This window comes from Vibrio sp. 2-2(8), from assembly GCF_963888495.1.
Taxonomy (GTDB): Bacteria; Pseudomonadota; Gammaproteobacteria; order Enterobacterales; family Vibrionaceae; genus Vibrio; species Vibrio anguillarum.
The window spans coordinates 346,029-461,371 of sequence record NZ_CAWPJM010000011.1; the positions used below are offsets into that span (position 1 = coordinate 346,029).

Annotated in this window: 107 protein-coding genes and 18 tRNA genes (2 of these 125 cut by a window edge); 50 read left to right on the forward strand and 75 right to left on the reverse strand. The window is 45.1% G+C overall.

Annotation, left to right across the window (positions count from 1 at the left end; translation table 11 throughout):
* Both AACV12_RS04370 and AACV12_RS04375 read right to left on the reverse strand, forming a co-directional pair.
* Positions 1–1,063 carry the 5' portion of an AI-2E family transporter gene (locus AACV12_RS04370; RefSeq protein ID WP_017042765.1) on the reverse strand. It extends 14 nt beyond the left edge of the window, so only the first 1,063 of its 1,077 coding nucleotides appear in the window; it begins with the start codon at positions 1,061–1,063; its stop codon lies off the left edge, out of view.
* Complete coding sequence (locus tag AACV12_RS04375; protein ID WP_017042766.1) at positions 1,064–1,291, reverse strand: sulfurtransferase TusA family protein; 228 nt, start codon at positions 1,289–1,291, stop codon at positions 1,064–1,066.
* Positions 1,292–1,485: 194 nt separating this feature from the next.
* Between AACV12_RS04375 and AACV12_RS04380 the strand changes: the two genes are divergently transcribed.
* From AACV12_RS04380 to AACV12_RS04395, 4 genes are read left to right on the forward strand one after another with little or no spacing between them, the layout of a single operon-like run.
* Complete coding sequence (locus AACV12_RS04380; RefSeq protein ID WP_026028068.1) at positions 1,486–2,943, forward strand: beta-barrel assembly-enhancing protease; 1,458 nt, start codon at positions 1,486–1,488, stop codon at positions 2,941–2,943.
* A 23-nt stretch (positions 2,944–2,966) separates the two neighbouring features.
* Positions 2,967–3,317 (forward strand): arsenate reductase (glutaredoxin), encoded by a 351-nt coding sequence (gene arsC, locus AACV12_RS04385; protein WP_017042768.1) that lies wholly within the window; start codon positions 2,967–2,969, stop codon positions 3,315–3,317.
* Positions 3,314–3,886 carry an NAD(P)H:quinone oxidoreductase gene (gene wrbA / locus AACV12_RS04390; RefSeq protein WP_017042769.1) on the forward strand — a complete coding sequence of 191 codons (573 nt, stop codon included), beginning with the start codon at positions 3,314–3,316 and terminating at the stop codon, positions 3,884–3,886. Before arsC ends, wrbA begins: the two co-directional genes overlap by 4 nt.
* 8 nt (positions 3,887–3,894) lie before the next feature.
* Positions 3,895–4,320 carry a DUF2069 domain-containing protein gene (locus AACV12_RS04395; protein WP_026027302.1) on the forward strand — a complete coding sequence of 142 codons (426 nt, stop codon included), beginning with the start codon at positions 3,895–3,897 and terminating at the stop codon, positions 4,318–4,320.
* 101 nt (positions 4,321–4,421) lie between these two features.
* Here AACV12_RS04395 and AACV12_RS04400 read toward each other — a convergent pair whose 3' ends face one another.
* Positions 4,422–5,567, reverse strand: a complete 1,146-nt coding sequence (locus tag AACV12_RS04400) for a DUF2066 domain-containing protein (RefSeq protein ID WP_041769128.1) — start codon at positions 5,565–5,567, stop codon at positions 4,422–4,424.
* Between the two features lie 189 nt (positions 5,568–5,756).
* Here AACV12_RS04400 and AACV12_RS04405 point away from each other — a divergent pair, with 189 nt between their 5' ends.
* Positions 5,757–7,016 carry a uracil-xanthine permease family protein gene (locus AACV12_RS04405; protein WP_170900048.1) on the forward strand — a complete coding sequence of 420 codons (1,260 nt, stop codon included), beginning with the start codon at positions 5,757–5,759 and terminating at the stop codon, positions 7,014–7,016.
* 45 nt (positions 7,017–7,061) lie between these two features.
* Here AACV12_RS04405 and ybaK read toward each other — a convergent pair whose 3' ends face one another.
* The 8 genes from ybaK to hemA all read right to left on the reverse strand — a co-directional run bounded on the left by ybaK (position 7,062) and on the right by hemA (position 15,001).
* Positions 7,062–7,538 (reverse strand): Cys-tRNA(Pro) deacylase, encoded by a 477-nt coding sequence (gene ybaK / locus AACV12_RS04410; protein WP_026027304.1) that lies wholly within the window; start codon positions 7,536–7,538, stop codon positions 7,062–7,064.
* A 106-nt stretch (positions 7,539–7,644) separates the two neighbouring features.
* Entirely contained in the window at positions 7,645–9,306 is a 1,662-nt protein-coding gene (gene ushA, locus AACV12_RS04415; RefSeq protein WP_064625787.1) for a bifunctional UDP-sugar hydrolase/5'-nucleotidase UshA, read from the reverse strand.
* Between the two features lie 360 nt (positions 9,307–9,666).
* On the reverse strand, positions 9,667–10,518 hold the full coding sequence (gene kdsA / locus AACV12_RS04420) for a 3-deoxy-8-phosphooctulonate synthase (protein ID WP_026028071.1): 852 nt from the start codon (positions 10,516–10,518) through the stop codon (positions 9,667–9,669).
* Between the two features lie 22 nt (positions 10,519–10,540).
* On the reverse strand, positions 10,541–11,350 hold the full coding sequence (locus tag AACV12_RS04425; protein WP_170899978.1) for a SirB1 family protein: 810 nt from the start codon (positions 11,348–11,350) through the stop codon (positions 10,541–10,543).
* 18 nt (positions 11,351–11,368) lie between these two features.
* A complete protein-coding gene (locus AACV12_RS04430) occupies positions 11,369–11,752 on the reverse strand; it encodes a SirB2 family protein (protein ID WP_013856268.1) in 384 nt (127 codons plus the stop codon).
* Positions 11,737–12,618: a peptide chain release factor N(5)-glutamine methyltransferase gene (gene prmC, locus AACV12_RS04435; RefSeq protein ID WP_017048838.1), complete on the reverse strand. Its 882-nt coding sequence runs from the start codon at positions 12,616–12,618 to the stop codon at positions 11,737–11,739. The genes AACV12_RS04430 and prmC overlap by 16 nt, the downstream gene beginning before the upstream one ends.
* 4 nt (positions 12,619–12,622) lie before the next feature.
* Positions 12,623–13,711 (reverse strand): peptide chain release factor 1, encoded by a 1,089-nt coding sequence (gene prfA, locus AACV12_RS04440; protein ID WP_013856266.1) that lies wholly within the window; start codon positions 13,709–13,711, stop codon positions 12,623–12,625.
* Between the two features lie 30 nt (positions 13,712–13,741).
* Positions 13,742–15,001: a glutamyl-tRNA reductase gene (hemA, locus tag AACV12_RS04445; protein WP_013856265.1), complete on the reverse strand. Its 1,260-nt coding sequence runs from the start codon at positions 14,999–15,001 to the stop codon at positions 13,742–13,744.
* Between the two features lie 161 nt (positions 15,002–15,162).
* Here hemA and lolB point away from each other — a divergent pair, with 161 nt between their 5' ends.
* The 21 genes from lolB (at position 15,163) to AACV12_RS04550 (ending at position 21,748) form a co-directional block, all read left to right on the forward strand.
* Positions 15,163–15,795 (forward strand): lipoprotein insertase outer membrane protein LolB, encoded by a 633-nt coding sequence (lolB, locus tag AACV12_RS04450; RefSeq protein WP_017045762.1) that lies wholly within the window; start codon positions 15,163–15,165, stop codon positions 15,793–15,795.
* Entirely contained in the window at positions 15,792–16,664 is an 873-nt protein-coding gene (gene ispE, locus AACV12_RS04455) for a 4-(cytidine 5'-diphospho)-2-C-methyl-D-erythritol kinase (RefSeq protein WP_017045763.1), read from the forward strand. The genes lolB and ispE overlap by 4 nt, the downstream gene beginning before the upstream one ends.
* Positions 16,665–16,693: 29 nt before the next feature.
* The gene (locus tag AACV12_RS04460; protein ID WP_010320509.1) at positions 16,694–17,638 is read left to right on the forward strand and encodes a ribose-phosphate pyrophosphokinase; all 945 of its coding nucleotides are present in this window, start codon (positions 16,694–16,696) and stop codon (positions 17,636–17,638) included.
* A gap of 149 nt (positions 17,639–17,787) precedes the next feature.
* Positions 17,788–18,378 (forward strand): aminoacyl-tRNA hydrolase, encoded by a 591-nt coding sequence (pth, locus tag AACV12_RS04465; protein ID WP_013856262.1) that lies wholly within the window; start codon positions 17,788–17,790, stop codon positions 18,376–18,378.
* Between the two features lie 10 nt (positions 18,379–18,388).
* The gene (gene ychF, locus AACV12_RS04470) at positions 18,389–19,480 is read left to right on the forward strand and encodes a redox-regulated ATPase YchF (RefSeq protein WP_013857965.1); all 1,092 of its coding nucleotides are present in this window, start codon (positions 18,389–18,391) and stop codon (positions 19,478–19,480) included.
* A gap of 282 nt (positions 19,481–19,762) precedes the next feature.
* Positions 19,763–19,839, forward strand: a tRNA-Met gene (locus tag AACV12_RS04475).
* 40 nt (positions 19,840–19,879) lie between these two features.
* A tRNA-Leu gene (locus AACV12_RS04480) sits at positions 19,880–19,964 on the forward strand.
* Between the two features lie 25 nt (positions 19,965–19,989).
* Positions 19,990–20,064 (forward strand) — tRNA-Gln (locus AACV12_RS04485).
* Between the two features lie 81 nt (positions 20,065–20,145).
* A tRNA-Leu gene (locus tag AACV12_RS04490) sits at positions 20,146–20,230 on the forward strand.
* 25 nt (positions 20,231–20,255) lie between these two features.
* Positions 20,256–20,330, forward strand: a tRNA-Gln gene (locus tag AACV12_RS04495).
* 78 nt (positions 20,331–20,408) lie between these two features.
* Positions 20,409–20,485: transfer RNA gene (locus AACV12_RS04500), tRNA-Met, on the forward strand.
* A gap of 45 nt (positions 20,486–20,530) precedes the next feature.
* Positions 20,531–20,615, forward strand: a tRNA-Leu gene (locus AACV12_RS04505).
* Positions 20,616–20,634: 19 nt separating this feature from the next.
* Positions 20,635–20,719, forward strand: a tRNA-Leu gene (locus AACV12_RS04510).
* Positions 20,720–20,743: 24 nt separating this feature from the next.
* Positions 20,744–20,818: transfer RNA gene (locus AACV12_RS04515), tRNA-Gln, on the forward strand.
* Between the two features lie 81 nt (positions 20,819–20,899).
* A tRNA-Leu gene (locus tag AACV12_RS04520) sits at positions 20,900–20,984 on the forward strand.
* Positions 20,985–21,009: 25 nt separating this feature from the next.
* Positions 21,010–21,084: transfer RNA gene (locus AACV12_RS04525), tRNA-Gln, on the forward strand.
* A gap of 81 nt (positions 21,085–21,165) precedes the next feature.
* Positions 21,166–21,250: transfer RNA gene (locus tag AACV12_RS04530), tRNA-Leu, on the forward strand.
* A 25-nt stretch (positions 21,251–21,275) separates the two neighbouring features.
* Positions 21,276–21,350 (forward strand) — tRNA-Gln (locus tag AACV12_RS04535).
* Positions 21,351–21,430: 80 nt separating this feature from the next.
* Positions 21,431–21,515, forward strand: a tRNA-Leu gene (locus AACV12_RS04540).
* A 19-nt stretch (positions 21,516–21,534) separates the two neighbouring features.
* Positions 21,535–21,611: transfer RNA gene (locus tag AACV12_RS04545), tRNA-Met, on the forward strand.
* Between the two features lie 52 nt (positions 21,612–21,663).
* A tRNA-Leu gene (locus AACV12_RS04550) sits at positions 21,664–21,748 on the forward strand.
* A gap of 172 nt (positions 21,749–21,920) precedes the next feature.
* On the opposite strand, the gene AACV12_RS04555 is transcribed toward AACV12_RS04550, so the two are convergent.
* The 15 genes from AACV12_RS04555 to AACV12_RS04625 all read right to left on the reverse strand — a co-directional run bounded on the left by AACV12_RS04555 (position 21,921) and on the right by AACV12_RS04625 (position 37,869).
* Positions 21,921–23,054, reverse strand: coding sequence for a flagellin (locus tag AACV12_RS04555; protein WP_170899979.1), 1,134 nt, complete (start codon positions 23,052–23,054; stop codon positions 21,921–21,923).
* 506 nt (positions 23,055–23,560) lie between these two features.
* Positions 23,561–24,700, reverse strand: a complete 1,140-nt coding sequence (locus AACV12_RS04560) for a flagellin (protein WP_017045944.1) — start codon at positions 24,698–24,700, stop codon at positions 23,561–23,563.
* A gap of 395 nt (positions 24,701–25,095) precedes the next feature.
* Positions 25,096–26,289, reverse strand: a complete 1,194-nt coding sequence (flgL, locus tag AACV12_RS04565; RefSeq protein ID WP_013856259.1) for a flagellar hook-associated protein FlgL — start codon at positions 26,287–26,289, stop codon at positions 25,096–25,098.
* A gap of 10 nt (positions 26,290–26,299) precedes the next feature.
* Positions 26,300–28,174 carry a flagellar hook-associated protein FlgK gene (gene flgK / locus AACV12_RS04570; RefSeq protein ID WP_017045945.1) on the reverse strand — a complete coding sequence of 625 codons (1,875 nt, stop codon included), beginning with the start codon at positions 28,172–28,174 and terminating at the stop codon, positions 26,300–26,302.
* A gap of 142 nt (positions 28,175–28,316) precedes the next feature.
* On the reverse strand, positions 28,317–29,240 hold the full coding sequence (flgJ, locus tag AACV12_RS04575; RefSeq protein ID WP_013856257.1) for a flagellar assembly peptidoglycan hydrolase FlgJ: 924 nt from the start codon (positions 29,238–29,240) through the stop codon (positions 28,317–28,319).
* A gap of 9 nt (positions 29,241–29,249) precedes the next feature.
* Positions 29,250–30,341, reverse strand: coding sequence for a flagellar basal body P-ring protein FlgI (locus tag AACV12_RS04580; RefSeq protein ID WP_013856256.1), 1,092 nt, complete (start codon positions 30,339–30,341; stop codon positions 29,250–29,252).
* A 47-nt stretch (positions 30,342–30,388) separates the two neighbouring features.
* The gene (gene flgH / locus AACV12_RS04585; protein WP_017045947.1) at positions 30,389–31,168 is read right to left on the reverse strand and encodes a flagellar basal body L-ring protein FlgH; all 780 of its coding nucleotides are present in this window, start codon (positions 31,166–31,168) and stop codon (positions 30,389–30,391) included.
* A 23-nt stretch (positions 31,169–31,191) separates the two neighbouring features.
* Positions 31,192–31,980 (reverse strand): flagellar basal-body rod protein FlgG, encoded by a 789-nt coding sequence (gene flgG / locus AACV12_RS04590; RefSeq protein ID WP_010319379.1) that lies wholly within the window; start codon positions 31,978–31,980, stop codon positions 31,192–31,194.
* Positions 31,981–32,001: 21 nt separating this feature from the next.
* Complete coding sequence (gene flgF / locus AACV12_RS04595; RefSeq protein WP_026027903.1) at positions 32,002–32,751, reverse strand: flagellar basal-body rod protein FlgF; 750 nt, start codon at positions 32,749–32,751, stop codon at positions 32,002–32,004.
* Positions 32,752–32,949: 198 nt separating this feature from the next.
* Positions 32,950–34,254, reverse strand: coding sequence for a flagellar hook protein FlgE (gene flgE, locus AACV12_RS04600; protein WP_088732774.1), 1,305 nt, complete (start codon positions 34,252–34,254; stop codon positions 32,950–32,952).
* 43 nt (positions 34,255–34,297) lie between these two features.
* On the reverse strand, positions 34,298–35,005 hold the full coding sequence (flgD, locus tag AACV12_RS04605) for a flagellar hook assembly protein FlgD (RefSeq protein WP_013856252.1): 708 nt from the start codon (positions 35,003–35,005) through the stop codon (positions 34,298–34,300).
* 16 nt (positions 35,006–35,021) lie between these two features.
* On the reverse strand, positions 35,022–35,438 hold the full coding sequence (gene flgC, locus AACV12_RS04610; RefSeq protein ID WP_010319383.1) for a flagellar basal body rod protein FlgC: 417 nt from the start codon (positions 35,436–35,438) through the stop codon (positions 35,022–35,024).
* A 4-nt stretch (positions 35,439–35,442) separates the two neighbouring features.
* Entirely contained in the window at positions 35,443–35,838 is a 396-nt protein-coding gene (gene flgB, locus AACV12_RS04615) for a flagellar basal body rod protein FlgB (protein WP_013856251.1), read from the reverse strand.
* Between the two features lie 266 nt (positions 35,839–36,104).
* A complete protein-coding gene (locus AACV12_RS04620; RefSeq protein WP_013856250.1) occupies positions 36,105–36,932 on the reverse strand; it encodes a protein-glutamate O-methyltransferase in 828 nt (275 codons plus the stop codon).
* Between the two features lie 10 nt (positions 36,933–36,942).
* Positions 36,943–37,869 (reverse strand): chemotaxis protein CheV, encoded by a 927-nt coding sequence (locus tag AACV12_RS04625; protein ID WP_013856249.1) that lies wholly within the window; start codon positions 37,867–37,869, stop codon positions 36,943–36,945.
* A 77-nt stretch (positions 37,870–37,946) separates the two neighbouring features.
* Between AACV12_RS04625 and flgA the strand changes: the two genes are divergently transcribed.
* The 3 genes from flgA to AACV12_RS04640 all read left to right on the forward strand — a co-directional run bounded on the left by flgA (position 37,947) and on the right by AACV12_RS04640 (position 39,599).
* A complete protein-coding gene (gene flgA, locus AACV12_RS04630) occupies positions 37,947–38,693 on the forward strand; it encodes a flagellar basal body P-ring formation chaperone FlgA (RefSeq protein ID WP_013856248.1) in 747 nt (248 codons plus the stop codon).
* Between the two features lie 128 nt (positions 38,694–38,821).
* Positions 38,822–39,142: a flagellar biosynthesis anti-sigma factor FlgM gene (flgM, locus tag AACV12_RS04635; protein WP_013856247.1), complete on the forward strand. Its 321-nt coding sequence runs from the start codon at positions 38,822–38,824 to the stop codon at positions 39,140–39,142.
* Positions 39,143–39,173: 31 nt separating this feature from the next.
* On the forward strand, positions 39,174–39,599 hold the full coding sequence (locus AACV12_RS04640) for a flagella synthesis protein FlgN (RefSeq protein ID WP_013856246.1): 426 nt from the start codon (positions 39,174–39,176) through the stop codon (positions 39,597–39,599).
* 97 nt (positions 39,600–39,696) lie between these two features.
* On the opposite strand, the gene flgP is transcribed toward AACV12_RS04640, so the two are convergent.
* Both flgP and AACV12_RS04650 read right to left on the reverse strand, forming a co-directional pair.
* Positions 39,697–40,128: a flagellar assembly lipoprotein FlgP gene (gene flgP / locus AACV12_RS04645; protein WP_017043110.1), complete on the reverse strand. Its 432-nt coding sequence runs from the start codon at positions 40,126–40,128 to the stop codon at positions 39,697–39,699.
* 9 nt (positions 40,129–40,137) lie between these two features.
* A complete protein-coding gene (locus AACV12_RS04650; protein ID WP_013856244.1) occupies positions 40,138–40,773 on the reverse strand; it encodes a FlgO family outer membrane protein in 636 nt (211 codons plus the stop codon).
* 161 nt (positions 40,774–40,934) lie between these two features.
* Between AACV12_RS04650 and AACV12_RS04655 the strand changes: the two genes are divergently transcribed.
* The 3 genes from AACV12_RS04655 (at position 40,935) to AACV12_RS04665 (ending at position 42,871) form a co-directional block, all read left to right on the forward strand.
* Positions 40,935–42,068 (forward strand): flagellar assembly protein FlgT, encoded by a 1,134-nt coding sequence (locus tag AACV12_RS04655; RefSeq protein ID WP_170899980.1) that lies wholly within the window; start codon positions 40,935–40,937, stop codon positions 42,066–42,068.
* Positions 42,069–42,122: 54 nt separating this feature from the next.
* Positions 42,123–42,199, forward strand: a tRNA-Arg gene (locus AACV12_RS04660).
* Between the two features lie 165 nt (positions 42,200–42,364).
* Entirely contained in the window at positions 42,365–42,871 is a 507-nt protein-coding gene (locus AACV12_RS04665) for a Fe3+-citrate ABC transporter substrate-binding protein (protein ID WP_026027396.1), read from the forward strand.
* 104 nt (positions 42,872–42,975) lie between these two features.
* Here AACV12_RS04665 and AACV12_RS04670 read toward each other — a convergent pair whose 3' ends face one another.
* Positions 42,976–43,962 carry an OmpA family protein gene (locus tag AACV12_RS04670; RefSeq protein WP_170898768.1) on the reverse strand — a complete coding sequence of 329 codons (987 nt, stop codon included), beginning with the start codon at positions 43,960–43,962 and terminating at the stop codon, positions 42,976–42,978.
* A 260-nt stretch (positions 43,963–44,222) separates the two neighbouring features.
* On the reverse strand, positions 44,223–45,650 hold the full coding sequence (gltX, locus tag AACV12_RS04675) for a glutamate--tRNA ligase (protein ID WP_017047302.1): 1,428 nt from the start codon (positions 45,648–45,650) through the stop codon (positions 44,223–44,225).
* A gap of 238 nt (positions 45,651–45,888) precedes the next feature.
* Here gltX and AACV12_RS04680 point away from each other — a divergent pair, with 238 nt between their 5' ends.
* Complete coding sequence (locus tag AACV12_RS04680) at positions 45,889–48,414, forward strand: heavy metal translocating P-type ATPase (protein WP_170899981.1); 2,526 nt, start codon at positions 45,889–45,891, stop codon at positions 48,412–48,414.
* A gap of 13 nt (positions 48,415–48,427) precedes the next feature.
* Positions 48,428–48,877, forward strand: coding sequence for a DUF411 domain-containing protein (locus AACV12_RS04685; protein WP_017049700.1), 450 nt, complete (start codon positions 48,428–48,430; stop codon positions 48,875–48,877).
* A gap of 66 nt (positions 48,878–48,943) precedes the next feature.
* Here AACV12_RS04685 and AACV12_RS04690 read toward each other — a convergent pair whose 3' ends face one another.
* The gene (locus AACV12_RS04690) at positions 48,944–51,595 is read right to left on the reverse strand and encodes a beta-N-acetylhexosaminidase (RefSeq protein WP_170899982.1); all 2,652 of its coding nucleotides are present in this window, start codon (positions 51,593–51,595) and stop codon (positions 48,944–48,946) included.
* Positions 51,596–52,310: 715 nt separating this feature from the next.
* Positions 52,311–52,387: transfer RNA gene (locus AACV12_RS04695), tRNA-Pro, on the reverse strand.
* Positions 52,388–52,662: 275 nt separating this feature from the next.
* Between AACV12_RS04695 and AACV12_RS04700 the strand changes: the two genes are divergently transcribed.
* On the forward strand, positions 52,663–52,803 hold the full coding sequence (locus AACV12_RS04700) for a DUF3149 domain-containing protein (RefSeq protein WP_010319399.1): 141 nt from the start codon (positions 52,663–52,665) through the stop codon (positions 52,801–52,803).
* A 390-nt stretch (positions 52,804–53,193) separates the two neighbouring features.
* A complete protein-coding gene (gene rluF, locus AACV12_RS04705; protein WP_094132453.1) occupies positions 53,194–54,171 on the forward strand; it encodes a 23S rRNA pseudouridine(2604) synthase RluF in 978 nt (325 codons plus the stop codon).
* A 138-nt stretch (positions 54,172–54,309) separates the two neighbouring features.
* Here rluF and upp read toward each other — a convergent pair whose 3' ends face one another.
* Positions 54,310–54,936 carry a uracil phosphoribosyltransferase gene (gene upp / locus AACV12_RS04710; RefSeq protein WP_026027908.1) on the reverse strand — a complete coding sequence of 209 codons (627 nt, stop codon included), beginning with the start codon at positions 54,934–54,936 and terminating at the stop codon, positions 54,310–54,312.
* 168 nt (positions 54,937–55,104) lie between these two features.
* Between upp and purM the strand changes: the two genes are divergently transcribed.
* Both purM and purN read left to right on the forward strand, forming a co-directional pair.
* On the forward strand, positions 55,105–56,145 hold the full coding sequence (gene purM, locus AACV12_RS04715) for a phosphoribosylformylglycinamidine cyclo-ligase (RefSeq protein WP_010320092.1): 1,041 nt from the start codon (positions 55,105–55,107) through the stop codon (positions 56,143–56,145).
* Positions 56,146–56,148: 3 nt separating this feature from the next.
* Positions 56,149–56,790, forward strand: coding sequence for a phosphoribosylglycinamide formyltransferase (gene purN / locus AACV12_RS04720; protein ID WP_017047307.1), 642 nt, complete (start codon positions 56,149–56,151; stop codon positions 56,788–56,790).
* 110 nt (positions 56,791–56,900) lie between these two features.
* Here purN and AACV12_RS04725 read toward each other — a convergent pair whose 3' ends face one another.
* Positions 56,901–57,734 carry a class II glutamine amidotransferase gene (locus tag AACV12_RS04725; RefSeq protein ID WP_094145424.1) on the reverse strand — a complete coding sequence of 278 codons (834 nt, stop codon included), beginning with the start codon at positions 57,732–57,734 and terminating at the stop codon, positions 56,901–56,903.
* Between the two features lie 63 nt (positions 57,735–57,797).
* Positions 57,798–58,373 (reverse strand): D-sedoheptulose 7-phosphate isomerase, encoded by a 576-nt coding sequence (lpcA, locus tag AACV12_RS04730; protein WP_010320095.1) that lies wholly within the window; start codon positions 58,371–58,373, stop codon positions 57,798–57,800.
* 347 nt (positions 58,374–58,720) lie between these two features.
* Between lpcA and fadE the strand changes: the two genes are divergently transcribed.
* Positions 58,721–61,165, forward strand: coding sequence for an acyl-CoA dehydrogenase FadE (fadE, locus tag AACV12_RS04735; RefSeq protein ID WP_094129736.1), 2,445 nt, complete (start codon positions 58,721–58,723; stop codon positions 61,163–61,165).
* Positions 61,166–61,258: 93 nt separating this feature from the next.
* Here the strand turns inward: fadE and AACV12_RS04740 are convergent, their stop codons facing one another.
* Together AACV12_RS04740 and dnaQ are read right to left on the reverse strand one after the other, a co-directional pair.
* Positions 61,259–62,509 (reverse strand): TIGR03503 family protein, encoded by a 1,251-nt coding sequence (locus AACV12_RS04740; RefSeq protein WP_026029156.1) that lies wholly within the window; start codon positions 62,507–62,509, stop codon positions 61,259–61,261.
* An 8-nt stretch (positions 62,510–62,517) separates the two neighbouring features.
* The gene (gene dnaQ / locus AACV12_RS04745) at positions 62,518–63,261 is read right to left on the reverse strand and encodes a DNA polymerase III subunit epsilon (RefSeq protein ID WP_013856229.1); all 744 of its coding nucleotides are present in this window, start codon (positions 63,259–63,261) and stop codon (positions 62,518–62,520) included.
* 56 nt (positions 63,262–63,317) lie between these two features.
* Here dnaQ and rnhA point away from each other — a divergent pair, with 56 nt between their 5' ends.
* A complete protein-coding gene (rnhA, locus tag AACV12_RS04750) occupies positions 63,318–63,785 on the forward strand; it encodes a ribonuclease HI (RefSeq protein ID WP_013856228.1) in 468 nt (155 codons plus the stop codon).
* On the opposite strand, the gene AACV12_RS04755 is transcribed toward rnhA, so the two are convergent.
* Positions 63,770–64,534, reverse strand: a complete 765-nt coding sequence (locus AACV12_RS04755) for a methyltransferase domain-containing protein (RefSeq protein ID WP_094123764.1) — start codon at positions 64,532–64,534, stop codon at positions 63,770–63,772. The two genes, rnhA and AACV12_RS04755, sit on opposite strands and share 16 nt — an antisense overlap.
* Positions 64,535–64,570: 36 nt before the next feature.
* Between AACV12_RS04755 and gloB the strand changes: the two genes are divergently transcribed.
* The 3 genes from gloB (at position 64,571) to AACV12_RS04770 (ending at position 67,656) form a co-directional block, all read left to right on the forward strand.
* Positions 64,571–65,329, forward strand: coding sequence for a hydroxyacylglutathione hydrolase (gene gloB, locus AACV12_RS04760; protein ID WP_026027910.1), 759 nt, complete (start codon positions 64,571–64,573; stop codon positions 65,327–65,329).
* 72 nt (positions 65,330–65,401) lie between these two features.
* Positions 65,402–66,973, forward strand: a complete 1,572-nt coding sequence (locus AACV12_RS04765) for a lytic transglycosylase (protein ID WP_170899983.1) — start codon at positions 65,402–65,404, stop codon at positions 66,971–66,973.
* The gene (locus AACV12_RS04770) at positions 66,970–67,656 is read left to right on the forward strand and encodes a YIP1 family protein (protein ID WP_013856224.1); all 687 of its coding nucleotides are present in this window, start codon (positions 66,970–66,972) and stop codon (positions 67,654–67,656) included. The genes AACV12_RS04765 and AACV12_RS04770 overlap by 4 nt, the downstream gene beginning before the upstream one ends.
* A 7-nt stretch (positions 67,657–67,663) precedes the next feature.
* On the opposite strand, the gene AACV12_RS04775 is transcribed toward AACV12_RS04770, so the two are convergent.
* The 21 genes from AACV12_RS04775 to rpsB all read right to left on the reverse strand — a co-directional run bounded on the left by AACV12_RS04775 (position 67,664) and on the right by rpsB (position 90,212).
* Positions 67,664–68,506 (reverse strand): endonuclease/exonuclease/phosphatase family protein, encoded by an 843-nt coding sequence (locus AACV12_RS04775; RefSeq protein WP_170899984.1) that lies wholly within the window; start codon positions 68,504–68,506, stop codon positions 67,664–67,666.
* An 80-nt stretch (positions 68,507–68,586) separates the two neighbouring features.
* Entirely contained in the window at positions 68,587–68,925 is a 339-nt protein-coding gene (gene glnB / locus AACV12_RS04780; protein ID WP_010320105.1) for a nitrogen regulatory protein P-II, read from the reverse strand.
* 110 nt (positions 68,926–69,035) lie between these two features.
* Positions 69,036–69,347, reverse strand: coding sequence for a c-type cytochrome (locus AACV12_RS04785; protein ID WP_026027913.1), 312 nt, complete (start codon positions 69,345–69,347; stop codon positions 69,036–69,038).
* Positions 69,348–69,407: 60 nt separating this feature from the next.
* Positions 69,408–70,718 carry a tRNA lysidine(34) synthetase TilS gene (gene tilS, locus AACV12_RS04790; RefSeq protein WP_170899985.1) on the reverse strand — a complete coding sequence of 437 codons (1,311 nt, stop codon included), beginning with the start codon at positions 70,716–70,718 and terminating at the stop codon, positions 69,408–69,410.
* Positions 70,719–70,850: 132 nt separating this feature from the next.
* Positions 70,851–71,810, reverse strand: coding sequence for an acetyl-CoA carboxylase carboxyl transferase subunit alpha (gene accA, locus AACV12_RS04795; RefSeq protein WP_013856219.1), 960 nt, complete (start codon positions 71,808–71,810; stop codon positions 70,851–70,853).
* A gap of 47 nt (positions 71,811–71,857) precedes the next feature.
* Positions 71,858–75,337: a DNA polymerase III subunit alpha gene (gene dnaE / locus AACV12_RS04800; protein ID WP_170899986.1), complete on the reverse strand. Its 3,480-nt coding sequence runs from the start codon at positions 75,335–75,337 to the stop codon at positions 71,858–71,860.
* Between the two features lie 81 nt (positions 75,338–75,418).
* Positions 75,419–76,030, reverse strand: a complete 612-nt coding sequence (gene rnhB / locus AACV12_RS04805) for a ribonuclease HII (RefSeq protein WP_026027914.1) — start codon at positions 76,028–76,030, stop codon at positions 75,419–75,421.
* 43 nt (positions 76,031–76,073) lie between these two features.
* On the reverse strand, positions 76,074–77,222 hold the full coding sequence (lpxB, locus tag AACV12_RS04810) for a lipid-A-disaccharide synthase (RefSeq protein ID WP_170899987.1): 1,149 nt from the start codon (positions 77,220–77,222) through the stop codon (positions 76,074–76,076).
* Positions 77,223–77,327: 105 nt separating this feature from the next.
* Positions 77,328–78,116: an acyl-ACP--UDP-N-acetylglucosamine O-acyltransferase gene (gene lpxA, locus AACV12_RS04815; RefSeq protein ID WP_064625809.1), complete on the reverse strand. Its 789-nt coding sequence runs from the start codon at positions 78,114–78,116 to the stop codon at positions 77,328–77,330.
* A 1-nt stretch (position 78,117) separates the two neighbouring features.
* The gene (fabZ, locus tag AACV12_RS04820; protein ID WP_026027636.1) at positions 78,118–78,549 is read right to left on the reverse strand and encodes a 3-hydroxyacyl-ACP dehydratase FabZ; all 432 of its coding nucleotides are present in this window, start codon (positions 78,547–78,549) and stop codon (positions 78,118–78,120) included.
* Between the two features lie 116 nt (positions 78,550–78,665).
* The gene (gene lpxD, locus AACV12_RS04825; RefSeq protein WP_017046602.1) at positions 78,666–79,697 is read right to left on the reverse strand and encodes a UDP-3-O-(3-hydroxymyristoyl)glucosamine N-acyltransferase; all 1,032 of its coding nucleotides are present in this window, start codon (positions 79,695–79,697) and stop codon (positions 78,666–78,668) included.
* A 7-nt stretch (positions 79,698–79,704) separates the two neighbouring features.
* Positions 79,705–80,214, reverse strand: coding sequence for an OmpH family outer membrane protein (locus tag AACV12_RS04830; RefSeq protein WP_013856212.1), 510 nt, complete (start codon positions 80,212–80,214; stop codon positions 79,705–79,707).
* Positions 80,215–80,229: 15 nt separating this feature from the next.
* Positions 80,230–82,662 (reverse strand): outer membrane protein assembly factor BamA, encoded by a 2,433-nt coding sequence (gene bamA, locus AACV12_RS04835; protein ID WP_017046601.1) that lies wholly within the window; start codon positions 82,660–82,662, stop codon positions 80,230–80,232.
* 48 nt (positions 82,663–82,710) lie between these two features.
* Entirely contained in the window at positions 82,711–84,069 is a 1,359-nt protein-coding gene (gene rseP, locus AACV12_RS04840; RefSeq protein WP_013856210.1) for a sigma E protease regulator RseP, read from the reverse strand.
* Positions 84,066–85,274, reverse strand: coding sequence for a 1-deoxy-D-xylulose-5-phosphate reductoisomerase (gene ispC, locus AACV12_RS04845; RefSeq protein ID WP_088732790.1), 1,209 nt, complete (start codon positions 85,272–85,274; stop codon positions 84,066–84,068). Before ispC ends, rseP begins: the two co-directional genes overlap by 4 nt.
* 48 nt (positions 85,275–85,322) lie before the next feature.
* Positions 85,323–86,165 (reverse strand): phosphatidate cytidylyltransferase, encoded by an 843-nt coding sequence (locus tag AACV12_RS04850; protein WP_170898789.1) that lies wholly within the window; start codon positions 86,163–86,165, stop codon positions 85,323–85,325.
* A 13-nt stretch (positions 86,166–86,178) separates the two neighbouring features.
* A complete protein-coding gene (locus AACV12_RS04855) occupies positions 86,179–86,934 on the reverse strand; it encodes an isoprenyl transferase (protein ID WP_013856207.1) in 756 nt (251 codons plus the stop codon).
* A gap of 95 nt (positions 86,935–87,029) precedes the next feature.
* Entirely contained in the window at positions 87,030–87,587 is a 558-nt protein-coding gene (gene frr / locus AACV12_RS04860) for a ribosome recycling factor (protein ID WP_010320122.1), read from the reverse strand.
* Between the two features lie 35 nt (positions 87,588–87,622).
* On the reverse strand, positions 87,623–88,354 hold the full coding sequence (gene pyrH / locus AACV12_RS04865; protein ID WP_010320123.1) for a UMP kinase: 732 nt from the start codon (positions 88,352–88,354) through the stop codon (positions 87,623–87,625).
* Between the two features lie 152 nt (positions 88,355–88,506).
* Positions 88,507–89,352 (reverse strand): translation elongation factor Ts, encoded by an 846-nt coding sequence (gene tsf, locus AACV12_RS04870; RefSeq protein WP_013856205.1) that lies wholly within the window; start codon positions 89,350–89,352, stop codon positions 88,507–88,509.
* A 128-nt stretch (positions 89,353–89,480) separates the two neighbouring features.
* Positions 89,481–90,212 (reverse strand): 30S ribosomal protein S2, encoded by a 732-nt coding sequence (gene rpsB, locus AACV12_RS04875; protein ID WP_013856204.1) that lies wholly within the window; start codon positions 90,210–90,212, stop codon positions 89,481–89,483.
* 384 nt (positions 90,213–90,596) lie between these two features.
* Between rpsB and map the strand changes: the two genes are divergently transcribed.
* The 3 genes from map to AACV12_RS04890 all read left to right on the forward strand — a co-directional run bounded on the left by map (position 90,597) and on the right by AACV12_RS04890 (position 94,693).
* Positions 90,597–91,439, forward strand: coding sequence for a type I methionyl aminopeptidase (gene map, locus AACV12_RS04880; protein WP_017044011.1), 843 nt, complete (start codon positions 90,597–90,599; stop codon positions 91,437–91,439).
* Positions 91,440–91,556: 117 nt separating this feature from the next.
* Positions 91,557–94,181 (forward strand): bifunctional uridylyltransferase/uridylyl-removing protein GlnD, encoded by a 2,625-nt coding sequence (gene glnD / locus AACV12_RS04885; protein WP_170899988.1) that lies wholly within the window; start codon positions 91,557–91,559, stop codon positions 94,179–94,181.
* A gap of 128 nt (positions 94,182–94,309) precedes the next feature.
* Positions 94,310–94,693, forward strand: a complete 384-nt coding sequence (locus AACV12_RS04890; RefSeq protein WP_026027637.1) for a DUF3461 family protein — start codon at positions 94,310–94,312, stop codon at positions 94,691–94,693.
* Positions 94,694–94,837: 144 nt separating this feature from the next.
* On the opposite strand, the gene pgpA is transcribed toward AACV12_RS04890, so the two are convergent.
* From pgpA to AACV12_RS04960, 14 genes are all read right to left on the reverse strand, one after another.
* Entirely contained in the window at positions 94,838–95,341 is a 504-nt protein-coding gene (gene pgpA, locus AACV12_RS04895) for a phosphatidylglycerophosphatase A (RefSeq protein WP_170899989.1), read from the reverse strand.
* The gene (gene thiL / locus AACV12_RS04900; RefSeq protein ID WP_170899990.1) at positions 95,338–96,312 is read right to left on the reverse strand and encodes a thiamine-phosphate kinase; all 975 of its coding nucleotides are present in this window, start codon (positions 96,310–96,312) and stop codon (positions 95,338–95,340) included. The genes pgpA and thiL overlap by 4 nt, the downstream gene beginning before the upstream one ends.
* A 123-nt stretch (positions 96,313–96,435) precedes the next feature.
* Positions 96,436–96,903, reverse strand: coding sequence for a transcription antitermination factor NusB (gene nusB / locus AACV12_RS04905; protein WP_013856197.1), 468 nt, complete (start codon positions 96,901–96,903; stop codon positions 96,436–96,438).
* The gene (ribH, locus tag AACV12_RS04910) at positions 96,903–97,373 is read right to left on the reverse strand and encodes a 6,7-dimethyl-8-ribityllumazine synthase (protein WP_026027639.1); all 471 of its coding nucleotides are present in this window, start codon (positions 97,371–97,373) and stop codon (positions 96,903–96,905) included. The genes nusB and ribH overlap by 1 nt, the downstream gene beginning before the upstream one ends.
* A 208-nt stretch (positions 97,374–97,581) precedes the next feature.
* The gene (gene ribBA / locus AACV12_RS04915) at positions 97,582–98,691 is read right to left on the reverse strand and encodes a bifunctional 3,4-dihydroxy-2-butanone-4-phosphate synthase/GTP cyclohydrolase II (RefSeq protein ID WP_013856195.1); all 1,110 of its coding nucleotides are present in this window, start codon (positions 98,689–98,691) and stop codon (positions 97,582–97,584) included.
* An 88-nt stretch (positions 98,692–98,779) separates the two neighbouring features.
* Positions 98,780–99,436 carry a riboflavin synthase gene (locus AACV12_RS04920; protein WP_010320134.1) on the reverse strand — a complete coding sequence of 219 codons (657 nt, stop codon included), beginning with the start codon at positions 99,434–99,436 and terminating at the stop codon, positions 98,780–98,782.
* A gap of 1 nt (position 99,437) precedes the next feature.
* Positions 99,438–100,535 (reverse strand): bifunctional diaminohydroxyphosphoribosylaminopyrimidine deaminase/5-amino-6-(5-phosphoribosylamino)uracil reductase RibD, encoded by a 1,098-nt coding sequence (gene ribD / locus AACV12_RS04925; RefSeq protein WP_017047324.1) that lies wholly within the window; start codon positions 100,533–100,535, stop codon positions 99,438–99,440.
* 6 nt (positions 100,536–100,541) lie between these two features.
* Positions 100,542–100,991 carry a transcriptional regulator NrdR gene (gene nrdR / locus AACV12_RS04930; RefSeq protein ID WP_010320136.1) on the reverse strand — a complete coding sequence of 150 codons (450 nt, stop codon included), beginning with the start codon at positions 100,989–100,991 and terminating at the stop codon, positions 100,542–100,544.
* A gap of 131 nt (positions 100,992–101,122) precedes the next feature.
* Complete coding sequence (locus tag AACV12_RS04935; RefSeq protein ID WP_017047325.1) at positions 101,123–102,373, reverse strand: glutamate-5-semialdehyde dehydrogenase; 1,251 nt, start codon at positions 102,371–102,373, stop codon at positions 101,123–101,125.
* Positions 102,374–102,386: 13 nt separating this feature from the next.
* Positions 102,387–103,526 (reverse strand): glutamate 5-kinase, encoded by a 1,140-nt coding sequence (gene proB, locus AACV12_RS04940; RefSeq protein WP_038148735.1) that lies wholly within the window; start codon positions 103,524–103,526, stop codon positions 102,387–102,389.
* Positions 103,527–103,648: 122 nt separating this feature from the next.
* Positions 103,649–104,038: a sigma factor-binding protein Crl gene (gene crl, locus AACV12_RS04945; RefSeq protein WP_026028531.1), complete on the reverse strand. Its 390-nt coding sequence runs from the start codon at positions 104,036–104,038 to the stop codon at positions 103,649–103,651.
* A 100-nt stretch (positions 104,039–104,138) separates the two neighbouring features.
* Complete coding sequence (gene frsA, locus AACV12_RS04950) at positions 104,139–105,386, reverse strand: esterase FrsA (RefSeq protein WP_019281101.1); 1,248 nt, start codon at positions 105,384–105,386, stop codon at positions 104,139–104,141.
* An 89-nt stretch (positions 105,387–105,475) separates the two neighbouring features.
* Positions 105,476–105,940 (reverse strand): oxytetracycline resistance phosphoribosyltransferase domain-containing protein Tet(34), encoded by a 465-nt coding sequence (gene tet(34) / locus AACV12_RS04955; protein WP_010320141.1) that lies wholly within the window; start codon positions 105,938–105,940, stop codon positions 105,476–105,478.
* Positions 105,941–105,979: 39 nt separating this feature from the next.
* On the reverse strand, positions 105,980–107,275 hold the full coding sequence (locus AACV12_RS04960; protein ID WP_013856188.1) for an NCS2 family permease: 1,296 nt from the start codon (positions 107,273–107,275) through the stop codon (positions 105,980–105,982).
* Positions 107,276–108,161: 886 nt separating this feature from the next.
* On the opposite strand from AACV12_RS04960, the gene AACV12_RS04965 reads away from it, so the two are divergent.
* The 4 genes from AACV12_RS04965 to AACV12_RS04980 all read left to right on the forward strand — a co-directional run bounded on the left by AACV12_RS04965 (position 108,162) and on the right by AACV12_RS04980 (position 112,332).
* Entirely contained in the window at positions 108,162–109,634 is a 1,473-nt protein-coding gene (locus tag AACV12_RS04965; protein ID WP_017046587.1) for an aminoacyl-histidine dipeptidase, read from the forward strand.
* A gap of 295 nt (positions 109,635–109,929) precedes the next feature.
* Complete coding sequence (locus AACV12_RS04970; protein WP_094164620.1) at positions 109,930–110,370, forward strand: ATP-dependent zinc protease family protein; 441 nt, start codon at positions 109,930–109,932, stop codon at positions 110,368–110,370.
* Positions 110,370–111,275: a 30S ribosomal protein S6--L-glutamate ligase gene (gene rimK / locus AACV12_RS04975; RefSeq protein WP_010320145.1), complete on the forward strand. Its 906-nt coding sequence runs from the start codon at positions 110,370–110,372 to the stop codon at positions 111,273–111,275. The genes AACV12_RS04970 and rimK overlap by 1 nt, the downstream gene beginning before the upstream one ends.
* Positions 111,235–112,332, forward strand: a complete 1,098-nt coding sequence (locus AACV12_RS04980; protein WP_088718002.1) for a succinylglutamate desuccinylase/aspartoacylase family protein — start codon at positions 111,235–111,237, stop codon at positions 112,330–112,332. The genes rimK and AACV12_RS04980 overlap by 41 nt, the downstream gene beginning before the upstream one ends.
* Before the next feature lie 106 nt (positions 112,333–112,438).
* Here the strand turns inward: AACV12_RS04980 and AACV12_RS04985 are convergent, their stop codons facing one another.
* Both AACV12_RS04985 and AACV12_RS04990 read right to left on the reverse strand, forming a co-directional pair.
* Positions 112,439–113,794: a sodium-dependent transporter gene (locus AACV12_RS04985; protein WP_026027641.1), complete on the reverse strand. Its 1,356-nt coding sequence runs from the start codon at positions 113,792–113,794 to the stop codon at positions 112,439–112,441.
* Positions 113,795–113,920: 126 nt separating this feature from the next.
* Positions 113,921–115,343, reverse strand: the 3' portion of a protein-coding gene (locus AACV12_RS04990; RefSeq protein WP_170899991.1) for a diguanylate cyclase. 134 nt of this gene lie beyond the right edge of the window; the window shows 1,423 of its 1,557 coding nt (coding positions 135–1,557); its start codon lies beyond the right edge, outside the window — the gene reads right to left on this strand; the stop codon is at positions 113,921–113,923.

Below are 115,343 nucleotides of genomic sequence, written 5' to 3' on the forward strand. Positions count from 1 at the left end.
CCTCAACAACAGGTTCATCAGTGCTGGGCAAAGCATGCCATACTGCTTTTACTAGAGTGGCAAGAGGAATTGCAAAAAATACGCCCCAAAACCCCCATAGCCCACCAAAGACTAACACCGCGACAATGATAGCAACGGGATGTAGATTAACGGCTTCAGAAAATAGAACGGGAACCAATACGTTGCCATCCAAAGCTTGGATGATGCCATAAGCAATTAATAATGTGTAAAACGGCGGAGTCATGCCCCATTGGAAGAGACCAACGATGGCAACTGGCACCGTCACAGCGGCCGCGCCAATATAAGGGATCAAAACCGATAGACCCACAGCCACAGCAAGCAACACCGAATAACGTAAATCAAGAATGGCGAAAGTGACGTAACTGATACTACCAACAATCAGTATTTCTAACACTTTTCCACGGATGTAGTTTGAGATTTGTTGGTTCATCTCTTGCCATACTTTAGCCGCGAGTTTACGGTTGCGTGGCAATAACCCACTGGTCATTCGCAGCATTTCATTCTTATCTTTCAATAAAAAGAAGACCAGCAACGGCACTAGAATGAGATAGACACCCAAGGTGGCCAAACTCACAAGAGAAGCAAGTGACCCTTTAACGACACTTTCCCCCATACCTAAAGCCTGGTTCTTCGCATTGCTTATCACCGACTCAACAATCTGTAAGTTATCGAGTTCAGGGTAACGTTCAGGAATACTCAAAATGAAGCTTTGCAACCCTGCATACATGTTAGGAATGTCATTGATTAAATTACCAACCTGTTTCCAAATGGTTGGTACTAAACCAAAGATAGCCAGCAGCATCAAACCGACAAATAGCAAAATCACCAAAATTACGGAAACGGACCTAGGAAGCCCAAAACGGCGCAATTGCATTACTGGCCACTCAAGTAAATACGCCAGCACAATGGCCACAAGCAGCGGCGCAATCAAATGGCCGAAGAAATATATCGTTACAAAACCAAAAAACAGAATAGCAACCAGACTAACGGCATGAGGATCAGAAAAGCGTCTTTGATACCAACGAGTTACCATTTCAAACATTTAATCGAGTTCCTTAATTACTTTTAGCCAAAAATAGCCGGGTGACGTGTTCCACTGGCAACGAAAGCCATGAGCAGACAAATATTTTTCTATATCCTGTCCTGAGCTGACGTCGTTAAGCCAAATGTCTAATACCTCACCCAAAACCAATTGAACAGTGTGACGCTTCGCAAGTAATAAAGCCATCGGACAACGCTGCTGGCGTAAATCCAGAATATTTGGTTCCATTCTTCTGCTCAATGCTTAATATAGGCCTGCCATTGTATCGAGTTTTGACTGGCATGCCAGTGTTTATCGATACTCAAACACCGGCTGGCTTACTCTTCTCTCTCTACAATTTTTGGCCGTTATTTTGAGTTGGAAACCAATTCACACATTCAATGTCATACAGACAAGAAGATCACGGAATATCACTGACAAATATGAAGTTTAAACGCGCTCGATCCTTACTTTGCCTCTGTATTACTGTGGCGATAAACGCCCCTTCCTTGAGCTATGCCGACACCATCGAGCTACCGGACATTGGGACAGTAGCAGGTTCGACCTTGACGATTGATCAAGAGCTTATTTATGGTGATGCTTATATGCGCATGCTGCGTAACAGCCAGCCTATCGTCAATGATCCGGTGATCAACGAGTACATCGATAGCCTAGGGCATAAATTGGTTGCCAATGCCAACGATGTAAAAACGCCGTTCACCTTTTTTATGATCCGCGATCGCAATATCAATGCGTTTGCCTTCTTTGGCGGTTATGTTGCGTTGCACTCTGGGCTGTTTTTGCATGCACAAACAGAAAGCGAACTCGCTTCGGTTCTTTCGCACGAAATTGCCCACGTCACGCAGCGCCATTTAGCACGCAGTATGGAAGACCAAGCCAGACGCTCACCAGCAACAATCGCCGCATTGGCAGGCTCTTTGTTACTGGCCATTGCGGCACCTGAAGTGGGCATTGCCGCCATTACCGCCACCACCGCAGGCAGTATGCAAAGCCAAATAAACTATACGCGCAGTAATGAAAAAGAGGCTGACCGATTTGGTATTGCAACGCTAGCCAAAGCGGGGTTTGATGCCCAAGCCATGCCAAGGTTTTTTGGCCGCCTCGCTGATGAATATCGTTACGCTAGTAAACCGCCACCGATGTTACTAACCCATCCGCTGCCAGAAGATCGTATTACCGACAGCCGTGAGCGCGCCCAACACTACCCGCCTATGCGCCTTCAACCTTCGTTGGATTACCATTTAGCACGCTCGCGAATTGTTGCTCGCTATGCTGGGATTGATAATGAAGCCGCTCTTGATTGGTTTAAGCGTGCGGAGAAAAAAGAGAGTGCGACTCTCGCGCCAGCCTTCCAATATGGCAGAGCCTTGGTTTATCTCGATAGCAAGCAATTTGATAAATCAGAGGCGATTTTATCAAAGCTGGTTGCACAAGACCCAACAAACAATTTCTATCTTGATGCGATGGCCGATCTCGATATCGCTCTAAATCAAGCGGCCAAAGCCCAAACCTTGCTCGAGAAGGCGCTTAAACAGAAACCGAACAATCCAACCTTAACAATTAACTACGCCAACAGCTTATTAAAACAAGATAAATTGTCTGATGCCATTCGGGTATTGCAGCGCTACACCCATGACAACCCTAATGATACCAACGGCTGGCATTTGCTATCAGAAGCGAATATCGGCATTGGCAATAGCCAAGAAGATCTTGCTGCGCGGGCGGAGCTTCTAGCGCTCAAAGCCAATTGGAATAAAGCAATTCAATATTACACTCAAGCAAGTCAACTCGCCGAACTTGGCAGCTTAGAACAAGCTCGCTACGATGCACGCATTGACCAATTGATGGTGCAACGAGACCGATTCTTATCACTCCAATAATCACAATACAACGAGGAGAAGTTATGTCAGTCGTGATTTATCACAACCCTAAATGCTCAAAAAGTCGTGAAACTCTGGCACTGCTGGAAGACCGCCAGTTAAAGCCACAGATCATCAAATATTTAGACCAAGCGCCAACCATCGAACAGTTGAAAACCTTGTACGCTCAACTCGGGCTACAACAGGTTCGTGATATGATGCGCACCAAAGAAGATCTCTATAAAGAACTTGGCCTAAGTGATGATGCACTTACTGATGATCAACTATTTTCAGCCATGGCCGCGCACCCTAAGTTGATTGAGCGTCCCATTGTTGTCGCCAATGGTAAAGCGCGCCACGGCCGTCCACCAGAGCAAGTACTTGAGATTTTATGAGTATTAAAGTCGTCGTACTTTATTACAGCAGGCACGGTTCAACGCAAGCACTGGCAAGGCAAATCGCACGCGGAATTGAAGCACAAGGCGCGACAGCGCTCTTACGCACCGTTCCGGCGCTAGACAATCATGCAGAGCAAACGACCGATCCCTACCTGACTCTGGATGAGTTAAAGCAATGTGATGGTTTGGCTTTTGGCAGCCCAGTCTGGTTTGGCAATATGGCCGCGCCACTGAAGCATTTTTGGGACCAAACGACCCCTTTATGGATTAGCGGCGCATTAATTGATAAACCCGCTTGCGTGTTTACTTCTTCATCCTCTTTGCATGGCGGCCAAGAGAGTACGCAACAGAGTATGATGCTGCCACTGATGCATCATGGCATGTTAATCGTTGGCATCCCTTATTCAGAGCCTGCACTGCATACCACAACCTCTGGAGGCACGCCATATGGTGCAAGCCATGTCGCAACACACTCGCCACAACTCACTACGCACGAAAGTGAACTGGCTAAAAATTTAGGAAAACGGCTGGCAATGCTAGCCAGCCGATTAAAGGACAGATTATGACGGCAGAAATGATGCCAAGCACCAAGCAGTACCGATGGCTAGCTTTACTGAGTAACTTATCCCTAATTATATGGGTGGTTTTATGGCAATTCTCGCTCTCTCCTCACCCTCATCTTAATCATGTTGCATTGGCCATTGCATGGGTTATCCCACTGCTTTTACCATTACCGGGAATTTTGGCCGGAAAACCCTACACTCACGCCTGGGCCAACTTTGTTTTAATGCTCTACTTTCTACACGCATTGACGCTGATTTATGTTGATGGAGGGGAGCGCTGGTTAGCGGTAGTGGAACTGCTACTTACATTTGCCGCTTTTGTCGGTAATACCTTGTATGCTCGCCATCGCGGTAAAGAGCTCGGACTGAAACTCAAGCGTCTATCTGAAGTCGAAAAGCAAGAGAAAGCCAATTTTACCCACGATAATCAACCATAGAGTCAATCCATGACAGGATTGCCTATTCTTCTCATACAAAAAGAGCCCTGATGGGCTCTTTTTGATTATCTCAGTATTTGTTCAAGGGGTGACTGAGTACTTTACGCTTGCCACTCAAAAGAGAGCACTCGCTTCACTGGTTCAGTGATGGCCTGAGATAATGACGGTTCAGGTGTGACTTGCAAAGAGCCTGACTCCACAGCAGAATCATCAACCTCTGCTGCTGGGGTAAGCTGTGTTGGCACACTCTCTGGCTGTGGGTCGTCAATTTTAGCGACTTTGCCCATGCGTAGCACTTCTTGCTCAAACTCAGACTCTGAAGCCAACAAATGCACTTCGAAAGTAATTTCCTCACCTTGAATCTTGAGAATGTCCAAAGAAGCAACAGAGCTTAAGCGCTTCAACTTATTCTCCAAGGTAAAGAAATCCATTGCATCATCAATCGGGCTAAAACGAGCAAGCAGCGAAGAAGAGGATTCACTGGCCACGATAACCGAGCTCTTTCTTGCATAGTAATCACTCAATTGATCGACCATTTGTTCAATGGCATCATCACCAGACGCTTGACCAGACAGTGGCGCTTTCGTGGCTTGTGCCATTTGAGCGGCGGGTTGATCATACAGACTCCAACGCACACCATTACTTTGCACTCTAACCACCAATACAGCATCGGTTGGATAACGTTGGCTAGCCATACTGATAGGCTGCACGAAACCGCCCCACAAATCCGAGACTTCCACACCGGTAATATCATCAAAATCACCCACAGGCACTGTGATAGGCAAACCGCGAGTTTGAGTCGCGCCTTTAAGCTGTTTTAACGTACTCGTGTCAGAATGCTCCCAAGCGATACTGCGGTCATAACCTGACTCTTCAATCAACCAGACTAAAACATTAGCTCGGTTTTCAGGCCAAAATGGTAATTGAGCTTGAGTTAATAATGTGCGGATATGCGGTGCGCTAAACCCCATGACAATCGAAGATTGCGCCCCATTTTGACCATAACTGATTTGCGCTAAATATTGCGAATTCTGCCTTAAGGCTTTTTTAATCACCTCATTGTTCACCGCATTCCTATCACCCGAAGCTCGAACAATCACTTCGCTCATCCCTTTGATACGAGCATTCGCGTCGGCATTGTCTTGCTGTTGATCAATCACGACTTCGGTATGGTATAAGTCGACCTTGGTTAAGGCATAAGCAGGGAGAGTGAGTAAGCTCATCACCAACATAGCTAAATAGCGCATACTGTTCCTATGATCTGTTTTGTGAACGTCGATGATAAGCAACTATCCGGTCCGCGGCAAGGAATCCACGGCAGAGTTCGGTGATAATTTCATCAACATTTGTGACTTTATTTGATCTAGTTTCAATGGCAATCGTTTGCAAAAGTGATAGAATCCCGCGAATTTTTATTTTGCTTCAGGGAAATCATGATGAAAAATGCCATCCAAGGCGCACAGATGCTCTTCGTCGCATTTGGTGCGCTGGTTCTTGTCCCACTGTTAACTGGGCTTGATCCTAACGTTGCACTATTTGGCGCCGGTGTCGGTACCCTTTTATTCCAACTTATTACTCGCCGCTCAGTCCCCATCTTTCTTGCTTCTTCTTTTGCCTTTATTGCACCGATTATGTTTGGCATCCAAACTTGGGGCGTTGCCTCGACGATGGGCGGTTTAGTGGCCGCTGGTTTTGTCTACATACTACTGGGAGCGATCATCAAAGTCCGTGGCGTAGAAATCATCCACAAAATTTTACCTCCTGTAGTCGTTGGCCCGGTGATCATGGTGATTGGCTTAGGCCTTGCGCCTGTTGCTGTAAACATGGCGCTAGGTAAAACTGGAGATGGTTCGGTACAACTGATTAGCTCAGATGTAGCGATGTGGATCTCTTGCGTTTCACTGTTAACCACCATCACGATTAGCGTTTTTGCCAAAGGTTTTCTCAAACTGTTGCCGATCTGCGGCGGTATTTTTGCAGGCTATCTTTTGGGCCTCTATTTTGGTGTAGTGGATTTTACTCCTGTTACGCAAGCGGCTTGGCTGTCAATGCCGAACTTCACTTTCCCTGAGTTCAACATCAACGCGATCTTGTTCATGATCCCGGTTGCAATTGCTCCGGCAGTCGAACACGTGGGCGATATGCTCGCGATCTCAAACGTCACTGGAAAAGATTACATCAAGAAACCTGGGCTACATCGCACCATTGCGGGTGACGGTGTTGCCACCATCGCAGCCTCGATGCTGGGTGCGCCACCAAACACTACGTACAGCGAAGTGACGGGTGCCGTAATGCTGACGAAAGCCTTTAATCCAGTAATCATGACTTGGGCTGCGATCACCGCGATTGTATTAGCATTGGTTGGTAAGCTGGGCGCGCTACTACAAACCATTCCAATTCCCGTAATGGGCGGCATTATGATTTTGCTGTTCGGTTCAATTGCAACGGTTGGCCTAAACACACTGATTAAAAATTATGTCGATCTTCACAAGTCTCGTAACTTAGTGATTGTGGCAGTGACATTAGTGTTTGGTATCGGCGGCATGGCCTTTGGTATCGGAGAGTTTAGCCTACAAGGTGTCAGCTTATGCGGTATCGTAGCCATTATTCTAAACTTGATCCTTCCTAATGACTTAGGAGAAAACCATGTGGTGGATAACGCCCAGATGGAAGAAGAGATCAAACTGAAGAACTAATTTTGCCAGTCAATCCGGCCTCAATCGAGGCCGGATTTTCATTCTCTATTCTTGACACAATTCAACAAACTCACCTCGCGTTAATAACGCAAGATCGCTCGGTGCCAATTCAATCTCTAAACCGCGCTTACCTGCACTGACACAGATGGTCGATTGATCTTCTGCGCTGAGATGAATGAAGGTCGGTAGTGCTTTTTTCTGCCCAAGTGGGCTAATGCCGCCGACCACATAACCCGTGGTTTTTTGCGCTATGTCTGGATTAGCCATTTCCGCTTTTTTCGACTTAGCCGCTTTGGCCGCACGCTTTAAGTTTAATTTTTGATCAACAGGAATAATCGCGACAGCGAGATTTTTCGGCTCGCCATTTAAGCAAAACAGCAGTGTTTTAAACACTTTTTTCGGATCTTGTCCCAAAACCTCAGCCGCTTCTAAACCATAACTGCTGTGATTAGGATCATGTTGATATTGATGGAGAGTATGAGGAATTTTTTTCTTTTTCGCCAAATCAATCGCAGGTGTCATCGTGCTTATCTCAAAGTAACCGTTAGTGCCAATAAAAAAGCGATGCCTAAGCACCGCCTTTAGTTAAAATGATTGCTCACAATGAGTCAAACTCTTTATCGCGCTATCACTTATAGACAATTTCGCCCGCTGGCGCATATTGGTTCACATCAATTGGACTGTGTGCTTCGAGGTAATCTTTCAATACTTCCGCGTCCACAAACCCCGTATTCACATAACCTGGATGATCGGAGATTTTTGGATAACCATCACCACCTGCTGCATTGTAGCTAGGCACGGTGAAGCGATACGTTTCATCCAAACGGAGCTGCTTATCACCAATAAAGACGTTCGATACCTTACCATTGGCCACTGTCATCGAAATCCCCGCGAATTGTACATAAGCGCCAGAATCAACAGGTTTGGTCGCCACTTCATTGAGGTAATCCAACACTTCAGCCCCGGTCATATCGGTATAAGTGAGAATATTGGCAAAAGGTTGTACTTTGAGCACATCTTTATAAGTGATTTTTCCTGCATCAATCGAATCACGCACGCCACCAGAATTCATTACCGCAAAGTCGGCTTTTGCGCGTTCCATATGAGAAAGTGCAATCAAACGACCTAAATTGGTTTGTTGGAAACGCACAACGTTGCGATCCCCTTCTAACTTGCCATTACTTTGTGCAATGACCACATTCAGTTTCGCTTGGCCTTGTTCTTGATATGGACGCAAGAAGCTAAGCATTTCTGAATCTTCAGCGATTTGATCTTGAATCAGTACGCGCTTACTCTCGCCATTCACGTTCACTTTTTTCTTCAGGTTTACGGGGATCAGGTTGTAGCTCACCATGTTCAGTTCACCATTACGGAATTCATAATCCGCACGGCCAACATACTTACCCCATTCATGCGCTTGCACTATGTAAGTACCGTTTTGCATATCAGGCTTACATTCATCTCCCGGATGGAAGTTTTTCTTCACCACATTAGGGCCTTCCATGCAGACGGGCTCTTGAGAGTGGCCGCCGACGATCATATCGAGAGAACCTTCATCCAAGTATCGTGCAAGCGCAACATCACCCGGTGCATTCACACCACGTTGACCATTTTCATAATGGCCCATGTGGGTAACGGCAAAAATAAGGTCCGGCTTTTCCGTTTTCTCAATTTCTGCGATCAGTTTTTTCGCTTCTTCTTTTGGATCTCTAAACTCAATACCACCAATATATTCAGGGTTGCCGATTTTAGCGGTATCTTCAGTCGTTAAACCGATAACCGCTATTTTCACGCCCTGTTTATCAAACATTTGGTAGGCTTGGAATAGACGTTTTCCGGTCGCTTTATCGTAAATGTTGGCCGACAGCATTGGGAAATTCGCCCACTCTTTTTGCTTAAACAGCACCTCGAGCGGGTTATCGAATTCATGGTTACCTAACGCCATCGCATCATAACCAATCTTGCTCATGCCTTTAAAATCAGGCTCTGCATCTTGCAGATCAGATTCAGGAACTCCGGTATTAATATCGCCACCAGAAAGAAGCAGTACGCTGCCGCCTTCAGCTTCAATATCAGATCGAAGATCGTCGATCAGCGTTTTACGTGCCGCCATACCATACTCGCCATATTTGTTTTGCCAGAAACGACCGTGGTGGTCATTAGTGTGTAACACGGTGAGTTTATAAGTCGTATCTTCTTTCCACTCATGAGTGGGTTGAGTTGCGCAACCCATAAGAGCTGTAAGAATGGCCGCGCTGAGCGCTGTTTTTAGAATAAGACGTTGTTTCATTATCATACCTTTGAACTTGAAAAATCCACTGCTTGTGAGGGGGAGGCTATGGTCAACGTTGCAAACACAAAATCAAGCCATACCAATAAACTTGACCCAGTTTAAATTAACATCTCAAAGGTGACAGATTGATTTCATATTTATGTAGAATTGATCACTATAAAATCAATTCAAAAATGTAACGGTTGCCACAGGTTACACGTGAAATTTTAATGGATCACAGGCAATCGTTTTCTTTCCTAAACACGAAAAAATAAGGAAAAGTGAGCACTTAGACAAGATAAACAGGTTTGGGAAACATTCGATAAAATTTGACCACCTTACGGTGGCCAAATTATGAGTGGTAGATCCAACAAAAAATCAGCGGATATCGATATGAGCAAAGCTCTTGATCAAATCATCTAACGCTTTCATTTGTGCAAGGAAAGGTTCAAGTTTATCCAAAGGCAGTGCCGATGGACCATCGCAACGCGCTTTATCTGGGTTTGGATGCGCTTCAATAAAAAGGCCCGCAATCCCGGCAGCAAGACCTGATTTTGCTAACTCAACTGTCTGTTCACGACGCCCACCAGAAGCTGCGCCAGAAGGGTCGCGCATTTGCAGTGAATGGGTCACATCAAAAATAATTGGGCTGCCGTTTGATACTTTTTTCATCACACCAAAACCCAACATATCAACGACCAGATTATCATAGCCATGGCAAGCACCACGTTCACACAAAATCACTTTGTCGTTGCCGCACTCTGCAAATTTTTCCACGATATTGCCCACTTGGCCAGGGCTCATAAATTGTGGTTTTTTCACGTTGATCACTGCACCTGTTTTCGCCATCGCTTCGACAAGGTCAGTTTGACGAGCAAGAAACGCTGGCAGTTGAATCACATCAACCACCTCAGACACAGGCTGAGCTTGAGCTTCCGTGTGCACGTCAGTGATGATTTTGACGCCAAAGGTCTCTTTTAGCTCTTGGAAAATTTTCATCCCCTCTTCCAAGCCAGGGCCACGATAAGAGTGAACAGAGCTGCGGTTGGCTTTATCAAAAGAAGCTTTAAACACATAAGGGATACCGAGTTTATCGGTCACTTTCACGTAATGCTCACAGATTTGCATCGCTAAATCACGGGATTCAAGGACGTTCATTCCAGCAAACAGAGTAAACGGTTTGTCGTTAGCAACGGGAATATCACCCACGTGGACGATTTTTTGTTCCATTTTATTCTCTCTCATTTAGCGGTTAATGCAGCGTAATAGCTTCAAAGCTTAATGCATTAACTTGATTTTTTAATAACTCAGCCGCCGGATCATTCGGACAATGATCAATAAAGTATTGATAATCGGATAAGGCAATTTGGTGACAATCCAGTTGCTGATAGATAAAGCCGCGATCGCGGATCTCATACGGATCATCAGGAACAAAAGTCAGCGCTAAATCAGTACAACGCAGCGCTAAGGTATAACGCTCTTCTCTTAATAGTGCGCTCTTTAGTAGTGCCAGCCAACGACCGATCACCGTCGGATTATCTGTCACTTCCAAATGACTCGATTTCAGCTTAGACAAGACCCCTTTATGCCCAACTAACCACGCTTGCAGTATATGTAATGAGACGGTTTCACCAGTAAAAGGGTTAATATAAATCGGTGATTCATCGCACCAATGCAACTGCAATAAAAACTGTGTGGGAAAGGTAATACCTTGTAAAGGAAAGCCTAGCTTGCGCGCAAAATAGAGCAACAGCGCACCTAAACTGACGGGAATACCTTTGCGGTGCTGCAACACTTTATCGATGAAGGCATTACGTGAATCAAAATAAGCCTCTCTGTCACCGCGAAAACCCCATTGTTGGTAAAACAGACGCAACAACGCTTCGAAACGCTGTTTTTCATCCTGCTCATTAGCTAACTCGTGTTTTGCTTGTGTAAGTAAACGGGCCAACTCTTGGCGTGCCCATTCATCCTCAGTTTCAGGATTGATGGCCTTGTTTAAGATCAGCGCCCCTTCCACCAATTCCATTGCATCAAAATCTTCATCGAACCATTCAAACATAATGCCGCTCGGATGCTGTTAGCCTAAAAACATAGCCGTTTTTACGATGGCGATTTTTCCCGCCATAGCAAGCCAACCTAATGCGCCCAAAAAAGCAAAGGTACGCAACAGCTTATTCCGACCCAGTTTGAGCGCAAAGAAGCCCAGTGCAATGTACGCCATCACACAGGTCAGCTTCTCAGTTAACCAAGGTGCGGCTGGGGTAAATGGGATAAAACCAGACATCACAATCAACGCGATACCCGATAACAACAACAACGAATCGTTAATATGAGGAAAACGTTTCAAAAAAGGGTGTTGCAGCCATTTGGAATCCATCATCATCAAGGCATAACGTACCGACAACAATAGTGCACTGATCGCAATGGTCAGTAGATGAAAATGTTTTAATCCTTCGTACATGATGCTCTCTCTTCTGAGTGCGAATATTGACCCAGTGTCACCCGGTCATTACCCGCATAATCCTTTTCTGTCACTACGTGGTGATAGCCGAGTGACTCAAATAACGCTCTGACTGCCGCCCCTTGATCATAACCATGTTCAAACAGCAGCCAGCCTTGTTGCTGCAAATAGTGACGCGCATTCTCTGCAATGTGTTTAATGTCAGCCAAGCCTTTGTCTTTGGCCACCAGCGCACTTAAAGGCTCAAAACGTACATCCCCCTGCGTGAGATGGGGATCATTTTCTTCAATATACGGTGGATTGGAGACAATTAAAGCAAACTTTGTACCGAGCTTTAAAGGTTCAAACCAACTGCCTTGTAAAAATGTGACATTGGTAATAGTTAAACGCTGCGCGTTTTCCAACGCTAAAGCTTGCGCTTCTGGGCGTAAGTCGATACCAACCACATGACGTTCAGGTAGCTCGGACGCTAGCGCTAATGCGATTGCGCCAGTTCCTGTGCCTAAGTCCAAAATATCCCCTGGCGTCTGCTGGCTTTTTTCTAACGCAATTTCAACCAAGCGTTCAGTATCCGGCCGAGGAATTAATGTCGAAGGCGAAACTTTCAGTGGCAGCGACCAAAACTCACGTTCCCCGACCAAATAGGCCACAGGCTCCCCCGTCACTCGACGCGTAATCAACGAGCAAAATTGCCGCGACTGCGTTTCGCTTAAGGTCTTTTCAGGCCAAGTCAGCAGATAAGAACGTGGTTTATCCAGTACATGGCAAAGCAGCACCGCTGCATCCACAGAAGGCGAATCACTGCCGCCTTCTTGGAGTTGAGCAATCGCGGCTTTCAACGCATCATCAATACGAGATAACGTCATGGGATCAGTGTTGATCGGCAAGAGCGGCAAGTTGGTCTGCTTGATATTCTTGAATGATTGGATCAATCAAGCTTTGCAGATCCCCTTCCATCACTTCATTAAGACGATAGATGGTTAAGTTAATACGATGATCGGAAACGCGACCTTGCGGATAGTTGTAAGTACGAATACGGTCGCTACGATCACCAGAACCCAGTAGGTTACGACGAGTATCGGACACTTCGGCTGCGCGCTTCGCTTCTTCCGCTTGTGCAATACGAGCGGCCAATACGGCCATCGCTTTGGCTTTGTTTTTGTGCTGTGAACGCTCGTCCTGACACTCAACTACCGTGCCTGTTGGCAAGTGGGTAATACGGATCGCAGAGTCGGTGGTGTTTACGTGCTGACCACCCGCGCCCGATGAGCGGAAAGTATCAATTTTCAGATCGCTAGCTTTAATTTCTGGAATTTCTGCTTCAGGAATTTCGGGCATGATCGCGACGGTACAAGCGGAAGTATGCACACGACCTTGAGATTCCGTGGCCGGAACACGCTGTACGCGGTGACCGCCTGATTCAAACTTAAGCACACCGTAAGCGCCATCACCACTCACTTTAGCAATCACTTCTTTATAGCCGCCATGCTCAGCATAGCTAGCGGACATAATTTCGATACGCCAACTCATCTTCTCAGCATAACGGCTGTACATACGGAACAGATCGCCAGCAAAAATACCCGCCTCATCACCGCCCGCCCCTGCACGAATTTCTAAGAAGCAGTTGCGATCATCGTTCGGATCTTTTGGTAGCAGCAGAATTTGCAATTCATCAGTGAGACGTTCGATCGTCGCTTTGGCTATTTTGATTTCCTCTTGAGCCATCTCACGCATCTCGGCGTCTTCTTCTTTGGTCATCTCTTCCGCGGCAACCAAATCCTCTTGCGCTTGTTGGTAAGCTTGGAAGCATTTGGTTACTTCCTCAAGCTGAGAGTACTCTTTTGACAAAGTACGGAATTTGTTTTGATCACTAATTACGGTAGGCTCGCCAAGCAGGCGCTGAACCTCTTCGTAACGCTCAACAAGGGATTCAAGCTTAACTAAAATCGACGCTTTCATAGTTTCTTCTTTAATTCGGAGTGACGGATATTATCGAGGGTCGTCAAGACCCAAACTTTGTCTAATCACGGCCAATTTAGCCGGTTCACCTAACTCGGCAGCGCTTTGCAATGCTCGGGTTGGTGTGTGGATCAATCGATTGGTGAGTTTGTTACTTAACTCAAGTAACACTTTTTCAGGATCGCCCCCTGCAGCCAGTGCCTGCAAGCTTTTGCTGAGCAATTCTTGACGAATTTCGTTGGCCGATTGACGGTATTCTCGGATGCTGTCTACCGCTTGCAAGGAGCGCATCCAGCTCATAAAGGCTGCGCTCTCTTCACTGACAATCGCTTCAGCTTGAATGGCTTCAACTTTACGCTGTTCCATATTGCTGTCTACAATCGACTGAAGATCATCAACCGTATACAGATAGGCATCGTTTAAATCCCCGACCTGCGATTCAATATCACGAGGCACGGCAATATCAATCAATAACATGGGTTGATGGCGACGCACTTTAATCGCACTTTCTACCATCCCTTTGCCAATAATCGGCAGTGGGCTGGCGGTTGAACTGATGACGATATCCGCGTGGGCGAGATAGTCAGGGATCTCATTGAGTGCAATCACTTCAGCATCAAACTGCTGTGCAAGCCCCATCGCTCGCTCGCGGGTTCGGTTGGCAACTATCATGCGTTTACATCGATGGCTGGCTAAATGCTTCGCAACCAGTTCGATGGTTTCACCCGCTCCAACCAACATTACCGTTGAATCAGAGAGTGATTCAAAGATCTGCTTTGCCAACGTACAAGCAGCATAAGCTACAGATACCGCACTGCCGCCTATTTCGGTTTCGGTGCGCACACGTTTAGCTACCGAGAATGCTTTTTGAAACAGTTTTTCAATCGCTGAATCAGCCGCGTTATGCTCGCGAGCATCCGCATAGGCTTGTTTCACCTGCCCTAAAATTTGCGGCTCACCCAATACCAGTGAATCCAGACCACAAGCCACTCGCATCAAATGACGAATAGCGGCTTGTTCTTCGTGTACATACAAACTCGGTTTAAGATCTTCAGGATTCACATGATGGAACTGAGACAACCAATCGATTAACTTACTTTTGCTCGATGATTTTACATCACAATAAATTTCCGTGCGATTACAGGTAGAGACAATAACGCTACCTTGAACGCTGGAACTGGACGCAAGTTGTCGCAAGGCTTCTGATAATTTATCAGGACCAAACGCCACTTTCTCTCGCAGTTCTACCGACGCTGTATTGTGATTTATTCCAATAGCAAGCAAGGACATCTATAGAGGTTTCTCGGTTCAGGAAATGTAAATAGGAGCAGAATTTTACTTGATGCCCTGTTTTAATGAAAGGGCAACAGGGATTTGTTTTCCCGACTTCGTGATATCAATGATATAGTGAGGCGTTTTTACGGCCTTCACTGTGTAAATAATGGGCAGATATGACACGCGCAAATAGACTGATTTTAACTCTCCTCACTCTGCTAACACTCTTTGGTTGCACAAACTTACCCTCAACAAGGGTCGAGAGCGTCGGCTGGCAGCAACACCAACAGCAATTGCAAACGATCCGCGAGTACCAAGCCAGCGGAAAACTCGGCTATATATCACCACAACAGCGTCAATCCCTCAATTTTCATTGGCAAAAAAACGCCGACCATAGCCAGCTTCGTCTCTCAACATTTTTAGGGCAGACCGTTTTAAATCTCTCCATCTCGCCTCAGGGCGCCCAGGTCAAAACGTATGATGATCAAATTATCGATGCGCAGAATGCGGATGCTTTAGTTTACGAGTTAACTGGGTTATCGATCCCCATTGAGCAGCTACAAGATTGGCTGCTTGGGCTACCAACCGAGGCGGATGGTTTTCAATTGAATCAAAATAATTTGTTGGCATCGTTAGATAAACAGCTAGGGCTTAGCCGCTGGCACTTGGAATATTTGAACTACCAAGCTTATCCCTTCGTCTCAACATCCGCTTCTTCCACTTCAGTGCCACTTCCGGCCAAACTGAAGCTGACTCAAGATCAAGTTTCATTAAACCTCGTCATTTCAAAGTGGACCCTAACGCCATGATTTGTACCCCAACCCACTGGCCATCACCTGCTAAGCTCAACCTGTTTCTGTATATCACCGGGCAAAGAGCCGACGGGTATCATGAATTACAGACACTGTTTCAATTTCTCGATTTTGGTGATGAGTTAACCATTACCGCCAATCAGTCTGGCGAAATAACTCTCACACCAGCCATTGCTGGCGTTGCGCTACAAGACAACTTGATTTGGAAAGCGGCCATCGCCTTACAAAAGGCAAGTGGATGCCGCTATGGCGCGAGCATTGAATTAAATAAAGTTTTGCCAATGGGCGGTGGCATCGGTGGCGGCTCTTCCAATGCTGCAACCGTGCTTGTTGCGCTGAACTACTTATGGCAAACCAATCTAACACAGCAAGAACTCGCTACGCTCGGTTTAACACTCGGGGCGGATGTTCCCGTTTTTGTCCATGGCTTTGCCGCATTTGCTGAAGGCGTAGGTGAAAAACTGACCCAAACCGAACCAAAGCAAAAATGGTATTTGGTGGTTCGGCCTAATGTGAGCATTGCAACGAAAGATATTTTCACTCATCCCCAATTGATAAGGAACACGCCAAAACGAGCGCTAGCAACGCTTCTCGAACACCCTTACGAAAACGATTGCGAAAAAATTGTCCGAATGCTGTACCCAGAGGTTGATAAGCAACTTTCATGGCTGCTACAATACGCGCCGTCAAGATTGACTGGGACGGGATCTTGCGTTTTTGCCGAATTTTCTAGCAAAGTAGAAGCGGAAGCTGTCCTTGCCAAGCTCCCTGACACAGTCTTCGCGTTTGTCGCCTTAGGGTGTAACATTTCGCCACTGAAAAAGACTCTGGCTGAATACCAATTCGCCAACACCCGACCTATTTAAAAACTGGACGCAACCCTGAGGTTTCCACCGTGCCTGATATGAAGCTATTTGCTGGTAACGCCACACCTGAACTAGCCCAACGTATTGCTGAACGTCTATACATCTCTCTTGGTGATGCTACTGTTTCTCGTTTCTCCGACGGTGAAGTTGCAGTGCAAATCAACGAAAATGTTCGTGGTAGCGATGTATTTATTATTCAATCTACTTGTGCTCCTACTAATGACAACTTAATGGAATTAGTAGTGATGATTGATGCAATGCGCCGTGCTTCAGCAGGCCGTATTACTGCTGTCATCCCATATTTTGGTTATGCCCGTCAAGACCGCCGAGTGCGCTCTGCTCGTGTACCGATTACTGCAAAAGTTGTTGCAGATTTCCTTTCAAACGTTGGTGTTGACCGCGTTTTGACCATCGACCTTCACGCAGAACAAATCCAAGGCTTCTTTGACGTCCCAGTAGATAACATCTTTGGTACGCCGGTGTTGCTTGAAGATATGAAAGCGCGTGGGTTAGAAGATCCTGTTGTGGTTTCACCTGACCTTGGTGGCGTGGTTCGTGCTCGTGCGACTGCAAAAGCATTAGGTGATATCGACATCGCAATCGTTGATAAACGTCGTCCACGCGCCAACGTGTCTGAAGTTATGAACCTGATTGGCGATGTTGATGGTCGCGATTGTGTGATCGTCGATGACATGATCGACACTGGCGGCACTTTGTGTAAAGCCGCTGAAGCGTTGAAAGAACGTGGTGCAAAACGTGTGTTTGCTTACGCAACGCACGCGGTATTCTCAGGTAACGCAGCGAAAAATATCAAAAACTCAGTACTAGACCAAGTTATCGTCACAGACTCGATCACCCTATCTAAAGAGATGGCGGCAACCGGCAAAGTGACACAATTAACCTTGTCTAGCATGCTTGCTGAAGCGATTCGTCGCATTAGCAACGAAGAGTCTATTTCTGCCATGTTTAATTAAAACTCAGTTTATTTACTGATTTTTAAATGCTTTTAAAGCACTTCATTGAAAAATGAGGTGCTTTTTCCTTTGTTATTTTAGCGCCTCGCACCCTTTCCCTTTTGTGTGCTATCATACCGCGCTTTTGATATTGCAAAGAGATCCTAACCTTGAGCCAACCAATCAAACTTCTTGTCGGGCTAGCGAACCCTGGCCCTGAGTACGCCAAAACGAGGCACAATGCCGGCGCTTGGGTAGTAGAAGAATTAGCCCGAGTTCATAACGTCACCTTGAAAAACGAAGCCAAATTCTTCGGTTTCACCGGACGTATCGTGGTTAATGGTGAAGATCTGCGTTTATTGATCCCAACAACTTTTATGAATTTATCCGGTAAAGCCGTGGCGGCCATCGCCAAGTTTTACCAGATAAAACCAGAAGAGATCATGGTGGCACATGATGAACTAGACTTACCTCCCGGGGTAGCTAAGTTCAAAATGGGCGGTGGTCATGGCGGGCATAATGGCCTTAAAGACACCATCAGCAAACTCGGCAATAACAAAGAATTCTACCGCCTGCGGATTGGTATCGGCCATCCGGGGCACAAAGATAAAGTAGCAGGCTATGTTTTAGGTAAAGCACCCGCCAAAGAGCAAGAGTGCCTAGATGCCGCGGTTGACGAATCGGTTCGTTGCTTCGACATTTTACTAAAAGATGGTCTAACTAAAGCACAAAATCGCTTACATACGTTCAAAGCTGAATAAGGTTACAGTCATGGGTTTTAAATGTGGCATCGTGGGTTTACCAAATGTGGGTAAATCAACATTATTTAATGCACTAACTAAAGCGGGCATCGAAGCAGCAAACTTCCCGTTTTGCACTATCGAACCAAACACGGGTGTGGTTCCTGTTCCAGACCTTCGTCTCGATGCGTTAGCAGAAATTGTAAACCCTCAACGTATCCTTCCGACGACAATGGAATTTGTCGATATCGCAGGCCTAGTGGCTGGCGCGTCAAAAGGTGAAGGTTTAGGCAACAAATTCCTTGCCAATATCCGTGAAACAGATGCGATTGGTCACGTTGTTCGCTGCTTCGAGAACGAAAATATCGTTCACGTAGCAGGCAAAGTATCGCCAATTGAAGATATTGAAGTAATCAATCTAGAGCTTGCCCTTGCCGACCTTGATAGCTGTGAACGCGCCATTCAACGTCAAGCAAAACGTGCCAAAGGTGGCGATAAAGACGCTAAATTTGAAATCACCGTATTAGAGAAGCTACTCCCTGTCTTAACGGAAGGTGGTATGGCTCGCACGGTTGAACTCTCAAAAGAAGAGCTAGCCGCCGTAGATTATCTCAACTTCTTAACGTTGAAACCAACCATGTATATCGCCAACGTGAGCGAAGATGGCTTTGAAAATAACCCGTACCTTGATGCTGTCAGAGAGTTTGCAGAAAAAGAGAACAATTCTGTGGTTGCTGTTTGCGCAGCTATTGAAGCTGAACTATCTGAACTTGAAGAAGAAGATCGCGCCGAGTTTTTAGCCGATTTAGGCATTGAAGAACCCGGTCTAAACCGCGTGATTCGTACCGGTTACGAACTGCTAACGCTACAAACCTACTTCACCGCTGGCGTAAAAGAAGTGCGTGCCTGGACGATTCCGGTCGGTGCGACGGCTCCGCAAGCGGCGGGTAAAATCCATACCGACTTTGAACGTGGTTTCATTCGCGCTGAAGTTGTGGGTTACGATGATTTCATTCAATATCGCGGCGAAAATGGAGCCAAAGAAGCGGGCAAATGGCGCTTGGAAGGTAAAGAATACATCGTAAAAGATGGCGATGTTATCCACTTCCGCTTCAACGTGTAAATAACTCGTTAATCAGCTATTAATACACCATTAAAGCCGACAGATTCTGTTGGCTTTTTTGTTTTTTTCTCAAAATCAACCTTAGCGACAAGCAAGGAAAAATCAATAAGCTTAATGATTTATTAACCGTTTTTGATCACAAACACGTCTCTTTGTTCAAAAAAAGTTCGAACGGTTGGTTTCAAAGAATTTATTCAAAAAAACTATTGACGCTCTAGAGCCATATCCGCATAATGCGCTCCGTTCTCGACATTAAGGCAAACTTAAAGAGAGAATAAAAATGGCTACGTAGCTCAGTTGGTTAGAGCACATCACTCATAATGATGGGGTCACAGGTTCGAATCCCGTCGTAGCCACCATTTCCTAAGTATTTTTCTTATAAAAATATTTAGGAAAGTTGCGGAAATGGCGAAATTGGTAGACGCACCAGATTTAGGTTCTGGCGCCGCAAGGTGTGAGAGTTCAAGTCTCTCTTTCCGCACCATTATTTAGATGAGCAATCATCTTGTAGGGCTATCGCCAAGCGGTAAGGCAGCGGCTTTTGATGCCGCCATCCCCTGGTTCGAATCCAGGTAGCCCTGCCAATATTGAGATGACTAGCGAATAAACTGGTCATAACAACGATTCAATGAATACCAATATTCACTGAATCTACAGGTTAAGTTGCGGAAGTGGCGAAATTGGTAGACGCACCAGATTTAGGTTCTGGCGCCGCAAGGTGTGAGAGTTCAAGTCTCTCCTTCCGCACCATTATTTGGATGAGCAATCATCTTGTAGGGCTATCGCCAAGCGGTAAGGCAGCGGCTTTTGATGCCGCCATCCCCTGGTTCGAATCCAGGTAGCCCTGCCATTATTCAAATGGGTCAGTGTTTAAAAAACCATTGGCACATGAGTGTGGATTGTATTATATTGTCTCGCTCAAAAAGATGGCTACGTAGCTCAGCTGGTTAGAGCACATCACTCATAATGATGGGGTCACAGGTTCAAATCCCGTCGTAGCCACCATAATTTAGTTGTTAGCGAAGGTTGGCAACACATAGATATCGAGCTGCGGAAGTGGCGAAATTGGTAGACGCACCAGATTTAGGTTCTGGCGCCGTAAGGTGTGAGAGTTCAAGTCTCTCCTTCCGCACCATCTCGATAACTAAAAATTTGCGGAAATGGCGAAATTGGTAGACGCACCAGATTTAGGTTCTGGCGCCGCAAGGTGTGAGAGTTCAAGTCTCTCTTTCCGCACCATATTTAGATGAGCAATCATCCTGTAGGGCTATCGCCAAGCGGTAAGGCAGCGGCTTTTGATGCCGCCATTCCCTGGTTCGAATCCAGGTAGCCCTGCCATATTTCATATGGCTAGCGATAAGCTACCCATAACAACGATAAATTGAGCAACCAGTCCTCAGTTTATCTACAGCATAAGTTGCGGAAGTGGCGAAATTGGTAGACGCACCAGATTTAGGTTCTGGCGCCGTAAGGTGTGAGAGTTCAAGTCTCTCCTTCCGCACCATTATTTAGATGAGCAATCATCTCGTAGGGCTATCGCCAAGCGGTAAGGCAGCGGCTTTTGATGCCGCCATTCCCTGGTTCGAATCCAGGTAGCCCTGCCATATTTCATATGGCTAGCGATAAGCTACCCATAACAACGATAAATTGAGTAACCAATCCTCAGTTTATCTACGGCATAAGTTGCGGAAGTGGCGAAATTGGTAGACGCACCAGATTTAGGTTCTGGCGCCGTAAGGTGTGAGAGTTCAAGTCTCTCCTTCCGCACCATTATTTAGATGAGCAATCATCTTGTAGGGCTATCGCCAAGCGGTAAGGCAGCGGCTTTTGATGCCGCCATTCCCTGGTTCGAATCCAGGTAGCCCTGCCATTATTTGTAGGGTTAGCGATAAGCTGACCGTAAAAAGATAAGCTGAATCAATAACATTCGGTTTATTTAAAGAATACGCTGCGGAAATGGCGAAATTGGTAGACGCACCAGATTTAGGTTCTGGCGCCGCAAGGTGTGAGAGTTCAAGTCTCTCTTTCCGCACCATGATTTAAGATTGTCAAATGGCTACGTAGCTCAGTTGGTTAGAGCACATCACTCATAATGATGGGGTCACAGGTTCGAATCCCGTCGTAGCCACCATTTACAACGATAGTTTGAATAACCAATGTTCAATCTATCTACAGTACAAGTTGCGGAAGTGGCGAAATTGGTAGACGCACCAGATTTAGGTTCTGGCGCCGCAAGGTGTGAGAGTTCAAGTCTCTCCTTCCGCACCATCAATTCAAACCCAGCTTAGGCTGGGTTTTGTTTTATTAGCCTCATAACAATATATCCTTTCCTCCCGTTTTAACCGTTGATTCATTTTTCAGATCCATTATTTGATCACGTGAAAAGTGAGGCATAAAAAAATCCAGCCGAAGCTGGATTTTTAATTTAAAAGTTAACGACTTAACCAAGCAAACCAAGAGCAGCATTAGGCGCTTGTTTAGCTTGTGCCAACACTGAGCTTGATGCTTGAGAAAGGATCTGCGATTTAGTCAAGGCAGTGGTTTCTTTCGCAAAATCAGTGTCTTTGATTCGGCTCTTAGAAGCATTTACGTTTTCGTTGATGTTATCTAAGTTGTTAATCGCATGGTTGAAACGGTTTTGGAATGCACCCAGTTGAGCACGATGGCTGTCTACAAATTGCAGTGCCGCATCAACAATGGCAACTGATTCTTGCGAACCACCTACAGAGGTGACATCAATGGTATCGACTGTCACATCTTTTGCAGCTTGGAAACTCAGTTCACCCGCTAAGCTGCCACCAAAGGTTGCTACACCATCAATACGGTTGCTATCAGTAAAGATTTGCAGTTTGCCTTCATCGTCAACAGAAGCTTTTAACATGTCGGTTTGACCATTGATGTAAGTGGCCAACTCTTCGATGTCATCGCCATCTTTTGCACTTAGGTTGATGGTTTGCTCGCCAGTACGTTTGTCAGTCAACGTAATGGTAAGGTCATTAGCACCCGCTTTAACGGTCCAATCTTTATCTTGTCCATTTGCCGCTTGGTAACTCTTACCGCCCATCATTGCGTTGTCGCTGCGCATATTATTTAGGCTTAGCATGACCGCTTCACCGTTATCCGCACCGATTTGGAATGATTTCGTCTCAAAAGTACCATTGAGCAACTTATTACCACCAAACGATGTAGTTTCAGCAATACGGTTGAGTTCGTCATTCAGCGCGGTGATCTCTTCTTGAATCGCTACGCGGTCGGATTTCGAGTTCGAACCATTTGACGATTGTAGAGATAAGTCACGCATACGTTGCAAAATGTTGGTGGTTTCGTTCATTGCACCTTCAGCTGTCTGCGCAATTGAAATGCCATCATTTGCGTTGCGCACAGCAACATCTAAGCCTCTGCTTTGAACATTCAAACGGTTAGAGATTTGCAAACCTGCTGCGTCATCTTTTGCGTTATTAATTTTGAAGCCTGATGATAAACGTTCCATTGATAACTGTTGCGCATTGCTAGCACTGTTTAGGTAGCGTTGTGCTGTCATAGCTGAAACGTTAGTGTTTACATTAACCGCCATAGTGGTTCTCCTATTGATTTTCCGACTTAGCGTCATAGACAAACGGTTTCCGACGTCTCGGAAAACCAAGTAGTTCTCTCAAAGTACTATTATTAGCGACTGCGGTTAGGAATCCTTTAACGGGAAAACGACGATTTCGTAAAAAATAACCAATATCGATTAAAAGTGGGATAAACGCTGCAAAACTGGCTGAAATGCAAAAATAGCATTAAAGATTTGACGTGATTGGTCGGCTTCACGGGCGATTGAGGAGCATTGATGAGAGCAAGAAGTTATAGATAAAGAAAAGCCCCTTTTCCTTTGAGAGAACCGGGGCTAGTTGGTAGCCAGAGCCAATGTGGAGATCAGAGAAATGAACACATTACCGACTGACCGGGGCGCATGATTATCTATGACTATAAAGCAGGGTACATCTTGAGAGAGCTTTATATTCGGCCATAATCATACTTTGCCAAGGATTCCTTCACCTAACCCACGTCTGAGCTGTTGGATGAAGGGTCCTAACATTACTGCAATAGTGACATTGCAGAATTTGGCAACTGTTTTGCTTGAGCGAGAATCGAGGTACCCGCTTGTTGCAGAATCTGTGCTTTCGTCATTTGCGTGGTTTCTTTCGCAAAATCTGTATCTTTAATTCGACTGTTGGATGCTTCAACATTCTCTTGGATATTGGCCAAGTTGTTGATGCTATGGCTTAAACGGTTTTGCTTCGCACCGAGCTCTGCTCGTTGTGAATCCACATATCTCAACGCAGCATCCAGAACGCCCACTGCATTTTGAGAGCCACCAACTGAGGTGATATCAATATCTTGAACCGTCGTCTTAACGCCCGGTCCGCCGTTTAGGCCAAGTTCGGTTGCCAAACCACCAGAGATGGCAAGGTCACCTTGTAAATTCGGTTCTGCGGCAAAAATTTGCAGTTTACCGTCTTGATCAACCGATGCTTTAAGCTTATCGGTTTGACCATTAATGTAAGTCGCTAGCTCTTCAATATCATCGCCATCTTTGGCTAACACATCGAGAGTAACAAGCTCACCTGCCTGGGTGGTGAATTCAAATTTCAAATCACGCGCGCCCGCTGGCACTCCCCAATCCTTGTCCTTTCCTTGCTCTGCAAGGAACGATTGGCCACCCATACGGAAGTCATCAGCACGTATGCTGGTAAGCCCCATAATGATCGCCTCACCTGAGCTCGCACCAATCTGGAATGATGCTTCACCAAACGAACCGTTGAGCAGTTTACGTCCACCGAATGAGGTCGTTTCTGCAATACGGTTTAACTCATCTTGCAATGCAGTCGACTCTTCATCCAAAGCTTGTCGCTCTGACGCCGAGTTGGTGCCGTTTGCTGATTGAAGAGCAAGATCACGCATACGTTGCAAGATACTGGTCGACTCATTCATTGCCCCTTCCGCGGTCTGAGCAATCGAAATACCGTCGTTGGCATTACGCATTGCCACATCTAGGCCACGAGACTGAGCGGTTAAGCGGTTTGAAATTTGTAAGCCTGCCGCATCATCTTTAGCGCTGTTGATTTTATTACCTGATGATAAACGTTCCATCGAGGTATTTAATTCACCCGTCGCTTTATTAAGGTAACGCTGAGCGGTCATTGCTGAGACGTTAGTATTTACTGTAATGGTCATAGTTTGCTCTCCTAGTGAGTTCGCAAGCTTTTTGCGAAGCGGCCAGCTTTACTCTCATTTGGAAGCACTGACCGTGAACTTGCTAAATCCGCTATTTGCCGATTTAAAAACTTGTTGTATCAACTCTGATATAGACAATTCAATTAGTATGCCAACTTTTAAAACATCTGATATTAAAATTAATATTCTTTGTTTTTTAATCACTTAGAAGAAATTTATTCATTCTATCTTTGTGAGTGAGCATCCAGTTTTTTCTCGTTAGCAACAGAGTTGCCACTTTCGTTTGCCGCTCTATTGCCTCTTTATCTCTCGATAATAGATGAGCAATTTCCAGGCCAATTTTTCAACACATTCCACTCTTCGCGCATATGGCTTAGCACATAAGGCATTGAAGATTAGATATAGTTGAAAAGGGTCAAATCTTTCGTTTTACCAAAAGCCAGTTGTGAAGCCTGCAACGCACGTGAATTTTCATTAAATTCAATCACCGCTTCTGCGTAATCGAGATCTTCAAAGTTACTTTTTGATTTCGCTAAACTGATTTTGAAATCTTCATGCTGTTCTTGTTGAATATCTAAAGTGCTCAAGCGTGCACCGACATCAGTACGCACTTTATTGAGATGAATAAAGGCGGCATGAAACTCTTCCGTAATTTGGTGCAGTTTCGCTGTCGTCGACGCATCCGATACGGAGCCTTGCGAGAGCTCAATCGCGTCTTTATAGCTATCAAATAAGGTAAAGGTTGAACGCGGCTCTAGGCTTAACACATCACCTTTCGAAATTTGTCCTTTTACGTGCACCGTCAGATCTTGATATCGAATGCCTTTTTGTGGATCAAACTCATCGGCCTGTACTACGCTGCCATCTTTCTCTAATTGGTAACCATATTTGCCGTTAGCCATATCAACAAACGTCACGGTATAGCGTGATGTATCATTCGAGTCTAAATTGGTTGCGCGCTCGAGCAGTAACTCTGAACCTTCGTTTAATTGATAGTTTGGTTCGTAGTTACCAAACGGGTTATCAATCTCCATAAACACTTTATTACCCGGATTATTGAACGGGATCTCTAAGCTGTTGGAGATACGCATTTTGCGCTGATAATCATCGCCGGAATAAGTCACGTTACTGGCATTATCTCTAAAAAATGGCTGATTCTTCGGCTTGGTGCCGGCAAACATGTAGTTACCGGACTCATCTTGCGTATTTGCTAGTTCAATTAAGTTGTTGAACATCTCTTGCAGCTCACGCGCTTTCGCTTCTCTATCTTCTGGAGAGAATGAACCGTTAATCATTTCCATAACAGTACGCTTTGCCTCATCGGTCGAGCTTTCCGCATTGGCAATGATTACTTCTTGATGCTCTAAGCGGTTTCGAACCAGCACGATTGCATCAAGATATTGGCGTAATTGCTCTTCTTGCTGCCCTACTTTTTGGATGTAATGAGTGGCTAATGGGCTATCACTGGCCGAAAGCAACTTCTTACCTGACGCTAGCTGCGCTTGGTTATGATGGATCTTTGATTCTTGACGGCGCATATCGTTTTGCACCGATTGATAGTTATGGAAGCTCGATATTCTGGTTAACATTTATCGCCTCCTATCTCAGCTGCAAAATCGTGTTGAAAGTATCATTAGCCACCTGCATGATGCGTGAGGAAGCCATATAAGCTTGTTGGAACTTCATCATGTTCGCGGCTTCCTCATCAAGGTTGACTCCGGAAATGGACGCAATGCGCTCCTGCGCTGACTCTTTTTCAAGCCTGGCCACGTCACTTAAGCGTGACGCGGTGGCCAGCTGCAAACCAAAATCAGTATTGAGATCGTGATAAACCCCGAGCACGGTCGTTTCACCGTCGTTGAGTTTTTTCTCCGTTTGAATTTGCTGCATCTTACGTAAATTGCCGTTATCACCTTCTGAGGGGACAAGGTTTGCCGTAAATTTATCATTGGGTAGCGCGCCAGCCGTCAATTCAAACGTTGTACCAAGCACAGTAATCGAATTCGATGGTGGGTAGGCCTGTGGTTCTAGCAGCACGTTGCCTTTGGTATCCGTGACCGCAAATTGATCGCCCGTTGGTGAGATCACCACTTCAAATTCACGCAGCCCACCTGCCGATAAAATATTAAATTTTGCCTGCCCTTGAGCAAAAGTGGTGGAGGCTTCATAACTTTGTGCGGCAATGGCTGTCGGATCGTTGGTCGCCATTTTCATAATAGCGGCACCATTACGCGTTGGGCGCAGTAATATGCGCTCTCCGGCTTGAGGGGCGTTGCGAATCTCAACTCGCATTCCATCTAAAAATAAACTGCTGCCAACGACCGGAACGTTAACCCGCTCGCCCGTTGGCTTTAATACGGTATAATTGCTGCCGTTGTACTGTAGGGAGTATTCACCACTTTTCAACGCTGAAGTATCTTCGATATAGACCGCCATATCGGCTTTTGAATTGCCAGCGATGATCGCTCGCGAGCGGGCATTGACTTCAGAGTTCACATCCGTAAACAACGCTCTTCCCACATTGCCACGTAAGTCCAAGCCTTGTGATTGCAACTTGTTAACTTCATAAGAGAAAGATGTTGCCATGCGGCCAAGTTCATCCATTAGGTAAGGAATGTGCTTATCTCGCATCGTAAACAGCGCACTTAACTTACCGCCAATATCCTCAGTGGTAATGGTCTTGATCCCTTTGCCTTCAATCATGGCCAAGCGGCGCTGACTCACATCAGGATAACCATCAACCATCTTCATTTGGCTGGCTTCTGTACCTGAGACGAGCGTGTGCCCGCTCCCGATATGGATGTTAAACCCTTCAGCATTTTTACGTGGCGTCACGGTGACCTTGGTGTATTCAGACAACTCAGCCACCAATTTTTCATGCTGGTCCATTAAGTCATTGTGAGGACCAGGAGTACGCATCATTAAGCGTTGTAAATCTCGCAGCTCAAGCGCCAATTGGTTAATACGCTCAACGGCAACATCTAGCCCTTTGTTGGTCGCATCAGATTGGCGGCGAATGTTCTCGTGAAAATCATTCATGTTTTGAGTGATCAGATCCGCTTTCTCAAGTACAACTTTACGCGCACCTACATCATTCGGGCTGTCGGCGAGGGTTTTAATCGCATCAAACCATTCGTTTAAGTTTTCAGGGATTTTTTTCGAGGCCACTGACGACAATAACTTTGAGAGCATGTCTAAATTTTCTTCGTCGTCACGCTTAAAGGAAAAGCTGGTGGTAGATAGATTTAATTCATTAACGGCAAATTGATCCCATGAGCGGCGAACTTTTTCCACATGTACGCCCATACCGTAGGTTTCACCACCGTATTGGCGAGGTGTATTGGTCCCTTGGATCACAGACTGACGGCTGTAACCTTCTGTATTAACATTAGAAATGTTATGACCTGTGGTGCTGAGTTGTCTCTGAGCGGTAAGTACACTTTGGGTACCTAGATTCAGAAGATCCGACGCCATACTGCCCCCGAAAACCTAATCAAATCAGTGGTTACTGAATATCTAAGTTAGTAATTGCAATATGTATGCCAAAGGAGTTTCAAAGAAGAGATTAGACAAAATAAAGGAAAGATAAAAGCCAGCAAGGCTGGCTTTAGAGGGGTTATTCCATTGCTTCAATTTGAGATTTTACTCTCAGCACTTTTTCAGCATAGTATGGGTCCGTCGCGTAACCAGCAGCGTGCAGGCCACGAATGAAAGACTCATCGCTGCCATTATGGTTCAGCGCCACGGTGTAGCGCGGATTGTCATTGAGAAAACGAACATAGTCATTAAAACTGTCTTGATAATTTCCATAAGAACGGAACGCAGCTTTTTCCATCACGGGTGTATTATCATGATATTCAAGAGTTTGCGTCGCCACTTTCTCACCTAACCAACTTTTATCCGCTTTGATGTTGAATAAGTTATTACTGCTACCACGAGCATTTTGAACAACTTTTTGTCCCCATCCGGTTTCTAATGCCGCTTGAGCAAGTAGCAGTGAAGAGTCAACACCTAATGCCCGCGCTGCTTTTTCAGCATAAGGTTTCATTGAAGCCACAAACGCTTGCGGCGAATCAAATCGACTCGATTCGACCTTGCTAGGTTCGATCGTTTCTTGCGTTGAGAGGCGGCGGTTGTTACTGCGTTCTATACGGCGCATGGCTTCTTGGAAACCATCTTGCGTCGGGTCGGTTATTGCTGGATCGTTTTTCGAGGTGCCGTTAGCCTGACTGAGCTGCGCCACAATCATATCAGCAAGCCCTAAAGAACCGGAGGCACTGAGCTCGCTCGACATTTGTTCATCAAGCATTTGTCGATAGAAATCTTCGTTTTGGCTGTTGAACATCTCAGATTTAAAATCGGCATTGGCGTCTCGCATCGATTTGAACAACATTGAGGTAAAAATCGCTTCAAACTGTTTGGCTGCGGCCTTGAGCGCCGCTGACTCGCCTTCTTTATCACCGGTTTTTGCTTGCTGACGTAGCTTATCTAAGCTAGCAATATCATGAATAAAGCCAATATCATTGGGATTATTAATCATCTTCCTCTCCTAGATAATGATCAGTTGGCCTTCAATCGCGCCAGCTTGTTTCAATGCTTGCAAAATCGCCATCAAATCTGAAGGAGCTGCTCCCACTTCGTTGACCGCGCGCACTAAATCATCCAAGGTCAAACCCGGTTCAAATTTAAACATTTTACCTTGTGCTTCAGACACTTCTATTTGGCTATTAGGCACCACAGCTGTCTGACCACCCGCTAACGCATTGGGCTGACTGACATTCAAATTCTCTTTAATGGCAACAGTCATACCACCGTGCGTCACCGCAGCAGGTTTTAAGCGCACATGCTGGCCGACAACAATAGTTCCCGTTCGTGAATTAACGATAATTTTGGCTGAGCCATCCGCTGGATCAAACTCAACATTTTCGATTGCAGAAAGAAACGCGACGCGCTGCCCTACATCTCGCGGTGCACGGATACGTACTGACGTTGCATCAACCGCGGTCGCCATCTCTGGGCCTAGGAAGTTATTCACTGCATCTGCCATACGTTGCGCCGTGGTGAAGTCAGATTCAAGCAAATTGAAGGTGATAAAATCGCCACGGCTAAAAGGTGTTGGCACTTCGCGTTCCACCATAGCGCCGCCTGAAATCAGGCCAACCGTTGGGTTATTGCCGACAATTTTAGAACCATCAGCACCGGTGGCACTAAAACCACTGACCACTAAATTACCTTGGGCCACAGCGTAAATTTGACCATCTAACCCCTTAAGGAAGGTTTGCATTAGAGTGCCGCCACGTAAACTTTTAGCAGAGCCGATAGAAGAAACGGTGACATCGACACTTTGACCTTGCTTGGAAAACGCCGGCAATTCGGCCGTGACAATCACGGCGGCAACGTTCTTTGTTTTCGGTTTAGTGCCCGGCGGCAATTGAATGCCGAAATTTTGCAACATGGCGTTAAAACTTTGGTCGGTGAACGGTGTCGATTCACCCGTTCCCGGTAGCCCAGTGACTAGACCATAACCCACTAATTGGTTACTCCGCACGCCCGCAACTTGAGAGACATCTTTGATACGGGCCGCTTGTGCATGGGTTGCGATGAGCAACAGACTTAAAACAAGCAGGGTGAATTTTTTCATGGTCTAGTACCTTAATTTCTACGTTTCTTTACGCCAGAACTCCGGCGTTACAGAGAGACATTAAAGAATCGTGCCAAGAATCCAGGTTCTTGCATATCTTGATTGGTGCCTGTACCTGAATATTGGATGCGTGCATTAGAAATACGAGTAGAAGCAATGGTGTTGTCAAAGTCGATATCATCGGGACGAATGGTACCGCTTAAGCGAATGTATTCATCGCCAGTGTTCAGTGTGAGCCATTTTTCACCACGGATGACTAAGTTGCCGTTGGCGAGTACTTCAATCACTTCAACCGTGATCGAACCAGAAATACTGTTACTTTGGTTGGCTGCAGAACTGCCATTGAACTTGTTGTCATTTTTCAACGCATAAGAGAAATTGTAATCACCCACAGTGAGATCTTTACCGCCGACAGCGAGTGGATCCATAGACGCATCATTGGATTTGGATAGATCCGCATCAGCACTCTTGGCCGCTTTAGTACTTTCATCAAGATTGACGGTAATAATATCGCCAATGCCACGCGGTTTTGAATCATCATAAAGACTGTTCATTTGTGCCAAATTAAACAGTGAACCAGTTTCCGCGGCATAATGTTCCGGTTTCTGTTTTGGGTGGATAGGGGCCCAAGCAGGATCACCGGCTACGGGATCGGAACGCTTACGCATTGAGTCCAGTAAACCAGAACCTTCTTCTGCAGACTTATCCCCTTCAACCGCGTCCACCACGGTTGTACCTTGAACCACTTCAGGAGTATCGACCGGTGGCGGCATTAACGAGCAACCAGACAAAGCAGTAACCAATACAAGACTCAATAGACGTTTCATCGCAGCATTCTCTTAGTTAATGATTAGAGTTGTTGGTTCACAAAACTCATCATCTTATCGACTGCTGAGATGACTTTTGAGTTCATTTCGTAAACGCGTTGCGCTTCAATCATGTTGACCAACTCTTCTGTGACGTTCACGTTAGAGGTTTCAAGCATGGATTGACGAACATCACCGAGGCCGTCAAGCCCTGGCACCCCTTCTTGTGGATCACCACTAGCACCGGTCGGTAGATACAAGTTTTGACCAATCGGCTCTAGACCGCCTGGGTTGATAAAATCAACCGTGGTAATTTGTCCAACCACTTGGTTATTTTGCTGGCCACGAAGCCTAACTGACACTTCACCATCATTACCGACAGTAATAGAGATTGCATCAGGTGGAATAACAATTTCCGGCTCTAAATTATATCCAGCACCGGAAGTCACAATTGCCCCTTCGTCGTTGAGGGTAAATTGACCATTTCGGCTATAAGCGATATTGCCATCTGGCATCAGGATTTGGAAAAAGCCGTCACCTTCAATCATCATATCGAGGCTATTGGTCGTGGTTTGTACGTTGCCGTGGGTATGCACTTTTTGTGTTGCCACGACTTTAGAACCCGCACCAAGCATCAAACCGCTTGGCAGTTTGGTATTTTGCGAAGATTGACCGCCCGGTTGATTAATATTTTGATAAAACAGATCTTCAAATACCGCACGACCCTTTTTAAAACCAATAGTCGAGGCGTTCGCTAGGTTGTTTGAGATAGTGGCAATATTGGTTTGTTGGGCATCAAGCCCGGTTTTACTTACCCATAATGCAGGTTGCATAGTAATCTCCTTTAACGCTTATCAGCTCATACGAAGCAATGAATCGGACGATTTGTCCATCTCTTCTGCGGTGCTCATCATTTTGACTTGCATTTCAAACTGACGTTGTAGCTCAATCAAGCTAGTCATCTCACCCACCGCATTGACATTACTGCCTTCCAGCGCACCTTTTAATAGCTTTACGCTAGCATCTGCTTCGAATGCTGCATTAGGATCTTTAGCACGGAATAAACCATTCGTATCTTTGTATAGGGATTGATTATTGGGGCGAACCAGTTTAATTCGACCTACCACTTCCATCGCATCGGCTGGAGCGCCTTGCGGACGAACGGAAATAGTACCGTCATTACCGATTTCTACTTTACTCAATGGAATAGGTAGAGTGATTGGCGCGCCCGTTCCATCTAGCACTAGATGGCCGCTACCATTTATGAGCATGCCATTTTGGTCAATGCTTAGGTTGCCACTGCGGGTTAACCCCTCTTTGCCGGTTTTATCCATCATGGAAATCCAACCGTCACCTTGAATGGTGATATCGAGATCGCGCCCTGTGGTAATGACACTGCCTTGCGCAAAATTATGTCCCGGACGTTCTGTCATGCTAAACACGCGGCTCGGTAACCCTTCGCCATAAGCTTGCATTGAGCGAGCTTGCGCCAAATCAGCACGGAACCCCGTGGTACTGACGTTTGCTAAATTGTTCGCTCTTAATTGCATGGCTTGCATGTTTTGCTTTGCGCCACTCATGGCGAGAAACAGTGCGCGATCCATAATCTGCTCCAATAATCATCGTTCGATCATTAAAAGCAATTGACGTGCCAACTTATATTTAAATTAAAAATCAATAGGTTAAATGTAATTGCACAAAAAATAGGGAGGATATAACGAAGATTGCCGCGAACAGATGGCAACAATACCAAGCTAACATTGCCGCTAACTTGGTATTGCCATTGGATGACGTTAAAAGAATTAACGGATCTGCAGTATGTTTTGTTGTAGCTGGTTGTGAACTTCAAGCGCACGCGAGTTCGCTTGGAAGTTGCGCTGAGCAGAGATAAGATCCACCAGCTCTTGAGTCATATCAATGTTGGATTGTTCAATAACACCATTGCTGATGGTACCAAATGAGCCTTTGTTTGATTCACCCCAAATTTTATCACCTGAGAATTGAGTCGAATCCCACTGCGTACCGCCTTTTTTATCTAAGCCTTGTTCATTGGCTACGCGGACAAGCCCCACACGTCCTAGAATGGTATTTTGACCATTTGAGTAAGTGGCTAGCACACTGCCATTTTCATCGAAATCGATCTTCGTCAAAAAGCCCGTGGTTGCGCCATCTTGTACAAATTTAGTCAACTCAAATGGAGCGGCAAATTGCGTAGCCGAATCGAGACTGAACGACAATGTTTGGTTGGCATCAGCACCGTTGAGTTCAACTGGGTTTGCCCCCAAACCTAAAGGCTCGGTTACAATTTGCTGACCATTATTCATGCTAGCTAGCGTACCATCATTATTAAACTTCATGGTATGCCCAATATGACCCGTCGGCGTAGTAGCATCACCACCAACTACATTGATTGGTTTTTCACCAGTTTTATCCGTCACGGTGTAATAGGTTTGCCATGTGTTAGCTTGCGTCTGATCTTTGAGGTAATAGGATGTCAACTTATAAGGCTGACCCATCGAATCGTAGACTGTCGATGAGGTGGTACGGTTGTACGTCTCAGGATCAGTAATATCAAACAAGGTTGGGTCTTTTAACTTGCCATTAGCTGGCAAGTTCGCGCCAAGTTCAACATTGGCTGTCTGTTTAGGTTTACCAAACTGAGCAGGAATATTGATAGGTTTTGGCTCATACGAAAGAACATCACCAGTATCAGGGTTAACATCATAGCCAAGCAAAAACTCGTCATTTGACGTTACCATGTAATCATTTTTATCGAGGTGGAAAGCACCATTTCTGGTCAACTCATTTTGTTGAGGCGTCAGCTTATCTTTCGCAACCGCAAAGAACCCCGTTCCCGCAACGCGCAAGTCCATCGGGTTATTAGTATAAATACTGGAACCTTCGTGAAATTGTTGTGCCACTTTGTTCGCCTGAACACCTTGACCAGGAGTCGTTTTGGAGTTGGTAAACAATGAGGTTGAGTAAACATCACCAAACTCAGCACGCGACTCTTTAAAACCAAAGGTATTCGCGTTAGCAATGTTGTTACTGGTGGTGTTCAGATCTAACTGAGCTGCGGATAAACCGCTTAATGATATATACGACATTCCAAAATCTCCTATCTAGCTAGCATATCTACTCTATAAAGAGTTACGCTTTGCCAACTTCTAGTACTTCAGCAAGTTTAACTGGCGATGTAAATCCAGCCAGATTGAGCAGTACGTTACCATCACCTTTACCCAGCAGAACGCTATTGACGTTTGCGTAAGTCGATACCGCAAACTCCTTGCTTTCTCCATCGAGCAAACCCGAAGCTTTCACTTGGTATTTGCCGCCCGGCAATGGATTACCGTTTTGATCGTTACCGTCCCATTCAACGCGATTATCACCGGCTGATTTAGCCCCGACATCAAAGGTACGAACCAATTGTCCAGCTTCATTCTCTATCCGGACAAACAAGTTCTCTAAACTTTGAGGAAGTTTGACCATCGCAGCCATCCCAGCACCCTCTTTTTTGATCCCTGCCGCTCCCGGTACTAACACATCACGGCCAACCAGTGATGAAGCCTGTAGAGCTTGGTTGGATGTCATCGACGAGTTGAGACTCTCAAACTGAGTGTTCATTTTGCCGATACCATCAACTGTGGCAAATGACGCCATTTGGGCGATCATCTGGTCATTACTGACCGGTTTAAAAGGATCTTGCTGAGCCAGTTGTTTGGTGAGTAACGATAGGAAGTCTTCTTGTTTAAGATCTTGCTTCCCCGTTGTCTCTTCTGTTTTCTTTTGGTCTTGAAGACTTTTCAGCTGGTCAATATAAGACAAGCCGCTTTGACCAATGTTATTTATTCCGGCCATACGCTACCTCCTTATCCTATTGACCCATCTGCAGCGTGCGCAGCAGCATTTGTTTACTTGCATCAGCCACCTGCACGTTCGTTTGATAAGAACGAGAAGCCGAAATCATGTTAGCCATCTCTTCCATCACATTGACATTAGGCTTGTAAATATAGCCTTCATCGTTGGCAAGTGGGTGATCTGGGTTATATTCTGCGTTAAGTGGTTTATCGCTTTCAACAATACCTAATACTTTTACAGGTACATTATGATCACGGTTATAACGCGCTTTACTTAACTCTGCACCAAACACCGCGTGACGCGCTTTGTAAGTATCTTTCGCCGAACTACTCACACTATCCGCATTGGCTAAGTTACTTGAGGTCGTATTTAGACGAACAGATTCAGCACTCATTGCAGAACCAGTCACATTGAACACATTAAATAAGCTCATCTACTTATTCCCCTTTGATTGCTTTCGTTAAGTTCTTGAATTTACTTCCTAAGAAGTCCAGTGAGGCTTGGTGTCTGATCTGGTTTTGCATAAACAAGTTACGCTCTAAATCTACGTCCACCGTGTTGCCATCACCCGTATCAGGTTGAGTCGGAATTCGATAGAGACTCTCGCCAGTTACTTTCGTGGAGGCAGATATATGCCGACCATCCGTACGGCTAAGACCAATGCTTGCCCCTGAACTTGCCGCCTGCAATGCTTTTTGAAAGTCCATTCCTTTTGCTTTAAAGCCCGGTGTGTTCGCCTGTGCAATATTGGTGGAAATCACCTCAGCATTGCGCTCACGTACACCAACCGTGTGTTGGTGAATACCTAATGCGTTATCAAAAGAAATAGCCATGTTTGCCTCTACACTAAAAACTGACTGTTACTACTCATATTAAAAGCAATTAACGTACCAACTTAAAAAAACGAACCGTGTTTAAAACAATTTTATCTAAATAAGAATCCGTCGAAATGTAAGCAAAATATACGCCGCTTTATCCACTTGTCGCCCACAACTTCAGTAAATCTCACCAATCAAAACGAAATTAGGGGAAAGAAAAAGCCCAGCAAAAGCTGGGCAAGTAACTAAACGTAAGCAAGTAACTCAACGTAAGAATGTGGCTATTTGAGTTTATAAATGATGCCAGGGTTACAACGAACCATTTCAAACTTATCGGTCAATCCTGTCAGTGACTCCGATGCGCCGAGCAATAAGTAGCCACCGGGGTTTAAGCTACTAGCCATTTGATTTAATACTTTCGACTTCATATCAGGTGAGAAATAAATCAAAACGTTACGACAGAAAATAATATCGAATTTACCCAATAAGGCATAGCTCTCCATTAAGTTCTGAGGACGGAAGTTAACTAAACGCTTAACGTTATCTTTGATTTTCATTCGGCCATCACCAGCATCCTCAAAAAAGATTTTACGACGCTCCGGTGATAACCCTCTGCCAAGTGCTAAATTGTCATAAATCCCCGCTTTACACATATCCAGCATGCTGGCAGAAATATCCGTCGCGGTGATGGCTACGCTCGGCAACATACCCGGCTTGCGCTGTTGAGTTTCGAGCACCGTCATCGCCATTGAGTAAGGCTCTTGACCTGAAGAGCTTGCCGCTGACCAAATTTTTATAGGGCGTTTATTTGCAGCGACCTCGGGTAATAGACGTTCCGCTAAAACGGTGAATGGGTAAGCATCACGGAACCACAGTGTTTCGTTGGTGGTCATGGCATCGACCGCTGCAACTCGTAGCTCACGGTTTCGCCCCGTAACCACATCACGTAACAAGTCAGAAAGAGAGGTTAACTTGAATTTAGCAACCAGTGGACTTAAGCGACTTCTCACTAAGTACTGTTTGCTATCTCCAAGTACAATCCCGCACTGAGATTCCAAAAAACGGCTGAAATCGCGATATTCTTGATCGCTTATAGTTATAGCAGTCATTAATTTCTCTTTAGTTAACTAGTGCAGCTTTCACCGCATTCCCAAGCTCATCAGGGTTGAATTTAGCAATGAATGAGTTTGCACCCACTCGCTCAACCATGGCTTGGTTAAAAACGCCGCTCAGTGAAGAGTGAAGAATAACGTATAGATCTTTCAAATCTGAATTTCTACGTATCTCTGCTGTTAATGTATAGCCGTCCATTTCAGGCATTTCAATATCAGAGATCACTAAAGATATTTGATTGTAAATTGGCCCTTCTGCTGCCATCTCGATCAATTTTTCATACGCCTCTTTACCATCTTTAACAGCAACGACTTCAAAACCTATCGATTCTACTGCTCTTTGAACCTGTTTACGCGCAACGGTTGAGTCATCGGCAATTAAAATTCGACGAATGATCTCTTTTTCTGTTTCTACTTGGGCGATCGATTCACCAATAGATGAATCCATTGTCTCATTAACCGGAGAAATCTCTGCCAAAATTTTCTCTACATCGAGAATTTCTACCAATTCGTTATCAATATTGGTGACTGCGGTTAAGTAGTTATCTTTGCCTGAGCCATCTGGTGGAGGAAGAATGGCTTCCCAGTGCATGTTTACAATTCGATCCACCGAGCTGACCAAGAAAGCTTGGATAGATCGGTTGAATTCAGCAATGACCACAAAACACTTATCAAGGTCCGCGGTGGGACGTCCACCCACGGCCAAACTCAAATCAATGACAGAAACGGTTTGACCACGAATATGAGCAACACCTTTGACTAGGCGATGTAAATTGGGCATCAAAGTTAACTTAGGGCACTGGAGCACCTCTTTAACTTTAAATACGTTGATACCATAACGTTGCCGTCCCATTAGACGAAACGTTAAGAGTTCTAATCGGTTTTGACCAACGAGTTGCGTACGCTGATTCACAGAATCAAGAATACCCGTCATAAGCTCATCTCCATCTCAAACTTTTATGCAAAAAAGTGGTAGTCTACTACAGGCTATGAAGAAACCAGAGAAACAGAATGATGCATACAAAAATATGTTTACATCTACTTTCCATAACTAAGTGTAGAGCTTTCTATAGAAATTTTTATCTCTCTATCGGCTTTTTATTGTTTTTCTTTAATTTTTCTCTTCATTCTGCCACTTTGCCGCAAGTTGAAGCCATTCAACAAGCTGCGGAACAACATGTTTTAGAAACAATTGAGTGGCCTCCCAGCGGGGAGTTAAACGTAAAAGCGGCAAATGTTGATGACCGAATTTATGCCACCGACTGCCCCACACCGTTATCGACCTCTTCCTCATCCAGTAATGGTTCTGCAAGTAATATCACAGTTCTGGTTGAATGCATTGAAGATAACTGGAAAATTTATGTTCCTGTAAGACTGACCATTTCACTGCCACTTGTCACCGTTGCCGTACCCATTTCTCGTGGACAGCAAATTACGCAGCAAGATGTCTTGATTACAATGGTAGACTTACACCGCTTTAGACGACAAGGTTTTTCCGATATAAATCGTATCGTCGGAGCTAAAGTGAAAAAAAACATGCGTATTGGCGATGTCGTTGAGCAAGATGATATATGCGTCGTATGTCGTAATGAAAACGTTATGATTCAAGCAGTCAAGCAGGGAATGATCATCACAACCAAAGGAACCGCTTTAAGTGATGGTATTTTTGGTGAGCAGATAAAAGTGAAAAATGATAAATCAAACCGTATAATAGATGCACAAGTAACCGGTATTGGCGAAGTCACGGTTCAATTTTAACGCTTTCATTACACTTCTAAATGTGTTTACGTTGTTAAGAAAGTGAAACAGAAAAAAAAGCTAAAGTAATCACAAGCACCGTCGATATTGACTGTACAGGTTTCCATTATTATTAATAAGGCTCACATATGGCAGGTATTGATAACATACGTTCGGGGCAAACATTAACGACGACAAATCGTAGTAATGCTCGTACTGAATCGAATGCATCTCCATCGACATCCGGCTCGGTCACTCGTTCACCTCAAAATCAAGATGCGGTATCACTTAGTACCCAAGGTAAGGCCATTGGTGAAATGCACAACCAAATGGTATCTCAGCCAAGTTTTGATAGTGCCAAAGTCGCTGCAATTAAAGATGCGATAGCCAATGGCTCATATAGAGTCGACCCAGAAAAGTTGGCTGATAATATGATTAAATTTGAAAAAGAGTTGGGTGGTTTTAACTAGCCCTACTTTTGACTAATTAAGGCAACATACAATGGCTGTATTAAAAGACTTAGTCGATTTCCAATTGAAAAATGCACTAGAACTCTCTTCGCTACTTGAACAAGAAAAATTAGCAATTACGAGCCGTTCATCAAGTGAAATCGAAGCTATTGCCAAACAAAAGATGACCTTAGTTGGACAACTTCAACAAACTGACCTCCGAATTGCGAAACATCCCCATGTCGTGAGCCTGGCTGAAGATGTACTCCTGTCGCAAATCGTTGATCAGATTCGTTCCATTGTTCACGATTGCCAGCAAGCAAACCTTGTTAATGGTGAAGCGCTACAACGTGCACAACTCAGTTTTAATAAACTCAATAATTTGATGCAGCAAAGCCACGGAAAAATTGGCATGACGTATAACGCTGGTGGGCAAACCCACACTGTGTCCACTTTAGGGACCAATATTAAAGCGTAATCAACATGCAGCTGAGCTACTAAACTTTTAAGCTGAAACGAATTAAACAGAAAAGCGGCAAACTTTGCCGCTTTTTCGATCTGGAGAGAAGGAAGATTTAGAAGAGTGTTTGTTGACGTTTTTCTGGTACTTGCTGAACTTCGCCGTAGTCACGCAGTTTATCCATCTTACGGATATCGAGACGTAACTCAGTGACATAACTGTCACCCACCTTATAACTGCGGACCACTTCTGCTCCGCGGATAACACCATCAACCGCTCCCGACGTCAGCTCTGTGCCCAATCGCTGATCTTGTAGTTCAGCACGACCACTCACTCGCATTCCATAGACTTGCTCTGCCAGTTCGCGATAAGCATCGATTTTAGAGGCACGCATTGCACGGACTTGCTTTTCATCCACACTACGCCCAGTTTGCTCACTGATATTGGCATAACCTACCGCCGTCAACCATTCATCAGCGCGCATGGTTTGCAATGGCTGGCAACCCACCATCATGATAGTCACTAGAAGTAATAGCCATTTTTTCATTGGTTTCTCCTATGGACGCAAGATAACAGTATACGGCTGCTTAATCGTAGGGTCAGAGCGAATTAACACACCATCTTGTGTACGGATACTGTTGAGCGTATCAAGATCACGACCAATACGATCAGCAGGTAAAAAGCCTTGTGCGGTAGCAACCACAACACGAGACTGCATTCCCACAACACGAGCATTGACTAATACACCGCCTTCTTGACGAAGCATTGTGCCTGTCAGTATGTATTGGATTTCCTGCTCTTGAGCGAGGTCTTTCCAGTCACGACTGAAAGCAAAATCACCTTGCTGCGTTACCTGAATCGAGCCTGTGGTTTTGAAATCAACCACTTTAAATCCTCGACGCTGAAACTGATGAATAAATCCTTCAGAAACCGAGTTACCCAACCAGTTAGTCGCATCCATACTTTGCAGGTCCACAAACGATGTTACAGCAATAGGAGTGCGAGCAGAAACACTAGTATTGGACACCATCAAATCTTCTGTCATGCTTTCAACAAAGAAGTCCAACGTGTGACGTGGGCTCTCCATTAGCATAAACTGTGAACCATTGTATGGCTCTTTACCGTTATAAATCGGGGCGTAGGCACAAGCAGTTAACAAAACTGCTGGCACTATCGAAAGCCATTTTTTCATTCTCTTATCTCCAGATATACTGAGGCAATCTTGATTCCAAACTTCAGATTAAAAAACTTGGAACACTCTTTGCTTTTCAAAACTTGTTACACTTTCAAAACGCACTGCCTACATCAGCTAAGATTTTAAAAGCAAAATTTATACCCAACTGGTAAATAACAATGAAAAAAATTATTTCTGTTTTATTTTCAATATGTTGCACCATTACCTTTTCTCAGGCCGTTAATGCTGCTTGGTATGAAGTGACCGGATCGTCAGCCATTGTTTCCTCAGAGGAAGTCGCTCGCCTCAATGCATTGGAAGATGCCATCTATAAGGCGGTAAACTTTGCCGGGGCAGACATCGGTAGTATCAGTAACTTGCGACCACTGCTGGAATCAGACCGTAAAGAGTACCAGTTTACTAACCATGAAGTACGCTATGTGTTAGTCGAAGAGAATAAAACACGTCGGGGAGTGATGTATGTTAAAGCTCGAATTGATATTTATCCTTCGGCAACAGGTTGCCACGTTAGCCAATATAAGAAAACGTTTTTAGTGGGTAACATTGATCTTGCATCGCCACAACAGGCGGTTATGGGGCAAATTTACAGTGTGGGAGATGATTTTGCACAGGTACTCAACCGTCAACTCGATCAAGAATCTCGCAGTTTTGTGTCGGTTGGCACCACAGATTATGCAATTGAAAAACAGCACCCAGAACGCTTAACCATGATTGCAGAGGACACGGGGGCACAGTACATTTTGGGGGGAACCATCACCGATTTAACTGCCACGATAGAGCAAAAATCACTCGCCGATGATGTGATTAACCGTCAATTTGCTATGCAAATCCAAGTGTTTGATGGCAAAACAGGCCAAGAAGTCATGACTAGACATTATAGAGAAGTCGCTAAATGGCCCTTCGCCAAAACCAGTCAGATAGATACGCGCAGTGCACGTTTTTGGTCTTCAACCTTTGGCAGCATGATGCTGCGTGTCAGCCGAAATATCATGCTCGATCTTGAATCGGAGCTTTCATGTAAAATAACTCTCCCCGAGGTTGTGGCTAAATATGGTAATACCATCACGATAGATTTAGGACGTGTGCATGGCGTTAAAACCGGTGACCAATTGCAGTTGTGGCATACAGGTTCATTCATTGATCAGAAAGGGCTACCACGAAATAAAGTGACTCAAAGTGATATTACCCTTACGGTTACTCGCGTCTATGAAAACGAAGCAGAGCTGAGTGTTGATCAAGAAAATCTCGCCTCTAGCATACAAATTGGCGATGTTATGCACAAACAGCTTTAATTTTCGTTTTAACTAGTTAACTTCACAAAATTATTGAGTAAACTAGCCCACCTTGCTCCCGTAGCTCAGTAGGATAGAGCGGCCCCCTCCTAAGGGGCAGGCCACAGGTTCGACTCCTGTCGGGAGCGCCATTTTGATAAAGCCTCAACACCCAACCGGTATTGAGGCTTTTTTTTCTGACGAAAAATTGACCTAATATTGATTTGAGCCACTACTATTCATATACAGTGATTACTGTAAGTTCTATGTCAAATAATCTAGAATTAGTATTAACAGATTTATCGATAGATAAGATCATGAAAAAGAGCAATCTAATCACGAATACTGGTCACCGCTTTATCTCTAAAGCAAAGACCGCCTATAAAATTCATATCCATACGCCGGATGATACGGTGCTGCACCGTTCTGTCGGCTATATCCGTATTGGTGAGAAAAAAGGGCTTAAAAAGGCGATAAAGCTGCGTAATGAATTAGGTTCAGAGATGTGGGGCAAACATTGGCGTCGTCTGCTCAAAGATCCCTATTTGATGACTCGCCTACCACACAGTTTAGAACCTAAAATTATATACAAACCCAGACCAACGCTCGATAACCCGGAAGCTCGGGATCCTTGTTATATCGCGGCTTGGAGACACTATGATGAAAAAGGTAACTGTATATTTCAAAGCGTCGTTTGTTCGATCAACAAGCATGGCAAGCTTGCCGCTTATACCAAGACGAAAAAGGCGCTATTAGAGGCTTATAAAGAAGACTTGGATATTCTTATCTACATGGGCCGATTGAATAGTATTGATTTGAAATAACGTGGCGTGATACCGGAGCGGTTAGAGGCTCAAATCCATTGTTTTACAAGAAGAAAGCCCGCGTTTTTCACGGGCTTTCTCTATTTTCTCATACTTAAGCGTTATTATTTCACTTCATAATCAAAGCTTGGAATAACGATATCAACACGACGGTTTTGCTTTCGACCTTCGACTGTATCATTCGATGCGATTGGGCTATTTTCCCCTTCACCTTTTACGGTAAGACGGTTCGCATCCACACCTTTAGCAATCACAACATCAGCAACAACTTGTGCGCGTTTTTCTGATAGTTTCTGGTTGTAAGCCGCAGCGCCAGTTGAGTCAGTATGACCAATAATTTCAGCATCGGCTTGTGGGTAAGCTTGCAAATATTTCACTAGTTTATCGAGCTGGTTAGTACTCTCTGCTGTTAGCTTAGTACTGTTATGGGCAAAGCTACTGCTGTCCAAACGTTGAAATGGCACATGCTTAACAACCGTTTCAGGTTCTTGGGGAATAACGACTGGCTCAACCACTGGCTGTACAACTTCTTCAACAAACACCTCTTGCACGATGACTGGCGCAGGTTCTGCTTTACTTCCACCAAATTTATACGAAACACCTAAGGTAGCCGAGTTACCTGCCGCTCGGACAAGATCGTTATTAATATCGGTGAGGCTTTGATATTCCAAGCGTAAAGTGACGTTATTATCGGTGTTGAACTCAATACCAGCGGCACCTAAATATGAGTAATCATCTTTATTGCCATAATCAACATAAGCACCGCCGACTTTAGCATATAAGGCAATGGCATCAGTCAAAGGAAGGCTGACTTTCGGTGCGAGTGTAATGGCCGTTACTTTTTCATCATTCAGCCCCGCACCACTAAATTTGCCCAAGTAGTCGTAACCTGCCTCTAATGAAAGCCAATTAAACGCTTGGTAACCAAGGTAAGCACCGACGGTAGAAGATTCATCTTCACACACATCTCCAGCACGACAAGCGTCATCAAGCCAAGATTTACCAACTTTAGCACCTACGTATACTTCAGCCATTGCGGCAGAAGATGCAAAAACAAGCGCCATTGAAACTGCTGCTGCTAACTTTTTCATACTTTTTCCTTTCCTATTTATCGTTATCATAATGCGGTTGCGGTACCCAAAAAACGGTTTACTTTTCGCCTACACACATACCTACATAACTCGGAACCACTATACTGTATGTAAAGAAAGCTTAAATAGCGCATTAGTTTATTCTCTGTCATCGTTTTGTGAAATATTGTCAGTGCTCTACACCAAAGGATTTAACAAAGCCGATATAAAGAAAAACCGCAGCATAAGCTGCGGTTCAAAGCGTTGTTCGTATGATTGACTTATTGAGCGTTCGCTTCACGCTCAACAATAAAGGCCAATGCCATATTGATACGAGCAATGACACGCTCTTTGCCGATCAGTTGCATAACAGCATCAACCGATGGCGATTGACCACCGCCAGTGACAGCAACGCGCAGCGGCATGCCTATTTTACCCATACCGATTTCAAGCTCTTCACACACTTGAGCGATGACAGCGTGCAGGTTTTCCGTTGTCCAGTCACTCAATGCTTCTAATTTGCTTAAAGCAAGTGCTAGCGGCTCTTTCGCCACACCGCGCAAGTGTTTTTTCGCCGCATCAGCATCAAACTCAGCAAAATCTTCAAAGAAGTAACGAGATTGAGCAGCAAGTTCAACCAAGGTATTGCAGCGTTCACCAACCAGTTTAACGATCTCAGCTAATGCTGGGCCGTTGTCTTTACTTATGCCTTGTTGCTCAAAGTGCCATTCAAGGTGTTTTGCAACATATTCAGGCTCTGATGTTTTAATGTAGTGATTGTTCAGCCACAACAACTTATCAGTATTAAATGCAGATGCCGATTTGCTAATAGCATTTAAACTGAAGAACTGAATCATCTCTTCACGCGAGAAAATTTCTTGGTCGCCATGAGACCAACCTAGACGAACTAAATAGTTATTCAGTGCTTCAGGCAGATAACCTTCATCGCGATACTGCATCACAGAAACAGCGCCATGACGTTTAGATAGCTTCGCGCCGTCGTCACCTAAGATCATTGCGCAGTGCGCAAACACAGGTACAGGAGCACCTAACGCTTCGTAAATGTTGATTTGACGAGGTGTGTTGTTGATGTGATCTTCGCCACGAACGACATGAGTAATCCCCATATCCCAGTCATCCACCACCACACAGAAGTTATAGGTGGGTGAGCCATCGGTACGGCGAATGATCAGATCATCCATCTGGCTGTTGGAGATTTCGATACGACCGCGGATCTGGTCGTCAAAAATTACGCTGCCTTCTTTAGGATTACGGAAACGGATAACACACGGATCCCCTTCTTTTGCGGCGTCGTTAACCGCTTTGATTTTTGGGTGATCAGCATCGTAGCGCGGCATCTCTTTGTTCGCTTCTTGCTCGGCACGAACTTCATCTAACAGCTCTTTAGAGGCGTAACATTTGTAGGCTTTATCTTCAGCAAGCAGCTTATCGACAACTTCATTATAACGATCAAAATGTTTAGTTTGGAAATATGGGCCTTCATCCCAATTCAAACCTAGCCAAGTCATACCTTCAAGAATCGCGTCTACGGCTTCTTGCGTCGAGCGCTCTAGGTCGGTGTCTTCAATACGCAAAACAAACTCACCACCTTGGCTTTTTGCATAAAGCCAAGAGTAAAGTGCAGTACGCGCACCACCAACGTGAAGATAGCCTGTCGGGCTAGGAGCAAAACGAGTTTTAACCGTCATTTGATTTCCTTAGGGATAAAAAGACAGCGGAGAACATGTCCACTGCAAGTACCAGGATAAAAAGTGGCGACATTTTACCACTGACGGCTAAATCTACAATCCTCGATTGCCTTTCGTTTTTCTGCGCTCAAGAATAACGCTTAAAATTCGCTTAACTTTCCTTTAGTGGAACTTGACCTTACCCTAAAGGTAAGGTTTATGCTTCTAGCTATTGAGTTGGTTTACGGGGAATTTATCAATGAAACGCTTTCAATTGCCTTTATCAGGGCTGAAATGCATGGGTTGCGCGAAGAAACTTGAGCAGCATCTCAAGCAAGAATTTGAGGTACAAATCCACCAGCTGTCACCCACATTCATCGAACTGAGCACTTCGGCCTCTTTAAGTGAACTCATCGCCGCTATCGAATCCTTAGGCTATCAAGCCTTGCTCAGCACGAACAGCGATCCTCTGCCCTCATCGCAACCCACAACCTTGGTTAGCGATACACAGCTACTCGCACAAGAGACAGAAGCCTCAATAACGGGTTTGGTTAGTACCCACTTACTGATCCAAGGAATGACTTGCGCAAGCTGTGTCTCTTCGGTGGAAAAAGCACTTCTAAGCGTTAACGGTGTACAAAAAGCGCAAATCAATTTAGCGGAACAAAGCGCCTTAGTGCTCTCGCAAGCGGATATCGCTGACCTTGAACGGCAATTGCTCAATGCCATTACTCATGCAGGCTACCGTGCAGAGCGAGTCGATGACCCTGCCCAACAACAAGAAAAACAAAAACAGCAATCACTTGATTTACAAAAGCAACATAAAACCAATGCATTACTAGGTTTAATAATGGGTATTCCGTTAATGCTCTGGGGCCTTCTTGGTGGCAGCATGATGATTGTGACCACTCAGCAGCAAATATACTGGGGCGTTATCGGCATTGTGTGCTTAGCCCTATTGGCCACCGCTGGCCGCCACTTTTTTAGCCATGCTTGGCTTGCGTTAACCCATAGGCGCGCCACCATGGATAGCTTAGTTGCCCTAGGAACCGGAGCGGCTTGGGCCTATTCAATGTTGGTAGTGATTTACCCAACTTGGTTTCCCGTCGCCTCGCGTCATGTTTATTTTGAAGCCAGCGCGATGATTATCGGTTTGATTTCACTGGGCCACTACATTGAGGCGAAAGCCAAAGCAAAGACAACCCAATCCTTGCAAGCCTTAATTAACTTGCAGCCACAACAAGCAACACTCATCACGGCGCAAGGCGATCAACAGATTGCAGTTGAATTAGTACAACTTGGTATGCAACTGCGCATAAAACCGGGAGAAAAAGTGCCGATAGACGGCAAAGTCATCAGCGGTGAATCTTATGTTGATGAATCCATGCTCACTGGCGAGCCGATCCCCGTCCTAAAAGTGGCAGGCGATGCCATTGCGGCAGGCACCATCAATCATGATGGCAGCTTAGTCATCGAAGCCACCGGCGTAGGGGCGCAAACCATGCTCTCGCGCATCATCCAAATGGTTCGTCAGGCGCAAAGCAGTAAACCAGCCATCGCCAAACTGGCAGACCAGATATCCGCTATTTTTGTACCGACAGTGGTTATGATTGCCCTGTTTTCCGCTCTGATTTGGTACTTTGTAGGCCCTGAACCTAAGGCCAGTTATATGCTAGTGGTTGCGACAACAGTATTGATCATTGCCTGCCCTTGTGCCTTGGGTCTAGCTACTCCACTCTCGGTTACAGTAGGAGTTGGCAAAGCCGCTGAAATGGGTATTTTGATCAGAGATGCCAATGTATTGCAATCGGCAAGCAAAATCACCACTGTAGTATTTGATAAGACAGGTACGCTCACTCAAGGCAAGCCAACCGTTCAGAACTTAGTCACGTGGGGAATTGAAGATAGCAAATTGTTAACCCTTGTTTACGCTTTGGAACTGCGCTCTGAACATCCTCTTGGCAAGGCTATCTGCCATTATGCGCAACCGCTGGTATCAACCAGCGCCGAAGTCGAGCAATTTACCAACCTAAGAGGCAAAGGGCTAATGGCAAATATTGGCGGTGATTCCGTCGTCGTTGCCTCTTTATCGCACCTTGAATCACTGGGCGTTCCTCTTACTCAAGCACAAACGGCCATTGAACACTACGCAGAACAAGCTTGGACGCCAGTCGCGGTTGCCATTAACGGTGAACTCAAAGGTCTCATCGCTATTGCTGATCCAATCAAACCTAATGCTGCACAAGCTATCAGCACACTGAACAAAATGAACATTCGTACCGTGATGCTAACTGGAGATAACCAAAGCGTGGCCACTGCAATAGCAAAACAACTGGGCATACAGCAAGTGATGGCTCAAGTACTTCCGGATCAAAAAGCACAAAAAATCGTGCAGTTACAAGAGAAAGGCCAAATCGTCGCCATGGTCGGTGATGGTATTAATGATGCGCCAGCCCTTGCGCAAGCCGATATTGGTATCGCAATGGGCAGTGGCAGTGATGTCGCAATAGAGAGTGCGCAAATGACATTGCTCAACTCCTCACCGCTTGCCGTAGTCAATGCTATCGCTCTTTCTAAAGCAACGGTAAAAAACATGAAGCAGAACCTATTGGGCGCGTTTATTTATAACACCTTCGGCATTCCCATTGCCGCTGGCGTGCTTTATCCCGCTTTTGGCTTTTTACTCAGCCCTGTAGTTGCAGGAGCGGCAATGGCTTTGTCCTCAATCACAGTCGTGAGCAACGCTAACCGCTTACGTCTATTTAAATCCCCTTTTCACTCTTAGAGGTTAGATAAAAATGAAAATGATCACAGCCGCTATGCTTAGCACCTTGTCTCTTATGAGCTACTCCGCATTCGCCACGGTGACCGAGGTGACCAATTACAAATCCCCTTATTGTGGCTGCTGTACTGAGTGGTCCACTCACATGCAACAAGCAGGATTTAAGGTTAACGAGCAATTGCAAGAAGATATGACGGCGATAAAACAACAATTGGGCATTACACCCAAGCTCGCCTCTTGCCATACAGCCGTTATCGACGGCTATGTTTTCGAAGGTCACATTCCAGCCACAGACATTCAAGCCTTTCTCGCTAATCCACCGAAAAATGCCAAAGGGTTAGCCGCGCCCGGCATGCCAATCGGTTCTCCAGGTATGGAATCTGGTGATAAGAAAGAAGCCTATTCGGTTTTTGCTTTTAACGAGCAAGGTCAGGTGTTTGAGTTTGCTCACCACGAAGGTAATTGATTTTATGTAATAAAGCCTCCGACAGATGCGGAGGCTTTCATTGGGGTGCATTGATATGGCTACGAGTTATTTAACACTAGTTACTCGGCTGACTCGCTCGCCTGAAGCAGAAATAGAACGGATCCAGACCTCACCGGACACCTTCGGTTGTTCGATGCTCGAGTAAGTAAGCCATTGTTGACCATCTAATGAGTATTGCAGCTCAACGCCTGGGAATGACGAATTCATCGACAATTTACCCGCTTCAATCTTAGCTCCGGGAATTGGCAGGCGATAATCAATGCCAGCTTTTTCCAGTTTCGCCAGCTCACGTTGCCCAACAATATTAGCAAAACGAGTCCAATCTTGATTCAGTGCAGACTTATTGACTAAGTTCGTTTGCTGAGAGTATTCAACCCCTACTTTATAGTCGTTTTCCCACTCCGCTTTATGCCAAGCACGTTCAGCGGCAGCCAACACTCGAGGGAAAACCATATACTCATACTGCTCATCATTACGAACCGTTTCTGACCACAATTGAGCTGACAAGCCGTAGAATGGTTTCGACGTCACCTCTCCTTTACCGACAAAACCATTACCATCACGATCTAATGAAGTTTCAGCGTTTTGCGGCATATTTTCCGGTGCAAAACCAAACATTTTGCGCGTATCGGTCGCACGGGTGGCCCAGTAATAACCGCGCTCTTTAGGATCCGCTTCATAAGGCATATCCATGTAGACATAATCAGGGTTAGAAACAATTACGTCGTAACCTTGTTTTGCCCATTCATAAACAGAGCTTGTACCGCCCCAATAGAGGACATCCCAAAAGTTCACACGTGTATTGCGCGTGGCAAAAGAGGATTCTCCCTCGCTGTATTTCAAGCCATCTTGCCATGCTTGGAAATTCTCAATCCCTTTATCGGCGACAATTTCCGACACTTGCTCAGCAAAATAACTCGGTAAATGAGCAAAGTCACTTACTACTCCTTGGCTGACTAATGCTTGGCACTGTGGCGATTTCGCAAATGGTTTATCTTGTTGTGAAAGATCTAAGTTACCTTTCCAACTGACTTTTTCCGTCGCATTAATATCTTGGAAACCCGCGCCCAATTTGATGTTTTTCGCCTCATCGCCACCAAAATGCCAAGTCGATAAAGGCATGCCCGCCTCAATGTGCATCAAGGCCACTTCAGTGATCACCTTGTCCACAAAACGTTTAGACGAGTCTAAACAAGGGTTAATAAAACTCTGCTTATCATAAAACTGAACCGTCGTAACATTGGAGCTGTCTTGAGGATCCATCAAGCGATACTGGCTAGCCTGTTCGGTTTTCCCCTCTTGGCTCAAACGATCAAAACGAGCCTCCATTGAAACAACCGCAGAGCGAGCATGGGCTGGCATATCAATTTCAGGAATCACTTCAATATTGCGCGCTTTAGCGTGCTTGAGGATTTCAATGTAATCGGCTCGACTAAAATAACCTGAGCCAAAGTTATCAGAATTTGGACCGGAGCCAAGCTGTGGCAGCAAGCAGTTTTTCTCATCTAAATCAAAGCAGCGCTGCCCACCAATGTCGGTCAATTCAGGTAAGCCCGGAATTTCTAAACGCCAACCTTCATCATCGGTCAAATGAAGATGTAATTTATTCATCTTATAAGCCGCCATTTGATCTAACGTGGCCAAAATCGCTTGCTTAGAATGGAAGTTACGTGCGACATCCACCATCACACCACGGTAATCAAAACGTGGAGCATCTTCGATGTGGATCACTGGCAGCGCTGTGACATTCTGGCTATCCACTAAACCCAAAATAGATTGAACGGCGTAGAAAGCTCCCGCCTCATCAAATGCACGAATAGAGATAGCATTCGGTGCAATCTCCAACTCATAAGCACCCGATGTCGCCATCTGGTCAGAAAATTCGCTCGGTGTAATCGCAACACCAACCGCCAACTCTCCATCAAGCTTCAGCCCAATCGTTTTAGCACGCGCCTGCAATGCTGAAAACTGATCCGTCGCAAAGTCCTTCACATCAAGCTTAAGGCCGCGAGTAATGTCAACAACACCTTGACCAAGCGTTGTTTTTAGAGGCGTTGGTAACAGAGCCGTTGATACATCTTGCAGTGATACATCGCTATTTCTCTCAAATCGGCTGATGGCCGTGGCAAACACATTATTATCGCTGGTGGTGCGTTTGATATTGTCACCCTCAAGCCCACGCACAAATGACGACGTGTCCTCTGTGTTGAGAGATACAATAAGTTTAGGCTCTGTATTGGGCGCCGCAACGAATGCACGCGGCATAAAGTCCGTTTCAAACAACTGCCAATATTCAGCGACCAGAGGCAAAACAACCTCTTCGCCAGCAGCAAAACCATCAAATTTATCAGTAGGTTCAAGCTTATGTAAATCACCCGTTAAACGGGTAATTTTGAATTGATCATTTTCAACATCCAGAATAAGTCGAATGCTGTGGAAATAGATAGCCCACTGCTTTGAATTCACAGCTTCACCTTGGTTAACCAAGGTCATGTTCACTTTATTACACGATGCCCATTCTGATTCGAGAGCCTGACATGCCAATCCTTCATCTGCCCCGTGATTGGTTAATACGGTGTAATGAATATCCAAATTTTCCGCCAGCGCATCGACTACTTTCTGCTCTGGTGATTGCAACAAAGAGCAACCTGATAATGTGGCGATAACCGAAACAGCAATCAAACTAGGTTTCAACATTTGACTCACCCTACCTTTAAAATAAAAACCCAATATCCTGTTAAAAGGACTCAAAACAGCAACAAGCATAAAGGCTTGTGACCTAAGGCATTCACCATACAAGGAGTTATTTCTAAGCGTAAAATAATTAGCTACACGAAGTGATCCAGTTCAAATTCTCTAAAATACAATCAAAACAAAACCATTTAAAATCAATAGATTAAACTTGACGTCAAAACCGTAATTTATTATTTGACGAGTTTAACTTGAGAAAGATCACATAAAAATGCATAACAAAAATGAATTTATGAATAGAGATCACTACTCACTACAAGGCGAGAAGTTCATTAAAGGGATTTGGCAGGTTAAATCGTGATATAGGTCATAAATTGTAATGACTCATCAAACGTCAAAATGCGCTAAAGTGACGTTTTTTACACATCCTAATGCTATTTATTATCGTGGAATATTGACTGCTATTTTCAATAGTTGAATTTGCTCGGAGAAGGGTGAACAGTGAAAGAGCCTGATAGTGAAAGAGGCGAACCTCTTTCTCTTTGGTAACGAAAACTTACCACTTCCAAATGCAACAAAGCCCCGCATTACTGCGAGGCCTTTAATGTGGTCGGTGAAGAGCCAGATAGTGAAAGAGGCGAACCCTTTTCTCTTTGGTAACGAAAAAACTCACCGCTTCCAGATATAACAAAGTCCCGCATTACTGCGAGGCTTTTAAGTATGGTCGGTGAAGAGGGATTCGAACCCCCGACCCTCTGGTCCCAAACCAGATGCGCTACCAAGCTGCGCTATTCACCGAAATTTTTGCTCTGCACTTAGCGAGCAGTTCCGAGCTTTTTGCCTAGAACGGATGCGTATATTACTCATCTAAAACTAAGACGCAAGCCTTTAATCTTATTTCCATCAAATAACAAACTCATTGGCTAAATCACCATCAAATACACATAAAAACGTGACTAATTACACACCAATAGAAACATCAAGTTAACCTATGCAACATAATTGATCCAGATCAGTGTCAGCAAACAGAGCAAACTTTAACTTGGCTGTGTCTTCGAAACTTTGGAGGAAACATGGACTTTTGGCTTGATCTCCTATTTGGTAATGCTGTGGGACTATCTTCAATGATAGTAATCTTTGGTGCTTTTGGTCTTATGCTGTTTTATGGCGGTTTCTTCATTTATAAAGTGATGAATGACAAATCTCCTCACTAGATCGCTTAGCACCTATTGAAAAATAGTGTGACGCTATGCACCGGGGTGGATTATCTGTCTGCTCCGGTTTTTTATCGCGTTAATAACTCTATCTTCTTGATGAATGGCATCATTCGCTACTCAAGAACGGTTCGATAAGAACACCTGTCTCAAAATAGTTTCCATTTTCTCATGCAAATAAAAGCATTCCCTCAGCATATAAATAAAGACGTCAATGCCGTCTATATCTTGTTGAGGAAAAGTGATGGGGAAAGGCTGGAAACCATGAGTGTCATTAAAAACGCCTTGGTTAATTAATATTAACTGCTAAAATATCGCAACGTTACTAGGCAACACTCAGAGTGTTGCTTTCTTTTTATTCACCGCCGTTGGGAAACGTAAGAGCAACCTATGTCACAACAAGCCACCATCCGTTTAAACAAATACATCAGTGAAACTGGTTTTTGTTCTCGTCGAGAGGCCGATAAGTTAATTGAACAAGGCCGAGTAACCATCAATGGACTATTGCCGGAAATGGGCACTAAAGTCACGCCGAACGATGAGGTGTGTATTGATGGTAATCCATTAAAATCAAAAGAAAAACCGATATACATTGCCCTTAACAAACCGACTGGAATCACCTGCACAACAGAGCGCGATATTCCAGGTAACATTGTTGATTTTATTGGCCACCACAAACGTATTTTCCCGATAGGTCGATTAGACAAACCATCTGATGGACTGATCTTTCTGACTAACGATGGTGACATAGTCAATAAGATATTACGTGCTGGTAATAACCATGAAAAAGAGTACGTCGTCCGAGTAGATAGACCCATCACCGACGAATTTCTACATAAGATGGCCTCTGGTGTGGAAATTCTTGATACGGTGACACTGCCTTGCAAAGTAACCCAAGAAACGAAGTTCTCCTTTAGAATTGTGTTAACACAAGGGTTAAACCGTCAAATTCGTCGTATGTGTGAGGCCTTAGGTTACGAAGTGTTTAAACTACGCCGAGTTCGTATTATGAACATCAGCCTAGACGGTATCCCGAATGGTGAATGGCGTTATTTAAGCGACGAGGAAGTCGCTGAAATATTAGCAATGTGTGAGAGTTCTTGCGGTACGGAAGGCGCGTCCAAGCTTGATGTGACGGGTAAGCGTATTCGCAAAGCTACCGATGCAAAACTGTTTGATAGTCGTGAGCAAAATCAAACCTCGACGGCACGCAGAAATCAAAAGCCAAAAACGTTCCAAGGACGCAATGCCGATGAGTTTCGCCATGCTCCAAATACAAAAAGAGCACCGCGCCGACCCACAAATTCATCACAAGGTGCGCCAGCTAATAGCCACAGAAAAAGCAGTACGTTAAGTCTTAAAAAATAATCATCGAACAATGCGTTAATTCTGTTGAGCAATAAAATGACCGTAATGACGCATCACTGAAACAACTATAAAAAACCGAAGCAACTATAAAAAAGGAGAAACTTTCGTTTCTCCTTTAAGACAGCATAAAATTAACGCTTATTTCGTACCAAAAATCTTATCACCAGCATCGCCAAGACCAGGAACGATATAACCTTTATCATTCAATTTCTCATCAATTGCCGCCGTATAGAGCTCAACATCAGGGTGCGCTTTTTCTAACGCCGCGATGCCTTCAGGCGCTGCAACTAAAACGAGAATTTTAAATTGGTTACAGCCGCGCTCCTTGAGCAAATCGATCGTCGCAATCATGGAACCGCCAGTTGCCAGCATTGGGTCAACCACAAGCGCAATTCGCTCCTCAATATTAGAAGCGAGTTTGTTGAAATAAGGGACAGGCTCAAGCGTTTCTTCATCACGATAGATGCCAACAACACTAATCCGCGCACTTGGAATGTGCTCCAAAACGCCGTCCATCATGCCAAGACCAGCACGCAAAATAGGTACTACCGTTACTTTTTTACCTTTGACTTGATCAATTTCAACTGGGCCATTCCAGCCTTCAATCGTCACTTTTTCTGTTTCAAAGTCTGAGGTTGCTTCATAAGTTAGTAGGCTACCCACTTCTGTAGCTAACTCACGAAAACGCTTAGTGCTGATATCCCCTTCCCTCATTAACCCAAGTTTATGCTTAACTAGAGGGTGTTTAACTTCAACAACTTTCATTTTCATCTCCGACGACATTTAAACAAACCTTCGAATTGTACACACTTTTTATGCTAATTTCAGTGCCAATTATAAACAAAAAAACTGACGCAAACGTTTTCCTTTTTGTTTTAAGCCCTGTTAGAATAGCGCCGTTTTCATATCCAACTTATGACCGAGGACTTCCCCGTGAGCGGTAATAACACTTCTCTTAGTTACAAAGATGCTGGCGTAGATATTGATGCAGGCAATGCACTTGTTGAACGAATTAAAGGCGCCGTCAAACGCACTCGTCGCCCTGAAGTTATGGGTGGCATTGGTGGTTTTGGCGCGCTTTGCGAGCTACCAACCAAATATAAACATCCTGTTTTAGTCTCTGGCACCGATGGAGTTGGCACAAAACTTCGCCTCGCATTGGATATGAATAAGCACGACACCATTGGCATTGACTTGGTTGCAATGTGTGTTAACGATTTGATTGTTCAAGGTGCTGAACCGCTTTTCTTTTTGGACTACTATGCCACGGGCAAATTGGATGTAGATACAGCTGCTGATGTGGTGTCGGGTATTGCCGATGGTTGTGTGCAAGCAGGTTGCGCTTTGATCGGTGGTGAAACCGCTGAAATGCCGGGTATGTACGAAGGTGAAGATTACGATGTCGCTGGCTTTTGTGTCGGTGTGGTTGAAAAAGAAGAGATCATCGATGGCTCAAAAGTAGCAGCAGGTGATGCTCTGATTGCGGTTGGCTCTAGCGGCCCTCACTCAAACGGCTATTCATTAGTTCGCAAGATCCTCGAAGTATCAGGTGCCGACAAAAATGAAGACTTGGCCGGCAAAACGATTGGTGAGCACTTACTGACACCAACCAAGATTTACATCAAATCAGCGCTTAAGATGATCGCCGAGCACGATATTCACGCCATTTCACACATTACTGGCGGTGGTTTCTGGGAAAACATTCCTCGCGTTCTTCCACAAGGGACGAAAGCGGTGATTGACGGCAATAGCTGGGAATGGCCAATTATTTTCCAATGGCTGCAAGAAAAAGGGAATGTAACCACTCACGAAATGTACCGCACATTTAACTGTGGTGTCGGACTGATTGTTGCGCTTCCAATGGATCAAGCACAAGCGGCGGTTCAATTACTGCAAGCGGAAGGCGAAAATGCGTGGGTTATCGGTCATATTGCTGAAGCTCAACTCGATGAAGAGCAAGTAGAGATCAAATAACTGATGAAAAGTATTGTTGTTTTAGTTTCAGGAAATGGCACCAACTTACAGGCTATCCTTGATGCGTGTGAAACGAAAATTAAAGATGGCAAAGTAACGGCTGTTTTTTCAAACAAAGCAACTGCTTATGGCTTAGAACGAGCTAAAAAAGCAGGTGCGGCGGCGGTGCATATTGACCCAAATGCCTTTGACACGCGAGATGCGTTTGATGCGGTATTGATGGAGAAAATTGACCAATACGCGCCTGACTTAATCATTCTTGCTGGCTACATGCGTATTCTGAGTGGTGAGTTTGTGCGTCACTATTTAGGACGGATGCTCAATATTCATCCTTCTTTACTTCCTAAATATCCTGGGTTGAATACCTACCAACGCGCGATTCACGCAGGTGATGAAGAGCATGGTACCAGTGTGCATTTTGTGACTGAACAACTTGATGGTGGCCCAGTCATTCTACAAGCAAAAGTGCCTATTTTTGATGAAGATACCGTTGAGATTTTGACTCAACGTGTCCAAGCTCAAGAGTATCGAATTTACCCACTAGTGGCACAATGGTTCGTTGAAGGACGCTTGGAAATGCGTGAAGGTAAAGCCTATTTAGATGGACAATTACTTGGCATGCATGGTTATGCTTTCGATGAATAAATCGTATCTCTAAATAGTGCGAAAAAGGTTGCCTCAACAGCAACCTTTTTTATTGTCATCTCAAATACAATTCAAACAGCAGTAAATAGACAAGCTTAAGAATAAAAAACTTAAATGGGTGCTTGGCAGCCTGGCTTTGCCGCGGCAAACGGAATGTCAGCTAAGGACTGCGCATTGCCATCAACGTATTCGCCATAATGGAAAATCGCATATTCGCCTGGCTTCATTCGTTGCCAAGTTTCATTTCCCGTCAGTGGCTGAGTCGCAATCACTGACACAACATCATCAGGCGTTGTTTCTTCTTGGAAGTTAATCTCGACATCTTCATCAAGTAAACTTGCTTTCCCAAAGGGAGCTCGTCGAGTAATCCAGTACAGATGATTCGTGCAATAGGTCACCACAAACTCACCATCAGAAAGTAGCATATTAAACACACCTTGCAGCTTAAGTTGATCGCAACACTTCGCAACGAATTGAAACATACTGAGCATATCTTGAGGCGGTTCAGGATAACGCGCTTCTAACTGCTTTAACAACCAACAGAAAGCTTGCTCGCTATCGGTTTCACCAACAGGGCGATAGCGCCCAGTTTCTAGCTGCTGGTGATCCGCCAATTGTCCATTGTGAGCGAACGTCCAATATCTCCCCCACAATTCTCGAGTGAATGGGTGAGTATTTTCCAAATTCACCCCACCCCGATTTGCTTGACGAATATGGCTAACCACTGCCCGACTTTTTATAGGGTAACTCTGCACAAGCTCTGCAATTTTTGACTGAAAGCTAGGGTTAGGATCTTTAAAGGTACGAAACCCCTTCCCTTCATAGAAAGTGATTCCCCAACCATCACGATGCGGCCCCGTGTTGCCGCCACGCTGAATCAACCCAGTAAAACTAAAGCAAATATCAGTCGGCACATTGGCACTCATACCGAGCAATTCACACATGGTTTAATGCACTCCCTTTTGCAACCACAAACACATTAAAAGAAAAGAACGGTGTTGAACTTCTTACGCCATCTCTTTTTCAATCAGTTGGATAACGATGTGGATGATCTTGATATGGATTTCTTGGATACGATCCGCGTAGCCGAAGTGCGGGACACGAATCTCGATATCCGCTAAACCTGCCATTTTCCCACCATCTTTACCGGTCAGTGCAATGGTCTTCATCCCTTTGGCTTGGGCCGCTTCAATCGCTTTCAAAATGTTCCCTGAATTACCAGAAGTCGATAGGCCAAACAGGACATCGCCTTTTGAACCCACCGCTTCCACATAGCGAGAGAATACAAAATCGTAACCAAAATCATTGCTAACGCAAGACAAGTGGCTTGGATCTGAAATAGCAATACCAGGATAACCCGGACGATTCTCGCGATAGCGCCCCGTTAGCTCTTCAGCAAAGTGCATTGCATCACAGTGGGAACCGCCATTACCGCAAGAGAGCACTTTTCCGCCTTGCTTAAATGAGTCGGCAATCAGTTTTGCGGCGGCCTCAATTTGAGCGATGTTATGCTCATCATTAAGAAATTTGTTTAGCACGTCAGCCGCTTCGGTCAATTCACTTTTAATTAAATCCTGGTACATAGATATATTCTCTTTTTAATCTGTTTACCGATAGGCTCCATCAATCAAGAGCCAGTAACAGGCTTGAGTTTACCCAAACCATCCTTTCTGTCGATAGTTCGACTTCAAGAATTGTTGTTTTCTCCCGCTTCCCACTCCCAAAAGCCCTCTATGAGTTGTTTATTTTGAGGTTTTGCCCTACATGGATCACTTTTTGAACAATACAAGGTTTTACATTTCGTTAATAATTTGATTACACTTAGCACTGGTTAGACCACTTACGCAAACGAGACGACTAACAACACTTTCCAATGCACTGAGAAAAATCAGCCGCAATGGCGTGAATACAGTCTCAAAGGAATGAAATTATGGACATCTTGCTCTCTATACTTGGTTTTCTCACCGTGTTCGGTGTGTGCCTCTACCACCGAATGTCACTTTTTAGCGCATTAGTTGCGCTAACGGTAACCATGGTGGTTCTTACCCTGCTGGATTACACCGGGGTGATTGGATGGTTGCTATATTTAGCGGCTATCGCTTTATTAGCCGTTCCCTCTATCCGTCAAAGCGTGATTAGCGAAAAAGCATTAACACTGTTCAAAAAAGTGCTGCCAGCAATGTCACAAACCGAAAAAGAGGCATTAGATGCAGGAACCGTTTGGTGGGAAGCTGAACTGTTTAAAGGCAAACCGAACTGGAACAAACTACACAAAATTGCAGCGCCGACATTAAGTGCACAAGAGCAAGCCTTTATTGATGGACCAGTCAACGAAGTGTGTGCCATGGTTAGCGATTATCAAGTTACGCATGAATTAGCCGACTTACCTCCTGAGGTTTGGCAATATTTAAAAGATCATAAATTCTTCGCCATGATCATTAAAAAACAATACGGCGGCTTGGAGTTTTCAGCTTATGCACAATCCATTGTGCTACAAAAGCTAACGGGTGTATCTGGAGTGCTTTCATCCACCGTTGGTGTACCGAACTCTTTAGGCCCGGGCGAACTTTTACAACATTATGGTACTGAAGATCAGAAAAACCATTACCTGCCACGTTTAGCGGAAGGTAAAGAGATTCCCTGCTTTGCATTAACCAGCCCAGAAGCGGGTTCCGATGCAGGTTCAATTCCTGATTTTGGCGTGGTATGTAAAGGGAAATGGGAAGGAAAAGAAGTGTTAGGGATGCGCCTAACGTGGAACAAGCGCTACATCACGCTCGCCCCGGTTGCAACCGTATTAGGCCTAGCATTCAAACTGCGCGATCCTGACGGCTTACTTGGGGATAAAACAGAGCTTGGCATCACTTGTGCGCTCATCCCAACCCACTTAAAAGGAGTTGAAATTGGCAATCGCCACATGCCATTGAACGTTCCATTCCAAAATGGTCCGACACGTGCTAACGACTTATTTGTGCCGCTTGATTTCATTATTGGCGGACCAAGCATGGCAGGACAAGGCTGGCGTATGCTTGTAGAGTGTTTATCGGTTGGACGTGGCATTACGTTACCTTCTAACTCGACGGGCGGAATTAAAACTGCGGCGCTAGCAACAGGAGCTTACGCTCGGATTCGTCGTCAATTTAAGCAACCAATTGGCCATATGGAAGGTGTCGAAGAGCCATTAGCACGTTTAGGTGGTAACGCTTATGTGATGGATGCGGCGAGCAATTTAACCGTAGCTGGTATTGATCTGGGCGAAAAACCCTCGGTCATTTCCGCTATAGTCAAATACCACTGTACCCACCGTGGTCAACGCAGCATTATTGATGCAATGGATATCGTGGGCGGGAAAGGCATTTGTATTGGTCCTGCTAACTTTTTAGCTCGCAGCTACCAAGGTGCACCGATTGCCGTAACCGTCGAAGGGGCCAATATTCTGACTCGCTCAATGATCATCTTTGGTCAAGGCGCTATCCGTTGTCATCCTTATGTTTTAGAAGAAATGAACGCCGCTTATTCACAAGATTCTGATGCCGTTGAGAAATTTGACGCCGCTCTTGCAGGTCACGTCAGCTTCACCATGAGTAATCTTGTGCGCAGTATTTGGTTTGGTGTTACCGATGGTTTTGGTTCATCTGCACCGACTAATGATGCAACCAAACGCTACTATCAACAACTAAACCGTTACAGCGCTAACTTAGCACTGCTTTCTGATATTTCGATGGCTGTATTGGGAGGCTCTCTCAAACGTAAAGAGCGTTTGTCAGCACGCCTTGGCGATATTTTGAGCCAACTCTACCTCAGTTCTGCCACACTTAAGCGTTTTGAAAATGATGGTCGTCCCGTGGAGGATCTTCCTTTGGTTCATTGGGGTCTACAAGACAGTTTGAAGCAGACGGAAGTCGCCATTGATGAATTCTTAGCCAACTTCCCGAATAAAGCGATTGGTAAGGTACTTCGTATATTGTTGATGCCGATTGGTCGAGTACGCAAAGCACCTAGCGATAAATTAGATAGCCAAGTTGCGCAGATCCTGCAAACACCGAGTGAAACTCGTTCACGCATTGGTCGCAACCAATATCTCGCCCCAACGGCGCATAATGCGGCGGGTAAGATTGAACAAGCACTGGACATCATTTTACGTGCAGAGCCTTTGTTCGATAAAGTGTGCAGCGTCACCAATCAACGCCGTCCATTTTTGCGTTTAGATGAAGTGGCTGCCATTGGCTTACAACAAAAAATTCTAACCGAACAAGAAGCACAGCTATTAACGGAAGCTGAGGCTCATCGTTTGTATACCATTAATGTCGATGATTTTGCGCCACAGGAACTGGCCGCAAAGCCTCAATATCCGGCAATGAATGATGTTGCGTAAGTCAATCTATTGAATGTCAAAGGGCGTTTTAAACGCCCTTTTTTATGACTGGAATACAGAATCAAGAGGTTGCCAACTCGGCAACATCCCTTGTTATTTCTTCGGCATATTCAACTGTAATTCGGGTTGCAACGCCTTTTTCGCTTTAATCTTACGCATCACAAACCACGCCAAAAGCCCAATCAATATCGCACCAATATTACCAATCACGATGAACATAATACTGCGGCTCGTTGCTTCCTCTCTCATCTGAATAATCAACTGCTCTTGTTCAAGCTTACGCTGCTGGATTTCTTCTTCAATCTGTAAGCGGCGAGTCTCCTCAATGTTGACATCATCAACCACGCTGTAAGTATGCTCAGCAAGCGGGAAGTAAAGTGGACGCTGGCTGGCAAGCTCTGTCGCATACAACTTTCCAGACCAACGATAGTTACCGTTGTCTCCATTGTATGGAATTTCTAAACTTAACTTTAGCGCCTCTTTTTCTGACTGCCCCTCAGTAATAAAGATATCATCATAAATATTCGCATGTTCGACATGAGCAACGATGGAGCCTGGGGCTATCATTCCTTGCTCACCCGAAAAAACAATTTGATGTGGCGCACCATCAACACGAGATTGGATAAAGGTGGTTGAGACTGGAGCTGGGTAAACCAGCACCTCTTGCTCTTGGGCGCGTAAAAACACGCCGTTGCCAGAGGTGATCCTAACGCGATACTTACCCGGCATTGGAGTGATAGGCAGCGCTACAGTAAAAATGCCATCACCTGGCTGTTCATCTAAACCACGTCCATCATCGGCAAATTCACCAATCACTTCCGGTAATGGACGCGCTTCTTTAATCAGATCTTCTTCATTTTCAACGTATTTAGTAAAGGTTACTTTTAAGTTGACTCTATCGAGAAAGTCTCTCAACAATAAAGGCTTACCGTCGGAGGTTAATCGCGCGGTAAATTTTATCACTTCACCAAGGTATAAGCGCGTAGGAAACAGATCAGTATCAAGTTGCAGATGAGAAATAAGCTTGATGCTATTTTGTGAGGAAACCTTGCCTATGGCCTGCCAAGGGCCAGGCATTGGCTTATCAATTGAAATAATATCCATTGTGGGTTCTTGATACCAACGCACATTATCGCTATGTTGCCAAGCGTAATATTTCTTACCATCAGGCCGCACAAGCACCACGGGTTGGGATGACTTTTCGCGATACACAACAAAAGTAATTTGTGAAATGGTTGGATCCACACGGAAACGATTGTCGAGCAGCGACATCGAGGAGGAATTCACCGCAAAAACGCCTGTACTCCACATCAGCGCAATCACTGCTGCCATTATCCTCAACATATTTTCTCCTACTGACGCCAAAGGCAGCTTCCGCTCTTTTCGACTAGATCCAATCTTTCTTGGTGTGCTTGTAATTCATCGGCACAAGCCTGCAAAACCTTTAGCTTTTTCCGACCTGCGACAGCTCGTTTTATTGACTCTCCTCCCACACTGCCATCACTGCGCGTTCCGGCACTGAACTGTAACGAGGTTTGCCCGCCAGTCATCAGCAGATAAACGTCCGCTAATATCTCCGCATCGAGCAATGCACCGTGCAAGGTACGATGTGAGTTATCGATACCATAACGATCACAAAGTATATCCAAATTGTTGCGTTTGCCGGGGAAAATACGCTTTGCCATAGCAAGCGTATCGGTCACTTTGCAATACTGCTCCGTCTTACCGATTTTAGCGTCGAGCTTGCGAAACTCGTAATCCATAAAACCGACGTCGAAGGGAGCGTTGTGCGCCACCAGCTCAGCCCCCTTGATGAAATCTAAAAACTCTTGATGCACATCGCGATATTGCGGTTTGTCCATCAAAAACTCATCGGTAATACCGTGGATTTCGATCGCTTCTAACTGAATCTCACGATCGGGTTTCAGGTAGACATGGAAGTGGCGGCCTGTCAGCTTGCGGTTGATAATTTCAACGGCACCGATTTCAACAATGCGGTGTCCTTCATAGTGAGGGCCGCCTTCACGGTTCATACCCGTGGTTTCCGTATCGAGAACGACGATACGTTGGGATTGGGAATTGCTGCTAGTATTCATAAGGATATGTATGTCAGACTATGCCAATAATGTGCGTAACCTAATAGTATCAAATCATGACAAAACAGGTGGAAATTTTCACTGATGGATCTTGCTTAGGTAATCCTGGCCCGGGTGGTTATGGGGTTGTCCTTCGTTACAAAGAAACCGAAAAAACGTTAGCCAAAGGCTACCGACTCACCACTAACAACCGAATGGAAATGTTAGCGGCAGTGGTTGCACTGCAAACACTGAAAGAGCCATGTAATGTTATTCTCACCACAGACAGCCAATACGTTCGTCAAGGTATTACTCAGTGGATCCACAACTGGAAAAAACGCGGTTGGAAAACATCGGATAAAAAACCAGTGAAGAATGCCGATTTATGGCAAGCACTCGATAAAGAAAGCGCCCGCCATACTATTGACTGGCGCTGGGTGAAAGGCCATGCGGGTCATCGTGAAAATGAAATGTGCGATGAATTAGCACGCAATGCAGCAGAAAATCCAACCGAAGACGATATTGGGTATCAAGCATCCGAATAAGGGTAACAGGCCTTATCTTGGTTCTGAGTTGATAAACGGTAGTTCAGGCTAACTGGCGAAAGACGCCGTTTAAAACGCCAATGAGGTTTAATCGGTTTCAAGGGATAAGTACGTTTGCGCGCTACGATGAAATACAGGCTACCAAATGGAGCGGCCCAGTCGCCAATACCATTTTCCAACCACGCCCACATGGGTTGATATTTTTGCATCGGAAAAAGGGCATATTGGTCACAGTCAATCACTTGATAGTTCAAGACACTCAGCCAGTCCTTAATTCGGTTAGCGGTAAACATACGACCGCTCCAAGGTAAGTTATGTTTTCGCCAAGGCATCAAACTTGCGATCCCCGTAAAACTGATTGGATTAAACCCCGTAATAATGATGTAGCCATCATCCATCATCACGCGATCAACTTCGCGTAAGATACGGTGCGGATCGCCACAATAATCCAGTTGGTGCGCTAAAATAGCCACATCAAAACTCTTTTCGAGAAAAGGCAGTTCGTAGCTATCGGCAATCACCGTATGGAGTGGGTTTTCAATATCAAGATGAACTTGGTGTTGAATATTGCAGTTGCAACTGGCAAGCTCACAACTCAAACCACCGAGCTTAAGCATATGATAGCCAAATAATTTAGAGCACCATTCATCAAGCCGAGTCTGAATAGAATCACTAACCCACTGGCCATTTTTAAGTTGGGACCAAGAATGAGGCTTATCTAATTTTTTTTCGCTACGCGCTGGCTTCATCGATAACCTATTTCACCTCGGTGATTGGAGATACTCATGTTACAGATCAAAAGCATACCCGCATTTAATGATAATTACATCTGGCTGATCCAAAATAGCGATCAGCGTTGTGCTGTGGTCGATCCCGGTGATGCAGCACCAGTGCTTGAGTACCTCTCGAAGCATCAATTAACGCTCGAAGCAATATTAATTACCCACCATCACCATGATCACATTGGTGGTGTTGCAGAACTGGTTCGCCAGTTTCCCAGCATTAACGTTGTTGGTCCCGCTCATGAACCTATTCCTACCTTAACGCACGCGGTTGAAGCTGGCGATCAGCTAGAACTATTCGATGAAATCTTTATGGTGCTTGATCTCGCAGGACACACAAAAGGTCACATTGGCTATGTCGGTGACAATAAACTGTTTTGTGGCGATGTACTGTTCTCCGCAGGGTGTGGCCGTGTTTTTGAGGGCACAATGGAGCAAATGTTTACGTCACTGTGTAAACTTGCCGCATTGCCAGAAGAGACTGAGGTCTATTGCGCGCACGAATATACCGCAAGTAACGTCGCATTTGCTTTAGCCGTTGAGCCCGATAATGACCAACTTCAACAGTATCGAGATACCGTCAACCGGCTCCGAGCCCAGCAGAAATCGACATTACCGACCACGATCCGCCAAGAAAAATGGATCAATCCATTTTTGCGGACCCAGCAAGAGAGTGTGATGAAATCCGTCGCGAATCGTACTCAACAAACTGATCCTCTATCAATTTTTACCGCGTTACGTGAGTGGAAGAACGAATTTTGACGATTTGCTGCTTGTCATAGCAATAAAGTGCCAAGTATTATCAGCAGCCATTAAGTCAAAGGGCTGAGATAGATGCGATTTCAATTTAGCTGGGTGATGGTGCTCTTGTTAGCGGGGTGCCAAATCACTCAGCCAACAGACCAAACAACAGCGCCAAATGCCAAAGAGGCAAATAGCCCTCAGATTCAGACACAAAAAGAGATGGCTAAACAAAAGTCGTCATCTGCAAAAAACACAACGCCGAAAGTGATCACGCCACAAGAGCAAGCGGACGTATGGCAGCGCATCGCAATGCAGTTGTCGATGGATATCCCAGATCATAAATCAGTGAATTATTATCGAACTTGGTATCTTAAACACCCTAATCACCTACAAACTGTTGCCGAGCGAGCAAAGCCATTTCTTTACCTTATCACTGAGAAAATTGAGCAGCGCGGCTTACCACTTGAGTTAGCACTCTTACCTATTGTTGAAAGCTCGTTTGATGCCTTTGCCTACTCACACGGTAGCGCTGCGGGGCTGTGGCAATTTGTGCCGAGTACGGGAGAGATGTATGGCCTAGAGCAAAATTTTTGGTATGACGGAAGACGAGATGTAGACGCCGCCACCGATGCGGCTTTGGATTATCTCACTGCATTAAATAAGCGTTTTGATGGTGATTGGAGCCATGCGATTGCCGCCTATAACAGCGGTGGTGGGCGGATCTCTAGCGCGATTCGTAAAAATCACAAGGCTGGTAAACCAACCGACTTTTTCTCACTCGACTTACCCGATGAAACCACAGGCTACGTCCCTAAATTACTCGCACTGGCCGATATTGTTGCCAATCAAGAAAAATATGGCATTGAAATCCCAGCAATCGCTAACAAACCAGTGTTAACGTTAGTCGACCCTCAAGAACAGCTTGATCTTGCCATTGCCGCCAATTACGCCGGAATGAGCGTGAAAGAGTTGCAAAGTTACAACCCAGCTTACAATCAATGGGCGACCTCGCCGACGGGACCTCATCAACTGCTTATCCCAGTAGATAAAGTGGAACGCTTTGCTCAGAAAGTTGAAGAGAATCGCGGTAAGGGGATGAAGTTAGTACGCTACAAGGTAAAATCCGGCGATAGCTTGAGTGTGATTGCTCAACAGCACAATACCACCAGCAAAGTGATTCAGACGGCCAACAATCTCAATGACAACGTCATTCGCGTTGGGCAGTATTTAATGATCCCAACATCCGTAAAAGACGAAAAAGCATACGCACTCAGTGCCAGTAACCGCTTGGCAAAAACGCAAGCGATGGCCCGTGGTCAGTATAAGCTGTCTCATACGGTAGCCAAAGGTGATAGCTTATGGAGCATTGCCAAACAGCACAATGTTTCCCATCAGTCCTTAGCAAAATGGAACGGTATGGGGCCAAGAGACACGTTGAAGATTGGCCAAAAACTGGTCATTTGGAAAAATAGCAGTGAGGGTGCCATCATTCGCACCGTCTTTTATCAAGTGCGTAGCGGCGATACACTCAGCGCCATCGCTAATAAGTTTAAAGTCAAAAGCCTCGACATTGTAAAATGGAACGAGCTTGCAAACCAAAAGTACTTAAAGCCGGGTCAAAAACTCAAGCTCTACGTCGATGTCACTAAGGTCAGTGTATGAATCCTTCCAGTAACCCGTTAATCATGTTGGTGGATATTTTCCGTTCCCCCACGTCTTGTTTTTTAGCCCTTTATCAACGCGGCATGTGGGGTTGGCAACCTTATCTCTTTTTAATCCTGAGTCCCTTTCTATTTTGGGGGGCTTATTTTGACGTGGTTAACCTTGAATGGTTAAAAGCTGGGCTCTCGGCGCAGTTGGCTATGATCAACCCCGCTCAGCTTGAAATGTTAGATGCCAACACCTTGATGGCAAGCGAAATTATCAGTGATGTGGTAGGCCGCACGCTAACGATTTTCATGTTGGCATTGTGGTTCAATTTGGCGACCAAGCAGAGCCAACATCAGCACGGTTTCTGGCGTTGGTTTGCCGCAAGTGCTGTCATCACTTTCCCAGCCGTGTTGGGCGATCTCGCCAGTTACGCGAGCTTATTACTCAAACATGGCCACGTGATGACTTACGCTGCTGACCTTAACAGTTTAAATGGCCTAATTAAGTTGCCACTGACTAATGATTGGTCTCAATTTGCCAGCTCCTTCCCACTGCTTTTACCTTGGTACATCGTACTTGGCTACGCGGCGGTGGGCGCATGGACAGAGCTTGAACGCGGCCAAGCTCTGGTGATTTCGGCGCTGCCTTGGATTGGCTATTACCTGATTTGGGCGCTGTACATCGCCATCAGTTAGAAAGTGGTTATAAACTAAAACTCGCCAATAGTGGGTTATGATCAGAAGCGTCCGTTACGGGCGCTTTTGCATTGAGCAGTGTTAAACCACGATAAAAAAGATGATCAAGCACCAAGCCCGTCACAAACTGAACACGGTGATCGGGTTCGAACAACACTTCCTTTAAACCCACACGATTTAATGCAGCGGTTAATGTGTCCATTCTTGCTTGACTCCAGCTATTAAAATCGCCACCGACAATCACCGGCCCTTGATGTGTTTTTAATTGAACGAGTAACGCTTCCAGCTGATTGGTATACTCTTGCGTTCCATAGGTAAAGTTCACTGCATGCAGGTTTACAACCGCCAGAGTCTGACCATCACTTAAACGATACAGGGCGTAAATCGCCGATTTGGGTAAGCGCAACCAAGGCTCTAATTCGGTGTAAGCACACGCTAATACTGGCATCTGCCTGCCAAGATTTAACACTCCGGCTGATTCACCAAAAACACGAAAAGCATCCGCTTGTGCCCCCCCCCACTGCTTTTGGCTGATCCACTCTTTCAATGACAAGGTCATGCTCGCTTCTTGTAGCAACACCAATTGGGCATCTTGGCTGAATTTATCCAGCTCACTTTGCCATGTTGCTCTATTTTGTTTATAGATATTCCAAACCAGTACATTAAGCTGACCACGCACATCAATTGCGCGAGCGTTTGGATTATCGTAACAAATCAGTGGAGATGAAGCGTTTTTCCCATCAATAGTCAACAATTGCGGTGTTGAAGGAATAGTAAAAATAGAGAAAAAACTAACCACAGCCGCGGTAATCAGCAACAGCGGCAAAACAAGCAGATATTTTCTTTTCATAACGTTCAACAAAATTGGTAGGGATGCATTAATAAAGAGACAAAAAAGGAGCCATTGGCTCCCTTCTTCTCGGTGTACAGCTAAATAGCGTCTTCGTCTTCTTCACCGGTACGAATTCGTACCACTCGTTCAATATTGGTAATGAAAATTTTACCATCACCAATTTTTCCCGTTTGCGCCGTCTCAATAATGGTGTCAACGCAGCGATCAGCGACATCGTCAGTCACCACAATTTCAAGCTTCACTTTAGGTAAAAAATCCACCATGTACTCAGCGCCACGGTACAATTCAGTATGCCCTTTCTGACGACCAAATCCTTTTACTTCAGAAACAGTCATACCCGTGATCCCGACTTCAGCTAACGCTTCGCGGACGTCATCAAGTTTAAATGGCTTAATAATGGCTTCGATTTTTTTCATGTTCATCCCTTACACTTTCGTCAATTGGTGGCATTATCTGCTAGCAAAAAAAAACAATCAATAAAAAGCCCAAGCAACGCTTGGGCTGATTGAAACCCGTTCACTGTCATTTACTTAAGACTTGCGAAATAGGCCGCTAAGTTTTCAATATCGGCATCACTGAGCATTGCCGCTTGCGCTTGCATTACGACGGCTAAACCACCATTACGCTCTTTATTCTTGTAGGCTTTAACTGATGAGATAAGGTATTGCTCATTTTGCCCTTTTAGATTTGGATATCCCGGAATAAGGGCAATCCCGTCTGCGCCGTGACACGCCGCGCAGATAGCCGCTTTGGCTTGACCTGCGGCTGGGTCTCCAGCAAACGCGCTTCCCGCTAACAACGTAAAACCCATAACTATTCCAATCGCGACTTTTTTCATTGCTCCACCTTTATGTCCATATTCATGGTATGTTTTATACGAATTTTGCATGAAAAGCGTTCATTTGTCCCAGATGAGTTCACAATCTTGCCCACTGAAGTCACGATCAACAAATAAATTTGCAATCGCAACCACTTGATTCCGATGCATCAATATTGGCGTTCTTCGTCGTAACCAACTCGGCACACCATGCTCTTGGAACAATTTTTTTAGCTTTCGACTTCCCACTCGTCCGACAGGACATGCTGCCAGCCCTTCAGGATTAAACGTAACGCTTAATTGATGGCAATCATCAGGCAAGGCTATTCCCTTGCTAGCACCATGAGACGATAACCTCAGATTACCTAGTCCATCAGGCAAGGTTAATGATTGATCGGGCACAATCATCGCCTGCCAATCTGAAATGTCTTGATAAGTTTGGATGCAATATAGCTTTTGGTCAAAGCGGCGGATCTCACTTTGCCCTAGTTTAAGACGAGGATTCGCATCAATACGCGCAGACGCCACTTGTTGCCAAATCATCGCTAAATGTTCTTGAGTCGGCATTGGCTCCCCCAATTGAGCAAGCCACATTCTTAGCAATTGATAGCGTGCTAATTCGCTGCGATGAGAAAGCGCGGTAATTGATAAACTACCATCAGGCATTTTTACCTCTTGCATTGCCTCTTGTAGCAGCTCTTCAAGCAGCACCTGCTGCTGAGCACACAATGTCGCACTACGAGCAACCGCTTGGTGAATATGCGGCCAGCGCTGCGTAAGAACTGGCGTGATGTGATGACGGATAAAATTACGATCAAAACGGGTGTCTTGGTTGCTTTCGTCCTCGACCCAATCCAAATTCTGGGTTACGGCAAAGCTTTCGATCTGTACGCGAGTCGCCGCAAGCAAAGGACGGACGATTTTCCCCGCGCCAAATGGCATCGCTTGTGCCATCGAAGAGAGTCCTTTGGGTCCACTACCACGCTTTAACGCGAGCAAAAATGTCTCGATCTGATCATCGCTATGCTGTCCAGTTAGCAACAAATCGTCAGTGTTAATGTATTTCGCTAAAACTTGGTAACGCGCCGTACGCGCCAATGACTCCACACTTTCACCGCTAGCGGTATCGAGTTGCACCCGTTCAATAAAAAAAGGGATCGCGGCGTGTTGGGCCCAGCGCTGGCACTGTTTGGCCCACTCATCGGCATGTTGACTTAATCCATGATGAACATAAACAGCACAGCACTCACAGGAGGTTTCGTCACGATATTGCGCCAATAGTTCAAGCATCACCCGCGAGTCCATGCCACCACTAAAACCCAAGACTAATTGGCTGCTTGCTAAGCGATGACGATTGATAACGTGTGAAAATAGCGAATAAAGTTCAGACATGGGTTTTCAGTGCTAAGAGGAATTGATGCCAGTTTACCTTGAAACGCGCCAAGCAAACCAGCCTTGAAATCGGGCTGATAAAAAAGGGCTGGACAGAATCCAACCCTTTTTATTTATTGTCCGCTCTGCTATTTAGCAGTAGCCGTAGTTCATCAAACGTTGATAACGACGAGCCAATAATGCTTCTTCATTCAGCGGCTCTAAATCAGCAAGCTGTTTTAGCAGTGTTGCTTTCATGTTGGCGGCCATTTGTATTGGATCGCGATGCGCGCCACCTAATGGTTCTTCGATAATTTCATCAATCAGCTCAAGCTCTTTTAAGCGAGGAGCGACTAAGCCCATCGCTTCAGCCGCTTGCGGTGCTTTATCTGAATCTCGCCACAAGATTGAAGCGCATCCTTCTGGCGAAATTACCGCATAAGTGGAATATTGCAGCATGTTCACGTAGTCACCCACGCCAATCGCCAAAGCACCACCAGAGCCACCTTCACCAACAACATTGCAAATTACAGGCACTTTCAAGCCTGACATCACTTTTAGGTTTGTAGCAATCGCTTCAGATTGGCCACGTTCTTCAGCGCCAACACCAGGATAAGCACCTGCGGTATCAATGAAGGTAATAATAGGCATGCCAAAACGTTCAGCCATTTTCATTAAACGCAGTGCTTTACGATAACCTTCTGGTTTTGGCATTCCGAAGTTACGTCTTACTTTTTCTCTCGTTTCACGTCCTTTTTGGTGACCAATCACCATCACCGGACGTCCCTCTAAACGAGCGATGCCGCCGACAATCGCTTTGTCATCAGCAAAAGCGCGATCACCAGCCAACTCGTCAAACTCAGTGAAGACATGGTTGATGTAATCAAGCGTGTAAGGGCGTTGTGGATGGCGTGCCAATTGAGCCACTTGCCATGCCCCTAAATCACCAAAGATTTTCTTCTTAAGCTCTAAGCTTTTCTTTTCTAGCTGTTCGATCTCTTTGTCGAGATCAACGGACTTATCACCACCATGGCGAGACACGTCGCGTAGCGCCTGAATTTTAGCCTCAAGTTCAGCAATTGGTTTTTCAAATTCTAGAAAATTTAGGCTCATCTACCGATCCTTTTATACTCAGCGTTCAACATATTTGACGCCAAATTTTAGTTAAATTCGAGTTCTACCTGATCTTTGCCAAGTAGCTGTTTCAATTCGTCTAACAATGTATCACTTGGGGTTACACGCCACTGCGTACCAAGAGTGAGTCGCACTCTCGCCTCTGCGCGTTGGTAGTATACATTGACAGGTATAGTCCCTGCTCGGTGAGGCTCTAAGATCTGACTAAAGCGCTCAAAAAACTGGCTGTCTATCTGTGATTGTTCAATCGATATCGACAAGCCACGGGCATATTTTTCACGCGCACTGCCCAAGTCCATGACTTCGCGCGCCGACATTTTAAGGCCACCATTGAAGTCATCAAAGCTGACCTGTCCAGAAATCACTAAAATTCTATCTTTTTCTAACAGCTCTGCATACCGCTCTAACGCATCAGAGAATAACATCACTTCCATACGTCCTGAACGATCATCTAACGTCATGATACCAATCCGCGTACCACGCTTGGTGGTCATCACTTTAGCTGCAATCACTAACCCCGCTAAAGTGACGGATTGATCGCGTCGCGTTGGCGTGGCATCTTTTAGTCGACAACTGGTGTACTTCGCAAGTTCCTTAATATGTGCGTTTATTGGATGCCCGGTCAAATAAAGGCCCAATGTATCGCGCTCACCTTCAAGCCAAACTTTCTCAGGCCACTCGGGGACTTGCGTATATTTATGTTCTACTTCTTCTGGCGCATCAGTCAATACACCAAACATATCAACCTGACCAAAGGCTTCAGCTTGGTGGAATTGGCTGGCCGCTTTCACAGCATCATTTAATGAGGCCATCATTGCAGCACGGTGTGGGCCTAAACGATCCAAAGCACCCGCATAAATAAGCTTTTCAATCACACGCTTATTGACTTTTTTCAAATCAATTCTGGCGCAAAAATCAAACAAATCTTTAAAATAGCCGCCTGCTGTGCGCGCTTCTAAAATCGCTTCAATCGGCCCTTCACCCACACCTTTGATCGCGCCAATACCATAGACAATCGCGCCATTTTCATCGACGTTAAAGCGGTACAAGCCGGCGTTAATATCCGGTGGTAACACTTTAAGATTCATGCGTAAACATTCATCCACTAAGCCAACCACCTTTTCGGTGTTGTCCATGTCGGCCGTCATTACTGCCGCCATAAATTCGGCTGGGTAGTGGGTTTTTAACCATAAGGTTTGATAAGAAACCAGAGCATAAGCCGCAGAGTGCGATTTGTTAAACCCGTAACCGGCGAATTTTTCTACTAAGTCGAAGATTTTCATCGACAATTCGCCATCCACGCCGTTTTTTATCGAACCCTCTTCAAAAATCGCCCGCTGCTTGGCCATCTCTTCTGGCTTTTTCTTACCCATCGCTCGGCGCAGCATATCCGCACCGCCTAGTGTGTATCCGGCTAGGACTTGGGCGATCTGCATCACTTGCTCTTGGTACAAGATGATGCCGTAGGTTGGGTCTAGAATTTCTTTTAATGACTCATGTTGCCATTTTTCATCTGGGTAGGAGATCGCCTCTCGGCCATGTTTACGGTCGATAAAGTTATCCACCATACCCGATTGCAAAGGCCCAGGGCGAAACAGAGCCACTAGTGCAATGATATCTTCGAAGCAGTCTGGCTGGAGACGTTTGATCAGATCTTTCATGCCGCGCGATTCTAACTGGAATACCGCCGTGGTTTCAGAATTTTGCAATACACGAAATGAAACTGGGTCTTCTAACGGGATAGCTTCAATACGAACGGGCTCTTTGCCTTCTCGTTGTAAGCGCGGGTTAATCAGCCCTAGTGCCCAATCGATAATGGTTAAGGTACGTAGACCTAAGAAGTCAAACTTGACTAAGCCTGCGGTTTCAACATCGTTCTTATCAAATTGAGTAACGGGGAAATGCCCTTCAGCATCCGCATAAATCGGCGAAAAGTCGGTAATTGTGGTTGGGGAGATCACCACCCCACCCGCATGCTTACCGGCGTTACGCGTACACCCTTCTAGAATTCGGCACTTATCAATCAGCTCTTTGACGTCTTCGTCATTGTTGTACAGCTCAGGTAACGCGGGTTCAGCCTTAAACGCCTTTTCGAGTGTCATTCCTGGATCTAGTGGAATAAGCTTTGAAATGCGGTCGACAAATCCAAACGGATGACCAAGCACGCGTCCCACGTCACGAATGACCGCTTTGGCAGCCATAGTACCAAAGGTGATGATCTGTGATACCGCATCACGACCATACATTTCAGCAACGTGATCAATAACTTGGTCACGTTTATCCATACAGAAATCGACGTCAAAATCGGGCATTGAGACCCGTTCTGGGTTCAAGAAACGTTCGAAAAGTAAATCATATTGTAGTGGATCTAAATCGGTAATTTTGAGCGCGTAAGCCACCAATGAACCCGCACCCGATCCGCGCCCCGGTCCCACCGGAATATCGTTATCTTTTGACCACTGGATGAACTCCATCACAATCAAGAAATAACCGGGGAATCCCATGTTATTAATTACTTCGAGTTCAATTTGCAGCCGTTCATCATATTCAGGGCGACGTTGTGCGCGAACCTCAGGATCGGGGAACAGAAATTCAAGACGCTCTTCAAGGCCTTCTTGTGATTTCATCACCAAGTATTCGGTTTCTTTCATTCCTTCCGTTGGGAAGGCGGGCAAGAAATATTCCCCCAAACGGACGGTAACATTACACCGTTTGGCAATCTCAACACTGTTTTGCAGCGCTTCAGGAATGTCGGCAAACAGCTCACACATTTCCGCTTCGGAGCGCAAATATTGCTGTGGGCTGTAATTTTTTGGCCGACGAGGATCTTCCATGGTGTAGCCATCATGAATCGCTACTCGAATTTCATGCGCTTCAAAAAACTCTTCGCTGAGAAACACCACTTCATTGGTTGCAACGACGGGCAGATCGTTATTTTCAGCTAATTCTAGAGCAAAGTGCAGATAGCTCTCTTCGTCGGCTCGCCCTGTGCGAGTCAATTCAAGGTAAAAACGATCGACAAAATGAGTTTGATAAAACTCGACACATTTATCGACTAACGCCTGATTACCTTTAAGCAGTGCTTTGCCTATTTCACCACTTTTTCCACCCGAAAGCACAATCAAGCCTTCGGCATATTTCACTAGCCACGCTTTATCAATCACAGGTAGGTGTTGCACATGACCGCGTAGATAAGCATCGGAGATCAGTAAGGTCAGATTTTTGTAACCAACATTATCACTCGCTAGAACCGTCAGCTTGGTGAGCTCATCACCAAACTCCTCGGATTGCATGACAAAATCTGCACCGATAATCGGCTTTACCCCACAGTTATGAGCGGTACCATAAAATTTGACCAAACCACATAAGTTCGTGAAGTCGGTCAACGCTACGGCAGGCATCCCGATCTCGGCCACTTTTTTCACAAGCGGTGGCACTTTGGACAAGCCATCGATCATAGAAAAGTCGCTGTGGACACGAAGGTGGACAAACTTTGGTTCTGGCATGCAATAAAATCCTAGATGCTAGGTTTGGTACAAGATTTGGCGGTTATTCTACGCGAATCTGCTCGTGGCTGACACCCGCAATTAGTCAATTCCCAGCACGCGTTTCACTGGCTTAAAGCTTTTACGGTGCTCTGCGATGACGCCATGTTGTTCGATCGCGGCAAAATGCGCTTTAGTTGGATAGCCCTTATGTTGAGCAAAGCCAAATTGTGGGTACAATTTATCGAGCGCTTCCATCTCTTTATCGCGTACCACTTTAGCAATGATTGAGGCGGCGCTGATTTGCGCCACACGCATATCACCCTTGACGACTGCGATACCATGCATCGGTAATTGTGGGACACGGTTGCCATCAATTAAAGCCAAATCAGGTTGAATCGCTAGACCTGCAATCGCGCGTTGCATCGCCACCATCGTCGCTTGAAGAATATTAAGCTCATCAATTTCAGCTGGTGAACAGCGGCCAACAGACCAAGCGAGCGCCTTTTGTTGAATTTCAGGAAAAAGCGCTAGGCGTTTTTTTTCTGATAACTTTTTCGAGTCTGCTAAACCTTCAATCGGATTATTCGGATCCAAGATTACTGCGGCAGTCACTACGTCGCCCACTAATGGACCTCGACCAACTTCATCCACTCCTGCAATCAAAACATAGCCCTTAGGGTATTCAAAAGGAGTCAGTGTTTGTTCTGCCATCTTGTCTATTTTCCTCTCGTTATTTTTCAATCGCTCTTAATCGTTAATGGTTAATCAAGCTTAAAACCGCTTTGGCAGCTTGTTGATCGGCGCCTTTGCGGATCCAGTGATGCATTTCAGTAAAACGTTCAATTAAAGAGGAATTATCACGGCTAAGCATGCTATCGACCGCAGGAAACAGATGTTGCGGGTCGCATTCATCAAGAATGAACTCAGGAACCAGTTCTTCTCCGGCTAAAATATTGGGCAGTGAAACAAATTCGGTTATCGCAAGCTTCTGAACCAACCATCCGGTAAGCCAGTTCACTTTGTATCCCACCACCATCGGCCGTTTGAGCAACATGCATTCCAGTGCGACTGTGCCAGAGGCAAGCAGCACAGCATCTGCAGCCGTGATGACATTACGCGCGGTGTCTTCAATAATAACAAAATCGAGCTCTGGGGCGATCTCCTGCCAAATGGTTTCAAACTGCTGTTTACGTTTGGGATTGACGGCAGCTACCACAAAACCAATATCAGGGTATTTCTGTTTGATTTGTCGACATGTTTCAATAAATGGCTTGGCAATTAAACCGACTTCTCCCCCTCGGCTACCGGGTAGCACAGCCAGCCACTGTTTATCTGTCTCTAATTTCAACAGTTCACGAGCGGCAATTTTATCGGGTTGCAGTGGAATGGCATCGGCCAGTGTATGGCCGACAAATTCGCACGCAACCTGATACTTGTCGTAAAACGCTTTTTCAAACGGAAGAAATGCCAACACTAGATCGGTCGCCGCATCGATTTTAAAAATACGTTTGGGACGCCATGCCCATACAGATGGGCTCACGTAGTGGACGGTTTTGATGCCCACTTTTTTGAGATCAAGCTCTAGTCGTAAATTAAAATCTGGTGCATCAATACCAACAAACACATCCGGCGGATTGGCTTTAAAATACTTCACCAACTGCGCTTTAACTTTCAGTAAACGCGGTAAGCGGCCAAGCACCTCAACCAGACCCATCACGGCTAGCTCTTCCATATCAAATAAAGATTCACAACCTTGAGCAATCATCTTAGGGCCACCAATACCGACAAATTGTGCATTGGGGTATTGCTGCTTGATGGCTTGAATGAAGCCTTCTCCTAATGTATCGCCAGAAAGCTCTCCGGCAACAATACCGATTCTTAGGGGATTTTCATGTGAGTGCATATCGTTTCCTAACAGAATCCGCTCAGCCGTTATGCGGCGTCAAAAAGACAAAAGATCGCTAAACAAGTAGCGATCTTCGGATATTAATCAAAACTCAGTGGCGAACTAACGAATAATGCCACGCTCAGTTTTTTCTAGTAAATCAGTAAAACGCTGAATCGATGGGTACTCTTTCGCCATCTCAACCAATATAGGTAAGACCTCTGCTTGCGTTTTACCTGATCGGTAAATCTCTTTATACGCTTTTTGTAGCGCGCGAATTTCGGCTTTTTCAAAACCATTTCGCTTCAAACCAACAAGGTTAAGGCCAAATGGTGAAGCATGGTTACCTTGTGCTAACACGTAAGCAGGGACATCTTGCACCACTGCAGAACAACCACCGATATAGGCATAAGCACCAACACTACAAAAAGGATGAATCGCCGACAACGCCATAACACCAGCATAGTCACCGACCGTCACATGGCCGCCAAGAATTGCGTTGTTACCAATGTGCGTATGATTACCAACAATCACATCGTGCGCAATATGGGCATTCACACACAATAGGTTGTCGTTGCCAACAACTGTTTGCGTTTTATCTTGCATAGTACCACGGTGAATTTGCACCGCTTCACGAATAACATTGCGATCACCAATGACAACTCGCGTATCTTCACCACCATACTTCTTATCTTGGTTCTCTTCGCCAATGACGGCGTGAGGGAAAATACGGTTATCTTCACCAATGACGGTGTTTCCTTTGATGACCACATGCGACATCACTTCCGTACCTTGGCCAATGCTTACCCCAGAGGTGATGTAAGTAAATGGACCAACAGTGACGTTAGCTCCGATGATAGCGCCATCTTCAACCACCGCACTTGGGTGGATTTGTGCAGTTTCATGAATCATATTAAAACTCTCTACGAGCACATTTCATTTCAGCTGAACACACAACCTCACCATCAACTTTCGCTACGCCATTAAACAACGCAATACCACGACGCTCTTTAATGAACTGCACTTCGATGATCAGTTGGTCGCCAGGGCCTACAGGTTTACGAAACTTCGCATTATCAATACTAGCAAAGTAATACAATTCGTTATCTTTCGGTGCACCAAAGGTTTTGAATGCTAATAGGCCCGTTGCTTGTGCCATTGCTTCTAAAATCAGTACACCTGGAAAAATAGGTAACTGCGGAAAATGACCAGTGAACTGAGGTTCATTAACTGACACATTTTTCAAGCCAACAAGGTATTTGCCTTCTTCAAAGTCAATTACACGGTCAATCAACAGAAATGGGTAACGGTGAGGAAGCAGCCTCTGAATTTCAGTGATGTGCATCGTTTTCGTTTCAGTCGTCAAAGTCATATTCCTATACAGTAAAACTTTCAAAAATTATTTGGCATTATAGACGAAAAAGACTCGCAATTGGCGAGCCTAATCGGGAAAAAGTAGAATTAGGATTCCGCTTCCTGCTCTAAGTACTTTTCAAGTGCTTTAAGTCGCTTGTGCATATCTTCGATACGGTGAACGCGAGCGGCAGTTTTACGCCATTCTTTGTTCGGTTGCAACGGAATACCAGAAGAGAACATGCCTTTCTCGGTGATGCTACGCATCACCATCCCCATGCCAGTAATAGTGACCCCATCGACAATCTCGATATGGCCATTGATCACCGCACCGCCACCAATAATGCAATATTTACCTATGTGGGTGCTGCCAGCAATGATGGTACCGCCAGCAATTGCAGTGCCATAGCCAATACAGACGTTATGTGCTATCTGTAATTGGTTATCGAGAATGACGTTATCTTCAATAATCGTGTCATCTAATGCGCCACGATCAATTGTCGTGCAGGCACCGATTTCAACTCGATTACCGATCCGGACTGTGCCAATTTGCGGAATTTTAATCCACTCACCTTTCTCATTGGCATAGCCAAAACCATCAGAACCAATCACGGCACCTGACTGAATAAGGCACGCCGAGCCAATTTCCACTTCGTGGTAAACGCTGACATTTGCCCACAACTGGGTGTTAGCGCCAATTTTGGCGTTTTTACCGATGAAACAGCCGGCACCAATGGAGACGTTATCGCCCAGTTGCACGCCCGTCTCAATGACCGCGTTTGCACCAATAGAAACGTTCTGCCCTAGCTGGGCATCCGGTGCAACAACCGCAGAAGAGCTGATATCACTCGCAGGTCGCGGTGTCGTGTCCAGCGCTTGCGCCACCTTTGCAAAAGCAACGTATGGATCAGCGACGACCAATACATTGGTTGTACACAATTCACGTTCACTAGCCTTGACCATAATCACCGTTGCGCGGCATTGACCAAGGTGTTTGTTATATTTGGGATTAGAGAGGAAAGTTACGTAACCTTCCTGCGCCTTATCCATAGGTGCGACAGCGGAAACTGTCGCAGAGCCATCACCAAACAGCTCTCCCCCGGTGATGGTTGCCAATTCGGCTAAAGTCAGTTTTGCCATAATAATATTATTTTAGTTGTTTAATTACTTTCTCTGATAGGTTGTAGTCCGGCTTACCATATTGCATAGCTTGCACGTCAACAACGATGTCATAACCTTCTTTTTCCGCAACTTTCTTCACAGCGTCTTGAATCACCATGAAGAGTTTTTGCTTCTCTTCACTCTCACGACGCGCTGAGGCTTGCTCTAACGCTTGCGCTTTGATTTTGTACTTGCTGTCTAATTGACCAATTTCAATACGCAGCTTCTCGATCTCATCTTGACCTAGCAGTTCGCCATCACGTTTAAGTTTTTCAATTTTGGTTTTTGCTTCAGCTTGAATTGACTGTAGCTCTGCCCCTTTATCTTTAAACTCTTCTTGTAATTTTTGCAGCACAACTTCTCGTTGAGGTAATGCTTGGAATACTTGCGCGGTATTAATGTAACCTACTTTCTGCGCCGCCTCAGCGGCTTGCGCAAAAAATGATGAACTCAGTACAACTAGGCCCAATCCTGCCGCTTGAATCGCTTTTTTCAAAATACTTTCCTCTAATTAGAATGTTCTGCCGATCGTGAAAGTGAAGAACTCTTCATTATCACCTTCATAAATTTTAATAGGTTTGGCAATTGAAAATACCAATGGCCCCATAGGTGACATCCACTGTAGTGCCGCACCATAAGAGGAACGGTAATTCATTGGATCTGAGTAATCGTAATAATACTGATCACCATAACCGAGTTTCCCATCTTTGTAATCGAACTCTGTATCCCAAACGCTGGCCATATCGAAGAAGATGCTGGTGCGAATTTGGCTACGAGTTTCATCAGAGGCAAATGGCGTCGGTACAATCAGTTCTACACTGGCTAGCGCGACCGCGTTACCACCGACAGAGTCATCTGTTGCGCTATAGCAGCGGTTGTTGCCACCATTATTGCCATTACATCCTGTCGCATCGTTATAAATCGCTTTCGGTCCAGCCGAGTTAGATCCAAAACCACGCAAAGTGGTAAAGCCACCTGCATAATAGTTTTCATAGAATGGGAACAAGTTATCGTTACCATCCGTTTTCCCGTAACCATTACCATACCCTAAGCGTCCTCTTAGCAAGAGTGAAAACTCATGTTTTTTGGTTAATGGGAAATACTGGCGAACATCGTACTGCGCTTTGAAATACTTTACGTCTGAACCCGGCACGGTCATCTTGTAGAAAGCGCGTTGGTGATTCCCCGCCGTTGGGAAAATGGTTCGGTTTAAATTATTGCGCGTCCATGAGATGTTGACGTCAAAGTCATTGGTGATCAAACTGCCATCATCGCTACGATTACTCGCTTGAGACTGTAAGAACTGACTAACTTGTACATACTCATCGATATTACCGATCTTGTTGTGCGTGTAACCGATACCGAGGTCAAAACGGTTTAATTCGTCAAATGGGAAACCCCACGTTAAACTTGTGCCGTAGCTTTCATTGGTATAATCAACAATACCAGCTTCAGAAGCCTCAAACTGGTTATAGAAAATCTTACCACCCAAACTGACACCATCAAGGTTCCAGTAGGGATCACGGTAATCTAAACTGATGTTCTTTTGATAGTCGTTCATCATGGCATTGATGCCAACTCGATTACCTGAACCAATGAAGTTGTCTTGTTGTAAACCAACCTGAAAACTCACGCCTGATTCTGTACCATAACCGACACCAAAGTTAACACTACCTGAGTTGGCCTCTTTCACGTTGTACACCAGATCGACTTGGTCTTCACTACCAGGTACACGTACGGTTTGCACATCCACTGTTTCAAAGAAGCCAAGACGGTTCAAACGGCTCTTACCCGTATCAATCGCTTTAGAGCTCAGCCAACTGCCTTCCATTTGACGCATTTCGCGGCGCAAAACTTCATCTTTGGTTGAGTTATTACCGACAAAGCGAATATCACGGACATAGATACGCTTACCCGCTTCCACATGAACAACCAAGGAAACTTCTTGCGTTTCATCATTAAATTCTGGGATGGTTCGAACTTGAGGATAAGCATAGCCAGCTTCACCCAATACTCGTTTTACATCTTCTTCAAGCTTGGTCACCAGTGAGCCGTTATAGGTTTCCTCGGCTTCAAACGGGATCAAAGCGGTAAATTCAGCCTCTTTGCCAATCAGCTCTCCGCGGAATTTAACGTCTTTGATTTTATAAGGCTGACCTTCGCTAATGCCTAAAGTGATATAAACGCCTTTTTTATCAGGAGAAATAGCAACTTGCGTGGAATCGACTTGAAACTTTAAGTAGCCACGGTCGAGGTAGAAAGAGCGCAAAGCTTCAATATCAGCGGCTAAGACCTGCTTTTGGTATTTATCATCAGAGAGGAAATTCCACCACGCCACATCGACATTCAAATTGAAGCGTGACAGTAAATCTTGGTCACTAAACACTTCATTGCCAATAAAGTTGATTTGCTGGATTTTCGCAGAAACCCCTTCACTGAACACAAATTTAAGGTCAGCACGGTTGCGAGGTAAAGGTGTCACCACCGCTTTTACGGTCGCGTTGTACTTACCCACGCTGTAGTAAAAATCTTCCAACCCCTTTTCAATGTTGCTCAAGGTCGTACGATCAAGCGCCTCACCGATGCGGATATTGGATGCATCAAGATTCTGCTGCAACTGCTCTTCTTTGATCGCTTTATTTCCAGAGAAGGAAACACTTGCAATGGTTGGACGTTCTTTAACCTGAACGATCAGAACGTTGTTGTCTCGTAATACTTTGATGTCTTCAAAGTTGCCCGAAGTGTAAAGTGCTTTGATAATATCCGCGACATCTTGTGCATCAACGGTATCGCCAATTCGAACGGGCATTTTAAGCAATGCGGCGCCGAGCGCAACGCGTTGAAGCCCTTCAATTTGAATATCCTGCACTACGAAATTCTCGGCACTATGTGCTGAGAGGCTGGTTGCCAATAGTGTCGCGAAAAGGATCTGTTTCATTGCCATATTTATTCTTGTTATTCCTTGCTACAACTTCTGCCTAATGGTTACAAATCACAGGCGACTAAAATCATTAAATATTGCCACAGCCATCAAAGAAAAGATGATCGCCCCACCAATTCGGTATCCCATTTCTTGAATCTTCTCTGGGACAGGACGACGAATAACGGCTTCAATTGCAAAAAACAGTAAGTGTCCGCCATCTAACATTGGCAGTGGTACTAGATTGATAATGCCTAAGTTGACACTAATCAGAGCCAGAAAACCCAAGAAATAGACCAAACCATAGTCAGCGGTAGTTCCAGCTCCTTTGGCAATCGAAATTGGCCCACTCAGATTATTCAACCCCACATCACCGACCACCAGTTTTTTCAACATACTGACGGTTAGGTTGATCACTTGCTGTGTTTTTTCAACCGCTTTTCCGACTGATTCAAATACACCATATTGCAGCTCAAATCGATAACTTTCCGGCCATTCTGCGACTTTAGGAGCGATTCCCGCAAAACCTATCGTTTTGCCTTGCGGTAACTCACGAACGTCAGGCGTAAGCTCGATAGTCAAGCGTTGTTCATCACGCACAACAACCAATGAAACTGGCTGATTGGGATGGCTTTGTATCAACTCCACAACTTGCTGCCAATGGTTTATCTTCGCACCGTTGGCTTCGATCAAGGTGTCGCCAACTTCTAACCCGGCCTTCTCTCCGGCGCTGCCTTGAGAAACATTGGTTAGCGTCAGCGATATTTCAGGAACAAATGGTTTAAAACCCAACGCTCCCATAGCAGACTCTGTTTCTGGGTTAAAGTTCCAAGAACGGATATCTAATGTTTTGATTTCATCCACACCAATTTCATTATTGGTTCCGACGGTGAGCGTTAATTGTTCATCACCAATATGGCTAATCAGCCCCATATTGACCGATTCCCAATCTAAGGTATTCACTCCTGAGACTGCTTTGATCTGCATTCCTGACTCTAAACCCGCTTGAGCGGCGATCGATTGCGGAGCAATTTCGCCAATCACAGGTTTTACCGCTGGAACACCAATTAAGAACACGAGCCAATAGGCAAAAATGGCGAAGAAAAAGTTAAAAGCAGGCCCAGCACTCACGACAGCGACACGTTTCCACAATGGTTTTTGGTCAAAAGCTAAGGGTTTTAATTCAGCTGGAACATCATCAACACGGCTATCGAGCATTTTAACGTAGCCGCCGAGAGGAATAATTGATAGGTTGTACTCGGTGCCATCTTTGGCTACTCGGCTCCAAAGTGATTTACCAAAGCCAATGGAAAATTTTTCGACTTTAATTCCGCAGCGACGTGCTACCCAAAAATGACCAAATTCATGCACAGCAACCAATATACCTAACGCAATGATGAAAGAGACGAAATTCCACAAAATACCACTCATAATAAATGCTCTTGTATGATTTGCTGGGCAATAGTGCGCGCCATTCTATCGAGCTCTAACAAGCTTTCCAAGTCATAGCAATGTAACTGAGTATGTGCTGCACACACTTTTGACAATACACGTTCATTAACTTGTGCGATATCGGTAAAACGAATTTGCTTATTTAAAAAAGCTTCAACGGCTATTTCGTTGGCTGCATTTAAAGAGGTGGTGGCATGTTGCCCTTGATAGCAAGCATCAATCGCCAATCCCAAACAAGGATAACGCTCGTAATCCACATCCATAAAACTCAAATTACTTAATTTGGTAAAATCCAGTGCCGGAACACCCGCAGTAATGCGTTCTGGATAAGAGAGAGTTAGAGCAATTGGCGTGGACATATCGGGTTCCCCCATTTGCGCAAGCACCGAACCATCGCGGTACTGCACCATAGAGTGAATCACCGACTGTGGGTGGATTAACACTTTTAATTGCTGTTTCGATGCATTAAACAGCCACTTAGCTTCAATATATTCCAAACCTTTGTTCATCATGGTAGCGGAATCAACCGAAATTTTCGGCCCCATCGACCAGTTAGGATGAGCAATCGCTTGCTGTGGTGAAACATCAGCTAACGAGGATAAATCACTATAGCGAAAAGGGCCGCCAGAACCCGTGAGCAGAATATGTTGCACACCATGTTCTTGTAAATCACAGCGACCCAAAGAGCCTTGTATTTCAGGGGGTAAGCATTGAAAAATCGCGTTATGTTCGCTATCGACAGGGAGCAATTCAGCACCGTGTTTTTCGACCGCATCAATAAACAATTGGCCAGACATCACCAAGGCTTCTTTGTTTGCCAGTAAAACACGCTTGCCCGCCTTTACCGCGGCCATGGTTGGTAACAAACCTGCTGCACCAACAATCGCCGCCATCACCGTATCCACCTCATCTAATGCGGCGACGTGGCACATGGCGTCTTCACCAAATAATACGGTTGTTTTTAAGTTCAGTGACTGCAATTGAGCTAAAAGCTCATCCGCCGCCTTTTGGTTTGCCATTACCGCATAAACTGGCTGCCAACGCTGACATAGCTCACGCATTTTATTGACATTATTTCCCGCGGCTAAAGCCACAACGGAAAAGTGTTCGGGATTTTGAGCCACGACTTTTAATGTGCTTGCCCCAATTGAACCTGTGGCCCCGAGAATCGTTAACTTACGCATAGCAACAACCGTGAATTAAGATTGGGGTAAGACAGCTTAACCCAAGCATTAGAAAATGAAATACAGTAGAGCAAAAACAGGAAATGCAGCCGTCAGACTATCGATACGATCCAAAACGCCGCCATGCCCAGGAATAATATTACTGCTGTCTTTAATTCCTGAAACGCGCTTAAACATACTTTCGACCAGATCACCGAGCACAGAGATAATCACAGTCGCTAATGTAATACCGACCATCGACAGCGTGTTTGTAAACCGGATATCAAACCAATCAGCAGTAAACCACGCCACAATCAATGCCGTAATAATGCCACCAATCAACCCTTCAATGGTTTTATTTGGACTGACTGCTGGTGCCATTTTGTGCTTACCAAAACTTTTGCCCGCAAAATAAGCGCCACTGTCTGCAGCCCAAACAATTAAGCAGACAAATAGCACCAACTTAGCACCGTGGTATGGCTCACTCAAAAAGGCTTCTGCGCGTAAAAAAAGTACGCTCCAGAAAAAAGGAAGTAGCGTAAGCACACCAAAGAGGTGCCTAAGTAGATTGGATTTTTCCCACCATGGACGGGATTTAGGATAGGTAATAGCTAAAAAGCTAGAAAACAGCCACCAAGCCACCCCAATACTTAATATCACATAGTGATTCGAGTTCATGTTGGCTAGGCTAACGGCATCAGGGGAAATCAGTAGGTAACTTGCTCCACCAATGATAATGGCAGGTAACAGCGCCAGATACCTAGATGTCGAATCGATAAACTGCGTCCATTCCCATACACCGACGAGCGCCACAAGGGCCAAAACGGCCATAAATAGGGGGAGTGGCAGTTCAAAAATGCCCAGCATCACCAGTGGAGCTAATATGAGCGCCGTGATAATTCGTTGCTTCAAACTAATGGATCCTTTATTTCTGTTCCATCAATGCCTTAACCTGTTCCCCTGTGCAGCCAAAACGGCGTTCACGGTTAACAAACCAAGTCACTGCTTCAATTAAACTTTCTTCACCAAACTCAGGCCAGTAAATCGGCGTAAAGTACATCTCTGCATAGGCCAATTGCCACAACATAAAATTACTAATACGACATTCACCGCTGGTACGAATGAGCAAATCCACTTCAGGAATATCAGACATCGTTAGCGACTGTGTAATCAGCGTCTCGTCAATCTGATCAGGAGAAAGCTCACCGCTCGCCACTTTGACCGCGATAGAGCGCATTGCTTCTGTGATATCCCATTTTCCGCCATAGTTTGCGGCGATATTAACGACCATGCCACTGTTTGATGAGGTTAACTCTTCTGCCTGAGCTATTTTTGTTTGTAAGCGTGAGCTAAAACGTGTTTTATCACCAATGACTCTAAGACGCAGATTGTTCTTATGCAGCTTTTTTACTTCTGTGGATAGCACAGTAATAAACAACTCCATCAACACGCCCACTTCAGCTTCCGGACGCCGCCAATTTTCACTGCTAAAGGCAAACAAAGTAACGGCTTTAATACCCAATTTCGCTGCAGTAGAAATGGTTCTTCGGACCGCTGCTACACCATTCTTATGACCAAATACACGAGGTTTACCTTGTGCTTTAGCCCAACGGCCATTTCCGTCCATAATGATTGCGATGTGTTGGGGTAATACATCAGATGAGAGGGATGAGTTTTGCATAAGAAATTAATTGATTACCAAACTGATAGGGCAAAATAGCATAAAAAAACGCTGCACTGTGAGCACAGCGTTTTAGAAAGGCTAAAAAGAGCGAATTAAACTTCCATTAACTCTTTTTCTTTTGCAGCAAGAACTTCATCAATTCTCTTAATCGCTACATCGGTAAGTTTTTGAATCTCTTCTTGCGCTTTATGATCTTCGTCTTCAGAGATTTCTTTATCTTTCAGTAGAGCTTTTAAGTCGCCATTGGCATCACGACGAATGTTGCGAACCGCAACGCGACCACCTTCGGCTTCACCACGAACAATTTTCACCAAATTACGACGACGTTCTTCGGTCAGTGGTGGCAGTGGTACACGAATAACCGTACCTGCAGACATTGGGTTTAGACCCAAATCAGACATCAAAATCGCTTTTTCAACTTTTGGCGTCAACTCTTTATCAAAAACAGTGATCGCGAGAGTACGTGCATCTTCAGCTACAACGTTAGCGATTTGATTCAGCGGTGTCGAAGCACCATAGTAATCGACAGAAATGCCGGAGAGTAAACTTGGGTGAGCGCGACCAGTACGTACCTTAGAAAGGTTGTTTTTCAGGGCATCTACGCTCTTATCCATACGCTCTTGAGCGTCTTTCTTGATTTCGTTAATCACAAATATCACCTACTTGTTTTTTTGTTTTGGAGTGATTAGTCAGCGGTGCTAATTAGTGTACCTTCCGCTTCACCCATTACCACGCGACGTAGTGCGCCCGGTTTGTTCATATTAAATACGCGGATTGGCATTTTATGGTCACGCGCTAGCGTAAACGCGGCCAAGTCCATCACTTTTAGCTCTTTTTCAAGCACGGTTGTATAAGACAGCTTATCATACAGTTCTGCGTCTGGGTTTGCCACTGGGTCTGCACTAAATACGCCATCTACTTTTGTCGCTTTTAGAACCACATCCGCTTCAATTTCAATACCGCGCAAACAGGCAGCAGAATCGGTTGTGAAGAATGGGTTACCAGTACCCGCTGAGAAGATCACAACACGGCCTTGACGTAGTTGGCTGATAGCATCGGCCCAATTGTAATCGTCACACACACCTTTAAGAGGAATGGCAGACATCACGCGCGCATTCACATAAGCACGGTGCAAAGCATCACGCATTGCCAAACCATTCATTACGGTTGCCAGCATTCCCATGTGGTCGCCCACAACACGGTTCATGCCCGCTTCAGCAAGACCTGCGCCACGGAATAAGTTACCGCCGCCGATGACAACACCCACTTGAACACCCAGTTCAACCAGTTCTTTTACTTCCTGTGCCATGCGATCTAACACCGCAGGATCAATACCAAAACCTTCTTCGCCTTGTAGCGCTTCACCGCTAAGTTTTAACAGGATACGTTGATAGGCTGGTTTAGGGTTCGTAGTCATGGAGCTTACCTTCCAAATAGAGAGTTGTTAATTAACAGTCATGATTTAAAACTGAATACTGAATTCTAAATCATCACAATTAGTCTCAATATGCCATTCGTAAAAAGACCGCAGCCTTGGCTACGGTCTCTTTTTAGGCAAAATCGCTAGGATTAACCTTTTTGAACCATTGCAACTTCTTCAGCGAAGCTAAGTTCTTGAGCTTTCTCAATACCTTCACCAACTTCTAGACGTACGAAGTTAGTAACGGTTGCGCCTTTAGCTTTCAGCATTGCGCCAACAGTTTGAGAAGGATCCATGATGAACGCTTGACCAGTAAGTGATACTTCACCTGTGAACTTAGTCATGCGGCCTTCAACCATTTTCTCAGCAATTGCTGCTGGCTTGCCAGATTGCATTGCGATTTCGATTTGGATTTCACGCTCTTTAGCCACAACTTCTGCTGGTACATCTTCAGGGTTCACGTACTCAGGTTTTGCAGCAGCAACGTGCATTGCTACGTGTTTGATGGTCTCTTCATCCGCTTCACCAGCAACCACAACACCGATACGGTCGCCATGGCGGTATGAACCTACTTTAGCGCCTTCAATGTAATGAACGCGACGGATAGTGATGTTTTCACCAATTTTAGCAACAAGAGCAATACGTGCTTCTTCAAATTTAGCTTGAAGTGCTGCGATATCTAGACGCTCAGCAAGTGCAACCGCTAGAACTTCGTTAGCGAACGCTAGGAAGCTTGAATCTTTTGCTACGAAGTCAGTTTGGCAGTTCACTTCTAGAAGTGCTGCAAAACCATCAGCTTCTTTAATTAGGATAGTACCTTCAGCTGCGATGTTACCTGCTTTTTTCGCTGCTTTAGCTGCGCCGCTTTTGCGCATGTTTTCAATTGCTAGTTCGATGTCAGCGTTTGCTTCTACAAGCGCTTTTTTACATTCCATCATACCTGCGCCAGTACGCTCGCGCAGTTCTTTTACTAGAGCAGCAGTTACAGTTGCCATTCTCTATTCCTCAGTTGATTCTGGTGGTAAAAATCAGGGGCCGATTGTTTGGCCCCTGATGCTAACTATAACTTGTTCAATGCATCAATCGTGTGACACATATAATCAAGTGTGACTCAGAGCCGCTATTATTCTGCTTCTACGAAACCGTCTTTTGCAGCAGCAAGTGCAGCTGCATCTTTGTTACGACCTTCGTTAACCGTTTCTGCAACAGCATTTAGGTAAAGCTGGATTGCACGGATTGCGTCGTCGTTACCAGGGATAATGTAGTCAACGCCATCTGGGTTAGAGTTAGTATCAACAACAGCGTAAACTGGGATACCTAGGTTGTTTGCTTCTTTAACTGCAATGTGCTCGTGATCTGCATCGATAACGAATAGTGCGTCAGGTAGACCGCCCATATCTTTGATACCACCAAGAGATTTCTCTAGCTTCTCCATTTCACGAGTACGCATTAGAGCTTCTTTCTTAGTTAGCTTATCAAAAGTGCCATCTGTTGCTTGAATTTCAAGCTCTTTTAGACGCTTGATTGACTGACGAACAGTTTTCCAGTTAGTTAGCATGCCGCCCAACCAGCGGTTGTTAACGTAGAATTGGTTGCTTGCGATAGCCGCTTCTTTAACAGCTTCAGATGCTGCGCGTTTAGTACCAACGAAAAGAACTTTACCTTTTTTCTCGCCAACTTTTTGTAGCTCAGCTAGAGCTTCGTTGAACATAGGAACAGTTTTTTCTAAGTTGATGATGTGAACACGGCTACGAGCACCAAAAATGAATGGCTTCATTTTTGGGTTCCAGTAACGAGTCTGGTGACCGAAGTGAACACCAGCTTTTAGCATGTCGCGCATTGATACAGTTGCCATTTAAAAATCCTCTATGGGGTTAGGCCTCCACATTCCCCATGTATCCGACCCCTAACATCTATTCGGTTGTTGCCGATAGTTTTATTGTTGGAGCACCCCGGAACACGTGTCGGAATGTGTGTGATTTAAAGATAATGTGTTTAGAAAGGAAGGTGGGCTTCGTCATTTCAGAAGAAAACGCACTTCGATTCCGGCGCGCTTTATACCATATTTAGCCCTTCTCTGGCTAGAAAAAAATACGACACATCATGGCTTAGGTAAGCTGTAGTTATGCAAACAATTCTTACTTACCGACAGGGATCCCTTGCGATTCATCCATGCACTGCTAGAATAACGCCCATTCGCACAGTTAAGTGCTTAAGAATTAATGCATAGAGAAAGCCGATGTCTGTAAAAATCAAAACTGCTGAAGAAATAGCCAAAATGCGCGTCGCGGGTAAACTGGCTGCCGATGTCCTTGAGATGATTGAACCGCATGTAAAAGTGGGCATCACCACTGAAGAACTTGACCAGATCTGCCACAAGTACATCACTGAAGTACAGCAAGCTATTCCAGCACCATTGAATTACCACGGTTTTCCTAAATCGATCTGTACCTCTATTAATCACATTGTTTGTCACGGTATACCGGCAACTCAAGATACGCAGTATGGGCAATTACAGCGTCCAGCGGTACTGAAAGAGGGTGATATTCTGAACATTGATATCACGGTTATTAAAGATGGCTACCACGGTGATACCTCAAAGATGTTCTTTGTCGGTGAAGTGTCGCCAGCAGATAAGCGCCTATGTCTTGTTGCGCAAGAGTGTCTTTATATCGGCATGAAGAAGGTCAAACCCGGAGTTCAATTGGGTGAGATTGGTACTGCGATCGAAAAACACATTAAAACCAATAATAAAAATAACCCACGCCTTAAATTTTCGATTGTGAAAGATTATTGCGGCCACGGTATTGGCGCTCAATTTCATGAAGAACCGCAAGTGGTTCACTATAAAAACGGCGACAGAACCGTACTGCGTGAAGGGATGATTTTCACTATCGAGCCCATGATTAATGCGGGTAAATTTGGTTGCCGCCTTGATGATGAAGACAATTGGACGGTTTACACCGCCGATGGCAAAAACTCAGCGCAGTGGGAACACACCATTTTGGTTACCGCCACTGGCTGTGAAGTGCTGACGCTGCGTGAAGAAGAAACCATTCCGCGTCTGATGCATAACGCCTAATTACATCGAACCAAAACCTTATCAATCAATATCCCTCTTGCAGGGATATTTTTTTATCTGCAGTGATTTGATACAGTCAGTCTACGTTGTGACATATCACTAGCATGGATTGCCGTTATGCCTTTTCAGTCTCCCCTCACCTTTACTGACACACAACTCACTATCGGCGAGCTTAAACAACAACTTGAACAGTTCACTCAGTATCAGAAACATCAATTTTTGCACCACCATCCGGTCAACGACCTGGTATTAGGCCGCTCTGAATATATGGACCAACTGCTCTACAGGTTATGGGAACATTACGCATTTTCGCAGGTTCCAGACATCAGTTTAGTGGCCGTCGGAGGCTATGGCCGCGGTGAACTTCATCCTCTTTCTGATATCGATATTCTGGTCGTCTCCAATCATACTTTACCCGCTGAACTCGGCAGTAAAATTAGCGAATTCATTACCTTGTTGTGGGATTTGCGTTTAGAAGTGGGCCATGCCGTGCGTACCGTGCAGCAGTGCGCTGAAATTGGCCGTGAAGATTTAACCGTCGCAACAAACTTACAAGAAGCTCGGTTATTATGTGGTAGCGAAGAGACATTTTATAAACTCAAGATGTTGATTCATTCTGAATCGTTTTGGCCAAGCGAAACCTTTTACCGCGCCAAAATTCAAGAGCAGCGCGACCGACACGCTCGTTACCATGACACCACTTATAACCTTGAACCCGATATCAAATCGACTCCTGGAGGCTTAAGGGACATTCATACTTTAAGCTGGGTGGCTAGACGCCACTTTGGTGCAACATCACTGCTTGAAATGAGCCGTTTTGGTTTTTTAACTGATGCTGAATATCGTGAGCTAGTAGAGTGCCAAGACTTTTTATGGCGCGTGCGCTTTGCGCTGCACATTGAATTAAAACGCTATGACAATCGGCTTATTTTTGCTCATCAAGCTCAAGTGGCAGAACATCTGGGCTTTACTGGTGAAGGGAATCGCGCAGTCGAGATGATGATGAAAGAGTTCTACCGTACGCTACGTCGTGTTGCGGAACTCAACAAAATGCTCCTGCGTCTGTTTGATCAAGCCATACTCAATAACGGCGAAGAAGCCGTGGCAGAAATTTTAGATGATGATTTTCAACGTCGTGGCAACTTAATAGAAGCTCGTAAACCCGCGCTTTTCCAAGCTCGCCCTGAAACGATCTTAGATATGTTTATTCATATCGCCAATGATTCCAGCATCGAAAGCGTCGCACCCACAACCATGCGCCAGTTGCGTACAGCCAGAAGGCGGCTCAATAAATTCCTGCACACCATTCCCGAAGCGCGTGAAAAATTCATGGCATTGGTACGTCACCCTAACGCACTACATCGTGCGTTCAGCCTGATGCATAAATTAGGCGTGCTCGCCGCTTATCTTCCCCAATGGAGCCAAATTGTTGGACAAATGCAGTTCGACCTATTCCATGTTTATACGGTTGATGAACACAGCATTCGTCTTCTCAAACACATCAATACCTTTAGCTACGCACAAAATCACGATAAACACCCCATCTGTTGCGAAGTTTACCCACGCCTCCAGAAAAAGGAGATGCTGATTCTGGCCGCTATTTTTCACGACATTGCCAAAGGGCGTGGCGGCGATCACTCTGAAATCGGTGCGGTAGAAGCCTATGATTTTTGTATTGAACACGGTTTATCAAAACCTGAAGCAAAATTAGTTTCTTGGCTGGTACAAAACCACCTCTTGATGTCGGTAACGGCGCAAAGACGCGACATTTACGACCCTGATGTCATTACCGAATTTGCCAAAAAAGTGCGCGATGAAGAGTATCTCGAACATCTTGTTTGCCTGACTGTCGCGGACATCTGCGCTACTAACCCTGAGCTTTGGAACAGTTGGAAACGCACCTTGCTGGCAGAGCTATATCACTCAACACAGCGGGCACTTAGGCGTGGGCTTGAAAACCCGGTAGATGTGCGCGATCGCATTCGCCACAACCAACAAATGGCATCCGCATTGCTTCGTAAAGAAGGCTACAGCGCACGTGAAATTGAAGTGCTTTGGCAGCGCTTTAAAGCCGATTACTTTTTGCGTCACACTCACAAGCAGATCGCTTGGCATTGTGAGCACCTACTCAAACATAGCGACCCAAGCCAACCGCTGATCCTGATGAGCAAAAAAGCCACTCGTGGCGGCACTGAATTGTTTGTTTACACTAAAGATCAACCTGCCCTCTTTGCGACTGTGGTTGCTGAACTGGACCGTCGAAATCTCAATGTTCATGATGCGCAGATCATGTCGAGTAAAGATGGCTACGTCCTTGATACCTTCATGGTACTGGATCAAAACGGCCATGCAATTGACGAAGAGTGTCACCCATCGTTGATCAAACACCTACTCAGTGGGCTAGAAACCGGTTGGCAGAACAAACTGAAATTGCGCCGCACGCCACGTAACTTGCAACATTTTAAAGTCAAAACTAAAGTCGATTTTTTACCCACCAAAAGCAATAAACGAACCTTAATGGAATTAGTCGCACTTGATACTCCGGGACTGCTGGCAACGGTCGGAGCCACATTTGCTGACTTAAACATTAACCTGCATGGTGCAAAAATCACCACCATTGGCGAACGAGCAGAAGATTTATTTATTCTCACCGGTTCGCAAGGCGGAAAATTGAGTGAAGAAGAAGAGTGCACGTTACGTGAAATGCTGATTAAAAATGTTTCTGAACTCGCGCCAAATTAAACGGAAAAGGAAAGCGATCTGGTCCACAACTTGAACCATTGATATCACGATGAACTATCTCGGGCGAGCATGGACTGCTACATTGAAATGGTTCATTGATGTGTCACAAAATACAATAGAGGTTGCCTATGTATCCCTACCTCACCGGTTTAGGCATTCAAGATCCTAAACAGATTGAGCGCTATTCACTTCGTCAAGAAGCCCATAAAGATGTGTTGAAGATTTACTTTCATAAGCAGAAAGGCGAGCTGTTCGCTAAAAGCGTGAAATTTAAATACCCTCGACAAGTAAAAAATGTATTGGTCGATAGCGGCAGCCATCAATACAAAGAGGTGACGGAGATCAACCGTAATTTAACCTTGGTGATTGATGAACTAAATAAAATCACTAAGCCGGTTCCTATGAGTGATCTCGATCTGAAGCAAAAAATATTGACTGACTTGCGCCATTTGGAAAAAGTGGTCACGAGCAAAATCGCTGAAATTGAAGCTGACTTAGAGAAGCTAAAATAGTCTCAAGACGGTAAAGTAACTTTAGATACCCAGAGCATCGAATAACCCTGTTTCAGATAACTCTTCACTGACAAAAAAGGTTCCCAAAGGAACCTTTTTTGTTGCTAAGTCTAAGCCGTCAATCAATATTGAACGCTGACCATGTTATAACCAACCCGCCCAAAAGCCGACCCAATACAGCGCAATCGCGGATACAACACCTGCCACAATATCATCGAGCATAATCCCCAAACCACCATGCACTCGTTTATCTAACCAACTAATCGGCCACGGTTTGAGCATATCGAAAAAGCGAAACAGCACGAATCCAGCCACCAGCCATTTCCAATCTAAACTAGGCAGTTCAAGCACTGGCACGACTAGCATTGTTATCCAAAAACCAGCAAATTCATCCCACACAATCGAACCGTGGTCATGCACTTTCATGTCGTCAGAAGTCACTTGGCAAATTTTCACGCCCACCAAGCAAGCCAGCACAACCACAGCACAATATACAGTGAGAGGGAGCTGTACTAACAGCAAATAAAAAGGCACTGAGGTAAGCGTTCCCATTGTGCCGGGCACGATAGGCGATAGGCCACTGCCAAAACCCGTGGCCAAAAGATGCCAAGGGTTCTTTAATGAGATTAATGCGATAGGGTTTGTCATCCGTTCACCTTAAAATGATCATAGCCGCTTAACTGCCAATTGAGTTTTTTGCCTTGATGCTGGAGCTCAAAAATACCCTGCGGGCGAATTTGGCCAATGCAACTCACCTTACAACCACAATGAGCAAGCGCACTTTCGATGGAACCTCGGTTATGCTCTGGAACAGTGAAACACAACTCATACTCTTCACCGCTGGTTAGTGCATATTGCTGGGCTATTTGTCTCTCGCCCACAAACTGCAACAGCTCTTGCGAGATAGGCAACGCACCGACATCTAAACTCACCCCAACATTTGAACGATGCAAAATATGTTTGAGATCAGACACTAAACCATCGGAAATATCAATTGCAGAAGAAGCCAAATGAAGCAATGCTTGGCCAGCAAGAATTCTTGGCGTTGAGAGATAGTGACGCTTTTCAAGCTCTTGGGCAAAAGGTTTATGGCGTAAGCTTGGGTCAAGAACCACATCGAGCCCTGCTTGGCTATCACCAAGCTCGCCAGTGACATAAACCCAATCTCCCACTTTGGCTCCACTGCGCAGCAGCGCCAATTCTTGTGGCACAAAACCTTGTACTGTCAAGGTAATGCTCAGTGGTCCTTTGGTTGTATCCCCACCAATTAGCTGAATATTGTAGTAATTCGCAAGTTCGAAAAAAGCATCACAAAAGGGTTTTAGCCATGCTTCATCGACACTAGGTAGAGTGAGTGCGAGCGATACCCAAGCAGGCGTTGCCCCCATCGCAGCCAAATCACTGATGTTAGATGACAATGCTTTATGAGCCACCCAAGCCGAATTCGCATCGGTTAAAAAATGAGTGCCTGCGACTAAGGTGTCGGTACTGATGGCGATCCGAACATTTTCTGGTGCTTTGACCAATGCACAATCATCTCCTAGAGCAAGAGAGACATCTTTACGTTGTGACTGACGGTTAGAGAAATAGGTATCGATTAAATTGAATTCACCGAACATAAAAAATTCCCTGCCCTGAGTTTTTATTATGTACATCATTTCTCATCGCTTAGGGCTTTCGCGGAGAAAGATCCGTCATAAAAAAGGTCAGCGAATGCTGACCTTTTATTTTAAAACGACTTATTATTTTTTGCGTACATGTGGGGCGGCTTTATCAAGCACGCCATTCACAAACTTATGGCTATCTTCAGCAGCAAATACTTTTGCTAACTCAATCGCCTCATTGATGACCACTTTATATGGCACATCATCGCGACGAGTCATTTCGTACATGGCTAAACGAAGTAACGCCAATTCCATCATGTCTAAGTCTTGCATTGGACGAGACACGAAAGGACGCAATTTGCTATCTAGCTCTGTGTGGCTTAGCACTACACCCGTGAGTAGATCACGGAAATATGCAACGTCGGTTTCTGGAGCCGCTAACGCTGGCTCAGCAGCATGATGCTCTTCTTCATCATACTTACCACCCGAGAGGAATTGCTCTTCGATAGTGGCAACATTTTCTTTTGTAATTTGCCAAGAATAAATTGCTTGTAGCGCAAATTGACGTGCATTACGACGTGCGGCTGGTTTCACACTGGCCCCCATTAGGAATCGATTTCTGAAAGAACGTTAATCATCTCAAGCGCGCTTAGTGCAGCTTCTGCACCTTTGTTACCAGCCTTGGTTCCCGCGCGTTCAATGGCTTGATCGATGGTATCAACAGTTAGAACACCAAATGCTACTGGAAGGCTGTATTCCAGAGACACTTGCGCCAAACCTTTATTGCATTCACTGCACACATAATCAAAGTGTGGCGTACCACCACGAATCACAGTGCCAAGAGACACGATAGCGTCGTATTTACCCGTTTTTGCTACGCGTTGAGCAGTAAGAGGTAATTCGACAGCACCAGGGCAGCGAACAACAGTAATATTGTCATCGCTAACTTGTCCGTGACGCTTTAAAGTATCGATTGCACCAGAAAGCAGGCTTTCGTTAATAAAACTGTTGAAACGAGAAATAACGATAGCAATTTTTGCATTTGGTGCGGGGAAACCACCCTCGATCACTTTCATAAGCCTTCCTTTAACTATATACACAAGTGAGAATCGCCGGATTCTAGCACAATTTTGTGAGCAATATCTAATGGAAATTCGGCTTAGACGGCAAACCAAGCGGCTAATCAGCGAAATAATAAAGGAAGCGTTGGGCTTCCTTTATTGGTTTTATTACGGTGTATTTTTAAATGTGACCTTAGGTTCTAAGCGCTAAAACGAGATGACATTATTGGCAAACATACTCAGTCACATTCAAGCCGAAACCGCCTAAAGCGTGATACTTTTTATTGGCTGAAGAGAGTAAACGCATATCACGAACACCTAAATCCGCCAGAATTTGTGAACCAATCCCCACACGGCGTGAAGTACCTTGTTTTTTCGCTAAAGTAGGCGCTTGGCCTTTGTCTTGTTGCTCAAACATTTTAACGCGATGGATCAATAAGTCGCTCGACTCTTCATTACCTAAAATGACCAATACGCCGCCCTCTTGGCCGATACGCTGCATCGCTTTATCTAAAGTCCAACTGCGTTCAGCATTGCGATCGCTACGCAGTAAATCGGTAAAGGTATCGTGCAGATGAACTCGCACCAATGGCGCTTGACCATCCAATGTTCCTTTTTGCAATGCGTAATGGATCTGATTATCAATCACGTCGCGGTAAGTGATCAGTTCAAATTCACCGTATTCTGTCGGCAACTTGCACTGTGCAACACGCTCAATGGTCGTCTCCGTATTGTTACGGTATTCAATCAGATCAGCAATCGTACCGAGTTTTAAACCATGTTGCTCGGCAAACACTTCAAGATCAGGGCGACGCGCCATGGTGCCGTCATCATTTAAAATTTCGACGATCACAGAGGCGGGCTCTAATCCCGCAAGGCGCGCTAAATCACAACCGGCTTCCGTATGCCCAGCGCGAGTTAAAACGCCCCCCTCTTGTGCAGCTAGTGGGAAAATGTGACCAGGTTGCACTAAGTCTGAAGCTTTCGCCTCTTTCGCCACCGCAGCTTGTACCGTCACGGCGCGATCGGCCGCTGAAATGCCGGTAGTTACGCCTTCGGCCGCTTCAATCGAGACGGTAAAATTGGTGGTGTATTGAGCATTATTATCCTGCACCATAGGAGCCAAGCCTAAACGCTGACAACGAGCTTTAGTCATGGTTAAGCAGATCAGGCCACGACCAAATTTAGCCATAAAATTAATCGCTTCAGGAGTAACGTGCTCGGCGGCCATGATCAAGTCACCTTCGTTCTCACGATCTTCGTCATCCATTAAGATGACCATTTTCCCAAGGCGAATATCTTCAATGATCTCTTGCGGGGTACTTATTGGCATACTCTATTTTCCTATCGCTGAACTATTTTCCGCACAGTCCCTGACTTAGATTTATCCACGACCGTGGTGGCATGGGACAATGCGCGGTTTACGCAAAACCATTTTGTTGTAAAAATGCTAAGCTAATTTTCGACTCTGGTGTCTCTTCATCTTGCTGGTTTTGCAGCAAACGCTCCATATAACGCGCGAGCACATCCACTTCCAAATTCACTTTACGCCCAACATGAAACGCATCAATGGTCGTTTCGGCAGAAGTGTGAGGCACTATGGTCAGCTTAAAGGCATTCTTTCTTAAATCATTCACAGTGAGGCTGATACCATCTACTGTAATTGAGCCTTTTTCAGCCACGTATTTATTCAATGCCGGTGGGATCGCTACCCAAAACTCTATCGAACGACCAACAGGATTTCGTTCAATGATTTCACCAACACCGTCAACGTGCCCAGAAACAATGTGTCCACCAAAACGAGTGGTCGGCAACATGGCTTTTTCTAGGTTGACCTTGTCACCAACTTGATAGTGAGCAAACCCGGTTTTGTTGAGCGTTTCTAGTGAGAGATCCGCTGTATATTGAGTGCTGTTATAATCTACCACGGTCAAACAGACACCATTTGTGGCAATACTGTCACCAAGTTTGACATCGCTCATATCAAGATGGCCGACTTTCACGGTCACGCTGATGTCTTCACCTTTGGGCGTAATCGCGGCAAGTGTACCTACCGCCTCGATAATTCCTGTAAACATGCTATTTATCTTTTATTTTAGGTACGGCAATGATCCGAATATCCGGCCCAACTTGTCGTACATCTTTGATGATTAACTCTAGCGTATCCGCCATGGAAGATAGCCCCAAAGCACCAAATAGCCCCCGACCATCACTACCCATGATTTTAGGCGCTAAGTACAAAATGATCTCATCGACCAATTGGGCTTGGATCAGTGAACGAGCCAGTGTGGCACCAGCTTCTACCCAGAGATGATTCATTTGTGACTGCTCAGCTAAATAAGCTAAGGTATCCGCTAACTCAAATTGTGTCTGGTTGCTATTGAGCAATGACGTATGTTCAGTGCCAAGCACCAATACTTCACCGGAATGTTGATACAGCTTTAGACCATCATGGAGTTGGTTTTGCCTGTCAAGAATGACTCGCACTGGTTGGCGTAACTGATGTTGTGGGTAGTTCACTTGCACTGATGGAGGTAGTTCATCCCAACGCACAGTCAATGAAGCATCATCTTCAATCACTGTTTTGCTGGTCGATAAAATCCCACCCGCTTTGGCGCGAAATTTTTGCACATCTCGCCGCGCGGCCGCTGAAGTGATCCATTGACTCTGACCATTATTGAGTGCTGTTTGTCCATCAAGACTTGCGGCCATTTTCAATTGGACAAAGGGCATCCCACTTGTCATGCGTTTAATAAAACCCGGATTGAGCGCGATGGCATCCGCTTCTAACAAACCGACTTCGACTTCAATCCCAGCGTCACGCAGCATTTGAATACCACGCCCAGCGACTTGAGGATTCGGATCTTGCATTGCGCAAATCACTTTCGCCACTTTGGCGTTAATCAAGCCTTCAGCGCAAGGCGGTGTACGGCCATGATGCGAGCAAGGCTCTAAAGTGACATAAGCGGTAGCGCCTTGCGCTTGCTCGTTTGCCATGCGTAAGGCGTGCACTTCCGCATGCGGCTCACCAGCACGAACATGAAAACCTTCACCAACAATCTGCTCTCCTTGAGTGATCACGCAGCCGACATTGGGGTTAGGTTGAGTGGTAAAAACGCCACCTTTGGCAAGCTCAATGGCTCGCGACATCATTTGATAATCAAAAGGAGTAAACATAAGCGATTAATCTTCCAGCTTCGCGATTTCTTCACCAAACTCACGAATATCTTCAAAACTGCGATACACCGAGGCAAAGCGGATGTAAGCGACTTTATCGAGTACTTTGAGCTGCTCCATCACCAAGTTACCAATCATTTTACTTGGGACTTCTCGCTCACCAGTAGCTCGCAACTGAGATTTAATCATACTGATTGCAAGCTCAATCGCATCGGCGCTGACGGGGCGTTTTTCTAATGCTCGCTGTATACCACCGACCATTTTATCTTCGTTAAACGGTTCACGATTTCCATTTGATTTGATGACTCTTGGCATCAAGAGCTCGGCCGATTCAAACGTGGTAAAACGTTCATTACATGCCAAACATTGACGGCGACGGCGCACTTGATGGCCATCTGCGACAAGACGAGAATCAATCACTTTGGTGTCGTTCTCTGAACAAAAAGGACAATGCATATCACCTCCATAGCAATGAGCATCAGTGTACCGGAATTAGTACGCAAGTTGAACGCAAAAGGGGCATCAGCCCCTTTTCAATCTCTATTTTGTTAACAACCACACTTTGCGTTATCCATAACGAAAAGAACTTAACGACGTGATAAGTAATTGGCTTTGCCAACCCACTTGTAACTGGTCAACTCTTCTAAGCCCATCGGCCCGCGAGCGTGCAATTTTTGGGTCGAAACGGCCACTTCAGCGCCTAAACCAAATTGAGCCCCATCGGTAAAACGCGTCGAAGCATTGACATACACTGCAGCAGAGCCCGCGGAATTAATAAACAGCTCTGCATTAAATAGGTCATTTGTCATGATAGCATCCGAATGGCTTGCATTGTGTTCACGCATATGTTCAATCGCTTGCTGCACGTCATCGACCACTTTGACGCCCAAAGTGTAACTTAGCCATTCGGTGTCAAAATCGCCTTCAACGGCCTCTCTCAACTGTTTCGCATGGCTCATGCAGGCTTGGGCTTTTGGCTCGACAACGAAGGTCACTTGATCATTAAGTCGTAGCACCAGTTTTGCCAAAAATTCACTCGCAATCGCTTGATGAACCAGCAAAGTATCCAGTGCGTTGCACGCAGAAGGGCGCTGAATTTTTGCGTTTTCAATCACCTCGACTGATTTATCTAGATCCGCAGATTGATCAACAAAAATATGGCTAATGCCAAAACCACCAATAATCACCGGAATGGTGCTGTTTTCTTTGCACATTTTATGTAGGCTAGCGCCGCCGCGCGGAATGATCATATCGACATATTCATCCAGCTTGAGCAGCTGTGAAACCAGTTCGCGATCCGGTTTTTCAATATACTGCACCGCAGCCGCTGGAAGTTGCGCTTTTTCTAGCGCCGATTGAATAACGTTGACTAGCGCCATATTGGAGAAAAAGGTCTCTTTCCCTCCCCGTAAAATACTGGCGTTACCCGTTTTTAAACACAATGCCGCAATATCAATGGTCACATTCGGACGCGCTTCATAAATAACGCCCACCACACCTAACGGTACTCGGCGGCGAGACAATGACAATCCGTTTTCAAGCACTCGGCTATCGATTTCACTACCGACAGGGTCATTGAGATTAATCACATTACGCACGTCATTAGCAATGGCTTGCAGGCGTGATTCATTGAGCAATAGGCGATCAAGCATGGCATCGTTCAACCCGGCTTGGCGGGCCAGTTCGATATCTTGAGCATTCGCTTTTAAAATCGCGGCGCTCTGCTCCTCCAGTTCATCGGCAATGATCGCTAATGCATTGTTTTTTTGTGTCGTTGAAACGGTAGCGAGCTGGAAAGCGGCCTGTTTGGCGGCTTTACCCATTATGGTTAAATCCACTTTCTTTTCCTTACTATTCTTGGATCACAACAAGATCATCGCGATGAATGACTTCTGAGCCATAATCGTAACCTAAAATGCCTCCGATATCTTTGCTGTGTTTGCCCGCGATTTTGGCTAAGTCTTGGCTGGAATAAGCGGCGATGCCACGGGCAATTAATACGCCTTGTTTATCGGTTACTCGCGCCACTTCACCACGTGCAAAAGTACCACTGACATTCACTACCCCTTTCGCTAATAAGCTACTGCCATTCGCGACTACAGCGTTGACGGCTCCGCCATCAATGACAATGTCACCAGAAGCGGCAGGACCCGCTAAAATCCAGCGTTTGCGGTTTTCTAACGCTTCGGTACATGGCAAGAAACGGGTGCCTTGTGGCGCATCACTTAAAGAGTCAAAAATAACGTTGCTGGCACGCCCTGCGGCGATAATGACTTCAATCCCTGCACGACGAGCAATATCAGCGGCCTGAAGCTTAGTTGCCATACCTCCGGTGCCAAGCGTAGTACCACTACCCCCAGCGATTTTACGCAAGGTATCATCAATGGTTTTGACTTCTTTAATCAGTTCAGCGTTAGGATCTTTACGCGGGTCTGCGGTGAAGAGCCCTTTTTGGTCAGTGAGCAGCAATAGTTTATCGGCACCACATAAGATACCAACCAAGGCTGACAAATTGTCGTTGTCGCCCACTTTGATTTCACTAGTTGCCACGGCATCGTTTTCGTTGACCACAGGAATAATATCGTGCTCGACCAAAGCATTAATAGTATCTCGCGCATTCAAAAAACGCTCACGGTCTTCCAGATCGGCACGAGTCAGTAGCATTTGACCTATTTTAATCCCATAGATAGCAAAAAGAGATTCCCATGCTTGAATCAGTTGACTCTGCCCAACCGCAGCAAGCAACTGTTTGCTAGCCATTGCGTTGGGGAGTGCGGGGTAACCTAAGTGTTCTCGACCAGCGGCAATTGCGCCCGACGATACAATCACCACTGAGTGGCCTTGCTTTTTCAGTTCAGCACATTGACGGACAAGCTCAACCATATGAGCTCTATCTAACGCCAAAGTACCACCGGTTAATACACTGGTTCCTAGCTTCACAACGATTGTTTGAAGTTGCACCGCTTTTCCGCTTTGTTGATTCGTTGTCATGATTTCTTCTGAAATGGAAAACACATAAGAGCTGATGTTTTAGCAATCAAAGCAATAATTCACAAGTAGAAAAGGTGCTAAAAAGCACCTTTTTCATCACGAGGATAAGGGGATAACGAAAATCAGACGAATTCAGCGGAATCTTGTGCAATCTCAACACTCAATTCAAAGCGCTCATAGAGACTCGCTACCAGTTTGGCATGAAACTCTTCTTGGGTACGTTTGACTTCAGAAAATACGGATTTAGGAATCGCGTCGGCATCCCACGTGCCAGCTAAGTTGTAACGTCCTGTATGATACTTAGCCTCAAACCCTGATTCTTTCTTAGTAAGTTCCAGCCACCAGCCCCAAAACTCTCGTTTCTCTGGGGATTTTTTGTCATTAACGCAAGACGCAAGGCAATCAAATAAGTAGTGATCCTCACGACATTGGCCTTCTCGTAAATAAGGTCCAATAGCTTTTAAAGCAGACAATAAGCGATAATGAGTCGGGGTGTGGGTCATTTCTGACATATTGACTCTCCATTTCAATGTTAAGAACGATCATTATTTTTATTAATCATATGCTTGTTACCGCATACCAATATCATGCTTAACTAATTTAGTAGAAAAGTCACCTAAATAGCTCATCTTCTAACCACTTTATCGCTAAATCGAGGGATTGCTCATATCCTTGTGTAATTGTTTTGCTTTTTATCTGTTTCGCTTTGCCGTATTCACTAAAAATTGCAACTAATTGATTATCTGAATAGGGTGAAATGGGATCACCTTCTAATCCTAAAGCCAAAATCGGAACTTTAGTTCGCCTACTGGTTAAAAAGCCTTGCACTTTCAGTGACCACGCTCGCATCAACCCAGCAAGGCTATTAATATCCACCACGTCTTTACCTAAACGAGACGCCAGCACATCAATATACATTTTGGGCATTTTTTTCAATTTTTCTGGCGAAGCTAAAATATCGTGGATAGGTGCACCTAATGAAACACAAGCCTTAATTTTATCTTGCTCTAGAAAAGAGAGCCTGATCATGGAGTTACCACCAAATCGAAATCCAACAAGCCCCACTTTTCGATGATCAACCCAAGGCAAGCTTTCCAGTTCATTGAGTACGGCTTGATGCAGACATGAAGAATCTTCAGTTAAGGGCCAATGGGAGCTATGACCTACGGAGGGCATATCAATGGTTAACATCGCAATATCTCTAGGCGCGAGATAATCTCTAAACAAACGCCACATATCCGTCTGCAAACTGTCTAAACCGGCACTAACCAAAACGACCGGATGAGGCCTATCGGTATTGGGCAAATGCAAATTAGCGACTATTTTTTTGTTCTTATAGGGTACTTCAACTTGCTTAATCACATAACGAGTCAATTTGGCCGCTTCGTTATAAGCGCTGTTTGACAGTATCTGCGCCTGCAAGGATAAATTATCATTTTTTAGATGCGGATAACCAGCAATGCTAAAGCAGAGCGACGCGGAAAAAAGTTCATTGGCCGCCTCTTCGTCTTGCTTGTCATTAGCGCGCTTTTGGTGACGCATACCCAGCTTAGTCCACTCGTATGCCCAGTTACCACTGTGATAGCCCATAACCGTATCTAACCAATCCGCTTCGGTTCGCGAATGTTTCGAAGAGGCAATGCGGGCGAGAACTTCTTCTTGCTCTACTGGATCAACACCTTGCCATATCCACTGTAAACGCCTGAGATTTCGATACCAAACGTACCCTTCTTGCTGTTTTTTTAGGTCCAAAATTTCTTGGCTGCTTGGCATATAACGGGTCAATGCCGAGGTTTCTTGGGCTTGCTTGTATTTCTGGAACAAGGTTTCAGAAAGGTTTTGGCTGTTAGATTCAGACATAAGTCGATTCAATTGAGAGCGGTGCTCTAATAGTAATAAAAAAAATGGCCCGATAAAGGGCCATTTTCAAATAAACGCAAAGAAAAACATTACTTTTGTTTACGGTTAATCGGTTCTGCGTATTGAATCGTCATATCCCATGGCTGCTCAATCCACGTATCTTGAGCAATATCCACAACGTAATCATCTAACAAGCTGACGCCAGAAGGCTTCGCACACACCGCAATCAATTTCGCTTTAGGATACATTTCACGTAGCTTACGTGCGGTATCACCACTATCGACCAAATCTTCAACAATTAAGAAACCTTCGCCGTCACCTTCAGGTGCTTTGATCACTGTCATGTCACGCTGATGATCATGATCGTAACTTGAAATGCAAATCGTATCGACATGGCGAATACCTAATTCACGCGCCAATATGGCACCAGGAACCAAACCACCGCGGCTCACCGCCCAAATACCTTTCCATTGCTCTGCAGGCATCTGTTTTTCTGCCAATTGACGACAGTAAGTCTGCATGTTGTCCCAAGTGATAACGAATTTATTGCTCATTGTTGTAAACCTAATTATTTAAATAATCTGTGTCGTTCATTACATTGCAGAGGCGATATACTTAAAGATGAAGATGGCTGACATCACCCACACACTCATCGATACACTGCGCCCTTTGCCACTAAATAGTTTGATAGCCGCATAAGCAATGAAACCAAGAGAAATACCTTCTGCGATAGAGAATGTCAGCGGCATTAATAAACAGGTAACGACGACAGGAGCCGCTTCTGTTAAATCGCGCCAATCAATACTGACCAAACCAGAAAGCATCAAAATTGCCACGTAAAATAATGCACCAGACGTAGCGTACGCAGGGATCATTCCAGCTAATGGCGAGAAGAATAATGCAAGTAAGAACAAAATGCCAACAACGACTGCAGTCAGCCCTGTGCGCCCGCCAGCAGCAACACCCGCCACACTTTCAATGTAAGAGGTTGTGTTTGATGTACCCAGCAGGGCACCGACTGACGTAGCGGTAGAATCGGCAAGCAATGCTTTATTTAGACGTGGGATTTTACCATCTTTGCCAATCAAATCTGCCTTTTGCGCCACACCAACTAAGGTGCCAGCCGTGTCAAATAGATCGACAAACAGAAACGCAAACACCACTGAGATCATACCCACTTCAAAAACGGCGGAGAAATCAAGCTGCAAAAAAGTTGGCGCAATACTTGGTGGTGCCGACATAATGCCATGCCACTGAACGTCACCAAACACTAAACCAAGGCCAGTAACCGCAAGAATCGCGATCATTACGGCACCCTTTAAACCACGATGAACCAAAGCAATCGTCAGGAAGAAACCTATCGCACCGAGTACAGCTGGAAGAGAAGTAATTGCGCCGACAGAAACCAAAGTTGCAGGGTTATCAACCACAATGCCTGCATTTTTCAGGGCAATAAAGGCAAGAAAAAGTCCAATACCGGCCGAGATCCCCGTTCGTAATGACATCGGAATCGAACCGATGATCCACTCACGGATTTTAAAGATACTAAGAAAAATGAACAGCACACCAGAAACGAATACCGCCGCCAGCGCAACTTGCCATGTATATCCCATGCCGAGCACAACGGCGTAAGTAAAAAATGCGTTTAACCCCATACCCGGAGCCTGTGCGATTGGGTAGTTGGCAACAAAGCCCATGATGAAACAGCCAATAGCCGCCGCAAGACACGTAGCAACAAATACTGCACCACGGTCCATGCCGGCATCCGCTAAGATCGCAGGGTTAACAAAGATAATGTATGCCATCGTGAGAAATGTCGTTATTCCTGCGATAACCTCAGTGCGCACGTTTGTGCCATATTCACTAAGTTTAAATAGCCTTTCGAGCATGATCGAGTCCTATAAGGGTAAAAAGTAAACGGTTGCGTAATCGATTGGCTGTGGATTATAGAGAGATCAGATCACAAATTCCAGATAGAATTAAGGCTGTAATATGCTTTTATTAATGGCTTATGAACCTAGTCGCGCTTCATTTCTTCAAAAAGAAAAAGCGGATTTCCATATCGTGTTGCCATTGAGCCGTAAAGGAAGTGCTGAACATTGAGATAAAAAAACGCCACCTCATCTGAGGTGGCGGCGAATCATTTTAGCCAAACTGACTACAAAAAAATTCCAATATCTAGGGGGTGAACATACAGTTCAAATAACATGCTTAAAGTCTTAATAACCAAAGCTTGTTGGGTAAGCAAAGTTGCCAGTGTAAACAGACTTGTTTGTCCAGAACATTGCTGATGGTAAACCTTTCATAACTATCACCTTATAAAATCAATTGAACATAAATTTGATTTCTCGGTTCCATGGAGGCGATAAACGGACTCATCCTTTGAGCATTTTTTCTTCGCTTTCGAAGTTGGTTACAAATATACCACCAAGAAATTAAATTACAATATTTAGCGTGATAAAAATCACATAATTTTATTTTAATGATCTACATCAACATATTTAGGTAATTAAATTACACAAATATCAGCAAAAAATGATTATTAGGCGGTAAGGGGAAGAATCTCATCGCCGATTGTGTCATCTCTTCTATACGCTACAGTCGATTTAATGTGACACCAATAAAACAATTCTCAAGCGGTGAGGCTACTCGCTGATTGTCGAGAGTGGTATGCTGTCCACCACTACAAGTCATGCTCAGATCTAGTCGATATCGCTACCAAAGAAACATTTCGCCTGTTCATGATCTGGCAAGCTCGAATAAAAGGAGTATTCCGTGTCTGAGTTCTATTCTGAAATCAGTAAATTGTCATCGGCACCCGTATGGCAATTTTTCGATAAAATCTGTTCCATTCCTCACCCGTCTAAGCATGAAGAAGCCTTAGCCCAGCACATCATCCAGTGGGCGACAGAGCAGGGTTTAGCGGTACGCCGAGATCCAACCGGCAACGTTTTCATAAAAAAACCAGCGACAGCTGGCATGGAACATAAGAAAGGTGTGGTTCTACAAGCTCATATTGATATGGTGCCGCAAAAAAACGAAGACACGCAGCACGACTTTGCTAAGGACCCTATCCAACCGTATATCGATGGCGAATGGGTAACAGCCAAAGGAACCACTTTAGGTGCCGATAACGGTATGGGTATGGCAGCATGTTTGGCTGTTCTCGCGTCAAAAGAGCTCAAGCACGGTCCTATTGAGGTGTTACTGACGATTGATGAAGAAGCGGGTATGACAGGTGCTTTCGGCCTTGAAGCGGGTTGGTTAGAAGGAGAGATCCTGCTCAATACTGATTCAGAACAAGAGGGCGAAGTATATATGGGCTGTGCTGGTGGTATTGATGGCGCAATGACTTTTAATATCCAACGACAAGCCATGCCTGCTGGTTACGTAACACATCAATTGATTTTGAAAGGGTTAAAAGGAGGTCACTCTGGATGTGACGTCCATACTGGCCGTGGGAATGCTAACAAGCTGCTGGCTCGCTTTCTTGCTAGTCACGCACAAGAACTTGATTTACGTTTGATCGAGTTTCGCGGTGGTAGCCTACGTAACGCCATTCCTCGAGAAGCGTTTGTCACCGTGGCCATTCCTGCCGAAAATGGGGTAAAACTGGATGAGCTATTTAGCACCTATACCCAGCTAGTGAAAGAAGAGCTTGGACGCGTCGAAACAGGAATTGTCACTTTCAACAACCCGCAAGAAAATGCAGAAAATGTCTTCGCTCTTGTTGATCAACAACGTTTTATTGCCGCATTAAACGCGTGTCCAAACGGTGTGATCCGGATGAGCGATGAAATTGAAGGCGTGGTTGAAACCTCATTGAATGTCGGTGTGATTACCACGCAAGAAAACTCTGTGACTGTGTTATGCCTTATTCGTTCTCTGATTGATTCAGGTCGCCAACAGGTTGAAAGCATGCTCAAATCCGTTGCTGAGCTAGCGAATGCGGAAATTGCCTTTACTGGTGCTTATCCGGGCTGGAAACCAGATGCCGATTCAGAGATCATGGCTATTTTCAGAGACATGTACCAAGGTATTTACGGTCATAAACCGAATATCATGGTGATCCATGCTGGTCTAGAATGTGGTCTTTTCAAAAAACCGTACCCAGAAATGGATATGGTTTCGTTTGGCCCAACCATTAAATTCCCTCACTCACCGGATGAGAAAGTGAAGATCGACACAGTCGACCTTTTCTGGGAGCAAATGGTTGCCCTACTAGAGCATATTCCAGCGAAAGTTTAACCCACTCTGATGTCGAATTCTTCAACCAGCGTGTAATAGCAAGTTGATGAATATCTTGCTTTGGCAGCGGAATTCGGCATCAATCCTTACCTCTTTTTCTATCAATTAATTTTATCGATAAGGCAAATTAATTTCATTAGCGCACATTTTTTGTGACTGCTAGAGTTCGCCCCCTTGAAGTTCCTAGAGTTATTCACCACACTCTCTTCAAGCGATAACACCATTTAAAAGTTGTATCGGGGATGCGGCTACTCCTTAGCGGCGTCTTACATTCTCCAAAAATATTGAAACTGCGATGAAAGAAAAAATGATTGTCGGATGGCGAGAAACTCTCAGCCTTCCAGGGTTAGGTATTGAGCAAATTAATGCCAAAGTCGATACCGGAGCCCGCACGTCGTGCTTACACGCATTTAAGGTAGAGAGCTTCATCAAGGAAGAGACTCTTTGGGTTCGCTTTTGGATCCACCCTGTGCAGCGCAATAATGACAAGGTCACAGTGTGCGAAGCTAAAGTCATTGATGAACGAATCGTCCGTGATTCCGGTGGCCATGAAGAGTCACGTTACGTTATTCAATCAGACGTCTGTTTGGGCGGCCAAACTTGGCCCATTGAAATAACGTTAACCAATCGCGAAAATATGGGTTTTCGTATGCTATTAGGTCGCACCGCAATGCACCGTCGAATTTTAGTTAATCCAACTAAATCGTTTTTAATCGCTTTCGAGGAGAGCAAATAATGAAAATTGGTATTCTGTCACGTAATGCTTCGTTGTATTCAACCAAGCGTCTGATTGAAGCGTGTAAAAGCCGTGGCCACCAAGTCAAAGTGATTGATGGGCTGCGTTGCTATATGAATATCAATTCTGAAAAACCCGAAATTCACTTTAAAGGTGAAGAGTTAGCGGGTTTTGATGCAGTCATTCCTCGTATTGGTGCATCCGTTACGTTTTACGGTACTGCGGTATTACGCCAATTTGAAATGATGGGGGTTTATCCTGTCAATGAATCTGTGGCTATTAGCCGTTCCAGAGATAAACTTCGCTCAATGCAGCTATTGTCTCGTCGCGGCATTGGTATGCCAATTACTGGTTTCGCCAGCAAACCTGATGATGTCAAAGACTTACTCGACATGGTCGGAGGAGCACCGGTAGTAATTAAATTACTTGAAGGAACTCAAGGCATCGGTGTAGTGTTAGCGGAAACACGCAAAGCAGCAGAAAGTGTGATCGAAGCGTTCATGGGCCTGAAAGCCAATATCATGGTGCAAGAGTACATCAAAGAGGCCGGTGGCGCCGATATTCGCTGTTTCGTTATTGGCGACAAAGTTATCGCAGCCATGAAACGGCAAGGTGCCGATGGTGAGTTTCGCTCTAACCTACACCGCGGCGGAACGGCCTCTTTGGTAAAAATCACCCCTCTAGAACGTAAGACGGCTATCGATGCGGCGAAGATTATGGGTCTCAATGTTGCGGGTGTGGATCTTTTGCGATCGGAACGTGGCCCATTAGTGATGGAAGTCAATTCATCGCCAGGTCTTGAAGGTATTGAAGCCGCTACTGGTAAAGATATCGCCGGGTTGATTGTCGAATTTATTGAAAAAAATGCGGCAACGAAAGGGACAAAAACACGTGGCAAAGGTTAGGAAAAACACAGCATTTCATTTCCTGGGGGATTCAGTTCCCCCAGGAACGCGCAAGGCAATGGAGCTAGAAGCGGCTAAGCTTTATACACACTCGCCACTCTCTATCCCTATCGAAATCATTAATGGAATATCCACTGGCCCAACCTTAATGGTTAATGCCGCCATCCATGGTGATGAACTGAACGGCGTTGAAATAGTCCGTCAACTGATCAACTCCATCGACCCGCAAAAACTAAAAGGGACACTGATTGTTGTCCCCATCGTCAATGCCTTTGGCTTTATTCATAAATCTCGCTACCTTCCTGATCGACGCGATCTCAATCGCTGCTTCCCTGGAAGTGAAACTGGCTCCCTCGCCTCTCGCATTGCACATACTTTCTTTTCCCAAGTCGCTTTACGTTGTGATTACATCATTGACCTGCATACTGGTGCTATTCATCGCACGAATTTGCCACAAATCCGCGCCGATCTCACTAATCCTGAAACCTTGCGTATTGCCCAAGCATTTGCAACCCCAGTGATCATCGACTCTCCACTGCGTAATGGCTCGCTCAGAAGTGAAGCAGAGAAATCAGGCATCACAGTATTAACTTATGAAGCAGGTGAAGCGCTAAAATTTGAACCTATTGCCATCAATGCGGGTATTGTCGGTGTGAAACGCACCATGCAAGCCATTGGTATGATGCGCAAAAGTCGCAAGGCCGTACCGACATCGATCATCGCAAAATCAACCAGTTGGCTCAGAGCCGAAAGCGATGGCATCTTGCGCACCGTGGTGACGCTTGGTGACAAGGTCGAAAAAGGACAAGTGCTTGCCTATATCAACTCACCGCTTGGTCATGTCGAAGTCGAATTAAGAGCCAATAAGGGGGGTATTGTGATTGGCCAACAAACTCTGCCTCTTGTTAATGAAGGAGATGCCGTATTCCATCTCGCCTACTTCTCGCAAAGCGATGAGATGGTTGAGCAAGTCGTGGGCGATTTTATTGAAGAGGTCGCAGACAGCGATTTAGAACCTCTGACCACAGGACACTTGATGCCACCGTCGATGGTCTAAATTGTCGATAAGTCTAAACAATAGAGACACATAAGTTCAATAATAAAGCCCTTATTCAAAGGGCTTTATGCTGTTTAAGCGTGAGTGGGATGAAGAAAGTAACTCATTAACCGAACGAAGCCCAAATCACCGTAGCCACTAATACAGGGCAGACAAATTTCACATACCAAGGCCAGATTTTACCAAACCAACCCAATTGGAACTCAGGGAAACCTTGTTCTAACTCTTTGACTTTCGCGTGACGACGCCATACCCAACCGCCAAATAGGCAGAACATCAGCGCTGCTGTCGGCTGCAAATATTGCGTCGCAACCGTTGCCACTAAGCCAAATAGCGCACCAAAATTATAAACAATAACGACACTGACTAGCGCAATTAACGCGCCTAATACCCAGCTTGTTGGTGCGCGTTTCGTATTAAAACGCTCGCTGACTAAGGCTACAGGGCATTCCAGCATAGAGATAGAAGAGGTTAACGCGGCGATCGTCAGTAAAGTGAAAAATACGATAGCAAACACCTGCCCCATCCAACCAAGGCTATCAAACATCAATGGCAACACGGTAAAAACGAGCGTATCTGAATTTAGTAAAGAACCGTCAGCGGCATAGATTTCCACCCCTTTATGCATCGCAACAAACATCGCAGGCAACACAACAAGGCCAGCAATGAAAGCCACGGCGGTATCAACTAAAGTCACATTTAGTGCCATCTTCGGCAGGTTTTCTTGCTTACTCAGATAAGATCCGTAAATCAACATCGAGCAGCCACCAATGGTTAATGAGAAGAAACCTTGCCCCATTGCCGCCAGTAAGAGATGTCTGTCAAACACCTTTGAAAAATCAGGGACTAAATAGTGTTGTAAACCTTCCATCGCTCCAGTTTGCATCATGATGTAAACAAACAGCACACCAAACAGTACAAACAATGCAGGCATTAAACGCGTTGACCATTTTTCAATCCCGTCTTTAACACCACCTTGCACGATTAGAATCGTCAAAATATAAAACACTAAGGTTCCGAATAAGTTACGCTCAACACTAAACCCTTTCAACCAAGCTGTGATTTCCACAAAACCCAATAACTCTGTCATCGCACCGAGTAAAAAGCAGATTAGCCAGCCACCGACGATGCTGTAAAACGCCAGTACCGCACTCGGAACACTCAAACCAATCCAACCGACAAAGCCACCGACCATTTTACCTAGTGGATGAGGCGTTAATGAGCGCATGCTATCAACAGGGTTTGCTTGCCCAAAACGGCCTATCGCCATTTCAACCACTAACATAGGGAAGGCAACGACCATGATCATCACCAAATAAACCAATAAGAATGCGCCGCCGCCGTTGCTTGCCGCTTGGGTTGGAAAGCCCCAGATATTACCTAGGCCAACTGCCGCACCCGCCGCCGCAAGAATAAAACCAAGACGTGAACCAAAATGTTCACGAGAATCAGACTGTGTCATACCACTCACACAAATATCAATAGACTAGTTAGCTAGTACAGTAATGCAGGCAATCAAATAGAGCAATTACACTGCTTATTAATTAAACAAACATTGCGAAAATAAACAGAATTTACTGCGTAAAGATTATTGAACAGGCAATATTAACGGGAGATTAGAGGTGAATTTTTGCACGAGATAACGACCTCTTCCTTGTGCTTTGACTGCATAAAGTGCTCTATCAGCCACATGAAAGAAATCTAGATAGTGATTCAACTGTGGGGTATCAATTTCAACCCCTCCAACACTAATTGAAAGCGTCTTCTTAGCCGGGGAAAATTGGTGGGTAATGCGCAGCGATTCAACCGATTCGATCAGTCGTTTAGCATAAGCTTGACCATCAATTTCGATGTCGCTCGCCAAAACTACACAAAACTCTTCTCCACCAAAGCGAGTAACCAGTTTTTCACCGCCAAAATCCAATTTTTTTAAGCTGGTCGCAACAGATTTCAATGCTTCATCACCCTCTAAGTGGCCGTAGTGATCATTGAACAATTTAAAATAGTCAATATCGATCAAAAACAATACGATATATCTAAATTGATAATCAACGATATAGCTTTTAAAGACCTTTTCTAAACGACGGCGGTTCGCAATACGTGTGAGTGGATCGTGCTCTGATTGCCATTTTAGTTCACGCCGACTGGTTTCCAGCTCCCATACTATTTGGTTCATCGTACGAGAAAACTCTTTCATTTCCTTCGATATGAAGGATCGCTCACTAGGCATCTTTCCACCCGATGCTTTAAATTGATCCAGTACTTGATTGGCATCATTGATTGGCTTGACTACTTTATTCGCTACAACTAAGTTCAAGAAAAACATTAGGATAGAGAATGAAGCAAGCCCAGACAGCTCCTGCCATTGAATAAACGGTGGGACTTTAACGGTATGACTTACTTTAATCAACACAGTAAGACGATTGCGATAATCAAGCATTTCAAGGTAAGAGATATTATCTTCATGTGGCGCGGCAACGGTTTGATCATTAAGACTTTTGATCAGCATCACTTCCACATTCACCCCAGTTGCAATCACAAGCTCATTGATAAACTGTCCACTGATCCTTTTTAAAAAAAGTAAATAACCTTTGTCGCATTCTTTTGCGTCACTATTACAAACCCGAGAGGTTGCAACGATAAAAGGTTTGTCGTCTATCACGATAAAACTGAGATTCGGTTTGATGAAATCTTTTGGTGCTTTCATCGCGTCCGCTAAAATATCACCAAAATTATATCGAATCGCATCATAACTGGCTTCATGGCCAGTCTCATAGTCGTAGCGCTGGCCCCAAACTAATTGCACATCTGGATTAAAAATAAAAATACCGTCTAATGACTTGGATTCAAAGGTGTGAGTACCAATACTGTCGCGAATAAAATCATCATTAGGCTTAGCAATAAAATCGGCCATTTCATTCCATGCGGCATAATCAGCCAATGATGCCCCCATGTCCGTTTTTTGCATATTAAGAACAGTTCGAACTCGGTTAACCTCACCTCGTTGCAAG

What these genes read in the sequence shown, in the direction of transcription:
- AACV12_RS04855 (WP_013856207.1), bottom strand. Translation starts at nt 86,934, where the DNA reads ATGCAAAACTCATCCCTCTCATCTGATGTATTACCCCAACACATCGCA.
- AACV12_RS04405 (WP_170900048.1), top strand. Translation starts at nt 5,757, where the DNA reads ATGAAAAATGCCATCCAAGGCGCACAGATGCTCTTCGTCGCATTTGGT.
- AACV12_RS04395 (WP_026027302.1), top strand. Translation starts at nt 3,895, where the DNA reads ATGATGCCAAGCACCAAGCAGTACCGATGGCTAGCTTTACTGAGTAAC.
- frsA (WP_019281101.1), bottom strand. Translation starts at nt 105,386, where the DNA reads ATGTCTGAATCTAACAGCCAAAACCTTTCTGAAACCTTGTTCCAGAAA.
- AACV12_RS04375 (WP_017042766.1), bottom strand. Translation starts at nt 1,291, where the DNA reads ATGGAACCAAATATTCTGGATTTACGCCAGCAGCGTTGTCCGATGGCT.
- AACV12_RS04725 (WP_094145424.1), bottom strand. Translation starts at nt 57,734, where the DNA reads ATGTGTGAATTGCTCGGTATGAGTGCCAATGTGCCGACTGATATTTGC.
- flgC (WP_010319383.1), bottom strand. Translation starts at nt 35,438, where the DNA reads ATGAGCTTATTTAATGTGTTCAATGTGACTGGTTCTGCAATGAGTGCT.
- AACV12_RS04640 (WP_013856246.1), top strand. Translation starts at nt 39,174, where the DNA reads ATGGCTGTATTAAAAGACTTAGTCGATTTCCAATTGAAAAATGCACTA.
- lpcA (WP_010320095.1), bottom strand. Translation starts at nt 58,373, where the DNA reads ATGTACCAGGATTTAATTAAAAGTGAATTGACCGAAGCGGCTGACGTG.
- ribH (WP_026027639.1), bottom strand. Translation starts at nt 97,373, where the DNA reads ATGAAAGTGATCGAGGGTGGTTTCCCCGCACCAAATGCAAAAATTGCT.
- rseP (WP_013856210.1), bottom strand. Translation starts at nt 84,069, where the DNA reads ATGAGTGGTATTTTGTGGAATTTCGTCTCTTTCATCATTGCGTTAGGT.
- AACV12_RS04380 (WP_026028068.1), top strand. Translation starts at nt 1,486, where the DNA reads ATGAAGTTTAAACGCGCTCGATCCTTACTTTGCCTCTGTATTACTGTG.
- gltX (WP_017047302.1), bottom strand. Translation starts at nt 45,650, where the DNA reads ATGACGGTTAAAACTCGTTTTGCTCCTAGCCCGACAGGCTATCTTCAC.
- rnhA (WP_013856228.1), top strand. Translation starts at nt 63,318, where the DNA reads ATGACAAAACAGGTGGAAATTTTCACTGATGGATCTTGCTTAGGTAAT.
- ribD (WP_017047324.1), bottom strand. Translation starts at nt 100,535, where the DNA reads ATGTTTACTCCTTTTGATTATCAAATGATGTCGCGAGCCATTGAGCTT.
- thiL (WP_170899990.1), bottom strand. Translation starts at nt 96,312, where the DNA reads ATGTTCGGTGAATTCAATTTAATCGATACCTATTTCTCTAACCGTCAG.
- ybaK (WP_026027304.1), bottom strand. Translation starts at nt 7,538, where the DNA reads ATGACACCTGCGATTGATTTGGCGAAAAAGAAAAAAATTCCTCATACT.
- AACV12_RS04890 (WP_026027637.1), top strand. Translation starts at nt 94,310, where the DNA reads ATGTATCCCTACCTCACCGGTTTAGGCATTCAAGATCCTAAACAGATT.
- crl (WP_026028531.1), bottom strand. Translation starts at nt 104,038, where the DNA reads ATGTCAGAAATGACCCACACCCCGACTCATTATCGCTTATTGTCTGCT.
- AACV12_RS04685 (WP_017049700.1), top strand. Translation starts at nt 48,428, where the DNA reads ATGAAAATGATCACAGCCGCTATGCTTAGCACCTTGTCTCTTATGAGC.
- AACV12_RS04650 (WP_013856244.1), bottom strand. Translation starts at nt 40,773, where the DNA reads ATGAAAAAATGGCTTTCGATAGTGCCAGCAGTTTTGTTAACTGCTTGT.
- AACV12_RS04670 (WP_170898768.1), bottom strand. Translation starts at nt 43,962, where the DNA reads ATGAAAAAGTTAGCAGCAGCAGTTTCAATGGCGCTTGTTTTTGCATCT.
- AACV12_RS04580 (WP_013856256.1), bottom strand. Translation starts at nt 30,341, where the DNA reads ATGAAAAAATTCACCCTGCTTGTTTTAAGTCTGTTGCTCATCGCAACC.
- lpxB (WP_170899987.1), bottom strand. Translation starts at nt 77,222, where the DNA reads ATGCACTCACATGAAAATCCCCTAAGAATCGGTATTGTTGCCGGAGAG.
- glnD (WP_170899988.1), top strand. Translation starts at nt 91,557, where the DNA reads ATGCCTTTTCAGTCTCCCCTCACCTTTACTGACACACAACTCACTATC.
- AACV12_RS04985 (WP_026027641.1), bottom strand. Translation starts at nt 113,794, where the DNA reads ATGACACAGTCTGATTCTCGTGAACATTTTGGTTCACGTCTTGGTTTT.
- ribBA (WP_013856195.1), bottom strand. Translation starts at nt 98,691, where the DNA reads ATGCCAATAAGTACCCCGCAAGAGATCATTGAAGATATTCGCCTTGGG.
- bamA (WP_017046601.1), bottom strand. Translation starts at nt 82,662, where the DNA reads ATGGCAATGAAACAGATCCTTTTCGCGACACTATTGGCAACCAGCCTC.
- AACV12_RS04400 (WP_041769128.1), bottom strand. Translation starts at nt 5,567, where the DNA reads ATGCGCTATTTAGCTATGTTGGTGATGAGCTTACTCACTCTCCCTGCT.
- upp (WP_026027908.1), bottom strand. Translation starts at nt 54,936, where the DNA reads ATGAAAGTTGTTGAAGTTAAACACCCTCTAGTTAAGCATAAACTTGGG.
- AACV12_RS04920 (WP_010320134.1), bottom strand. Translation starts at nt 99,436, where the DNA reads ATGTTTACAGGAATTATCGAGGCGGTAGGTACACTTGCCGCGATTACG.
- AACV12_RS04655 (WP_170899980.1), top strand. Translation starts at nt 40,935, where the DNA reads ATGAAAAAAATTATTTCTGTTTTATTTTCAATATGTTGCACCATTACC.
- AACV12_RS04755 (WP_094123764.1), bottom strand. Translation starts at nt 64,534, where the DNA reads ATGAAGCCAGCGCGTAGCGAAAAAAAATTAGATAAGCCTCATTCTTGG.
- AACV12_RS04625 (WP_013856249.1), bottom strand. Translation starts at nt 37,869, where the DNA reads ATGACGGGTATTCTTGATTCTGTGAATCAGCGTACGCAACTCGTTGGT.
- kdsA (WP_026028071.1), bottom strand. Translation starts at nt 10,518, where the DNA reads ATGGAACAAAAAATCGTCCACGTGGGTGATATTCCCGTTGCTAACGAC.
- prfA (WP_013856266.1), bottom strand. Translation starts at nt 13,711, where the DNA reads ATGAAAGCGTCGATTTTAGTTAAGCTTGAATCCCTTGTTGAGCGTTAC.
- AACV12_RS04665 (WP_026027396.1), top strand. Translation starts at nt 42,365, where the DNA reads ATGAAAAAGAGCAATCTAATCACGAATACTGGTCACCGCTTTATCTCT.
- flgF (WP_026027903.1), bottom strand. Translation starts at nt 32,751, where the DNA reads ATGGATCGCGCACTGTTTCTCGCCATGAGTGGCGCAAAGCAAAACATG.
- AACV12_RS04620 (WP_013856250.1), bottom strand. Translation starts at nt 36,932, where the DNA reads ATGACTGCTATAACTATAAGCGATCAAGAATATCGCGATTTCAGCCGT.
- hemA (WP_013856265.1), bottom strand. Translation starts at nt 15,001, where the DNA reads ATGTCCTTGCTTGCTATTGGAATAAATCACAATACAGCGTCGGTAGAA.
- ychF (WP_013857965.1), top strand. Translation starts at nt 18,389, where the DNA reads ATGGGTTTTAAATGTGGCATCGTGGGTTTACCAAATGTGGGTAAATCA.
- flgB (WP_013856251.1), bottom strand. Translation starts at nt 35,838, where the DNA reads ATGGCTATTTCTTTTGATAACGCATTAGGTATTCACCAACACACGGTT.
- lpxD (WP_017046602.1), bottom strand. Translation starts at nt 79,697, where the DNA reads ATGGCAAAACTGACTTTAGCCGAATTGGCAACCATCACCGGGGGAGAG.
- AACV12_RS04425 (WP_170899978.1), bottom strand. Translation starts at nt 11,350, where the DNA reads ATGTTTGAATGGTTCGATGAAGATTTTGATGCAATGGAATTGGTGGAA.
- ushA (WP_064625787.1), bottom strand. Translation starts at nt 9,306, where the DNA reads ATGAAACAACGTCTTATTCTAAAAACAGCGCTCAGCGCGGCCATTCTT.
- AACV12_RS04785 (WP_026027913.1), bottom strand. Translation starts at nt 69,347, where the DNA reads ATGAAAAAAGTCGCGATTGGAATAGTTATGGGTTTTACGTTGTTAGCG.
- flgE (WP_088732774.1), bottom strand. Translation starts at nt 34,254, where the DNA reads ATGTCGTATATATCATTAAGCGGTTTATCCGCAGCTCAGTTAGATCTG.
- flgL (WP_013856259.1), bottom strand. Translation starts at nt 26,289, where the DNA reads ATGTTAACCAGAATATCGAGCTTCCATAACTATCAATCGGTGCAAAAC.
- fadE (WP_094129736.1), top strand. Translation starts at nt 58,721, where the DNA reads ATGGACATCTTGCTCTCTATACTTGGTTTTCTCACCGTGTTCGGTGTG.
- fabZ (WP_026027636.1), bottom strand. Translation starts at nt 78,549, where the DNA reads ATGCACATCACTGAAATTCAGAGGCTGCTTCCTCACCGTTACCCATTT.
- AACV12_RS04775 (WP_170899984.1), bottom strand. Translation starts at nt 68,506, where the DNA reads ATGAAAAGAAAATATCTGCTTGTTTTGCCGCTGTTGCTGATTACCGCG.
- flgM (WP_013856247.1), top strand. Translation starts at nt 38,822, where the DNA reads ATGGCAGGTATTGATAACATACGTTCGGGGCAAACATTAACGACGACA.
- lolB (WP_017045762.1), top strand. Translation starts at nt 15,163, where the DNA reads ATGACACGCGCAAATAGACTGATTTTAACTCTCCTCACTCTGCTAACA.
- AACV12_RS04970 (WP_094164620.1), top strand. Translation starts at nt 109,930, where the DNA reads ATGAAAGAAAAAATGATTGTCGGATGGCGAGAAACTCTCAGCCTTCCA.
- rluF (WP_094132453.1), top strand. Translation starts at nt 53,194, where the DNA reads ATGTCACAACAAGCCACCATCCGTTTAAACAAATACATCAGTGAAACT.
- map (WP_017044011.1), top strand. Translation starts at nt 90,597, where the DNA reads ATGTCTGTAAAAATCAAAACTGCTGAAGAAATAGCCAAAATGCGCGTC.
- AACV12_RS04560 (WP_017045944.1), bottom strand. Translation starts at nt 24,700, where the DNA reads ATGACCATTACAGTAAATACTAACGTCTCAGCAATGACCGCTCAGCGT.
- flgA (WP_013856248.1), top strand. Translation starts at nt 37,947, where the DNA reads ATGATGCATACAAAAATATGTTTACATCTACTTTCCATAACTAAGTGT.
- arsC (WP_017042768.1), top strand. Translation starts at nt 2,967, where the DNA reads ATGTCAGTCGTGATTTATCACAACCCTAAATGCTCAAAAAGTCGTGAA.
- AACV12_RS04700 (WP_010319399.1), top strand. Translation starts at nt 52,663, where the DNA reads ATGGACTTTTGGCTTGATCTCCTATTTGGTAATGCTGTGGGACTATCT.
- AACV12_RS04680 (WP_170899981.1), top strand. Translation starts at nt 45,889, where the DNA reads ATGAAACGCTTTCAATTGCCTTTATCAGGGCTGAAATGCATGGGTTGC.
- AACV12_RS04740 (WP_026029156.1), bottom strand. Translation starts at nt 62,509, where the DNA reads ATGTTGAGGATAATGGCAGCAGTGATTGCGCTGATGTGGAGTACAGGC.
- lpxA (WP_064625809.1), bottom strand. Translation starts at nt 78,116, where the DNA reads ATGATTCATGAAACTGCACAAATCCACCCAAGTGCGGTGGTTGAAGAT.
- dnaQ (WP_013856229.1), bottom strand. Translation starts at nt 63,261, where the DNA reads ATGAATACTAGCAGCAATTCCCAATCCCAACGTATCGTCGTTCTCGAT.
- ispC (WP_088732790.1), bottom strand. Translation starts at nt 85,274, where the DNA reads ATGCGTAAGTTAACGATTCTCGGGGCCACAGGTTCAATTGGGGCAAGC.
- rnhB (WP_026027914.1), bottom strand. Translation starts at nt 76,030, where the DNA reads ATGGCAGAACAAACACTGACTCCTTTTGAATACCCTAAGGGCTATGTT.
- AACV12_RS04430 (WP_013856268.1), bottom strand. Translation starts at nt 11,752, where the DNA reads ATGTACGAAGGATTAAAACATTTTCATCTACTGACCATTGCGATCAGT.
- AACV12_RS04765 (WP_170899983.1), top strand. Translation starts at nt 65,402, where the DNA reads ATGCGATTTCAATTTAGCTGGGTGATGGTGCTCTTGTTAGCGGGGTGC.
- nrdR (WP_010320136.1), bottom strand. Translation starts at nt 100,991, where the DNA reads ATGCATTGTCCTTTTTGTTCAGAGAACGACACCAAAGTGATTGATTCT.
- tsf (WP_013856205.1), bottom strand. Translation starts at nt 89,352, where the DNA reads ATGGCAACTGTAACTGCTGCTCTAGTAAAAGAACTGCGCGAGCGTACT.
- pgpA (WP_170899989.1), bottom strand. Translation starts at nt 95,341, where the DNA reads ATGACAAACCCTATCGCATTAATCTCATTAAAGAACCCTTGGCATCTT.
- rimK (WP_010320145.1), top strand. Translation starts at nt 110,370, where the DNA reads ATGAAAATTGGTATTCTGTCACGTAATGCTTCGTTGTATTCAACCAAG.
- AACV12_RS04980 (WP_088718002.1), top strand. Translation starts at nt 111,235, where the DNA reads ATGCGGCAACGAAAGGGACAAAAACACGTGGCAAAGGTTAGGAAAAAC.
- wrbA (WP_017042769.1), top strand. Translation starts at nt 3,314, where the DNA reads ATGAGTATTAAAGTCGTCGTACTTTATTACAGCAGGCACGGTTCAACG.
- AACV12_RS04555 (WP_170899979.1), bottom strand. Translation starts at nt 23,054, where the DNA reads ATGGCGGTTAATGTAAACACTAACGTTTCAGCTATGACAGCACAACGC.
- nusB (WP_013856197.1), bottom strand. Translation starts at nt 96,903, where the DNA reads ATGGGGGCCAGTGTGAAACCAGCCGCACGTCGTAATGCACGTCAATTT.
- flgJ (WP_013856257.1), bottom strand. Translation starts at nt 29,240, where the DNA reads ATGATTAATAATCCCAATGATATTGGCTTTATTCATGATATTGCTAGC.
- ispE (WP_017045763.1), top strand. Translation starts at nt 15,792, where the DNA reads ATGATTTGTACCCCAACCCACTGGCCATCACCTGCTAAGCTCAACCTG.
- flgG (WP_010319379.1), bottom strand. Translation starts at nt 31,980, where the DNA reads ATGCAACCTGCATTATGGGTAAGTAAAACCGGGCTTGATGCCCAACAA.
- dnaE (WP_170899986.1), bottom strand. Translation starts at nt 75,337, where the DNA reads ATGCCAGAACCAAAGTTTGTCCACCTTCGTGTCCACAGCGACTTTTCT.
- flgK (WP_017045945.1), bottom strand. Translation starts at nt 28,174, where the DNA reads ATGGCGTCGGATCTTCTGAATCTAGGTACCCAAAGTGTACTTACCGCT.
- rpsB (WP_013856204.1), bottom strand. Translation starts at nt 90,212, where the DNA reads ATGGCAACTGTATCAATGCGCGACATGCTAAAAGCTGGTGTTCACTTC.
- pyrH (WP_010320123.1), bottom strand. Translation starts at nt 88,354, where the DNA reads ATGACTACGAACCCTAAACCAGCCTATCAACGTATCCTGTTAAAACTT.
- flgP (WP_017043110.1), bottom strand. Translation starts at nt 40,128, where the DNA reads ATGAAAAAATGGCTATTACTTCTAGTGACTATCATGATGGTGGGTTGC.
- flgD (WP_013856252.1), bottom strand. Translation starts at nt 35,005, where the DNA reads ATGGCCGGAATAAATAACATTGGTCAAAGCGGCTTGTCTTATATTGAC.
- AACV12_RS04960 (WP_013856188.1), bottom strand. Translation starts at nt 107,275, where the DNA reads ATGCTCGAAAGGCTATTTAAACTTAGTGAATATGGCACAAACGTGCGC.
- glnB (WP_010320105.1), bottom strand. Translation starts at nt 68,925, where the DNA reads ATGAAAAAAATCGAAGCCATTATTAAGCCATTTAAACTTGATGACGTC.
- gloB (WP_026027910.1), top strand. Translation starts at nt 64,571, where the DNA reads ATGTTACAGATCAAAAGCATACCCGCATTTAATGATAATTACATCTGG.
- purN (WP_017047307.1), top strand. Translation starts at nt 56,149, where the DNA reads ATGAAAAGTATTGTTGTTTTAGTTTCAGGAAATGGCACCAACTTACAG.
- flgH (WP_017045947.1), bottom strand. Translation starts at nt 31,168, where the DNA reads ATGAAACGTCTATTGAGTCTTGTATTGGTTACTGCTTTGTCTGGTTGC.
- accA (WP_013856219.1), bottom strand. Translation starts at nt 71,810, where the DNA reads ATGAGCCTAAATTTTCTAGAATTTGAAAAACCAATTGCTGAACTTGAG.
- prmC (WP_017048838.1), bottom strand. Translation starts at nt 12,618, where the DNA reads ATGACGTTATCTCGTATTGATGATGCGTTGAAAGCCGCGATTGCTCAA.
- AACV12_RS04690 (WP_170899982.1), bottom strand. Translation starts at nt 51,595, where the DNA reads ATGTTGAAACCTAGTTTGATTGCTGTTTCGGTTATCGCCACATTATCA.
- AACV12_RS04770 (WP_013856224.1), top strand. Translation starts at nt 66,970, where the DNA reads ATGAATCCTTCCAGTAACCCGTTAATCATGTTGGTGGATATTTTCCGT.
- proB (WP_038148735.1), bottom strand. Translation starts at nt 103,526, where the DNA reads ATGACAACGAATCAACAAAGCGGAAAAGCGGTGCAACTTCAAACAATC.
- tilS (WP_170899985.1), bottom strand. Translation starts at nt 70,718, where the DNA reads ATGTCTGAACTTTATTCGCTATTTTCACACGTTATCAATCGTCATCGC.